Source organism: Sphingomonas sp. LY29 (assembly GCF_035593985.1).
GTDB lineage: Bacteria > Pseudomonadota > Alphaproteobacteria > Sphingomonadales > Sphingomonadaceae > Sphingomicrobium.
In genome coordinates, this window is sequence record NZ_CP141587.1 from 452,813 (window position 1) to 568,155 (window position 115,343).

105 protein-coding genes, 1 tRNA gene and 1 pseudogene (2 of these 107 running past the window's edge) are annotated in these 115,343 nt (G+C 60.2%); 43 read left to right on the plus strand and 64 right to left on the minus strand.

Annotation, left to right across the window (positions count from 1 at the left end):
- Window positions 1-296: the 5' portion of a sigma-70 family RNA polymerase sigma factor gene (locus tag SH584_RS02270; protein WP_324808224.1), read on the minus strand. It extends 274 nt beyond the left edge of the window; 296 of the gene's 570 nt are visible here — the first part of the coding sequence; the start codon lies at window positions 294-296; the stop codon falls past the left edge of the window.
- Between the two features lie 82 nt (window positions 297-378).
- Between SH584_RS02270 and SH584_RS02275 the strand changes: the two genes are divergently transcribed.
- The 3 genes from SH584_RS02275 (at window position 379) to SH584_RS02285 (ending at window position 3,801) form a co-directional block, all read left to right on the plus strand.
- Window positions 379-717 carry a hypothetical protein gene (locus tag SH584_RS02275; protein WP_324808226.1) on the plus strand — a complete coding sequence of 113 codons (339 nt, stop codon included), beginning with the start codon at window positions 379-381 and terminating at the stop codon, window positions 715-717.
- Window positions 718-790: 73 nt separating this feature from the next.
- Window positions 791-2,719: a copper resistance system multicopper oxidase gene (locus SH584_RS02280; RefSeq protein ID WP_324808228.1), complete on the plus strand. Its 1,929-nt coding sequence runs from the start codon at window positions 791-793 to the stop codon at window positions 2,717-2,719.
- A complete protein-coding gene (locus tag SH584_RS02285; RefSeq protein WP_324808230.1) occupies window positions 2,716-3,801 on the plus strand; it encodes a copper resistance protein B in 1,086 nt (361 codons plus the stop codon). The genes SH584_RS02280 and SH584_RS02285 overlap by 4 nt, the downstream gene beginning before the upstream one ends.
- 7 nt (window positions 3,802-3,808) lie before the next feature.
- Here the strand turns inward: SH584_RS02285 and SH584_RS02290 are convergent, their stop codons facing one another.
- Entirely contained in the window at window positions 3,809-5,125 is a 1,317-nt protein-coding gene (locus SH584_RS02290; RefSeq protein WP_324808232.1) for a sugar MFS transporter, read from the minus strand.
- 163 nt (window positions 5,126-5,288) lie between these two features.
- Between SH584_RS02290 and SH584_RS02295 the strand changes: the two genes are divergently transcribed.
- Window positions 5,289-6,044 (plus strand): inositol monophosphatase family protein, encoded by a 756-nt coding sequence (locus SH584_RS02295; RefSeq protein WP_324808233.1) that lies wholly within the window; start codon window positions 5,289-5,291, stop codon window positions 6,042-6,044.
- Here the strand turns inward: SH584_RS02295 and hisIE are convergent.
- Genes hisIE through SH584_RS02335 form a run of 8 tightly spaced genes read right to left on the minus strand, consistent with a single transcriptional unit; the run spans window position 6,011 to window position 12,833 of the window.
- A complete protein-coding gene (hisIE, locus tag SH584_RS02300; RefSeq protein WP_324808235.1) occupies window positions 6,011-6,640 on the minus strand; it encodes a bifunctional phosphoribosyl-AMP cyclohydrolase/phosphoribosyl-ATP diphosphatase HisIE in 630 nt (209 codons plus the stop codon). The two genes, SH584_RS02295 and hisIE, sit on opposite strands and share 34 nt — an antisense overlap.
- Window positions 6,637-7,404, minus strand: a complete 768-nt coding sequence (hisF, locus tag SH584_RS02305) for an imidazole glycerol phosphate synthase subunit HisF (protein ID WP_324808237.1) — start codon at window positions 7,402-7,404, stop codon at window positions 6,637-6,639. The genes hisIE and hisF overlap by 4 nt, the downstream gene beginning before the upstream one ends.
- The gene (locus SH584_RS02310; RefSeq protein ID WP_324808239.1) at window positions 7,391-8,119 is read right to left on the minus strand and encodes a 1-(5-phosphoribosyl)-5-[(5-phosphoribosylamino)methylideneamino] imidazole-4-carboxamide isomerase; all 729 of its coding nucleotides are present in this window, start codon (window positions 8,117-8,119) and stop codon (window positions 7,391-7,393) included. Before SH584_RS02310 ends, hisF begins: the two co-directional genes overlap by 14 nt.
- Entirely contained in the window at window positions 8,116-8,703 is a 588-nt protein-coding gene (hisH, locus tag SH584_RS02315; protein WP_324808242.1) for an imidazole glycerol phosphate synthase subunit HisH, read from the minus strand. The genes SH584_RS02310 and hisH overlap by 4 nt, the downstream gene beginning before the upstream one ends.
- Window positions 8,700-10,334 (minus strand): histidinol-phosphate transaminase, encoded by a 1,635-nt coding sequence (gene hisC / locus SH584_RS02320; protein ID WP_324808244.1) that lies wholly within the window; start codon window positions 10,332-10,334, stop codon window positions 8,700-8,702. The genes hisH and hisC overlap by 4 nt, the downstream gene beginning before the upstream one ends.
- Complete coding sequence (gene hisD, locus SH584_RS02325) at window positions 10,331-11,596, minus strand: histidinol dehydrogenase (protein WP_324808246.1); 1,266 nt, start codon at window positions 11,594-11,596, stop codon at window positions 10,331-10,333. Before hisD ends, hisC begins: the two co-directional genes overlap by 4 nt.
- Window positions 11,593-12,486 carry an ATP phosphoribosyltransferase gene (gene hisG, locus SH584_RS02330; protein WP_324808248.1) on the minus strand — a complete coding sequence of 298 codons (894 nt, stop codon included), beginning with the start codon at window positions 12,484-12,486 and terminating at the stop codon, window positions 11,593-11,595. Before hisG ends, hisD begins: the two co-directional genes overlap by 4 nt.
- Window positions 12,483-12,833, minus strand: a complete 351-nt coding sequence (locus tag SH584_RS02335; protein ID WP_324808250.1) for a YerC/YecD family TrpR-related protein — start codon at window positions 12,831-12,833, stop codon at window positions 12,483-12,485. The genes hisG and SH584_RS02335 overlap by 4 nt, the downstream gene beginning before the upstream one ends.
- A gap of 1,154 nt (window positions 12,834-13,987) precedes the next feature.
- Between SH584_RS02335 and SH584_RS02340 the strand changes: the two genes are divergently transcribed.
- A complete protein-coding gene (locus SH584_RS02340) occupies window positions 13,988-14,368 on the plus strand; it encodes a DUF2384 domain-containing protein (RefSeq protein WP_324808252.1) in 381 nt (126 codons plus the stop codon).
- Between the two features lie 152 nt (window positions 14,369-14,520).
- Here SH584_RS02340 and SH584_RS02345 read toward each other — a convergent pair.
- The 13 genes from SH584_RS02345 to SH584_RS02405 form a co-directional block, all read right to left on the minus strand.
- Window positions 14,521-14,595, minus strand: a tRNA-Gln gene (locus tag SH584_RS02345).
- Between the two features lie 75 nt (window positions 14,596-14,670).
- Window positions 14,671-17,019 carry a putative bifunctional diguanylate cyclase/phosphodiesterase gene (locus SH584_RS02350; RefSeq protein ID WP_324808253.1) on the minus strand — a complete coding sequence of 783 codons (2,349 nt, stop codon included), beginning with the start codon at window positions 17,017-17,019 and terminating at the stop codon, window positions 14,671-14,673.
- A gap of 108 nt (window positions 17,020-17,127) precedes the next feature.
- Window positions 17,128-18,009 (minus strand): branched-chain amino acid aminotransferase, encoded by an 882-nt coding sequence (locus tag SH584_RS02355; protein ID WP_322840358.1) that lies wholly within the window; start codon window positions 18,007-18,009, stop codon window positions 17,128-17,130.
- 51 nt (window positions 18,010-18,060) lie between these two features.
- The gene (locus tag SH584_RS02360) at window positions 18,061-18,870 is read right to left on the minus strand and encodes a pyrroline-5-carboxylate reductase family protein (RefSeq protein ID WP_322840357.1); all 810 of its coding nucleotides are present in this window, start codon (window positions 18,868-18,870) and stop codon (window positions 18,061-18,063) included.
- A gap of 1 nt (window position 18,871) precedes the next feature.
- Entirely contained in the window at window positions 18,872-19,324 is a 453-nt protein-coding gene (locus tag SH584_RS02365) for a type III secretion system chaperone family protein (RefSeq protein WP_322840356.1), read from the minus strand.
- 47 nt (window positions 19,325-19,371) lie between these two features.
- Complete coding sequence (locus SH584_RS02370) at window positions 19,372-19,668, minus strand: accessory factor UbiK family protein (RefSeq protein ID WP_324808256.1); 297 nt, start codon at window positions 19,666-19,668, stop codon at window positions 19,372-19,374.
- Between the two features lies 1 nt (window position 19,669).
- Window positions 19,670-20,203 carry a TspO/MBR family protein gene (locus SH584_RS02375; protein WP_324808258.1) on the minus strand — a complete coding sequence of 178 codons (534 nt, stop codon included), beginning with the start codon at window positions 20,201-20,203 and terminating at the stop codon, window positions 19,670-19,672.
- Entirely contained in the window at window positions 20,200-20,943 is a 744-nt protein-coding gene (locus SH584_RS02380) for a TlyA family RNA methyltransferase (protein ID WP_322841343.1), read from the minus strand. Before SH584_RS02380 ends, SH584_RS02375 begins: the two co-directional genes overlap by 4 nt.
- Window positions 20,940-21,290 (minus strand): hypothetical protein, encoded by a 351-nt coding sequence (locus tag SH584_RS02385; protein ID WP_322840353.1) that lies wholly within the window; start codon window positions 21,288-21,290, stop codon window positions 20,940-20,942. Before SH584_RS02385 ends, SH584_RS02380 begins: the two co-directional genes overlap by 4 nt.
- Before the next feature lie 80 nt (window positions 21,291-21,370).
- A complete protein-coding gene (gene dxs / locus SH584_RS02390; protein WP_322840352.1) occupies window positions 21,371-23,305 on the minus strand; it encodes a 1-deoxy-D-xylulose-5-phosphate synthase in 1,935 nt (644 codons plus the stop codon).
- Between the two features lie 38 nt (window positions 23,306-23,343).
- Window positions 23,344-24,348: an AAA family ATPase gene (locus SH584_RS02395; protein ID WP_322840351.1), complete on the minus strand. Its 1,005-nt coding sequence runs from the start codon at window positions 24,346-24,348 to the stop codon at window positions 23,344-23,346.
- Window positions 24,324-24,881, minus strand: a complete 558-nt coding sequence (gene pnuC / locus SH584_RS02400) for a nicotinamide riboside transporter PnuC (protein WP_322840350.1) — start codon at window positions 24,879-24,881, stop codon at window positions 24,324-24,326. Before pnuC ends, SH584_RS02395 begins: the two co-directional genes overlap by 25 nt.
- A 41-nt stretch (window positions 24,882-24,922) precedes the next feature.
- Complete coding sequence (locus SH584_RS02405; protein WP_322840349.1) at window positions 24,923-25,381, minus strand: Fur family transcriptional regulator; 459 nt, start codon at window positions 25,379-25,381, stop codon at window positions 24,923-24,925.
- A gap of 62 nt (window positions 25,382-25,443) precedes the next feature.
- On the opposite strand from SH584_RS02405, the gene SH584_RS02410 reads away from it, so the two are divergent.
- Window positions 25,444-26,139 carry a TMEM175 family protein gene (locus tag SH584_RS02410; protein ID WP_322840348.1) on the plus strand — a complete coding sequence of 232 codons (696 nt, stop codon included), beginning with the start codon at window positions 25,444-25,446 and terminating at the stop codon, window positions 26,137-26,139.
- Here the strand turns inward: SH584_RS02410 and SH584_RS02415 are convergent, their stop codons facing one another.
- A complete protein-coding gene (locus SH584_RS02415) occupies window positions 26,140-26,508 on the minus strand; it encodes a MerC domain-containing protein (protein WP_322840347.1) in 369 nt (122 codons plus the stop codon).
- Between the two features lie 101 nt (window positions 26,509-26,609).
- On the opposite strand from SH584_RS02415, the gene SH584_RS02420 reads away from it, so the two are divergent.
- The 4 genes from SH584_RS02420 (at window position 26,610) to rpsI (ending at window position 29,154) form a co-directional block, all read left to right on the plus strand.
- Window positions 26,610-27,653, plus strand: a complete 1,044-nt coding sequence (locus tag SH584_RS02420; protein WP_324808263.1) for a COX15/CtaA family protein — start codon at window positions 26,610-26,612, stop codon at window positions 27,651-27,653.
- Window positions 27,650-27,964 (plus strand): divalent-cation tolerance protein CutA, encoded by a 315-nt coding sequence (gene cutA, locus SH584_RS02425; protein ID WP_324808264.1) that lies wholly within the window; start codon window positions 27,650-27,652, stop codon window positions 27,962-27,964. Before SH584_RS02420 ends, cutA begins: the two co-directional genes overlap by 4 nt.
- Window positions 27,965-28,091: 127 nt before the next feature.
- A complete protein-coding gene (gene rplM, locus SH584_RS02430) occupies window positions 28,092-28,571 on the plus strand; it encodes a 50S ribosomal protein L13 (protein WP_322840344.1) in 480 nt (159 codons plus the stop codon).
- Between the two features lies 1 nt (window position 28,572).
- Window positions 28,573-29,154 (plus strand): 30S ribosomal protein S9, encoded by a 582-nt coding sequence (gene rpsI / locus SH584_RS02435; protein ID WP_322840343.1) that lies wholly within the window; start codon window positions 28,573-28,575, stop codon window positions 29,152-29,154.
- A gap of 58 nt (window positions 29,155-29,212) precedes the next feature.
- On the opposite strand, the gene SH584_RS02440 is transcribed toward rpsI, so the two are convergent.
- Genes SH584_RS02440 through SH584_RS02455 form a run of 4 tightly spaced genes read right to left on the minus strand, consistent with a single transcriptional unit; the run spans window position 29,213 to window position 33,256 of the window.
- Window positions 29,213-30,199 carry an aldo/keto reductase gene (locus SH584_RS02440; RefSeq protein WP_416385161.1) on the minus strand — a complete coding sequence of 329 codons (987 nt, stop codon included), beginning with the start codon at window positions 30,197-30,199 and terminating at the stop codon, window positions 29,213-29,215.
- 46 nt (window positions 30,200-30,245) lie between these two features.
- Window positions 30,246-31,778, minus strand: a complete 1,533-nt coding sequence (locus SH584_RS02445; protein ID WP_324808269.1) for a DHA2 family efflux MFS transporter permease subunit — start codon at window positions 31,776-31,778, stop codon at window positions 30,246-30,248.
- Between the two features lie 15 nt (window positions 31,779-31,793).
- Window positions 31,794-32,861: an HlyD family secretion protein gene (locus tag SH584_RS02450; RefSeq protein ID WP_324808270.1), complete on the minus strand. Its 1,068-nt coding sequence runs from the start codon at window positions 32,859-32,861 to the stop codon at window positions 31,794-31,796.
- Entirely contained in the window at window positions 32,858-33,256 is a 399-nt protein-coding gene (locus SH584_RS02455) for a MarR family winged helix-turn-helix transcriptional regulator (RefSeq protein ID WP_322840339.1), read from the minus strand. Before SH584_RS02455 ends, SH584_RS02450 begins: the two co-directional genes overlap by 4 nt.
- 122 nt (window positions 33,257-33,378) lie before the next feature.
- Here SH584_RS02455 and SH584_RS02460 point away from each other — a divergent pair, with 122 nt between their 5' ends.
- A complete protein-coding gene (locus tag SH584_RS02460; RefSeq protein ID WP_322840338.1) occupies window positions 33,379-34,830 on the plus strand; it encodes an AMP nucleosidase in 1,452 nt (483 codons plus the stop codon).
- Between the two features lie 3 nt (window positions 34,831-34,833).
- Here the strand turns inward: SH584_RS02460 and SH584_RS02465 are convergent, their stop codons facing one another.
- Entirely contained in the window at window positions 34,834-36,561 is a 1,728-nt protein-coding gene (locus SH584_RS02465) for a bifunctional metallophosphatase/5'-nucleotidase (RefSeq protein WP_324808274.1), read from the minus strand.
- A gap of 69 nt (window positions 36,562-36,630) precedes the next feature.
- Between SH584_RS02465 and SH584_RS02470 the strand changes: the two genes are divergently transcribed.
- Both SH584_RS02470 and SH584_RS02475 read left to right on the plus strand, forming a co-directional pair.
- Window positions 36,631-37,074, plus strand: a complete 444-nt coding sequence (locus SH584_RS02470) for a cytidine deaminase (protein WP_322840336.1) — start codon at window positions 36,631-36,633, stop codon at window positions 37,072-37,074.
- Window positions 37,071-37,826 carry an acyl-CoA thioesterase gene (locus SH584_RS02475; protein ID WP_324808275.1) on the plus strand — a complete coding sequence of 252 codons (756 nt, stop codon included), beginning with the start codon at window positions 37,071-37,073 and terminating at the stop codon, window positions 37,824-37,826. Before SH584_RS02470 ends, SH584_RS02475 begins: the two co-directional genes overlap by 4 nt.
- A gap of 16 nt (window positions 37,827-37,842) precedes the next feature.
- Here SH584_RS02475 and SH584_RS02480 read toward each other — a convergent pair whose 3' ends face one another.
- From SH584_RS02480 to SH584_RS02495, 4 genes are read right to left on the minus strand one after another with little or no spacing between them, the layout of a single operon-like run.
- Window positions 37,843-38,793 (minus strand): isopenicillin N synthase family dioxygenase, encoded by a 951-nt coding sequence (locus tag SH584_RS02480; RefSeq protein WP_322840334.1) that lies wholly within the window; start codon window positions 38,791-38,793, stop codon window positions 37,843-37,845.
- Window positions 38,794-38,813: 20 nt separating this feature from the next.
- Entirely contained in the window at window positions 38,814-40,088 is a 1,275-nt protein-coding gene (locus SH584_RS02485) for a NupC/NupG family nucleoside CNT transporter (RefSeq protein WP_324808277.1), read from the minus strand.
- A 25-nt stretch (window positions 40,089-40,113) separates the two neighbouring features.
- Window positions 40,114-40,683: an LOG family protein gene (locus SH584_RS02490; RefSeq protein WP_324809442.1), complete on the minus strand. Its 570-nt coding sequence runs from the start codon at window positions 40,681-40,683 to the stop codon at window positions 40,114-40,116.
- 2 nt (window positions 40,684-40,685) lie between these two features.
- The gene (locus tag SH584_RS02495; RefSeq protein WP_324808279.1) at window positions 40,686-41,672 is read right to left on the minus strand and encodes an adenosine kinase; all 987 of its coding nucleotides are present in this window, start codon (window positions 41,670-41,672) and stop codon (window positions 40,686-40,688) included.
- A gap of 124 nt (window positions 41,673-41,796) precedes the next feature.
- On the opposite strand from SH584_RS02495, the gene SH584_RS02500 reads away from it, so the two are divergent.
- From SH584_RS02500 to SH584_RS02520, 5 genes are all read left to right on the plus strand, one after another.
- Window positions 41,797-42,468, plus strand: coding sequence for a queuosine precursor transporter (locus SH584_RS02500; RefSeq protein ID WP_324808281.1), 672 nt, complete (start codon window positions 41,797-41,799; stop codon window positions 42,466-42,468).
- Window positions 42,469-42,676: 208 nt separating this feature from the next.
- A complete protein-coding gene (locus tag SH584_RS02505) occupies window positions 42,677-45,316 on the plus strand; it encodes a TonB-dependent receptor (protein ID WP_324808283.1) in 2,640 nt (879 codons plus the stop codon).
- A 1,571-nt stretch (window positions 45,317-46,887) separates the two neighbouring features.
- Window positions 46,888-49,065, plus strand: coding sequence for an ATP-binding protein (locus SH584_RS02510; protein WP_324808285.1), 2,178 nt, complete (start codon window positions 46,888-46,890; stop codon window positions 49,063-49,065).
- The gene (locus SH584_RS02515; protein ID WP_324808287.1) at window positions 49,062-49,433 is read left to right on the plus strand and encodes a response regulator; all 372 of its coding nucleotides are present in this window, start codon (window positions 49,062-49,064) and stop codon (window positions 49,431-49,433) included. The genes SH584_RS02510 and SH584_RS02515 overlap by 4 nt, the downstream gene beginning before the upstream one ends.
- A complete protein-coding gene (locus SH584_RS02520) occupies window positions 49,433-49,699 on the plus strand; it encodes an Hpt domain-containing protein (RefSeq protein ID WP_324808289.1) in 267 nt (88 codons plus the stop codon). Before SH584_RS02515 ends, SH584_RS02520 begins: the two co-directional genes overlap by 1 nt.
- A 14-nt stretch (window positions 49,700-49,713) precedes the next feature.
- On the opposite strand, the gene SH584_RS02525 is transcribed toward SH584_RS02520, so the two are convergent.
- From SH584_RS02525 to SH584_RS02540, 4 genes are read right to left on the minus strand one after another with little or no spacing between them, the layout of a single operon-like run.
- Window positions 49,714-51,132 carry a glycosyltransferase family 2 protein gene (locus tag SH584_RS02525; RefSeq protein WP_324808291.1) on the minus strand — a complete coding sequence of 473 codons (1,419 nt, stop codon included), beginning with the start codon at window positions 51,130-51,132 and terminating at the stop codon, window positions 49,714-49,716.
- Window positions 51,129-52,169 (minus strand): HEAT repeat domain-containing protein, encoded by a 1,041-nt coding sequence (locus SH584_RS02530; RefSeq protein ID WP_324808293.1) that lies wholly within the window; start codon window positions 52,167-52,169, stop codon window positions 51,129-51,131. The genes SH584_RS02525 and SH584_RS02530 overlap by 4 nt, the downstream gene beginning before the upstream one ends.
- Window positions 52,166-53,266 carry a YaiO family outer membrane beta-barrel protein gene (locus tag SH584_RS02535; RefSeq protein ID WP_324808294.1) on the minus strand — a complete coding sequence of 367 codons (1,101 nt, stop codon included), beginning with the start codon at window positions 53,264-53,266 and terminating at the stop codon, window positions 52,166-52,168. Before SH584_RS02535 ends, SH584_RS02530 begins: the two co-directional genes overlap by 4 nt.
- Window positions 53,263-53,646: a response regulator transcription factor gene (locus SH584_RS02540; protein ID WP_324808296.1), complete on the minus strand. Its 384-nt coding sequence runs from the start codon at window positions 53,644-53,646 to the stop codon at window positions 53,263-53,265. The genes SH584_RS02535 and SH584_RS02540 overlap by 4 nt, the downstream gene beginning before the upstream one ends.
- 462 nt (window positions 53,647-54,108) lie before the next feature.
- On the opposite strand from SH584_RS02540, the gene SH584_RS02545 reads away from it, so the two are divergent.
- Window positions 54,109-55,512, plus strand: a complete 1,404-nt coding sequence (locus SH584_RS02545) for an exopolysaccharide biosynthesis polyprenyl glycosylphosphotransferase (RefSeq protein ID WP_324808298.1) — start codon at window positions 54,109-54,111, stop codon at window positions 55,510-55,512.
- A 209-nt stretch (window positions 55,513-55,721) separates the two neighbouring features.
- On the opposite strand, the pseudogene SH584_RS02550 reads toward SH584_RS02545, so the two are convergent.
- The 6 genes and pseudogenes from SH584_RS02550 to SH584_RS02570 all read right to left on the minus strand — a co-directional run.
- Window positions 55,722-55,815, minus strand: a pseudogene (locus tag SH584_RS02550) (IS5/IS1182 family transposase); the annotation flags it as partial.
- Between the two features lie 478 nt (window positions 55,816-56,293).
- On the minus strand, window positions 56,294-56,812 hold the full coding sequence (locus SH584_RS12660; RefSeq protein ID WP_416385142.1) for a serine O-acetyltransferase: 519 nt from the start codon (window positions 56,810-56,812) through the stop codon (window positions 56,294-56,296).
- Window positions 56,813-57,131: 319 nt separating this feature from the next.
- On the minus strand, window positions 57,132-58,319 hold the full coding sequence (locus tag SH584_RS02555; RefSeq protein ID WP_324808300.1) for a glycosyltransferase family 4 protein: 1,188 nt from the start codon (window positions 58,317-58,319) through the stop codon (window positions 57,132-57,134).
- A 3-nt stretch (window positions 58,320-58,322) separates the two neighbouring features.
- A complete protein-coding gene (locus SH584_RS02560) occupies window positions 58,323-59,408 on the minus strand; it encodes a glycosyltransferase family 4 protein (protein ID WP_324808302.1) in 1,086 nt (361 codons plus the stop codon).
- Window positions 59,408-60,478 carry a glycosyltransferase family 4 protein gene (locus tag SH584_RS02565; protein WP_324808304.1) on the minus strand — a complete coding sequence of 357 codons (1,071 nt, stop codon included), beginning with the start codon at window positions 60,476-60,478 and terminating at the stop codon, window positions 59,408-59,410. Before SH584_RS02565 ends, SH584_RS02560 begins: the two co-directional genes overlap by 1 nt.
- A gap of 29 nt (window positions 60,479-60,507) precedes the next feature.
- Window positions 60,508-61,944, minus strand: a complete 1,437-nt coding sequence (locus SH584_RS02570) for an oligosaccharide flippase family protein (protein WP_324808306.1) — start codon at window positions 61,942-61,944, stop codon at window positions 60,508-60,510.
- A 263-nt stretch (window positions 61,945-62,207) separates the two neighbouring features.
- Between SH584_RS02570 and SH584_RS02575 the strand changes: the two genes are divergently transcribed.
- Window positions 62,208-63,728: a DUF6418 domain-containing protein gene (locus tag SH584_RS02575; protein WP_324808308.1), complete on the plus strand. Its 1,521-nt coding sequence runs from the start codon at window positions 62,208-62,210 to the stop codon at window positions 63,726-63,728.
- Window positions 63,729-63,771: 43 nt separating this feature from the next.
- On the opposite strand, the gene SH584_RS02580 is transcribed toward SH584_RS02575, so the two are convergent.
- The 4 genes from SH584_RS02580 to SH584_RS02595 all read right to left on the minus strand — a co-directional run bounded on the left by SH584_RS02580 (window position 63,772) and on the right by SH584_RS02595 (window position 70,852).
- Window positions 63,772-64,914, minus strand: a complete 1,143-nt coding sequence (locus SH584_RS02580; RefSeq protein WP_324808310.1) for a glycosyltransferase — start codon at window positions 64,912-64,914, stop codon at window positions 63,772-63,774.
- 188 nt (window positions 64,915-65,102) lie between these two features.
- Window positions 65,103-67,319, minus strand: a complete 2,217-nt coding sequence (locus tag SH584_RS02585; protein ID WP_324808312.1) for a GumC family protein — start codon at window positions 67,317-67,319, stop codon at window positions 65,103-65,105.
- Between the two features lie 33 nt (window positions 67,320-67,352).
- A complete protein-coding gene (locus tag SH584_RS02590) occupies window positions 67,353-68,051 on the minus strand; it encodes a polysaccharide biosynthesis/export family protein (protein ID WP_324808314.1) in 699 nt (232 codons plus the stop codon).
- A gap of 224 nt (window positions 68,052-68,275) precedes the next feature.
- Window positions 68,276-70,852 (minus strand): O-antigen ligase family protein, encoded by a 2,577-nt coding sequence (locus SH584_RS02595; protein ID WP_324808316.1) that lies wholly within the window; start codon window positions 70,850-70,852, stop codon window positions 68,276-68,278.
- A gap of 1,382 nt (window positions 70,853-72,234) precedes the next feature.
- Here SH584_RS02595 and SH584_RS02600 point away from each other — a divergent pair.
- Window positions 72,235-72,912 (plus strand): response regulator transcription factor, encoded by a 678-nt coding sequence (locus SH584_RS02600; RefSeq protein WP_324808318.1) that lies wholly within the window; start codon window positions 72,235-72,237, stop codon window positions 72,910-72,912.
- Window positions 72,913-73,114: 202 nt separating this feature from the next.
- Here the strand turns inward: SH584_RS02600 and SH584_RS02605 are convergent, their stop codons facing one another.
- Window positions 73,115-73,582, minus strand: a complete 468-nt coding sequence (locus tag SH584_RS02605; RefSeq protein ID WP_324808320.1) for a winged helix DNA-binding protein — start codon at window positions 73,580-73,582, stop codon at window positions 73,115-73,117.
- A gap of 158 nt (window positions 73,583-73,740) precedes the next feature.
- Between SH584_RS02605 and SH584_RS02610 the strand changes: the two genes are divergently transcribed.
- Both SH584_RS02610 and SH584_RS02615 read left to right on the plus strand, forming a co-directional pair.
- Entirely contained in the window at window positions 73,741-75,795 is a 2,055-nt protein-coding gene (locus SH584_RS02610; RefSeq protein WP_324808322.1) for a sensor histidine kinase, read from the plus strand.
- A 28-nt stretch (window positions 75,796-75,823) separates the two neighbouring features.
- Window positions 75,824-76,045 (plus strand): hypothetical protein, encoded by a 222-nt coding sequence (locus SH584_RS02615; protein WP_324808324.1) that lies wholly within the window; start codon window positions 75,824-75,826, stop codon window positions 76,043-76,045.
- 137 nt (window positions 76,046-76,182) lie between these two features.
- On the opposite strand, the gene SH584_RS02620 is transcribed toward SH584_RS02615, so the two are convergent.
- Entirely contained in the window at window positions 76,183-76,764 is a 582-nt protein-coding gene (locus SH584_RS02620) for a response regulator transcription factor (RefSeq protein WP_324808325.1), read from the minus strand.
- Window positions 76,765-76,780: 16 nt separating this feature from the next.
- Complete coding sequence (locus SH584_RS02625) at window positions 76,781-78,109, minus strand: sensor histidine kinase (RefSeq protein ID WP_324808327.1); 1,329 nt, start codon at window positions 78,107-78,109, stop codon at window positions 76,781-76,783.
- An 844-nt stretch (window positions 78,110-78,953) separates the two neighbouring features.
- Between SH584_RS02625 and SH584_RS12665 the strand changes: the two genes are divergently transcribed.
- Window positions 78,954-79,271, plus strand: a complete 318-nt coding sequence (locus tag SH584_RS12665; protein ID WP_416385143.1) for a PilZ domain-containing protein — start codon at window positions 78,954-78,956, stop codon at window positions 79,269-79,271.
- A gap of 155 nt (window positions 79,272-79,426) precedes the next feature.
- On the opposite strand, the gene sciP is transcribed toward SH584_RS12665, so the two are convergent.
- Window positions 79,427-79,753: a CtrA inhibitor SciP gene (gene sciP / locus SH584_RS02630; RefSeq protein WP_324809443.1), complete on the minus strand. Its 327-nt coding sequence runs from the start codon at window positions 79,751-79,753 to the stop codon at window positions 79,427-79,429.
- 466 nt (window positions 79,754-80,219) lie between these two features.
- Here sciP and SH584_RS02635 point away from each other — a divergent pair, with 466 nt between their 5' ends.
- The 6 genes from SH584_RS02635 to SH584_RS02660 all read left to right on the plus strand — a co-directional run bounded on the left by SH584_RS02635 (window position 80,220) and on the right by SH584_RS02660 (window position 87,269).
- Window positions 80,220-80,909 carry a thermonuclease family protein gene (locus tag SH584_RS02635; RefSeq protein ID WP_324808329.1) on the plus strand — a complete coding sequence of 230 codons (690 nt, stop codon included), beginning with the start codon at window positions 80,220-80,222 and terminating at the stop codon, window positions 80,907-80,909.
- Window positions 80,910-81,159: 250 nt separating this feature from the next.
- Window positions 81,160-82,539 carry an HD-GYP domain-containing protein gene (locus SH584_RS02640; RefSeq protein WP_324808331.1) on the plus strand — a complete coding sequence of 460 codons (1,380 nt, stop codon included), beginning with the start codon at window positions 81,160-81,162 and terminating at the stop codon, window positions 82,537-82,539.
- Between the two features lie 257 nt (window positions 82,540-82,796).
- Window positions 82,797-83,426, plus strand: coding sequence for a PilZ domain-containing protein (locus SH584_RS02645; protein ID WP_324808333.1), 630 nt, complete (start codon window positions 82,797-82,799; stop codon window positions 83,424-83,426).
- Between the two features lie 489 nt (window positions 83,427-83,915).
- Window positions 83,916-84,944, plus strand: coding sequence for a glycosyltransferase family 2 protein (locus tag SH584_RS02650; RefSeq protein WP_324808335.1), 1,029 nt, complete (start codon window positions 83,916-83,918; stop codon window positions 84,942-84,944).
- Entirely contained in the window at window positions 84,941-86,335 is a 1,395-nt protein-coding gene (locus SH584_RS02655; RefSeq protein WP_324808337.1) for a DUF2142 domain-containing protein, read from the plus strand. The genes SH584_RS02650 and SH584_RS02655 overlap by 4 nt, the downstream gene beginning before the upstream one ends.
- Before the next feature lie 280 nt (window positions 86,336-86,615).
- Window positions 86,616-87,269 carry a class I SAM-dependent methyltransferase gene (locus SH584_RS02660; RefSeq protein WP_324808339.1) on the plus strand — a complete coding sequence of 218 codons (654 nt, stop codon included), beginning with the start codon at window positions 86,616-86,618 and terminating at the stop codon, window positions 87,267-87,269.
- Between the two features lie 121 nt (window positions 87,270-87,390).
- Here SH584_RS02660 and SH584_RS02665 read toward each other — a convergent pair whose 3' ends face one another.
- Window positions 87,391-88,266 carry a sterol desaturase family protein gene (locus SH584_RS02665; RefSeq protein ID WP_324808340.1) on the minus strand — a complete coding sequence of 292 codons (876 nt, stop codon included), beginning with the start codon at window positions 88,264-88,266 and terminating at the stop codon, window positions 87,391-87,393.
- 645 nt (window positions 88,267-88,911) lie between these two features.
- On the opposite strand from SH584_RS02665, the gene SH584_RS02670 reads away from it, so the two are divergent.
- Window positions 88,912-91,734, plus strand: coding sequence for a Calx-beta domain-containing protein (locus SH584_RS02670; RefSeq protein WP_324808341.1), 2,823 nt, complete (start codon window positions 88,912-88,914; stop codon window positions 91,732-91,734).
- A gap of 50 nt (window positions 91,735-91,784) precedes the next feature.
- Here SH584_RS02670 and SH584_RS02675 read toward each other — a convergent pair whose 3' ends face one another.
- From SH584_RS02675 to SH584_RS12670, 6 genes are all read right to left on the minus strand, one after another.
- Window positions 91,785-93,413 (minus strand): asparagine synthase-related protein, encoded by a 1,629-nt coding sequence (locus SH584_RS02675; RefSeq protein WP_324808343.1) that lies wholly within the window; start codon window positions 93,411-93,413, stop codon window positions 91,785-91,787.
- 383 nt (window positions 93,414-93,796) lie between these two features.
- Window positions 93,797-94,147, minus strand: a complete 351-nt coding sequence (locus tag SH584_RS02680) for an excalibur calcium-binding domain-containing protein (RefSeq protein ID WP_324808345.1) — start codon at window positions 94,145-94,147, stop codon at window positions 93,797-93,799.
- A 226-nt stretch (window positions 94,148-94,373) separates the two neighbouring features.
- Complete coding sequence (locus tag SH584_RS02685; protein WP_324808347.1) at window positions 94,374-96,446, minus strand: response regulator; 2,073 nt, start codon at window positions 96,444-96,446, stop codon at window positions 94,374-94,376.
- Window positions 96,443-101,716: a HAMP domain-containing protein gene (locus SH584_RS02690; RefSeq protein WP_324808348.1), complete on the minus strand. Its 5,274-nt coding sequence runs from the start codon at window positions 101,714-101,716 to the stop codon at window positions 96,443-96,445. The genes SH584_RS02685 and SH584_RS02690 overlap by 4 nt, the downstream gene beginning before the upstream one ends.
- A gap of 204 nt (window positions 101,717-101,920) precedes the next feature.
- Entirely contained in the window at window positions 101,921-102,187 is a 267-nt protein-coding gene (locus SH584_RS02695; protein ID WP_324808350.1) for a DUF5985 family protein, read from the minus strand.
- A complete protein-coding gene (locus tag SH584_RS12670) occupies window positions 102,184-102,465 on the minus strand; it encodes a DUF5985 family protein (RefSeq protein WP_416385144.1) in 282 nt (93 codons plus the stop codon). The genes SH584_RS02695 and SH584_RS12670 overlap by 4 nt, the downstream gene beginning before the upstream one ends.
- Before the next feature lie 804 nt (window positions 102,466-103,269).
- On the opposite strand from SH584_RS12670, the gene SH584_RS02700 reads away from it, so the two are divergent.
- Window positions 103,270-103,665 (plus strand): response regulator, encoded by a 396-nt coding sequence (locus SH584_RS02700; protein ID WP_324808352.1) that lies wholly within the window; start codon window positions 103,270-103,272, stop codon window positions 103,663-103,665.
- Entirely contained in the window at window positions 103,662-103,847 is a 186-nt protein-coding gene (locus SH584_RS02705) for a hypothetical protein (protein ID WP_324808354.1), read from the plus strand. The genes SH584_RS02700 and SH584_RS02705 overlap by 4 nt, the downstream gene beginning before the upstream one ends.
- A 351-nt stretch (window positions 103,848-104,198) precedes the next feature.
- On the opposite strand, the gene SH584_RS02710 is transcribed toward SH584_RS02705, so the two are convergent.
- Complete coding sequence (locus SH584_RS02710) at window positions 104,199-104,681, minus strand: hypothetical protein (RefSeq protein ID WP_322840308.1); 483 nt, start codon at window positions 104,679-104,681, stop codon at window positions 104,199-104,201.
- Window positions 104,682-105,067: 386 nt separating this feature from the next.
- On the opposite strand from SH584_RS02710, the gene SH584_RS02715 reads away from it, so the two are divergent.
- The 5 genes from SH584_RS02715 to SH584_RS02735 all read left to right on the plus strand — a co-directional run bounded on the left by SH584_RS02715 (window position 105,068) and on the right by SH584_RS02735 (window position 108,206).
- On the plus strand, window positions 105,068-105,811 hold the full coding sequence (locus tag SH584_RS02715) for a phenylalanine 4-monooxygenase (RefSeq protein ID WP_324808357.1): 744 nt from the start codon (window positions 105,068-105,070) through the stop codon (window positions 105,809-105,811).
- A gap of 413 nt (window positions 105,812-106,224) precedes the next feature.
- Window positions 106,225-106,674 carry a hemerythrin domain-containing protein gene (locus tag SH584_RS02720; protein ID WP_324808359.1) on the plus strand — a complete coding sequence of 150 codons (450 nt, stop codon included), beginning with the start codon at window positions 106,225-106,227 and terminating at the stop codon, window positions 106,672-106,674.
- A 13-nt stretch (window positions 106,675-106,687) separates the two neighbouring features.
- Window positions 106,688-107,140, plus strand: coding sequence for a hypothetical protein (locus tag SH584_RS02725; protein WP_324808360.1), 453 nt, complete (start codon window positions 106,688-106,690; stop codon window positions 107,138-107,140).
- Window positions 107,141-107,268: 128 nt separating this feature from the next.
- On the plus strand, window positions 107,269-107,535 hold the full coding sequence (locus tag SH584_RS02730; RefSeq protein WP_324808362.1) for a hypothetical protein: 267 nt from the start codon (window positions 107,269-107,271) through the stop codon (window positions 107,533-107,535).
- 188 nt (window positions 107,536-107,723) lie between these two features.
- Window positions 107,724-108,206 (plus strand): hypothetical protein, encoded by a 483-nt coding sequence (locus SH584_RS02735; RefSeq protein WP_324808364.1) that lies wholly within the window; start codon window positions 107,724-107,726, stop codon window positions 108,204-108,206.
- Window positions 108,207-108,213: 7 nt separating this feature from the next.
- Here SH584_RS02735 and fixJ read toward each other — a convergent pair whose 3' ends face one another.
- Both fixJ and SH584_RS02745 read right to left on the minus strand, forming a co-directional pair.
- Window positions 108,214-108,840: a response regulator FixJ gene (gene fixJ / locus SH584_RS02740; RefSeq protein WP_324808366.1), complete on the minus strand. Its 627-nt coding sequence runs from the start codon at window positions 108,838-108,840 to the stop codon at window positions 108,214-108,216.
- Entirely contained in the window at window positions 108,837-110,204 is a 1,368-nt protein-coding gene (locus SH584_RS02745) for a sensor histidine kinase (RefSeq protein ID WP_324808368.1), read from the minus strand. Before SH584_RS02745 ends, fixJ begins: the two co-directional genes overlap by 4 nt.
- A 265-nt stretch (window positions 110,205-110,469) precedes the next feature.
- Here SH584_RS02745 and SH584_RS02750 point away from each other — a divergent pair, with 265 nt between their 5' ends.
- Genes SH584_RS02750 through SH584_RS02760 form a run of 3 tightly spaced genes read left to right on the plus strand, consistent with a single transcriptional unit; the run spans window position 110,470 to window position 111,877 of the window.
- Window positions 110,470-111,162: an alternative oxidase gene (locus SH584_RS02750; RefSeq protein ID WP_322842716.1), complete on the plus strand. Its 693-nt coding sequence runs from the start codon at window positions 110,470-110,472 to the stop codon at window positions 111,160-111,162.
- Between the two features lie 29 nt (window positions 111,163-111,191).
- A complete protein-coding gene (locus SH584_RS02755; RefSeq protein WP_324808371.1) occupies window positions 111,192-111,578 on the plus strand; it encodes a group III truncated hemoglobin in 387 nt (128 codons plus the stop codon).
- Window positions 111,575-111,877 (plus strand): TehB family protein, encoded by a 303-nt coding sequence (locus SH584_RS02760; RefSeq protein WP_324808373.1) that lies wholly within the window; start codon window positions 111,575-111,577, stop codon window positions 111,875-111,877. Before SH584_RS02755 ends, SH584_RS02760 begins: the two co-directional genes overlap by 4 nt.
- A 130-nt stretch (window positions 111,878-112,007) precedes the next feature.
- Here the strand turns inward: SH584_RS02760 and SH584_RS02765 are convergent, their stop codons facing one another.
- Both SH584_RS02765 and SH584_RS02770 read right to left on the minus strand, forming a co-directional pair.
- Complete coding sequence (locus SH584_RS02765; RefSeq protein ID WP_322842719.1) at window positions 112,008-112,424, minus strand: hypothetical protein; 417 nt, start codon at window positions 112,422-112,424, stop codon at window positions 112,008-112,010.
- A gap of 415 nt (window positions 112,425-112,839) precedes the next feature.
- Window positions 112,840-113,241 (minus strand): UrcA family protein, encoded by a 402-nt coding sequence (locus tag SH584_RS02770; protein WP_324808375.1) that lies wholly within the window; start codon window positions 113,239-113,241, stop codon window positions 112,840-112,842.
- A gap of 167 nt (window positions 113,242-113,408) precedes the next feature.
- Here SH584_RS02770 and SH584_RS02775 point away from each other — a divergent pair, with 167 nt between their 5' ends.
- Entirely contained in the window at window positions 113,409-113,618 is a 210-nt protein-coding gene (locus SH584_RS02775; protein WP_324808377.1) for a hypothetical protein, read from the plus strand.
- A gap of 314 nt (window positions 113,619-113,932) precedes the next feature.
- Entirely contained in the window at window positions 113,933-114,583 is a 651-nt protein-coding gene (locus tag SH584_RS02780) for a hypothetical protein (protein WP_322842722.1), read from the plus strand.
- 590 nt (window positions 114,584-115,173) lie between these two features.
- Here SH584_RS02780 and SH584_RS02785 read toward each other — a convergent pair.
- A protein-coding gene (locus tag SH584_RS02785; protein WP_324808379.1) for a cyclophilin-like fold protein crosses the window boundary here: on the minus strand, window positions 115,174-115,343 show its end. The gene runs 184 nt beyond the window's last position; only the last 170 of its 354 coding nucleotides appear in the window; its start codon lies off the right edge, out of view — the gene reads right to left on this strand; its stop codon occupies window positions 115,174-115,176.

Sequence of the window (115,343 nt, forward strand, 5' to 3'; positions counted from 1 at the left end):
TTGCGGATGCGGTCGATCGCCTTGTTGCGCGCGATCGTCGCCAGCCACGTGATCGGGCTTGCCTTGGCGGCATCATATCCGCCTGCTTTCTGCCAGACCGTGACGTAGACGTCCTGCAACGTACCCTCCGCATCGGTGCGATTGCCCAAGATACGAAGGCAGACGCCGAAAAGCTTTGCGGAGGTGCGAAGATAGACTTGGCGGAACGCCTCCCGGTCGCCCTGACCTACACGCTGCAACGCTTCGGCGAGCGAACCGCTGTCGGTCTGACGTTCGAAATCGCTGGCGTCGCGCATGCCTCGACTTTGCACGCACGCGGGCGGACTGCAATTACTGACTGACATTGAACTCGGCGATCGCAACCGGCATATGCGCAGTGTGTCGACGCGCCCCCTTCTCCTGATGCTGCTCGCCCTGATGGTGGCGCTCGGTTCGACCTTGCTCGCCACGGGCGGCGCCATGGCGATGAGCCCCAGCGCTCAGCCGGCGCAGGCGGCCTCGATCGATCATTGCGGCGGCGCAGACGAGCAGTCCGCTCCCTCCCGGTCATCCGGCGAGGACTGCTGCATTGCGATGGCGCCCGGCTTGCCGGCGACGACCGACGAGCATGCGGAAGATGTGGTGGCGTTCGAGCGGTTGGCGGTACGGCCAGTGACAAGCAGCCTTGGCCCCGTCTTCACGGCGAAGCTGCCGACCCCACCTCCACGACTGGGTTAGACCGGCACGCTTCGGCGTTTTCCAATCTGTATGTTTCCTCCGCCGGTGACCGGCGATGAAGGACGATGATTCAATGACCCATTTGTTCGCGCTTCCGCGACGCGACTTCCTCCGTGCCGCCGCGCTTGGCGGCGGAATCGTCGCGACCATGCCCGCCTGGGCCCAACCGACTTCCGCCGGGATCGTGCGTCCGCTGCCGACGCTGGCTGGCAATGACATCGCGCTGACGATCGACAAGGTCTCGGTGCGAGTAGAAGGCAAGGTCAGCCGCGCGGTCGGGGTCAACGGCACCGTCCCCGCCCCGCTGATCCGCCTCCGCGAGGGCCAGCGCGTCCGCCTGCGCGTCGACAACCGGCTGAACGAGGAAAGCTCGATTCACTGGCACGGGCTTCTTGTCCCGTTCGCGATGGATGGCGTTCCCGGGGTCAGCTTTCCCGGAATCATGCCGAGATCGACCTTCACCTACGACTTCGACGTCGTCCAGTCGGGCACCTACTGGTACCACAGCCATAGCGCCTACCAGGAAGAGGACGGCCTTTACGGGCCGATCGTGATCGACCCCGCCGGCCCCGATCCGGTCGCCTTCGATCGCGAGCATGTGCTTGTGCTGTCCGATCACAGCCCGATGCTGGGCGCGGCAATCTATTCCAAGCTCAAGCAGATGGGCGGCGGCTATTTCAATCATCAGCGGCTGACGCTGTCGGGCCTGCTCGCCGGGCGTGACCTGACCGCGAAGGAACGGCGCGAGTGGGGCATGATGCGGATGGACCCCGCCGACGTCGCCGACGTCACCGGTTCGACCTACACCTACACCATCAACGGCCATGGCCCGTTCGAAAATTGGACCGGCCTGTTCACCGCCGGGGAGCGCGTGCGGCTTCGGATCATCAATGCGGCGGCGCAGACCAACTTCAACGTTCGCATTCCCGGCCTGGCGATGACCGTCGTCGCCGCCGACGGGCTAAACGTGCGCCCGGTCGCGGTCGACGAGTTCCAGATCGGGGTCGCGGAGACATACGACGTGATCGTGACCCCGGGCGACCGCGCCTACACGATCATCAGCGAATCGATTGATCGATCGGGCCTCGGCCGCGCTACCCTCTCGCCCCGCGCGGGAATGTCCGCGCCGGTGCCGCCGCTCCGCCCGCGCCCGCTGCTGACGATGCGCGACATGGGCATGGGCGGAATGGATCATGGCGGCATGGCGATGGGCGAAACGCCCGCGCCCGAACTCGCGCGCGGCCCGGATCCCTCCGCCGAGCAGAATGCTTCACGCAATCTTGCCAGGCTCAGCGGCTGGGCCGGACCCGCGACGACCAGCGCGGTTGGCACGACAAGACCAGTCGATCACGCGGCCATGGAGCATGGGATGGACCATGCCGCCATGGGTCATGGCGCTTCTCCCACAGCAACCGCAATGAATCATGGCGCGGGCGGGATGAGCCACGACATGCGCGATCTCAGCAAGGCCCCCGGTGTTCGCGACGATCCCGGCGTCCAGACCATTTCGCCGATGCCGACCGACCGCACCGGCGAGCCGCCCGTCGGCCTCGAAGGGCTCGGCCACCGCGTGCTGGTCTATCGCGACCTCATGGCGCTCACCCCCAATCCCGACGTGCGGGCGCCGTCGCGATCGCTCGACATCCACCTGACCGGAAACATGGAGCGCTACATGTGGTCGTTCGACGGAGTGAAGATGAGCGAGCCCGCCGATCCCATCCCTTTCCGCCTGAACGAGCGCGTTCGCGTGAATCTCATCAACGACACGATGATGCCGCACCCGATCCACCTGCATGGCCATTTCTTCGAACTGGTCACGGGTCATGGCGCGAACGCGCCGCGCAAGCACACCGTCAATGTTCCGCCGGGCGGCAAGATGAGTTTCGATCTGACCGCGGACGCGATCGGCGACTGGGCGTTCCACTGCCACAACCTCTATCACATGACGGCGGGGATGATGCGTGTTGTCACCGTCCGCGGCGGCGAAGGATCCGGCCAATGACCCGCGTCTCGATCGCGCTGTTTGGCGCCGCCGCAAGTCTTGCGCTCATGCCCTCCAGCGCGCTCGCGCAGCATCAAGGGCACAACATGCCCGGGATGAGCATGCCTGCGCCCGCCAAGAAGGCGCCCGCGCGCAAGCGTCCCGTCGTGAAGAAGGCACCTGCGCCGAAGGCTTCCACGCAGAAGGCGGCACCGAAGAAAGCGGCACCCAGGAAGGCAGCGCCGAAAGCCGAGCCAGTGACCGATCCGCACGCAGGACATGACATGTCCGCCATGCCGCCTCCGGCGACCGAGGAGATCATCCTGCTAGATGAAACTTCGCCGAGCGGGACCGACCTCCCTGCGGGCAATGCGCCTCCTCCCCCGGTCCCGACCGACCGCGCCGCCGACGCCATTTTTGGCAAGTCGGCGATGGATATGGGTCGGCATCATCTCGATCACTTCCATGGGGGGCAGACGTTCAGCCACCTGATGATCGACAAAGCGGAAGCCAAGTTCGGGAATGGCCACGCCGGGTTCGAGTGGGACCTCGAAGGATGGACCGGCGGCGACATCAATCGGGTCGTAGTCAAGTCCGAGGGTGAAGGCGCCTTCGGCAAGTCGTTGGAGAAGGTCGAAGTCCAGGTGCTCTACAGCCGCGCCATCGGGCCCTACTTCAATCTCCAGGCCGGCCTTCGCCACGACATCCTGCCCAATCCCTCGCGCACCTTTGCGGTGGCGGGCCTGGAGGGCCTCGCCCCGGGCTGGTTCGAGGTCGAGGGATCGCTGTTCCTGTCGAACAAGGGAGAGTTGATGGCCCGCGCGGAGGCCAGCACCGACCAGCGCATTACCCAGCGCCTGATCCTGCAGCCGCGCGCCGAGATCAACCTGGCGGCGCAAAGCAGCCGTGAGATCGGCGTCGGTGCCGGGCTGAGCGACGCGGAGGTCGGTGTTCGCCTGCGCTACGACATCCGGCGCGAGTTTTCGCCTTATGTCGGGGCGCAGGTTCGGCGATCGTTCGGGGCCACTCGTCGCTACCTGCGCGACGAGGGCGACAAGCCGACCGAGTGGAGCCTGCTGACCGGGGTGCGCTTCTGGTTCTGACCGACGGTCAGGCCAGTTCGCGCGTTTCCGGACGGCGAGCGAAGATGCCGAAGCCGGCGATGATGATGTAGCAGATCGCCGGCAGGATCAGCGCGAAGGCCAGGCTTCCGCTGGCATCGGCGAGCATGCCCGTCAGCAGCGGAATCACTGCGCCGCCAAAGATGGCGATGTTGATGATCCCCGACCCGTCGGCGGCCCGCGACCCCAGCTTTTCGCAAGCCAGGCTGAAGATCGTTGGGAACATGATCGAATTCATCAGGCCGATCGCAAGCAGGCTGTAGGCCGACAGTTCGCCGGTGGTGTTGGCCGAGATGAGGATCAGCGCGGTCGCGCCGATTGCCACGAAAGCGAGGATCTTGCCCGGGCTGAAGATGCGCAGGAAGTAGGAGCCGATGAAGCGGCCGACCATCGCACCGCCCCAGTAGTAAGCGATTAGCTTTCCAGCCTCGCCGTCGGAAAGGTTCAGGACGTGCGCCTGCATCAGATAATTGACGATCAGCGACCCGATCGCGACTTCGGCGCCGACGTAAAGGAAGATGCAGAGCGCGCCGTAGCCGAAGCGGCTGCGCTTCAGCAGTTCGAAGCCGGCGAGCGGGTGGCCCTTGACGTGCTGCTCGCCCTTCAGGCGGTTGCGGAACATGAAGACGACGCCCGCGATCACGGCCAGTGCCACGGCAAGTCCGAAGTAAGTGCTGACGATCGCGCTGGTTTCGGCGGTGCGATAGGCGTCGAGTTCGGCGCCCGATAATTCGTTGGCCGATACGGCGGCAAGCCCGCCGAGTATCAGCGCCGAGCCAACGATCGGGAAAACGGTGGTACCAAGGCTGTTGAAAGCCTGCGCAAAGGTCAGTCGGCTATGCACCGTCTTCGCCGGCCCGAGCAGGCTGATCAGCGGATTGGCAACAACCTGCACGATGACGATCCCGCTGCCGAGCACGAACAGCGCGAGGAGGAACAGGCCGTAGGTTGCGGTTTGCGAGGCGGGGATGAAGAGCAGGCAGCCGACCATCATGGTCAGTAGGCCCGCAACCGCACCGCGCATGTACCCGATCTTCTTGACGAGCTGCGCGCCGGGAATGCCGATGACGAGATAGGCGGTGAAGAAGCAGAACTGGACGAGCATCGCCTGCGTGTAATTGAGCGTGAAGAGCTCTTTCAGCTTGGGCAGGATCACGTCGTTGAGGCTGGTGATGCCGCCGAAGATGAAGAACAGCGCCATGACGAAATAGCGAAGATCAGGCGCATCGATGTGCCCCGCATCGCTTGCCGGCGCAACGGGATCGCTGCTCGAAGTCGTGTCGATGCCGGACGGTGCCATGGCCATGTCGCAAGTTCCCCCTTGGCCTCCAAGTCGAAGGAGGCGGCTTCAGCGCCCTTGTTTAAGGGCTTTGCCAAGGCTGGCAACATGGATTGCGCGCGGCCGCGGCGATCCTGTCCGTCGCCATTAGGAGCTTGGCGGAGCGCCCCTCCTTTGCCACAGGAACGGCATGACGCTTTCCAAGGACTTTCTCGACCAACTCGGCTCCGTCGCCCGATCGCAATTGACGGACGTCAGCACAGGGCGATGGGAAGACAAGGGCAGCGACCTGTTCGACCCGGTCACGAAGATGGATCGCGCCATCGAGCAGGCCATGCGCACCTCGATCCAGCAGGCCTTTCCCGACGACGCGATGCTTGGGGAAGAGTTTGGCTGGACCGGACAAGGAGCGCGGCGGACGTGGAGCCTCGACCCAATCGACGGGACCCGCGCCTTCATCTGCGATCTGCCGAGCTGGGCGGTGTTGGTCGGCGTGATCGAGGATGACGAGCATGTCGCCGGGATGATTGACCTCCCCGCGCTCGACGAGCGCCTCATCGCCATCGATGGCACGACGCTTCGCAACGGAGTCGCTTCCCGCACGAGCGGTTGCCGAGACCTTCGGTCGGCACGCTTGTCCACGACCGATCCGAATCTGTTTTCGTCCGACGAGTTCAACGATTTCGAACGGTTGCGCCGAGCGACGTTGGTCGCGCGTTTCGGCCTCGATGCGATGGCCTATGCGCGTGTGGCGACCGGCGGGATCGACCTAGTCATGGAAAGCGGGCTGAAGCGTTTCGACCTCGACGCACTCGTCGCAGTGGTGCGCGGCGCCGGCGGAGCGATCGGCGACTGGTCGGGGGGTTCCGATTGGGACCATGGCCGCATCCTCGCCGCCGCGACACGCGAACTTTACGACGAAGCGGTCGCCTTGCTTGCGGCGTGACGCGTTCGCAGTTCGTCGACCACCGACTGCCAGCGAAGTCCGCGCGACTGCAGCAGGATGGTCAAATGATAGACGAGGTCGGCGGCCTCGCTGACGACTTCGGCATCGTCGCCGGCCACGGCCGCGAGAGCAGTTTCCACGCCTTCCTCGCCGACCTTCTGGGCGAGGCGTTTCGTCCCTTCCGCCAACAGTCGGGCGGTGTAGCTGTCGGCCGGATCCGCGCGCCCTCTCTCGACCAGGCGATGCTCGAGTTCGGCGATAAAGCCCGTGCCCGGCGCAAGATCTTCGCCAAAGCAGGACGACGTCCCCGTGTGGCAGGTCGGGCCAGCCGGACGCGCGGTCACGAGCAGCGCATCGCCATCGCAGTCGGTGCTGATATCGACGACGGCAAGCGTGTTGCCGCTGCTTTCCCCCTTGCGCCACAAGGACTGGCGCGACCGGCTGAAGAAGGTGACGAAACCCTCGTCGATCGTCGCCTGCAACGCCGCGCGGTTCATGTAGCCGACCATTCGCACCTCGCCGCTGTCGGCATGCTGCACAACAGCCGGAAGCATCCCGTCCATCCGGTCCCAGGCAAGGTCCTTCGGTTCAATCATCGCCGCACCTCTACACCCTCATAACTGAGGTAATTCTTCAGATCGCCGATCGCGATCCGCCGATCATGAAACACCGACGCGGCCAAGGCCCCGCTCGCGCCTGACCGAAAAGCGTCAGCAAAGTGAGTCATCTCCCCTGCCCCGCCGGAGATGATCACCGGGACGTCGACCGCAGCGATCAAAGCGTTCAGTTGGACCAAGTCATATCCGGCACGAACGCCATCGCGGTCCATGCAGTTCAGCACTATCTCTCCGGCGCCAAGGCTCGCAGCTTCAACCGCCCAGGCTATCGTCTGACGACCGCTGCTACGCGAAGATTCAGGACGCCCCGTATATTGCTTCACGATGAGCGTCCCGTCGTCGTCGATCAGGCTGTCGATGCCCAGCACGACGCATTGCCGTCCGAACGCGCTGGCGAGTTCCGCGAGCAACCGCGGCCGCTCCAGCGCAGGAGAATTGACGCTCACCTTGTCGGCGCCGGCGGACAGGACGTCCCGCGCCGTCTCGACCGACGCAATGCCGCCGGCGACTGCAAACGGAATGTCGATGACCGCCGCCACCCGCTCGATCCACGCAAGGTCGACGCTCCGACCGTCGGCGCTAGCCGTAATGTCGTAGAACACCAATTCATCCGCACCTTCGTCGCGATACCGAAGCGCATGTTCAATGATGTCGCCGACGTCGCGGTGATCGCGAAAGCGGACGCCCTTCACGACGCGTCCGTCAGCGACGTCGAGACATGGAATGATCCTAGCCGCGGGCATGGGCGACCCCCTCGGCGACGGTGAAGCGGCGTTCCCAGATCGCCTTGCCGACGATGGCCCGCGACGCTCCGGCATCGCGAAGCTCGTCGAGATCGTCGAGGCTAGCCACGCCTCCCGACGCCTGCAATTCGATCCCCGGAAACTGCGCGAGGATCGATTGCATCAGCGCGAGGTTGGGACCGCTCAACATGCCATCGCGAGCGATGTCAGTCACCAACAGATGACGGACAGTCGGGAAGCGTCCGAGGACTGTCGACAGCGCTTCCCCCGACCCGGTCTTCCAGCCATGCGTTGCGACCATCGGCGTGCCGTCGACGATGTGAACATCGAGCGCGAGCGTCAATCGATCGGGGCCGAAGCTATCCAGCAGGGAGGCAAAGAGGTCGGAATTGTCGATCGCAAGGCTGCCGATGACGACGCGCAAAACGCCCGCGTCGAGCACGCGCGCCACCTGATCGCTTGTCCGAAATCCGCCGGCGACTTGCAGCTTGAGTGCTGCGTCCGCGGCCAACTCGACGAAGAGGTCATGCTGGCGCGGCTCGCGCGCCTTTGCACCGTCGAGATCCACGAGATGCGCCTCGACCGCGCCACCTTCCGCGAATTGCCGAAGCGCTGCGGCGGGATCGTCGGAGTAGCGCGTTTCGCGGTCGAAATCGCCCTGAGCCAAGCGGACGCAGCGGCCTTCGATCAGGTCGATGGCAGGCAAGATGATCATGCGGACAAAAATGCCTTCAGGAAGCGCGCACCGGCTTTGGACGATCGCTCGGGGTGGAATTGGGCGCCCCACCACGGGCCACTGCGGATTGCGGCGGGGACGACTGTCTCGCCGTAGGATGCCCGCGCGGTGGTCGCGGGACCATCGGGACAGACGAAGCTGTGCGCGAAATAGACGTAGTCGCCTTCGTTGAGGCCGAAGTCCGTTTCCGCGCTCAGCCGGCTCCACCCCATGTGCGGCACCGGAAAACCCGGCTTCGCAGGAATGGCGGAGACATTGCCCGGAACGACGCCCAACAGTGCGGTGCCGTCGTCCTCGTCGGACCGATCGAACAGCAGCTGCATGCCAAGGCAGATCCCGAGTGAGGGGCGTCGGCGCGCGCGCAATGCGTCCGCGATCCCGCTTCGATCGAGCGCCTTCATTGCCGCCCCAGCCGCACCGACCCCCGGTAGAACTAGCCGGTCGGCTTGCTCGGCGACACGCGGATCGGCCGACAAGGAGACGGTCGCGCCCAGGCGTTCGAACGCCAGTGCGATCGACCGGGTGTTGCCATAGCCGAGGTCGAGAACGACGACGTCGCTCACAACATTCCCTTCGTCGACGGCAGGACATCGCCGCGTCCTTCGATCGCGAGCGCCTGACGAAGTGCGCGCCCGAACGCCTTGAAGCAGGCTTCGACCTTGTGATGGTCGTTGTCGCCCTCGACCCGAACGTGGATCGCGGCGCCCAGGCTATCGGCAAGGCTTCGAAAGACGTGGGGCACCATCTGCGTCGGCATGTCGCCGACGCTTGGCATTGCAAACGTGCCATCGAATTTGGCGAAGGGACGTCCCGACAGATCGATCAGGACCTGCGCCTCGGTCTCGTCCATCGGCAGCGCGAAGCCGAACCGGCCGACGCCCCGCTTGTCGCCGAGCGCTTCGCGAAGCGCGGTGCCGAGGGCGATGGCGATATCCTCGATGCTGTGGTGTGGGTCGATCTCGACATCGCCGGAGCAGGCCAGCGTCATGGCGAAGCCGCCGTGAGCGGCAACCTGATCGAGCATGTGGTCGTAGAAGGGAACGCCGCTGTCGATCTCTCGCGGTTCGGTCTGGTCGAGGTCGATGCTCAGCGCGATGCGGGTCTCCTTCGTATCGCGAACAACCTCCGCTCGCCGACCTGCCGCCGCTCCCTCGATCCCGAAGATGGCGAGCAGCGCTGCGTTTTCCTGCGCGGTGCCGACGGTGACCCGAACCCCGCCCGGGGCGGCGTTCGGTCGGAAGCGCACGCGGATCGCCGCTGCGGTCAGCCGCTGAGCGAGGCTCGCGGGATCGGCCACTTCAAGGAAAAGGAAATTACCGCCCTCGCGGACAGACCAGATTTCCGGGACGGCGCGGAGTTGCGCGGCCAAGCGCTCGCGGTCAGAGAGAAGGTCGGCGATGCGCTTGCGATGCAGGGGTATCCGCTCCGGACCAAGCGCGTCGAGCGCTGCGGAAATGCTGGGGCCCGGAAGCGGATATGGCGGCGAGACTCGCGCCATCAGTTCGATCAGTTCTTTGCTGCCGATCGCAGAGCCGATGCGCGCGCCCGCTAATCCGTACGCTTTCGAGAGCGTGCGCAGGACGACGAGATTCGGGATCTCGCCCGCTTCGGACGACAGGCTCGGCGCATCGGCAAATTCGCCATAGGCCTCGTCGGCGACGACGATCGTGTCGGGAAGCGCGGCGGCGATACGGCGCACATCGGCCGGATCAACTGGCGTTCCGGTCGGATTGTTGGGCGTGCACAGGAACAGCAATTTCGGCGCGGCGGTGCGCATGGTCGCCAACACCGCCGCGGCGTCGAAGCGGAATGCGCCGGTCAGGTGAGCGCTGACGACCTGCGCGCCCTGCACGCGGGCGAATTGGGCGTAAGCGGAAAAGGTCGGTTCGACGATCCCGATGCAATCGCGGCCCGCTTCGCAGAAGGCGCGGATCAGCAGGTCGATGGCGTCATCGCTTCCACGCGTAACCCACAGCCGCTCCGCTGCGACGCCGTAGAGGTCGGCCAGTCGTCGCCGAAGCGCCGCCGGCTGGGGATCGGGATAGCGATTGATCGTCGGCTGTCCCGGCACCAGCGGCACAAACGGATTTTCGTTGGCGTCGAGACGAATTGTCCCCGGCAGCGGTGCACCGGCGATATCGACCGGGGGCAGCGACAGGATTGCAGGGCGCGCGAGGCGTTGCACGACGCTCATGCGACCGCCCTCGCCTCTGCGGCGCGCGCATGCGCTTCCAGTCCTTCGAGCCGGGCCAGCGCCGCTGCCGGTATCGCCAGGCTCGATGCCGCGGCCTTGCTCACCGACTGAACCGTCATCGCCTTCATGAAGGTCAGCGTAGACACCCCGCCGCTGAAGCGCGCCGCGCCGTCGGTCGGCAGGACGTGACTTGAACCCGCTAGATAATCGCCGAAGCTCTCGGCAGCCTGGTGCCCAACGAACACGGCCCCGGCATTGCGGATGGCAGGGACCAGCGCCGCCGCACCGTCGCAAGCGAGCGACAAATGTTCAGGCGCGTAGAGGTTGGCGATCGAGACGGCTTCTTCGAGATCAAAACATAGGACGTAGCGTGTCGGCGCAAGATCGCCGGTCAGCATCGCCGATTGCCGATCGACCTCCGCCGCCACCGCATCGAGCAAGCCTCCCGACGGCGAGACGACGATCACCTGGGCCTCGCGATCATGTTCGGCCTGGCTGAGCAGGTCGGCGGCGACGGTAACCGGATCGGAGCTGTCGTCCGCGATTACCATCAATTCGCTGGGTCCGGCCGGCAGGTCGATTCCCGGCCCGCCGGCCATCGACGCGACCAGTGACTTGGCGGTCGAGACCCATGAGTTGCCCGGACCGCAGATGATATCGACTGCCGGAATGTCACCCGCGCCGAATGCGAGGGCGGCGACCGCCTGCGCTCCGCCAATCGTCCAGATGGCGTCGATCCCGGCGATCTCGGCGGCAAGTGCGATCGCCGGATCGAGCCCACCTTCGGCACGCGGCGGCGTGACGACCACCAGTTCGCGCACGCCCGCGACACGGGCCGGGATCGCCAGCATCAGCAAGGTCGAAAACAGCGGCGCTTTGCCGCCGGGAACATACAAGCCGGCGCGGGACAGTGGGCGCCACAACTTGGATACGCTGAGACCAGGATAAGTGATGACCTCGGTATTCCGCGGCAGCGTCTGGCGGTGGAATGTCTCGATCGCGCGCGCGGCAAGGCGCATTGCTTCCTGAGCGGCCGCCGGCAAAATGCGCCGCGCCTCGTCGGCAAAGGGCGCGACCTCGATCGACTTCGGGGCGGCCCCGTCAATCCGGGTCGCGACATCGACGACGGCATCCCAGCCCCGATCGCGCACGTCATCGACGATCGACATGACAGATGCACGCAAGGCGGCGTCCCCGCGTCCGCGCGGCCGCGCCAACGCTTCCTCGCGCTGCGAGGTCTGGACCCAATCGAACCTGCTCACAGCATCATCTTTTCGATCGGCATGACCAGGATTGCCGATGCGCCGACGCTTTTCAGTTTTTCAAGCGTCTCCCAGAAGACCGATTCCTGGCAGACGGCCTGCACCGCGACATGTCCCGGGCGACCGATCAGCGGAACCACTGTCGGGGCATCGGCGCCGGGCAAAATCTCGGTGATTGCCTGGAGCGCGCTTTCGGGCGCGTTGAGCACGATATACTTGCTCTCCGCCGTCGCGATTACGCCTTCAATGCGGGTCAGCAAGGCGTCGGCCTTCGCGCGGTGCGGATGATCGATCGGGTTGAGCGTGCGCACCAGCACGGCTTCGCTGTCGAACACGTCCGCGACGGGCGCGAGGCCGTTGGCCTCCAGCGTCGCGCCGGTCGACACGAGGTCGCAGACGAAGCGCGCGATGCCGAGGCGCGGCGCGAGTTCGACCGCGCCACGCATCGTGACGATCTCCGCGGTCAGGCCGTGAGCGGCGAGGAAGCGACCGAGCAGCCGGGGATAGCTGGTCGCGATCCGCTGCCCGTCGAGCATCTTGAGCTGGAAGAAGTTGAGTGCCTCGGGCGCGGCGATCTTCAGGCTGCAGCGCCCAAAGCCAAGGCGCGCCACTTCCTCGATGCGCGGTTCGCTGAGGCCCAGCGAATATTCCTCGAGCACGTTCTGGCCGACGATACCGAGCTCGCACACCCCGTCGGCGACGAAGGTCGGGATATCGTCGTCGCGGACGAACATCAGGTCGAGCGGGAAATTCTCGGCGCGGGCGGCAAGCTGATTTTTGCCGCTCTCGCTCAGCCGCAGGCCGGCATCGCTAAGCAGCCGCCGTGACCGGTCGGACAGCCGTCCCGACTTCTGGATTGCCATGTGCAGGCGATTGCGATCGGGGCTCATGCCTTTTGTCCTGTCCGGTCGAGCAGCATTCGGTAGCCGCCGTTGTTTTCCTGTCGGAGGAATCGCGCCACACGCACGATCGTGGTGGTGCTCACCCCAGTCGCTTCATGAATCTCGCGATACGTGAGGTCGCCCGCGTTCAGCAGCTTCGCGACATGCCAGCGCTCGGCCAGCGTATGCACCTCCGCCGGGGTGCACAGGTCGGCGAGAAGCGCCATCGCCTCGTCCTTGTCCTTCAGCCGCACGAGCGCATCCGCAAGATCGGATGCCAACGCGTTGCGCGCTTCGGTCAAAAAAGATTTAGAACTCATGGTTTGTTTCACCGTGATATAACAGTGAAACTGCATTTAGTGTTGGAGCGAGCATCCGACAACCCCCAGCGTCGACGTGGCGTTCCGAAAAGTCCCGACGAATATCCGCTGATATCTGGACTACAGAATTCGATTGTCAGGGACGATCGGCATTCTCGCGGCAGCACGGAAGGCGCTTCAAGTTTGCTCGACTTCGAAAGAGCGCACCGGCGGCGAGACCGGATAAATCTCATGCGCTGCGGAGCAACCGTGCGAAAAGAGGAGGACACCTCAACCGTTGATGGCCGGCGTGGATGCGATCTAGGAACTAATCGATACAGGATGACGACGCCAGGAGACTGGGCAAACCGAAAATATCCGAGCTGCGAGAACACAAATGCTCAAGCCTAAGAGACTAGTGCTCTTTCGGGAGGAACTGCTTTTTATTGATTTTTGGCGTTGGCAAACCCGATGAAGGCAAGGACCAACCCGCCTTTGACTGGAGAGCCGTAGCGACGGCGGAACCTTGATATCTCGGGGCTAAGATTTTTCTCAGTTGTCGAAGGCCATCGGCGATTTTGCCAATTAATCCGCTGGGCATGACTCCTGCGAGGAATGCTATTTGCATTTTTTTCGGCGACATCCTCAAATTTTCGTGTAAGAACGAAGAGGGAACATCGAGAAGGTTATGGCACGACCAATTTTTCGAATGGTAGCTGTCGCCTCTCCGTCCTTTTTTCGAAAGTTGCTGAGCGCTGGTGTCTGATCAATCGCAAGGGAATGATCGCGATGCTTACCTTCTTGATGCGGGCCGCTTTAGATGACGTGTTTTCGCTTTTGCCTAGTTGGATCGCCCCAGATTCCTGTCATCGATTTACCGGTCGATAATATCTCGCAACTGAAGGCCCAGCTCAGAGGAATCAGGTACGTTGAAGGGCACATGGTGTCGATCGACGGAAATGCCACATCGTGCGATGTACTTATCCCAGTCGGCCGTATCTTGATAATCATGTTGGAAGACCAGCATCTGCCGGTGTAGACTGAATACTTCGCGCTTTTTTGGGCAAAATCCGCATCAGTCGATGCAGCATTAGGTCAAGGGGCACACGCATCGCATGCTCGGATGTTATTCGAAGAATTGAGATCGGTTCTTTGGAGGCTGCGTTACGAGTGTTTCGCCTTTGCCGTAATCGGATTTCAGGAGAGGCTCCATGTCCAACCAAGCCTTACTTAGAGACTTTGCACCTGCTGCACTGCGAGCCTTCTGGCGTATTGCTAATCGGTGGAAAATTAACGAGCAGCAACAGATGCTCGTTTTGGGCATAAATGACTGGGCTATTCTACAGACGTGGCGATCTGGCGATGTCGAATACTTGCCGAACGAAACAACCATTCGATTGTCTCACGTTTTCGGCATTTTCAAAGCTATAAATACGTTGCTGCGGAAGCCTGGCGCCGCAGACGACTGGCTATGGAAATCTAATGAAGCTCCTTTCTTGTCTGGTCAGAGCGCTATGCAGAAAATGCTTTCAGGCCGACTCGGCGACCTAGAGGAGGTTCGTCGATACCTCGACAGCGAACTTGGATCGTGAAACAGCCGCGGCTTGTAGGAAATCCACCAACCCGTTCTTCCCGCAGGAAGACCAATCATCGAAGGTGACGCTTCCCGAGCTGCAGAAGAGCTGCGCGGCTTCGTGCAAGGCGCGGCAAAGGGCCCGGCATGTGCTTCATCAAAAACATTAACTGGCTGGGGCGGCAGGATTCGAACCTGCGAATGCCGGTACCAAAAACCGGTGCCTTACCACTTGGCGACGCCCCAGCAGGCTGCGCCGCCGTTGCGGCGGGCCGTTGTCGCGGGGCGGCTTATAGGGGTTTCGGCTGCCTTGAAAAGGGGTCAGCCGGCGCGACGGCTTTGCGCGGCGGGTTCGAGGTCGAGGAGCGCCGGCGCCACCGGCCGGCCGAAGTGGAAGCCCTGCAGCAGATCGCAGCCCAGCGAGCGCATCACGTCGGCCTGCGCGGCGGTCTCGACGCCCTCCGCAGTCGTCTCGACGCCAAGGCCGCGGGCCAGCGCCAGGATGGCATGGACGATGGCCATGCAGTCCTTTGCGCCCTCGGCAGCGCCGCGGACGAAGCTCTGGTCGATCTTGATCTTGGCGAATTGCGCGCGGCTGAGATAGCCGAACGAGCTATAGCCCTTGCCGAAATCGTCGAGCACGAGGCGAACACCAAGCGCGCGCAGCCGCTCGAGCGAGGCAAGGGTCGCCGCATCGTCACCTAGGAAAACGCTTTCGGTGACCTCCAGCTCAAGGCGGCTTGGCTCCAGTCGGCTTGCAGCAAGCGCACCCAGCACGGTTCGGGCAAGACCCGCGCCCGACAATTGAGCGGCTGAAATGTTCACCGCCACCCGAAGCTGTCCCGGCCACCGCGACGCTTCCATGCAGGCTTCGCGAATGACCCAGTCGCCGATCTGATGGATCAGGCCGGCATCCTCGATGATCGGGATGAACTGGTCGGGCGGAATGTCGCCGCGGCGCGGGTGGCGCCAGCGCAAGAGTGCTTCGTGCGCTACGACCGCGCTGCTGTCGGCGGCGACGATCGGCTGGTAGGCGAGCGTCAGCCCATCGCTTCCCAGCGCCTCGCGCACGTCCTGTTCGAGCAGGCGGTGGTCTTCGGCCTCGTCGAACATATAGCGTTCAAAGAAGGCGTAGCCGCCGCGACCGGCCTCCTTGGCGCGATAAAGCGCGAGGTCGGCGCTTCGCATCAACTGCTCTTCGCGCGCTCCATCATTCGGTCCGATCGCAATCCCGATCGTCGCGCCGATGCGGAGCGTGGCTGCACCGATCGAGAAGCTGGCTGCAAGCCGCCCAACAATGATGTCGGCCAGGCGCGACAGATTTTCGCGGTCGGTGGCACTGGTCCAGATGATGGCGAATTCGTCGCCGCCAATGCGGCCGACCCGGCCATCGGTCCCGACCGCCAGTTCGAGGCGGCGGCCCACTTCGACCAGCAACTGGTCGCCTATTGCGTGGCCAAGCGTGTCATTGACGAGCTTGAAGCGGTCGAGGTCGACCAGCAGCAGCGCGCAATGCCCTTCCTCGTTCCAATGGCCCAGCGCCGCCTGTTCAAGGAGTTCGCGGACGAGCAGGCGATTGGCGAGGCCGGTCAGCGGATCGGTCCGTGCCGCGCGGACCGAGTCACTTCCAGACAGCCTGGATTCGGTGATGTCCGAGGCGACCCCGCGCCACCCGGCAAGGTCGCCGCGCTCGTCTAGGATCGGCTTCCCCGACAAGGACCACCAACGCTTGCGATCCGCCGAAGGAATGGCCCGGTCGCGGAACGTCGTGCCTCGTTCGAGGTCGTTGTAGAGGCTCCGCATACCCGACGAATGCCGCGCGATCTGGCCGTCGGGATCCAAGAGGTTGGTGTAGTGGCGCCCCACGACCTGACCTTCGTCGAGGCCGATCGCGAACAGCAGTTCGTTCGAGATTTTGGTGAAGTTCAGACGCGCGTCGAGCTCCCACAGGCCGCCGGACCCCGATGCTTCAAATTCGCGCAACAGCTTGATGATCTCACCCTGTTCGCGAAGCTCGATCCGGTCGCGGCTGTGCGTAAAGAAGCGGCGGGCGGTACTGAGCACGTTGGTCGCAAGGATCGTCGAATAAGCGAGCACCAGTCCGAACATCACCGGGCTGTCGACCTTGATGGCCAGCGCGGCGGCGCCGATCGTCAGGATCCCGATGTAGAGCAGCGCGGTTTGCGGAAGTGAGATCAGGGTCATGCTTCCGGCGCTCAGAAGCGCGGTCATCAGGATGCAAATGAACACCTTTTCGGATGGCGACGCGACTTCGAACCAGGCGATCGGGGGAATGACCCAGAAGAAAGCGAGGATCGCGACGACGACGCAGATGCCCGACAGGCTTGCCGGGTGTTCGTCGGCATAGTCGGCATCGTGGCGAAGGCGCCAGGCGCGAACGCCGCGCGCGAAACAGAGCAGCAAGACCGCGCCGAACCAGAGCCCGAGCTCAAAGTTCTCGACCGATCCGCGAAGGCCCACGACCATGATCGCGGCGGCGACGATCTGAACCACGACCGTGATCGGGACGAGCCGCAACATGGCGTCGATTTGGGATTCGCGAACCGCCAGCGCGATCCGATCCGACGGCGTGTCGACCGACAGGATGTCGCGCCAGCGCAGGTGGCGCGGCCGCTGGCGGCGCTCTACCCTGCCCTGATTACCCGACATCGCCAAACAACAAGCCCCGCAAGTCCCCCGACCTCATGCGCGGCAGTTGATAAACATCATATTGCAAAGAAACAATGAAGGCAGGAACTTGCCCGCCGTCGCGGCAGATCAGATCCGGCGGTTGACCAGATCGTCATAGTCGCGCTGTAGCTGCCGCGACAGGTCACCGACTTCGAAATTCCACGGGCCAGCCGACTGGACCAGCGTGACTTCGGCCGCCGAGCCGGTGAGGAAGAATTGCTCAAAGCTTTCGAGCTCCTCGGGCCAGATCGCCTTTTCGATCACTTCGATACCGCGACGCTTCGCAAGATCGATGACCGTCCGGCGGGTGATGCCGTCGAGGAAGCAGTCCGGGGTCGGCGTGTAGAGTTTCCCTTCGCGAACGAAGAAGGCGTTGGCGCCAGTCGCTTCGGCTACCTGCCCGCGCCAGTCGAGCATCAGCGCGTCGTCGTAACCGCGCGCATCGGCGTGTGCCTTCGACATCGTCGCGATCATGTAGAGGCCCGCCGCCTTGCTGTGCACCGGCGCGGTGTAGGGCGCGGGACGCCGCCACGGCGCCATGTCAAGGCGGATGCCCTTCGCTGCCTTCGCCTCGTCGAAATACTTGCCCCAGACCCAGCAGGCGACGGCGAGATGTGGCTTGGTCCCCTTGGGGCTCACGCCCATCTGCTCCGACCCACGCCACGCAACCGGACGCAGGTAGGCGTCGGTGAGACCATTAGCCTTGAGGACTTCGTTACAAGCCGCATCGATCTGCTCGACGCCCCACGGAAGGTCGAAGCCGAGCATCTCGGCGGAGTTGCGCAGCCGCTGGCTATGTTCGCTCAGCTTGAAAATGACGCCATTGTAGGCGCGCTGCCCTTCGAACACCGACGAGGCGTAATGCATCGCATGAGTCAGGATATGGACATTGGCATCGCGCCACGGACGCAGTTCGCCGTCGAACCAGATAAAACCGTCACGATCGTCGAAGCTGCGCGTCTCTGCCATTATTTGTCCCTGAAATGATTGGGTAGCGCGTAGGGGACCACCCCTTGGGCGTCAATTATCGCGGGCGGCGGCCGCCAGTTCCTGGCCGCGCCGGATCGCGGCGGCAAGCATGCGATCGACCAGCGATTGAACCCCATCGTCCGCATCGAGAACCGCAAGCCCCTCCTCTGTCGTTCCCTTCGGACTTGCGACGCGGCGGGCAAGGTCGGCCATCGATTCGCCGCTCGCGGCCTCCATAGCGCCCGTCCCGACCAGCGTCTGCACGGCAATCGCGGCGGCGAGATCGGGCGCGAGGCCGAGCCCCTCTCCGCCCTTCGCCATCGCGTCCACGAAGCGCGCGATGTAGGCCGGGCCCGAGCCCGCCACCGCGCCGATGGCCGAGAAGCTGACTTCGTCCGCGCACCATGGTGCAAGGCCCAGTGCGCCCATCAATTCTTCGATAACGCCACGATCGTCGTCGTTGACGTCGTCGCTGTAGAGTGCGGTCACGCCTGCGCGCTCGGAGACTGGCAGATTTGGCATCACCCGGACGATCGCTTTCGCGTCCGGGAATCGTTGACGCAGGCTTTCCGACGTCACGCCCGCCAGCATCGACACCAGCAGGGTCTGCTCACCGACGAAAGGGGCCAACGTGGGCGCGACCTCATCGATCTTCTGCGGCTTGACGCCCAACATCACGAAACGCGGCGCTTCGGCCGGAAAGGAGGTTACCGTGCGGACCCCGGTGACCGGCGTTGCACTCGGCCGGATGACGGTAACGCCGCCGAGATCCACCCCCGCGGCCCGCCAGCCTTCGACCATCGCACCGGCCATGTTGCCGCATCCGACCAGCCAGGCCGGCGAAGGAAATGTGGGCGTCACGTCAGGCTTCGCCTGCGGTGTCAATCAGCGCCGCCGAAATGGCCTCGGTCGGCGATTTTCCGCCCCACAGCACGAATTGGAACACCGGGTAGAAGCGTTCGCACTCCTCGATCGCGGCTTCGCTGATCGCTTCCGCCTGCTCGAACGGAAGCGTGTCATTCTCGGCGACCAGCGCGGCATGCCGGAACACGATCAGCCCCGACCCCGACCACAATTCGAAGTGACCGAGCCAGAGCTGCTCGTTGATCAGCCCGATCGTCTCGTACATCGCGGCGCGTTTTTCGACGCCGACCTTAATGTCGGGAAAGGCGAGGAACTGCAGCACCTGGTCTTCGCTGCGCCATACGCCCCGAAGCTCATACTGTGCCCAACTTCCCGTCGCCGAGGCAATGATCTCGCCTTCGCCCGCGCGTTCGCACGCCCAACCGCGCGCCTCGAAATACTGCTCGAGCATTTCAATCGGCGCGCCGTCGTCGCGTTCGTCTTGGTCGGCTTCCTCGCTCAGAGCGCGGCTCCGTCGATCGGCGGGGTCTTCGCAGGCTTGGCCTTCGGCTTTGCCGCGCCGGCTTCGAGCGCCGCGATGCGTGCTTCCAACAGGTCGTTCTGCTCGCGAGCGGCCATTGCCATCGCCTTGACCGCGTCAAACTCTTCGCGGCTGACGAAGTCCATACCGCCGACCCACTCGCGCATGCGCTCGCGCATCGAGCCCTCGGCCTCGCGGCCCATGCCGGCCATCGTTCCGGCGACCCCGTTCATCATCTTGACCAGGTCGTCGAGCATTCGGTTCTGCGACTGCATCTTATTCTCCAATGATCCCCAGCGGCGCAGCGTCGGCCCCGGGATTGAGCTTGCCCGTCTCATAGTTGAGGGCGGTGGCAAGGCACAGCCATAGTAGATAGGGAAGCAACAACCATCCTGCCACCGGGCGGATGCGCCGGAACAGATTGGCCGTCGCGGTCGCCACCAGCAGAATGACAAGGATCACGACCAGCGCGATCTCGATCATCTGCGCGCCGAAAAAGATCGGCGACCAGGCGAAGTTTAGCGCGAGTTGCACGAAGAACAGCGTCAGCGCAGTGCGACGCATCGGTGACGGCGGCTCGTTGAGGATCGCGGCCAGCGCGATGCCCATCATCGTGTAGAGCGTCGTCCAAACGGCCCCGAACGCCCAGCCCGGTGGCTGGAAGGCTGGCTTGACAAGGTCGGCATACCAGCCGTTCTCGAACCCGCTGTTCGATACAATGCCCATCACGGATCCGACGATGACGATCGCCGGGACGGTGATCAGCGCTTTCTTCCACAAACCGCGATCGTCGCGGGTTTCCGTCGTCATGCACGTTCCTCCCTGATGGCGCCGAGCAGAAACTCGACATTCCCCTCCGGCCCCGTAATCGGGCTCGGCTCGATCCCGCAAACGCGCCATCCCTTGGATTCGACCCATGCGGCGGCATCGGCGCAGACGCGCTCATGGATCGCCGGATCGCGGACGACGCCGCCCTTGCCCACCTCGCCTCGCCCCGCCTCAAATTGCGGCTTGACGAGCGCGACCAGCATTCCGCCCGGAAGCGCCAGGTCGAGCGCGGCATTCAGCACCTTGTGAAGCGCGATGAAGCTGGCGTCGCACACGATGATTTCGATGGCCTCGGGCACGATCGACGGATCGAGATCACGGGCATTTGTCTGCTCGTGGACGACTACCCGAGGGTCTGTGCGGAGTTTCCACGCCAACTGATTCGTACCGACGTCGATCGCAAATACCTTTGCGGCACCGCGGCTGAGCAGGACATCGGTGAAACCGCCGGTCGAACTGCCGACGTCGAGCGCGGTCGCGCCGGTCACATCGAACCCGAAGTGCGTCAATCCATGATCCAGCTTGATGCCCCCGCGCGACACCCAAGGGTGGTCCTTGCCCTTCACCGTCACGTCGGCGTCGTCGGCGATCAGGTCGCCAGCCTTTGCCACCGCCCGATCGCCGACGAAGACCTTGCCGCCCATGATCAACGCTTGCGCGCGGGTCCGGCTTTCGGCGAGGCCCCGCGCAACGAGCAACAGGTCGGCGCGAAGCCGGGTCACGCCGATCCCCTGATCGACCATCCCGCCATCAGGTCGAGATGCCGGCCAAGGTCCGCAACGCTCGGATCAGGGCCGAGCGGAAAGGTCGGGCGGACGTCCTGGCCGCGCATGGCGCCCCAGAAACGCGTGACGATTCCTTCGATTTCAGGCCGGTCGATCCAGATCATGCTTTCCAGACGGTCGTCGGGCCGCGGCGTCAGCGGGTCATGATAATGCGGCGCGAGCTGCTGCCATAGGAACCGCGTCGTCGTGGGCGTCACGCTGGCGCGAAGCATCGCCTTCTCGAACGACGCGAGATCGCCACGCGACCGTTTGCGCGACAGCCGTGCATGCTGCCGCCGCGCCATCGGCATCGTCAGAAAGAACAGAATGAACAGACCGATCAGCCCGGCAACCAGCCATTGGCCGAGGGTCCAGGTCGCGAAGTTCAGGCGATCGCTCCGCTTTCCGCGTCCGCGCCGAGGTCGTTGCGCCGAAGCGCCTTCAGCACGGTTTCGACGATGTGCGGCGCATTGAGCCCCGCCTCGTCATATTGCGTCATCGGACTGTTCTGGTCCTGGAACACGTCGGGCAAGCGCATGGTGCGCAGCTTGAGACCGGAATCGATCAGCCCCTCGTCGCTGGCGACCGTCAGCACGTGCGCGCCGAACCCGCCCACGGCTGCCTCTTCGATCGTCACGGCAACTTCGTGCGTGGTCAGCAACTTGCGGATTAGGTCCTCGTCGAGCGGCTTGGCAAAGCGCATATCCGCGACGGTGGTCGATAGCCCCTTGGCCTCGAGCATCTCAGCGGCCTTTTCGGCCTCTTCAAGGCGGGTGCCCAGCGAGAGGATCGCGACCTTCTTGCCTTCGCGAACGATGCGGCCCTTGCCGATCTCAAGCCGCTGTGGCGTCGCCGGCATGTCCAGGCCGCGTCCGTTTCCGCGCGGGTAGCGCACCGCACTGGGGCCGCTGTCGTGCAGCGCCATCGTGTGGACCATGTGGGTCAATTCGACTTCATCGGCCGCCGCCATCACCACGAAGTTGGGCAAGGTGCAGAGATAAGCGAGATCGAAAGCGCCCGCGTGCGTGCATCCGTCCGCCCCGACCAAGCCGGCGCGGTCCATTGCAAAGCGGACCGGAAGATTCTGAATCGCGACATCATGCACGACCTGGTCGTAGGCGCGCTGTAGGAAGGTCGAGTAGATCGCGCAGAACGGCCGATGCCCCTGCGCTGCGAGGCCAGCCGCAAAGGTGACAGCATGCTGCTCGGCGATGCCGACGTCGAACGTGCGCGTCGGGAATTCGGCCTGGAATTTGTCGAGCCCGGTGCCTGACGGCATCGCCGCGGTGATCGCGACGACCTTTTCGTCGCGCCGCGCTTCGGCGCTGAGCGCATCGGCGAACACCGCCGTATAGCTCGGCGGGCCGCCGCCCGGACCCTTGTCCTGCTTGCCCGACACGATGTCGAACTTGACCACGCCATGATATTTGTCGGCGGCGGATTCGGCGGGCTCGTAGCCTTTGCCCTTCTTGGTCACTGCGTGGATCAGGATCGGACCGTCGGCCGCGTCGCGGACATTCTCCAGGATCTCGACCAGCCCCTCGACGTCATGGCCGTCGACCGGACCGACATAGTAGAAGCCCAGTTCTTCGAACAAGGTGCCGCCCGTCGCCATGCCGCGGGCATATTCCTCTGCCTTGCGCGCCGCCTTCTCGACCGGGCGCGGAAGGCGCTTGAACACCTTGCGCGCGAAATCGCGGGTTTTGAGATATTTGCCTGACGATACCAGCCGGGCGAGATAATGCGACAGGCCGCCCACCGGCGGTGCGATCGACATGTCGTTGTCGTTGAGAATGACGATCAGCCGGTTTCCGGCCTCCTGCGCATTGTTCATCGCCTCATATGCCATGCCCGCCGACATCGCCCCGTCGCCGATCACCGCGATCGCGCGGCCGGGCCGGTTGGCAAGCTTGTTGGAAATGGCGAAGCCGAGCGCGGCGGAAATGCTGGTCGAACTGTGCGCCGCGCCGAACGGGTCATACTCGCTTTCGGCGCGCTTGGTGAAGCCGCTCAGCCCCCCGCCCTGCCGAAGCGTGCGGATCCGGTCGCGGCGACCGGTGACGATCTTGTGCGGATAGCATTGGTGTCCGACGTCCCAGATCAGGATGTCGTCGGGGGTGTTGAAGACGTAGTGGATCGCCACCGTCAGTTCGACGACGCCGAGACCCGAGCCAAGGTGCCCGCCCGACTGCGAAACGGCGGAGATCATTTCCTGCCGGAGTTCATCCGAAAGCTGCGGAAGTTCAGCCTTCTGGAGCTTGCGAATGTCGGAGGGTAGGTCGACTTGGTCGAGCAGCGGCGTGGAAGGACGTTCGGACATCGGTCCGCCTTAATCGCCTTCGCCAGCCAAGTCGAACGTCAATCGCGTCGAAAAGAGTCGATCGCGGCGCAGGCGGCCTCGAACCGCTCTTCCCAGCTGCCGTTGATCGTGACCACCTTGACCCCGCTCTCGGCGAGCATCCGGCGAGAAATGTCGTCGAACCGCGACCGCTGGACGGGATCGCCGTACACGCGCGTGCCATCGTCGACGAACGGGACGTCGGGTTCCAACAGGATGTAAAGGTCCGCCTTGGCCTGCTGCATCAGCGCGGGCGGGACGTGTCCGATCATCATTTCGGCCCACGCCGCCGTCATCAGCGAGTCCGTATCGACGATCAATCGCCGGTCGCACCACGGCCGCGCCGCGTCGATCATCGCCTGTTGCGCCTTGCCGATCAGGAGCAAATCCTTTTCGCGGCAATCGGTCCCGTAGAGCTCGCAATGCGTACGGCCATATTCAGGCACCAGCAGCGTCCCGTAATGCGACGCCAGGCGCTCCGCCAAGGTCGATTTGCCAACGCATTCGACCCCGTGAAGGCAGACCGTCAGCGCATATTCGTTGCGTACGGGCGCGGGCAGGTAGCGCCAGTGCGCCCATGGAGCCTCACGCACCGCGCGTCCCGACAGGCCGCCCAGGCCGTCGCCGTCCGCCCCAAGGATCCGCCCACCCAAGGGCACGAACAGGCCACCGACCTGGCAGGCCAGTTCCTCGCCATAACGCTCGCCCGCGAAGAGGTAATCGATCGGTTCGGGATGGGCCTTTGCGACGATCGACCGCCAGATCGGCCAGAAATGCGCGCTCTCGTCGGGCTCCTGCGGCGCCGGTCCACCATGACCGACGACGCGGCAATGGGGGAACATCTCCTTCATCCAGGCGAGGCGCTTTTCGCCCGGGATCGGATCGCCGGGAAGCCAGGCGACGAGGATCGTCAGTTCGTCAACCATCGAGCGCGCGGCATCGATCATTGCGACGTGGCCGGCATGGGGGGGCATGAATTTGCCCAGCAAGAACCCGCGCATCACGCGCTCAATTTCCGTCGCCACTCGATTAAGCCCGCCACCGCCAGTATCAGGAATAGAGAATAAAGACCCGCAGTGATCGTCAGCCCACGCCCCGCGAAGAGGCCGATAGCCAGCGCATCGACCAAAATCCAGACCACCCAGCTCTCAACTCGCCGCATTGATTGCAGAATCTGTGCCGAGACGCTCATTCCCGCGACCGCCGCATCGGCAAAAGGCGCGGCCGCATCGGTGAAACGCGCCATCCCGCTGCCCCACAGGAGCACGGCAACGGCCGTCGCGACCAGCCATGCCAGTCGTGCTTTCGCCGACAGGGACTCCACCGCCACGCCGTCGTCGACCTTTTCGGCGCGCGACCAGGCGACCCAGCCGACGAGCTGGATGACGAGGAAGAAAATCTGAAGCAGTGCATCGCTGTAGAGCTTCGCGTCCCAGAAAACGAAAAAGTAGAGCGCGACCATCGCGATACCGAACGGGTAGTTCCAGATAGAGCGGCGAACGACCAGCAGGACGTTGACGACGCCCAGCATCGCCGCGGCGATTTCCAGTCCCCCCATCGTCGCCGGCCTAGTTCAGAAGCGTATCTGGACGAAGCAACTTAGCTGCAGTCACCGCAGCGCCCGCGCACTTCGATCACGGGCCGCACCTGCGCAAAGCCCGCCTCTTCGGCGGCTTCGCGAACACCGCCCGAAAGGCGATCGTCGTCGAGGTGGGTCGCCTGTCCGCAATTGTCGCAGATCAGGAAGATGCAATCATGGAGGCAACCCGGATGCGCATTGGCGACATAGGCGTTGGCACTTTCGACGCGCCGGGCGAGATTACTGCCAACGAAAAGGTCGAGAATGCGGTAGACGCTGTTCGCCGCGACGCGCTTCCCGCGCGCTTTCGAAACCGCTTCGGCAATGTCATAGGCACTCGCCGGCTTGTCGAAGCCCGCCAGCGCGTCGAAGACGGCCGATCGCATCTCGGTCCACTGCTCGCCGTGCTCGACCATCCGGCGGCCAGCCGCCTCGCGCAGCGATTCGCCTTCGTGCATCTGATGCGCATGATTTGCCATGTCAGGGAGATAGTCTCCGCAGGCACAATGAACAAGGCGGGTCGCGGACCGTTCAGCGCGGCATGGCCGATCCCCCAACATCGTTCGACGCGCCCGCTCACCGCGACGACAAGGAAGGCGAAGGCGCGATCCGCGGCACCAGCCGGATGGAAGCGTTTGCCGACGGTGTCTTCGCGATCGCCTTCACGCTGCCGGTGTTCAACATCGCCTTCCCCGCGATCGATGATGGCGAACGAGCGCTCGAGACCGACTTGTGGGCATTGTGGCCAGGATATTGGGGCTATCTGCTCGCGTCGCTGGTGATCGGCCTGTACTGGATCCAGCATCATTTCTCCGGTGCGATTTACCGCACGACGGGTCACTGGTTCCTGCTTGCGACCGTCCTGTTCCTTACGATGATCGGCTTCATCGCCTATCCGGCGCGCGTCCTGGCGGAATTCATCACCTTTCCCGATTCCCGGGCCGACGCGGCTCAATATTGGGTGGTGGCGTTGGCTATCACTTCAACCGCATGGCTTCTGAAATGGACCGTCGGACGAGTGAGAGGGCAAGTCGATACGAGGCTCGACCCCGCCTACGTTTCCCGGCTCGACCGGCGCTACAAACTCATCGCGGCCGCCAACGTCGCCGCGGCTGCTCTGGTCTATGTGCGCTGGGAAATTGGGCTCACATTGTCGACCGTGCTGCTGGCGTCGATGGCGTGGCCGCCCGAAACGCCCCGTTACCGGACCGAGTCGCCCACCGTCGAAGGCGAATAGTTACTCGGCGGCGATGTGGTTGAGGCGATGGCCGAGCGCGACGATTGCGACCCCGACCATCGTGTAGGCCGCCTCGCTTCCGTCATGCGGCATGGTCAGGGCGCCGGCCATGACGCCAAGGCCAAGGCCGCCAACCGCGCTTGGCATCGTATAGCCATGCGACAGGATGCCCTTGCCCAACGCCAGGCCCGCCATGATCATGGCAAGCACAAGGCCCACTTCGTGAACCCAGTCTGCCCCCAGCATTCCGCCCGCGCTGGCGACCGCAGCCAGAAACACGCTCGTCGCCACGCAGTGCACGAGACACAGGCCCGACAGGCCAATCGCCATTCGGTCGAGGCGGGAAACGGATACGGCGGCAAGCGACATGGCCGAGGATATATCGTCGCCTGGTCGAAGTTACAATATCACATCGGTGAAAATTTCGTGGCGATTGGCAATCCGTCTTGGACCCGCCATAGGGCGCGATCATGGACCCTGCCTCCGATCCCGCGACTCTCGTACGCGGCCGTCCGCAAGCGCTCGCGCGCTGGCTCCTGTTCGTCGCCGCTTTGGTCTTCGCGATGGTCGTCGTCGGCGGTATTACCCGCCTGACCGAAAGCGGCCTGTCGATCACCGAATGGAAACCGGTCAGCGGGGCCATTCCCCCGCTTAACGCCGCCGACTGGCAGGAAGCGTTCGACCTCTATCGCGCGACCCCGGAGTTCCGAGAGATCAACGGTCCGGCCGGAATGGACCTTGCGGCGTTCAAGGTCATCTTCTTCTGGGAATGGCTGCACCGCTTGCTCGGCCGCGTCGTCGGCCTGGCGTTCGCAGTTCCCTTCGCCTGGTTCGCGATCAAGCGCGCGATCCCGCGTGGCTATGGATGGCGGCTGACGGCACTGCTTCTGCTCGGTGGAAGCCAGGGTGCGCTGGGTTGGTACATGGTTCAATCTGGGCTCGTGAACCGCACCGACGTCAGCCATTTTCGCCTGTCGGCGCACTTGCTGACCGCGCTCTTCATCCTGGGTGGACTGGTCTGGACCGCGCTCGACCTGAAAGCACTCGCGAAGGGATCCACGGCCCCTGCCCGGCTGCGCGGCCTGACGCTCGGCGTCGGCGCCATCCTCTTTCTGCAGCTGCTCCTCGGCGCCTGGGTGGCGGGTCTCGATGCCGGATACATTGCCCGTGATTGGCCGCTGATGCAGGGGCAGTTCGTGCCCGACGGCATCGACGCCGCCCGCGGAGCCTGGTTTGCGCTGACCCACGACCCCTATCTCATCCATTTCCTTCATCGGTGGTGGGCATGGGTCGCCGTGGCGGCTCTGGTCGTCATGGCTCGCCGCGTAAAGCCACTCGATCGCCGAGCATCGATCGCCATTCATGCCACCATCGGCACGCAGGTCCTGCTCGGCATCGCGACGGTCATGAGCGGGATGAACATCGTCATCGCCACGCTTCACCAGGCCGTCGGCGCCGCCGTAGTAATCGCATTTGCCTGGGGCGCGCACGCGGTAGGGCGCCAAGAGCGGTGACCGTCGTTAGCGTCTACGCGGTCTTTTCCGACGTGGAAGAGGCGATGACGATCGGTCGCGCGGTGGTCGAAGAAGGCCTCGCGGCGTGCATCAACGTGCTGGCGCCGTGCACGTCGATCTATCGCTGGAAAGGCGCGGTCGAACAGGCCGATGAGGCGCCTGCGATCCTCAAGACCAGCAGCGAGCACGCCGACGCACTCATCGCGCGGATTGCCGAACTCCACTCCTACGACGTCCCCGCAATCGTCGTCTGGCCGATCGAGCGCCTCTACGAACCCTACGCGGCATGGGTCGACGAAAGCGCCCGGTAACATTTTACCCGTTCGCAACACGCCGGTTTGCTTGACAAAATCCATGCCTTTCCGCATTAGCCCGCCCGAAGGCGCGGCCGGATGGCGGCGCCTCTTCGCATTTTATTCGTAGAGAAGGTCGCAGCCCATGAAGGCGCTGATGAAGACCACCAAGTCGATCAAACCGGCAGAGGTGGAAAAGAAGTGGCATCTGATCGATGCCGAGGGCCTCGTGGTCGGTCGCGTTGCGACGATCATCGCCAACATCCTGCGCGGCAAGCATAAGCCGAGCTTCACCCCGCACGTCGATTGCGGCGATCATGTCGTCGTCATCAACGCGGGCAAGGTTCGCTTCACGGGCAACAAGCTCAAGAACAAGATCTACTACAAGCACACCGGTTACGCCGGCGGCTTGAAGGAAGTCACTGCCGACAAGATCCTCGAAGGCCGCTTCCCGGAGCGCGTCCTCGAAAAGGCGGTCGAGCGCATGATCCCGCGCGGCCCGCTCGGTCGTGACCAGATGCGTGCCCTGCACCTCTACAACGGCACCGAGCATCCGCACGGCGGCCAGAACCCCGAAACCCTCGACGTCGCGGGCATGAGCCGCAAGAACAAGGTGGGCGCATAACATGGCCGATAAGAAGTCCCTCTCCGACCTCGGCGCGCTGACCGGCAAGCAGGAAGCGGAAGCTCCCGCCGCTGCGCCGACCGCGGCTGCCGACGCTCCGGCGACCGACGCGGCTGCCGACACCGGCACCGAAGAAGCCGCTGCTCCCGTCAACATCCAGCCCGAGGCTCCGCTTCGCGAGCAGCAGCTCGACAAGTTCGGCCGCGCTTATGCGACTGGCCGTCGTAAGGACGCCGTCGCTCGCGTCTGGCTGAAGCCGGGTTCGGGCAAGATCACGGTCAATGGCCGCGATCAGGAAGTCTATTTCGCACGTCCGACGCTGCGTCTCGTCATCAACCAGCCGTTCGGCATCACCGAGCGTACCGGTCAGTATGACGTCATCGCCACCGTCAAAGGCGGCGGTCTTTCGGGTCAGGCCGGCGCCGTGCTTCACGGCATCGCCCAGGCGCTCAGCCGCTTCGAGCCGGTGCTCCGCACCGCGGTCAAGCGCGAAGGCTTCCTGACCCGCGACAGCCGCGTGGTCGAGCGTAAGAAGTACGGTAAGGCCAAGGCCCGCCGCAGCTTCCAGTTCTCGAAGCGCTAAAAACTTTCGACTTCGGTCGAAAAACTGGGGCGGCTCCTTTGCGGGAGCCGCCCTTTTCTTATCGGTCGATCGTGCCGATGCTCTGCGCGGCATAGCGCTCGCCCGATGCGGCGCCGGGCGGAAGGATACGATCCAGCGCGGCCAATTCCTCATCGCTGAGTTCGATCGTCGTCGCGGCGATATTCTGGTCGAGATAGGTCCGGCGCTTGGTGCCGGGGATCGGCACGATGTCGTCGCCCTGCGCCAGCACCCAGGCCAGCGCCATCTGCGCGGCGGTCACGCCCTTCTCACTCGCCAACTTTTCGATCTCGTGCACCAGCGCGATGTTGCGATCGAAATTCTCGCCGGTGAAGCGCGGATGATGACGGCGATAATCGTCCTCGGGAAAATCCTCCGGTCGCTTGATCTCTCCGGTCAGGAACCCGCGCCCTAGCGGCGAATAGGCGACGTAGCCGATGCCAAGCTCGCGAACCGTCGGCAAAATCTCATCCTCGACCTCGCGGCTCCACAGTGAATATTCGGTCTGCAAGGCAGTAATCCTGTGCGTCGCGTGCGCCCGGCGGATCGTGTGCGGCGCGGCCTCGCTCAGGCCGAGGAAGCGGATCTTCCCCTCCTCTTTCAGGCACGCCATTTCGCCGACGGTGTCCTCGATCGGCACCTGCTTGTCGACGCGATGCTGATAGTAAAGGTCGATGGTCTCGACGTTGAGCCGCCTCAGGCTCGCCTCGCAGGCCGCGCGCACATAGGCGGAATCGCCGCGGACGCCGAGGAAGGCGCCGTCCTCCCCGCGAACGTTGCCGAACTTCGTCGCCAAAAACACCTGGTCGCGGCGATCGGCGATGGCGCGTCCGACCAGTTCCTCATTCTTGAACGGGCCATACATGTCGGCAGTGTCGAGGAAGTTTAGCCCCTCATCGAGCGCATGATGGATTGTGGCGATCGACTCGCGATCGTCGGTCGCGCCATAAAATTCACTCATCCCCATGCAGCCAAGGCCGATGATGGAAACCTCGGGGCCGTCGGCACCTAGTCGGCGGGTCGCAATCGTCATGTTGAAGCCTTTCGTGCAGGGAAAATGTTTCGAGACGTCGTTAGTCGGCCATCGCCACCTGCGCTTCGCCTTTGGCCGGTGGCTTGGCCGGCCGCAGCAGAAGAACGAGGGGGATCGCCGCAAAGGTCAGCCACATCATGATCCAGAAATCGTCGATGTAGGCGATGAACGCCGCCTGCCGATTGATCTCCGCATTGACCAAGGCGAGCGCGCTCGAGGCCGGAAGGCCCAATTGCGCGACGACGCCTTCGCTGATCGACGGCAGGACCTGCTCGGTGATGTTCCCGGCCAAATCGGCATGAACCGTCTGCAGATTGCGCGCGAGCAATGTCGCGACAAGGCTGATTCCGATCGATCCGCCGATGTTGCGCGACAGGTTGAGCAGGCTGGCAGCGCTGGTTCGCATTTTCGGCGCCAGCGTTGCGAAGGCCAGGCTCTGCATCGTCACGAAGACGAGGCCGAGGCCGAGGCCCTGCACCAGTCCCGACCAGATGACGGGGCCGCTCCCCTGCTCGATCGCGAAGCCGGTCATCATGTGCAGCGACCAGCCCATCAGCCCAAGGCCAAGGGCGACGAGAATGCGAAGGTCGACCAGTCCAACCAGGCGGCCCGCGAGGAGCATCGAGATCAGCGTTCCCACCCCGCGCGGCATCGTCAGCACGCCCGACTGGAACACCGAATAGCCGTAGAGATTCTGGAGCAGCGGCGGCAGTAGGGCGAGCCCTGCGAGCAGCAACACGCCGGTCACCAGCATGAACATCAGGCCAAGTGCGAAATTGCGATCGGCGAAGATCGACTTGTCGAACAAGGGATCGCGTCCGAGCAGCGTGTGCGTGACGAACAGCCATCCGGCCGACAACACCAGCCCCGCCTCGATCCAAATCTCCGCGCTGTCGAACCAGTCGAGTTGGTGTCCGCGCTCCAGCATCAGCTGAAGGCTGCCAAGCGCCAAGCCGAGCATCGCGAACCCGAACAGGTCGAACTTGCGCGTCTCACGCGGACTGGTCGGCATGTAGCGAAGCAACATGACGGTCGCGAGCGCGCCGACGGGCACGTTCACTAGGAAGACCCAGCGCCAGTCGAAACTGTCGGTCAGCCAGCCGCCAAGCACCGGACCCATGATCGGCCCGATCATGATGCCCCCGCCGAACAGCGCCATCGCCCGCGCGTGGCGTTCGGGCGGATTGATGTCGAACAGCGTCGCTTGCGCCAGCGGCACAAGGAACGCGCCGGTGATTCCCTGCAGGATCCGGAAGCCGACCATCTCGGGCAGGCTCTGTGCGATAGCGCACAGGAACGACGCGATGGTGAAACCGATCACCGACCAGATCAGCAGTCGTTTGCGCCCCACCCGATCGGCGAGCCAGCCTGAGATCGGCAGGGCGATCGCCGAGGCGACGATGTAGCTGGTCAGCACCCAGTTGATGCTTTCCTGCGTCGCACCGAGGCTGGCCTGCATGTGCGGCAGCGCGACGTTGGCGATGGTCGTGTCGAGCACTTGGATGAGCACCGCCAGCATCACCGCGACGGTAACCAGCAAGCGCTCGGACGAGCCCATCTGCCTATCGATCATCGGATCCGCTCCGACTTAGCGACCGGACTCGAGGTCAATCTCGACGTCGCTCGACAGGCCCGCGATCATTTCGCGAGGCGGCTTGCGATCGAACGCGATCCGCACGGGAACGCGCTGGGTGACCTTGACCCAATTACCGTTGGCATTCTGTGCGGGAAGCACCGAAAACTCACTGCCCGTGCCCGACCCGATCGAGGCGACCCGCCCCTTCAGTTCGAGGTCGGGGTAGGCGTCGAAGCTGACCGTGGCGCGCTGGCCGACCGTCATGCGGGCCAGATCGCCCTCCTTGAAGTTCGCCTCGACCCAAGGCGCGCGGTCGCCGACGATCGACAACATCGCCACGCCCGAGATAGCCGACTGGCCGACCAACAAGCGGTCCGATTTGGCGACCCGACCGCTGGAGGGTGCTCTGATGGTCGTGTGATCGAGGTCGAGGCGCGCCTTTTCGACCGCGGCCAAGGCCGCCGCGATCGCCGGCTGATTGCCGGCAGGCGCGATCGCCGCCGATGCGTTGTTCGCCCGCGCACGCGCATCGGCAAGTTGCGTCTCGGCCTTGGTCACTTCGTTGAGCGCATCGTCATAGTCGGCGCGCGTCGTGAAGCCGCGCTTCATCAAGGCCGCCTGCCGGTCGAACGCACGGCGCGCGATCGACAGGTTCGCTTCCGAACCGCGGATATCGGCGCCCGTGCCTTGAGCCTGGACGACCAGCTGAGTGGTAGAAAGGCGTGCGGCCGCCAGCTGCGCCTCCGCGGCGTCGAGCGCGGCCTCATAAGGCGCGGGGTCGATCCGATAAAGGATGTCGCCGCGGTTCACGTGTTGGTTCTCGTCGACATAGACGGCCGACACCGGGCCGTTCACCTGCGTCGAGATCGCGGTGACGTCCTGCTTCACATAAGCGTTGTCGGTGCTGACGCTGTCGCCGCTGGTGAGCCAGAGGAACAAGCCGACCGCCGCGATCAGCAGTGGGATGCTGGCCATGACGATCAGGCGCCGGCGCGACTTCTTCGGCGCCGTTTCGACGATGGTGGTGGCACCGCTATCTTCGGTCGCGGCTTCGGCCTCAACGCTGGTCATCTTGTTCATGCCGATTCCCTCTTGTTCGCTTCGGCGCGGGTCACGTTGTCGCGGACCCGGGCCAGCGCGCTTCGAAGCGTCGCAATGTCATCCTCGTCGAAGCCAGCGAACGCCTGCCCCGACATTTCTTCGGCAAGGGCCCGCAGTTTCTGGATCAGCGGCTCAGCCTTTGGTGTCACCGCAATGCGCCAGGCCCGCCGATCCGCCGGATCGCGCTGCCGTTCGACAAAGCCCGATTCCTCCAGCCGGTCGATGATTCGGCACGCCGTGATCGGTTCGACGTCGAGGCGGTCGGCCAACTCGACCTGCTTGATCCCCGGCTCACGAACCAGCCACTTCAGCGCCCGCCACTGCGCGCTCGTGACGCCAAGCGTCGCCGCATGCCGATCATAGAAGCGCCTCATGGCGCGACTCGTCTCGGCAATGTCCCATGCCAATTCTTTCATGGGTGGCCATATAATAAGCCTGCTTAGTATATCAAGTCGGGTCTTGCCCTTTGGTTTCCGCTCAAGCAAGCGAGCGTGGCATGACCAATCGAAACGACATCGAGAACATCCTCGACGAACTTGAATCCCGCTACACCGACTCGGTGGCAAGACTGCGGTCCGCCCTCACCGCCTACGCCGCGCAAGGCGTTCGGCCCGACCCGAAGGCCCGCGATGAAGGCGCCTTCTCCTACCCCGAGCTTCGCATCGAATATGATCCCGAAACGCCGCCGCCGACCCCGGCCCGCGCCTTCGCGCGGCTGAACCAGCCAGGGATCTACACGACGTCCATTGCTCGTCCCGCGCTGTTCCGCGCCTATCTTGCCGAGCAACTGGAGCATCTCGTCCGCGACTATCCAGTCCGGATCAGCGTCGGCGCCTCGGCCAGCGAGATCCCCTACCCGTTCGTCCTCGATGGAGGCGACCTAGACCTCGCTGGAATCTCGACCGCCGAGCTCAGTCGCTGGTTTCCCTCGACCGACCTCGTGCAGATCGGGGACGAGATTGCCGACGGCGCCTGGGACCTCGCGCTCGACCCGACGCGCCCCCTCGCCCTGTTCGACGCGCCGCGCACCGATTTCAGCCTCGCCCGGCTGAAGCACTACACCGGCACGCCGGCCGAGCATTTCCAGCGCTTCGTGCTGTTCACCAACTACGTCCGGTACGTCGATGAATTTGTTCGTTTTGCGGTCGGCGCGCTGCGTGATCCCGACAGCCGTTTCACCGGCCTGTCGGTGCCCGGCGGCGTCTACGACCATGGTGACCTGTCCGACGCCGAGGCGCAGATCGCCGCGGGCGTGTGGCGTCGGCACCAGATGCCGGCCTATCATCTGATGACGCCCGAGGGCGACGGCATCACGCTGGTCAACATCGGCGTCGGCCCGTCGAACGCGAAGACGATCTGCGACCATATCGCGGTGCTCCGTCCGGAGGCGTGGCTGATGATCGGGCACTGCGGCGGGCTCCGTCCCAGCCAGACGATCGGCGATTACGTCCTTGCCCACGCCTATCTGCGCGATGACCATGTCCTCGACGACGTGCTCCCGGTCGAGATCCCGATTCCGGCGATCGCCGAGGTGCAGACCGCGCTGTACAACGCTGCGCTGACCGTGACGTCGGAGGACGAGGACGGCCTTAAGAGTCGCTTCCGCACGGGCACGGTCGTCACCACCGACGACCGCAATTGGGAGCTTCGCTACACACTCTCCGCGCTCCGCTTCAACCAGAGCCGAGCGGTCGCGATCGACATGGAATCAGCCACCGTTGCCGCGCAGGGTTACCGCTTTCGCGTGCCGTACGGGACCCTGCTATGCGTCTCCGACAAGCCGCTCCACGGCGAACTCAAGCTGCCCGGACAGGCCAACGCCTTTTACGAGCGCGCGATCAGTCAGCACCTTCGCATCGGCATTGAGACAATCGAACTGCTGAAGCAGGAAGGCGACGGCCTCCACAGCCGCAAGCTGCGTAGCTTCGACGAGCCCCCGCTGCGCTGAAGCTCAGCGCGGAGTGACGTCGCGAACGCGCCCCAGCGCCGGAACCGTCGCCCCCACCTTCAGATAGGCCTCGAGCGCTTCGACATCGCTGCCGGCGTCGGTCGCGTCGGTCCCCTGCGCAAGCACCGTGAAGTTGTCGCCCCCCGACGCCATGAAGTTGTTCACGGTCACCCGGTACGTCGCCGCGGGATCGATCGACTTTCCGTTCAGCGCCATGGTCACGATCCGCTGACCCGTCGGGCGCGAAAGATCGTAGGAAAAGAAGAAGCCCTTGCTTGGCAGGAGGAGGTTGGGCCGCTCGGCGGTGTTCGATCCGCTGTCGAACTGCTGCTCCAGTAACGCCTTGAGCTGCACACCGGTCAGCGTCTTCACCACCAGGCTGTTTCCGAACGGCTGCATCGCGAAAATGTCGCCGAAGGTGACGCTGCCGTCAGGCGCCGGGACCAGATCGGTGCGTACGCCGCCCGAGTTGATGAATGCGACCTCAGCGCCTTCGTCGCGGCTCGCGGCAAGCTGCGCATCGGCGATGAAGTTGCCCGCCGTCTGCTCGCGATTGTCGTCCTCTTTTTTCAAGACCGGGCCGGACAGCCGCCCGACCACGCGCGCCGCCTCGGGCTTGGCGGCGGCGACATAGCGGTCGATCAGCGCCTTGGTCTCCGGTTCGGCCGGGAATACCGGAAAGGCACTATTGACGGCGACCGACGTCCCGCCAGCCGTATAGCCTTCGCCCTGCACGATCACATTGTCGGCAGAAGACGCCACCAGCCCTTTCGCGGGGTCGATCGACAGGCGCATGTCGGTGATCAGCGTCCCATATCGCCCGGCGCTGGTCAGCAGGATCGGATCGCCCCCGCTCGGCCGTGCCCGGCGGCAGATGTAGGCGTTGTGGGTATGCCCCGACACCACCACGCCGATTGCGGGGTCGAGCCGGTCGAGGATCGGCAGTATGTCACCAGAAAGCTCCGGGCAGTTCTTGTCATTGTAGCCACCACTGGTCCTGCCACCCTGGTGGATCAGCAGCACGATCGCGTCTGCCCCGGCTGCTTTCAACGCGGGCACGGCTGCGTTGGCGGTCGCCGCTTCGTCGGCGAAGGTCAGCCCGGCCACTCCCGCGGGCGTCACCAGAGTTCCGGTTTCCTTCAGCGTCATGCCGATGAAGCCGATCTGCACCGGCCCGAAGTCCTTGATCCCGGTCCCCGGGAATAGCGTCGATCCGTCCGCCTTCACCACGTTGGCCGCGAGATATTTGAAGCGCGCGCCCGTGAACGGCTCAACCTTGCATGGCGTTCGCGTCGTGTGCTTCTCGCACCCGCCCGACTGCATCCGCAGCAATTCGGCGCTGCCCTTGTCGAATTCGTGGTTGCCGACGGCGTTATACTCGACCCCGACCAGATTCATCGCCGATACGGCCGGTTCGTCGAGGAACAGCGCCGACACCAGCGGCGTCGCTCCGATCATGTCGCCTGCGGAAACGGTGACGCTATACTGCTTGCCCTCGCGCAGTGCCTTCGCCGCGGCGGCGATGTGCGCGACGCCGCCGGCGGGAACCTTGACCGCAGTGCCGTCGGGCAAGGTCGCGTCGATGCTGTTCTTCGGAGGTTCCAGATTGCCGTGGAAGTCGTTGATCCCGATCAGTTGGACGTCGACCGGCCCCGCTGGCGGCGTTGGCGCGCGCGGGACGGTGGCGCATCCGGCCAGCAGCAGCAGGGAGAAGGCGGACCAGTTTCTCAACGCACGACACTCCAAGGTTCTCAGCCAGTTTCTTGGCTTTCACTCGTTGCACCGCCTAAGGTCGATTTCATGACAGACCAAGAGCTGATTGCCGCCGCCCGCGCCGCCGCGCTTCGCGCCTACGCCCCATACTCCCGATTCTCGGTCGGCTGCGCGATCGAAAGCGTCGACGGCCGCGTGGTTACCGGCGCCAATATGGAAAACGCCTGTTACCGGCTTGGCGTCTGTGCGGAGATCAGCGCGCTTACGGCAGCCCAAGCCGCCTTCGGGCTCGACCAGATCGCGCGAATCGCGGTGGCGGGCGGCGACGGATCGGGCGACGAGCTAGCCGGGGCCGGCACCGTCACGCCGTGCGGCGGGTGCCGGCAGTCGATCCTGGAAGCGGCGCAACTCGGCCATCGCGACATCGAGATCCTCTGCAGTTCGGGCGACGGTAACAGCCTCGACCGTCACCACATCCTCGACCTCATCCCCCACGGCTTCGGACCAGCGAGCCTCGAAGACGCAGGATGAGCAGCCTCGGCGCCATCATCGGCGCGATGGAGCGCCACGGCGATATCCATCGTGCTAAGCTGAGCGACAATTGGATGCAGGGCCGCACCGCTTATGGCGGCGCCTCGTCCGCGCTGGCGCTGGCCGCCACCGAAGCTGCCTTCCCCGACCTGCCACCGCTCCGCACGGCGCAGGTTGCTTTCGTCGGCCCGCTTGGTGGTGAGCTCAAGCTTCGACCGACGCTGCTTCGTCAGGGAAGGAGCGCCAGCTTCGTGAGGGTCGAGGTATCGAGCGACGAAAAGCTGGGACTGATCGCGCTGCTCCTGTTCGCGACTGAGCGGCACTCCGCGATCCACATTGCGCCGTCGACAATCGTTCCCCCGCCGCGCGGCGAGACGTTGCAGGCGCCGCCGCAAATCGCCTTCGTGCAGAATTTCGAGGTCCGCGATGCCGGGACGATCGATCGCGGCTTCGTGCGCTGGGCGCGGATGGTGGGCGAGGATGGATTGTCGCCTGCCGTCGAACTGATCGCGATCGGCGACATTCTGCCGCCCGCCGCGCTGGTCGCGGCGCCGGGCCCTGGCCCGATCAGCACGATCGCCTGGCAACTCGACCTGCTCCGCCCCAATCCCGTCAGCAGCGACGGCTGGTGGCTAGCGACCGCGGAGGCCGGACACGCGGAGAATGGTCTCAGTGCGCAGAGCATGACCCTGCACGACAGCGACGGTCGACTGGCCGCCATGGCCAGCCAGCAGGTCGCCTTATTTCTCTAGCTGCGAACGGGCTGGACTAGGCCAGTTTGATTTCGCGCAACCGCTCGAGAAGATACTCGTGGCTGCTGATTGGCGGCCATTTCGGCTCTTCGCCTCCCGGGACGGTGCCGGGCAGCGCTTCGATGACGAAGTCGGGCCGGAAGTGCAGGAAAAACGGCATCGAGTAACGCGCCTTCGACGCACGATCGGGCGCGGGATTGACGACGCGGTGGCTGGTCGAGCGCAGCCGGCCATTGGTCAGGCGCTGCAGCATGTCGCCGATGTTGACGACGAGCTCGCCCGGCTTGGGGCTGACCGGCAGCCAGCGGCCGTCCTTGGTCTTGAGCTCAAGACCCGCCTCTTCGGCGCCGAGCAGCAACGTGATCGTGTTGATGTCCTCATGCGCGCCGGCACGGATATGGTTGCCCGACGGCGTATCGATCGGCGGATAGTGGAGCAGCCGCATGACGCTGTTGCCGTCGCGGACGGTGTCGGTGAAATAGTCCTCGTCGACCTTCAGGTAACGCGCAACGGCGCGAAGGATCTTGAGGCCTGCCTCGTCGAACGCTTCGTAGAGCGCGAGGAAAGTTTCCTTGAAGCCCGGCACTTCCTCCGGCCAGACGTTGTCCCCCATGACGTCACGGAACTTGTGCCCGGCGGCCAACTCGCGACCCACGTGCCAGAATTCCTTCAGGTCGTGCGCCGTCGCGCCCTTCGCGGTTTCCACGCCGAACGCGGTGTAGCCCCGTGCGCCACCGCTGCCGGCAAGCAGATACTTGCGCTTGGTTTCCTCGGGCAGCGCGAAGAACGCCTTTGCCTTCGCTTCGGCGTCGTCGATCAGGTCCTGCGAAATGCCGTGGTCGCGGATGATCGCGAAGCCATATTCTTCGAAGCTGACGCCAACTGCATCGCTGAACCATTCGGGATCACGGGCGGCGTCGTTCAACGACACGGACGCGACGGAGTCGCTGGTAATTACATCGGTCATGTCAGTCTCTTAGCAAAAATCTAGGCGATCATCAGCCCCGCCAACGCGGCGCTCATCAGGTTGGCAAGGCTGCCCGCCAGCAACGCGCGAAGGCCGAGCTTCGCGATCATCGGGCGCTGGTTGGGAGCAAGGTTGCCGGTCACCGCCATCTGGATCGCGATCGAGGAGAAATTGGCGAACCCGCACAGCGCAAAGGTGACGATGGCGCGGCTGCGTTCGCTGAGCGCTCCGGCCTGAAGCGCGCCGAGGTCGATGAAGGCGACGAATTCGTTGAGCACGATCTTGGTGCCGAACAGGCCCCCGGCGATCCCCGCTTCGTTCCACGGAATGCCGATCAGGAACATCACCGGCGCGAACAGCGTGCCGACGATCGCCTGGAAGCTGAGGTCCGGATAGCCAAACCAACCACCGACCCCGCCAAGGATTCCGTTGGCGAGCGCGACCAATGCCACGAACGCCAAGACCATCGCGCCGACGGCGACCGCCAGCTTCACGCCGGTCTGCGCACCCTGCGCGGCGGCCATGATGATGTTCGCGGGGCGCTCGCCCTCTTCGAACGTGTCGACGTCGATCTGATCTTCCGGCGCGCCCGTCGCGACGCCGCCCTCGAGCGGAAGCTCACCGGCAGCGGCGGGCTCGTCGGGCATGATCAGCTTTGCCATCAGGATGCCGCCCGGCGCCGACATGAATGCCGCGGCAAGCAGGAACGGCAGATATTCCGGCCCGAGCAATCCGGCGTAGGCAGCGAGGATCGTCCCGGCGACGCCGGCCATGCCGACCGCCATCAACGTGAACAGGTGACTCGGCGGCAGCGCCGCGAGATACGGTCGTACGACCAACGGGCTTTCCGACTGGCCGACGAAGATGTTGGCCGCGGCGCCAAGGCTCTCGACGCGGCTGACCCCCGTCACCCAGCCGATCGCTCCGCCGACCCAGCGCACGACGCGCTGCATGATGCCAAGGTGGTAGAGGATCGCGACCAGGCTGGCGAAGAACACGATCACCGGCAGCGCCGCGATCGCGAAGGTGTTGGCAAGCGGGTTGCTCGCGGTCGGGCCGAACAGGAACTCGGTCCCCTTGGTCGCATAGCCGAGCAGATTGGACACGCCGTCCGACATGCCCTGGATAGCCGCGCGACCCCATGACGTGCGCAGAACGAGCAACGCGATCAGCGCCTGCAGCGCGAAGGCCGAGCCCACTACGCGCAGGCGAATCGCCTTGCGATTGGACGAAAAGGCGACGGCGATCAGGATTATGACGGCAATGCCGGCAAGGCCGAGCAACGTATGATTCATGATGGGACCGCCCCTCCCCGAGCGTTTACCAGGTGACGCCTTGTGCAGCGCTTCCGGCGCCCGCGTCCAGTAGGTCTAGCGCGGCTTCGGCCGAATCCGCTTTGAGCAATTGCGCACGCCGCGCTTCACTCAGGAATCCGCTGGCCGAAACATGGTCCATGAAGTCGGCCAGTCCGTCCCAGAATCCGTTCACGTTGAGCAGGCAAAAGGGCTTGGCGTGGTAGCCAAGCGCGTTCCACGTCCACGCCTCGAACAACTCGTCGAGTGTGCCGATGCCGCCGGGCAAGGCGATGAACGCATCGCACAATTCGGTCATGCGCGCTTTCCGCTCATGCATGTTGGCGACCTGGTGAAGCTCGGTCAGTCCGCGGTGCGCGACTTCGTGATCGACCAGCGCCTGCGGGATGACTCCGTAGACGCGGCCACCGGCGGCCAGCATTTCGTCGGCGATGATCCCCATCAGGCCGAGGCGGCCACCGCCATAGACGAGATCGATCCCGCGTGCCGCCATCGCACGAACCAGGACGCGCGCCGCGTCGGCGAACACTGGATCGGCGCCGTTAGCGGAACCGCAATAAACGGCGATGCGACCGATGCTCACAGCTTCACCAATTGCTTCAGATCGGCGATCGGCCGGGCGCCATAATGCGTGATGACTTCGCCTGCGGCGATCGCGCCGGTCCACAGGCAGCGCTCGAGCCCGGCCTTGCGCGCCCGCGCCGCCAGGAAGCCGGCCGCGAACAAATCGCCCGCGCCGGTCGTGTCGACGACTTGCGCGACCGGCGCGGCAGGGATCGAAATCCGCTCTCCGTTGGCAATCGCGGTCGCGCCCTCTGCCCCGCGCGTAACGACCAGCGTGTCGACCTTGGTCGCAAGCTCGGTCAGCGCGGTTTCGGGATCGGTGCGCCCGGTCAGCTGCAGCGCCTCGTCCATGTTGGCGAACAGCAGGTCGATTCCGCCACTGTCGATCATCGCCGAAAAGCCTTCACGGCGCCCGGCGATGCACACGCTCTCGCTCAGTGTGAAGGCGACTTCGCGCCCCGCTTCATGCGCGAACTCGACCGCCTTCATCATCGCGGCGCGCGGCTTGTCCGGTCCCCAAAGATAGCCCTCGAGGTAGAGGATCGATGCCGACGCGATCAGGTCGCGATCGATCGCATCGACGCTCAACTCATGACTGGCGCCGGGCGACGTGTTCATGGTCCGCTGACCGTCGGCGGTCACCAGGATCAGGCAGCGCCCGGTCGGCGGGCCGTCGGCAAGCGCGGGCGTGTCGAAGCGCACGCCGAGCGCGTGCATGTCATGTTCGAAGATCGAGCCGAGCTGGTCGTCGGCCACCTGTCCGATGAAGGCGGCGTTGCCACCCATCGCTGCGATCCCGGCCATCGAATTGGCCGCGGATCCGCCCGACATCTCGCGCGCGGTACCCATCGCCGCATAGAGCGTGTCCGCCTGCGTCGGCGTCAGCAGCTGCATCGACCCCTTCGGCAGGCGATGCTCGGTCAAAAAGGCGTCGTCGCACGACGCGATCACGTCGACGATCGCATCGCCCATGGCCAAAATGTCGATCGTGGCGTCCGGCATCAGCGCGCTTCGCTAAGTCCTGCAAAAGTGTCGGGAAAGGCGACGCCGCCTAACCGTCAGACCGCACCCGGTCAAACATGAAATGGCTTGCGAGCGGCGGCGAAGCCGTTACGCAATCGCGCCGATGAACCAGCATGACCAGGCCGATGCGCCCCGCGCCGCCACCTCCGCCCTTTCCGCGATCCCGGTCGCGCTGTTCGCCTTCGCCACTTTCTACGGCGGAATGACCTGCATCGCTGGTGTGCTCGGCGCCAAGCAGGTCGCGCTCGGACCGCTCGCGGTCGAAGCCGGCATCTTTCCCTTCCTGCTGCTCGTCGCGCTCTCGAGCGCGGTCGCCGAACTCTACGGCCGCGGCGTCGCCGACCGGCTCGTCCGTCTCGGCTTCATCCCGCTCGTCACCGCGATTCTGCTGACCTTCATCGTGCTCCAGCTGCCAACCGACGAGGGCATGTACGAGCCGGCCAAGGAAGCCTTTCCGATTGTGCTGGGACAAAGCTGGCGCCTGATGGCGGCGGGAATCATCGCTTACGGCGTTTCGATGAGCCTCAACGTCTTTCTCTTCTCGAAGCTGTCGAACGGCGCGACGAAGCTGATCGCGGTGCGCGCGGCGATTGCCTCGATGCTCAGCCAAATCGTCGACACGCTCATCTTCATCACGGTCGCGTTCTACAATGTTCGACCGATTGGCGACCTCATCCTCGGGCAGGCATTGGCGAAGGTCGTGCTGTCGATCGTCCTCGTGCCGGTGGTGATTACGTTGCTCGTTGGCATCGGTCGGCGGTTAGATCGCCGCTAACCCCGCGACAGCCCTTGAAAAATTCGGCCTGATTTGCTCTAGCGACGGCCGAGTCGCGCGGGGGCCGTGCGACGGGGTGGGACGTTTTTACAACGGATTGATGGAAAGGTGATGGCCTGGACGGGCGGTCACCTTTTTGTCTTATTCGCCCCCTAGCAGCCCCTTCGTGCCTGGTTCAGCGGGTTCAACCAACTCTTTGGGGTCTAACGTGAAAAAACTGATTCTTCTTTGCACGACCGCGGTCGTGATGCCGACTGCCGCCTTCGCCCAGTCGACCGGCTCGGTCGACTTCGAAAAGGAAATCGTGGTCACCGGGACTCGCGTCCAGGAAGTCGGCGGCGTCCAGACCCCCGACACGCCCAAGGCGAAGGTCGTCCTTACGCAGGAAGCCATCTCGCGCTCCACGCCGGGCCAGACCATCCTCGACACCATCAACCTTGTCCCGGGCGTCAGCTTCCAGAACAACGATGCCTACGGCTCGTCGGGCGGAACGCTCAACATCCGTGGCTTCGATTCGTCGCGCATCAGCCTGACCTTCGACGGCATCCCGCTGAACGATTCGGGCAACTATGCCATCTATTCGAACCAGCAGCTCGATCCCGAGCTGATCGAGCAGGTCAACGTCAACCTCGGCACCACCGACGTCGACTCGCCGACCGCTTCGGCCGTCGGCGGCACCGTCAACTATCGCACGATGCTGCCGCAGCGTCGCGCCGGCGGTCAGTTCTCGGCCTCGATCGGCCAGTTCGACTTCCGCCGCGTCTTCGGCGTCCTTCACACCGGCGAAATCGGTCCGTGGGGCACCCGCGCATTCATCTCGGCCTCGTCGGCCAAGAACGACAATCCGTTCAACAATTACGGCAAGGTCGACAAGCAGCAGTATAACGCGCGCATCTACCAGCCGCTCGGCGCTAGCGGCGACTTCATCAGCCTCGCCGGCCACTACAACCAGAACCGCAACAACTTCTTCGGTTCGCTGCCGCTGCGCACCGATGCCGGCCGCGTCGTCGGGTCGGGTTCGGCCAACCGCTATCCGACCAACAACGACGAGCGCGAATACGACATCAACTTCCCGTGCACGATCGACGTGCCGCAGGCTGGCGTCGCTGACGCTCCGAACACCTGCGGAACCGAGTTCGACCGTCGCTACAATCCGTCGAACACCGGCAACATCCGTGCGCAGTCGCTCTTCAACCTGACCGACTCGGTCGTGTTCACGCTCGACGGCAGCTACCAGTCGGTAAAGGCCAACGGCGGCGGCACCGTATCCGCCCGTGAATTCGGCTATGACATCAACCCGACCGGCGGCCGCGCCAACTGCGCTGCCGTCACGACCGGCGCCGGCATCGTCTGCGCGCCCGGCTACTACGGCGGCAGCCCCTATGCGGGCGGCGTCGACCTCAACGGCGACGGCGACATTCGCGACACCGTCACCGCCGTCGCGCCGAGCCAGACTCGCACGCACCGCTATGTTGGCATCGCCGGCGTGCGCTGGGACCTGAACCCGACCAACACCGTCCGCGCCAGCTACACCTTCGACCGCGCCAACCATCGCCAGACCGGTGAAGTCGGCCTCGTCGATGTCGACGGCGAGCCGATGGACGTGTTCCCGGTGAACGACGCGGTTGCAGGCAGCAACGGCATCAACCTGCAGAAGCGTGACCGCCAGAGCTATGCGATCCTTCACCAGATCTCGGGTGAATATCGTGGCGAATTTGGTCCGCTGACGGTTCAGGCGGGCGTCCGCGCACCGTTCTTCAAGCGCGAGCTTGAGAACAACTGCTTCACCTCCTCGGCTTCGGGCTTCGTCGAATGTTCGGGCGGCGATCCGACGATCGACGGCCAGCTTGCGACGCTGAACCCCTATGTCGTCGACCCGGTCACCGGCCGCGTCGTGTCGGGCTTCGCGCCGGGCGGCAAGCGCACGCTGAAGTACAACAAGCTGCTTCCGAACATCGGCTTCACCTATGACGTGATGCGTTCGCTCAGCGTCTTCGGCAGCTACGCCAAGGGCATCTCGGTTCCGGGCACGGACAACCTCTACAACGCCTATTACTTCCCCGAAGGTTCGGACTCGGCGAAGCCGGATCCGGAAATCACCAACAGCTTCGACCTTGGCCTGCGTTATCGCAGCAGCAAGATCCAGGCGCAGGTATCGGGCTGGTTCACGCGTTTCGACAACCGTCTGGCCTCGGCCTACGATCCCGAACTCAACGCCACCGTCTATCGTAACCTTGGCCGCGTGACGAAGCACGGCATCGATGGCTCGATCGCTTATGAGCCGTTCGCGTCGCTGCGCACCTACGTGTTCGGTTCGTGGAACAAGTCGAAGATCAAGGAAGACCTGTCGCTCGGCACCTGCACCGCGGCGCAGGTTACTGCCGGCATCCTCGGCTGCACCGCTACCGGTCAGGAAATCTTCGCTGACCTGTCGGGTAACCGCGAAGCAGGCACGCCGAAGTACACCTACGGCGCGTCGGTCAACTACTCGATCGGCCCGGTCGACCTTGGCGTCATCGCCAAGCGCACCGGCCCGCGTTTCATCTATGACGACAACCGCCCGGTCTTCGCCGGTTCGGTTGCTGCCCCTGCGCAGGTCTATGATGCGACGGCCGATGCCTACTGGCTGGTCAACCTCGACGCCCGCGTGAACATTCCTTCGTTCACCGGCAGCCTCAACAAGTCGTTCGTCCAGTTCAACGTCTACAACCTGTTCGACAAGTTTTACGTCGGCGGTTTCGGCGGCGGGCTTACCCAGCCGCTGTCGGGCGTGAACTACGGTTCGGTCCCGAACGTCCAGGTCGGCGCACCGCGGACCTTCAGCGCATCGCTGACTGTCGGCTTCTAAGACCAGGAACTGAAAATGCAGGCGGCGTCGTTTCCTTCGGGAAGCGGCGCCGTTTTGCTTGTTGACGCCGCCCGGCGGAACATGGCACCGCTCCAGGCATCGGTCGGGTGTAGCTCAATGGTAGAGCAGAAGCTTCCCCAGCTAGTGTTTTTCGCGGTTTTCTGACGTTTTTGCTGTAAACCGACCGCTTTTTCGCTCGAATGAAATCAACGGGTTAGCGAGAGGGTGTAAACCGATTTTCGGATCGTCGAGCGCGTTCTTGAGGTCCGATCCGCCTGCACTTCGCGCACTGAGATGCCCCTTCATGGGCTATTCGCCACCCTCAAGATCTGCCTCCAAATTTGATGGAGATCGCGAGTCTCAGCTGCTCGCCTTTGCGCTTCCGCAACGATGACGGCGGGAGGTCAAACACATTCGATTATGGCGGAGGCTTTCGCGCGCGAGGTCGTGGAGACTGCGGAGGGAAATTTGGCAGCGACCCACTGAGTGGGGTCAGTGGGTCGCTGCCTAGGCACGCTGACGCGATGCCACTTCCTTAGCTAGAAGCTCTGAACTGGGAATAAAGATTAGGTCCGTTTTGGTGCGATTCCGCGGCCCGCCACTGCAGCGGCTCCCCGCCAAATATCATTCAGAGTACTAATGACGGTTCCCCGACGCCTGCCAGGCGGATGGTACGTACCGCACAGAGCCGACGTCGGGCGGGGATGGCTAGCCACACCGTCGCCGCAAGCCGGGGGGCTTACGGCTCCGAACCAAACTAGCCTTTCAGCAAATTTGGACGAGCAGCCAATGCAATCGACTGCGCCAAGTTAAACTGCCAACTAACTACTCAGTTCCGACGGAAACACGCTACCGCGACTTGCGGGCAGCGCTCGAGCTTTCAGACTAGAGTTACCGGACGTTTATCCGAGACTGTACAAATTTCGCTGCGAGCTCCCTGAGCTCAATTAGACTGTCTTCTCGACCAATGCGGTGCTCAGTACGTCTAGAATTGTCGAGTTGATGCATGACCAACGAAATCTGTTCGGCGATCCGGATCTGCTCTTCAGTGCAGCTGGCCATCCTCATCATGTCGATTGCTGAATATATGCGGCCCTTATCGCCGGGATTAAGAGCCTCAGCTCGCAGAACGTCTTCCACGACCTCGTACAATGCTTTGTGACAGTCGAACTCCGTGGCCATCATTCGCTCCATTAACTCAAACTATGAACTAGTTTGGTTAATTCGAAGTTACCAGCAGTTTTCTGGTTTGAGCCACGCACCTTTGGGGGGGGGGAGGTGAACACGCATTTCTCTGATCATGGCTCGCGGTTTCAGGGAGCAATTCTTGACGGAGAGAAGAACCTGCAGGATGCTCTAGCGGCCGTTGTAAGGATGCAATTATGCGAGCTTTTTTCGCCAGTCGAGAATATTGGTCTGGCTTCTTGTGGGCTGTCGCCTTTCTGGCCTTCACCCTCGTAATCGTAAGTTTCTAAGGAAGAGCTCGGCTCTCCGTCCGGGCGAGCCCCTTCACACCCATGCTGCACGCTACTAGCGGCTGCTCCTCCATTAATGCCTAGGTTTGTTGTTGGATGAAAAAAGCGGCTTCCTTGATTAATGAAATCGGCAGTCGCGACAGGCCGGCGACCTCCCGTCTGGCGGTCCTGAGTGGGGTCGCTTCTTTTTTGCTGATCGCGATGATCGGATTCGTCCAGTTCAGCGATGTCAGAGCAAGCCGCAACGTCGTACGAGAGATCGAAGAGAGTAGCGGCAAGTATCGTCTCGCCGGCGACTATCTGACGCTTCTGCAGGACATTGAGACCGCCCAGCGCGGCTTCGTGGTGACCGGGAAGGCTGAATTCCTGCAACCGCAAGTTCGGGCCATGCGCGAGATAAGAGGGGTCGAAGAGCGCCTGAGTAAAGGCTTCGCAAACACCTCTCAGCAATCAGCAGTAAGCGCCCTCCTCGCGCAAGGTCGAAGAAAGCAAAGCCTTTCGGAAGCGATCGTTGCCTTGCGAATGGACGGCGACGAACCCGGGGCGAGCGCGATTATCGCTAGCGGTGAAGGCAAACGGGTCATGGATCGCGCTCGCACCCTGGTCCAGCGCGTGCAAGCATCAGAATTGGAGCGAGAGCGAGCCCTCCTCCGTGCCGCGGCAGCAAGCAGGCAGGATCAGCAGAGGCGGATCATCCTAATCGAACTGGCACTAATTTTTGGAGTCGCGAGCCTGCTCTTCGCCATGCTGCGCTCGATCCGCACTCTAAAGCACCGAACCGATCAGTTGGCTGACGCGGCGAAGCGCCAAGCAGCAATTTTCGAGGCCGCCAACGACGCTATGATCATTCTCGACGAGAATGGAATCATCACCTCGGCGAATAGCGCTGCGGAGCGCCTTTTTGACAGACCCTCGTCGGAGTTGATCGGCAAGTCGAACTTGAGCCTCTTTGCTGACGCTCCATCGGAAGAAGTGAGCAAAGCCTATCTCGCCGCGATTGCGCGACAGGATGGAAGCGCAGCGACCATCCACACGTTCGTGGGTGCTAATCAGGATGGCTCCACCTTCGACGCCGAGGTCGCGACTACACCAGTAAAGCTGAGCGACGGGAGCCACTACTTAGCCGTTGCACGCGACGCGACCGAACGACGTCGCATCGAGAAGCTGAAGGACGAATTCGTGGCCACCGTGAGTCACGAGCTGCGGACGCCGCTTACGTCGATCGCTGGCTCGCTAGGTCTTCTTGTTGGTGGTGTCGCCGGGAAGCTGCCTGATCAGGCGGTTCGCTTGGTCGGGATCGCGCAGAGCAATTGCAAACGACTTATCCGGCTCATCAACGACATTCTCGACATCGAGAAAATGGAGGCTGGCAAAATGCCATTCCAGCCCCAGCAGACAGCCGTCATCGATCTTCTGGAAGACGCGGTGCGAGACAGCAGCGGCTTGGCATCCGAGCACGACGTGACACTGTCGATAACGACAGTCGCAGATACCGATACCGTTTTTGTCGATTCCGACCGCATGGCTCAAGTTCTCGCGAACATCCTGTCGAACGCGATTAAGCACTCGCCAAAAGGCGGAGTGGTCACTGTCTCGGCCAAAAGGGATCAGTTTCGCCAGATCATTAGCATCTCGGATCAGGGACCGGGGATACCCGAGGAGTTCCAAGGCCGAATTTTCCAGAAGTTTGCTCAGGCCGACTCTTCCGACACTCGGTCGGGAAGCGGGACCGGGCTTGGGCTCAGCATCGTCAGGGAAATCGTGACCCGCTCGGGCGGCGAGGTCCGTTATGAGAGCGTGGCGGGCAAAGGCACCGTCTTTCATATCGATTTGCCGGCGCAAACGACCATCTCTGGGGATGCGGTCAATCTGTTTAAATTAGAGAGACCAACGGGAGACGGGACGCTCCATCTCCTTCACGTCGACGATGACCCCGACACTCTTCGCCTTGTCGCCCAAGCATTCGATGGCTCGTTCCAGGTACACTCGACACCGAGCGTACAAGAGGGTGACGCAGCTCTCCGTCGCTACAGTTTCGACCTGGTGATTTTGGACGTTGCGATGAGTGATGGCTCGGGAATGGATCTGGTGCCGCTGGTACGGCAGTCCTGTCCTACCTGCCCTGTCTTACTCTACACAGCGGGCGACGTGGATAGCGCGAACGCTAGATTGGTCGAGGCGGTCCTGACGAAGTCGCGGCACGATCTCGATCATCTTCTGAGCACAGCCAAATCGCTTACACGAGCACATGAGCGCGAAGCGGAAGACCGATGACCAAAGTTCTTTACGTCGACGATGATGACGACATCCGGGAAATCGCCGTGATGTCGTTGCAGTTGGATCAAACCTTTGACGTGCGGAGCTGCTCTTCCGGCACCGAAGCGCTCATCGTCGCGCCTGAATGGCAGCCCGACCTCATCCTACTTGACGTCATGATGCCAGTAATGGACGGCCCCTCAACGCTACGCGCACTGAGGAGCCGCGATACGCCCTGCCTCGCGCCTGTTGTCTTCGTGACAGCGAGAACCCATTCGGCCGAAGTAAGCGAACTCATCGCGCTGGGTGCTCTTGGGGTTATTCCAAAGCCCTTCGATCCCATGACTTTCGCCGAGAAGGCGAAATCTTTTGTAACTACCGCCTGATGGAAGACGATTTTTCTCGAATGCTAGCCGATCGCTTTCGGGCACGGGCCGCATCCGATTACTCCCGTCTGCTCGAAGCCCTCCAGGCCAACGATCTCGACAAGGTCCTAGCCTTATCTCACTCGCTTTCCGGGACGGCTGGAACACTCGGATTTCCGGAGATCAGTAAGCATGCCGAGGATCTGGAACGGGCGGTCGGGGCCGGCCAAACTGACGTTTGGCAAATCGCCTATCCATTGATCGAGGCTCTGCGCGACCTGCAGTGAGGGACCAAAGCGCGTTAGGCTTTGGTGAAGCCCTTGCGCGTCATTGTCCCCCACCCTTCTTGCTTGCGCAGGAATTGCCAAAAGCCACGAAGTCGCCAGAAATTGCTGAGCTGTCGGTAGCCAAAGTTCTCGAGCACGGCGACAGAGGTAAGGACGACCAGATCACGCGCGCGTGGGAAGCGGCGAAGCTCAACCTCCTCAAGGATCAGGGTCGCGACACTGACGAAGATGCCGAAGGTGAACGTGATCGCTAGGAAGGCAAAGAGGTAGTCGACCGAGAGAAGACCGACGGCCCAAAGCACCGGCACCAGCACATACCCGATGACTTCAATCAGCGGACCTAGCACGTCCACGACAAGGATCTGCCCGAAGCCGAGAAAGCCAATCCGCCCGTACTTCGGGTTGAAAAGCATGTCGCGGTGCTTCGCCAGCGTCTCGAGAGCGCCCCGTTGCCAGCGAGCACGCTGCCGCCCGAGGATCGTCAGATCTTCAGGTGCCTCCGTCCAGCACACCGGCTCAGGAATGAAGTCGATCCGGTAGGGCCGCTTCTTGTCTCGCATGTGGCGATGAAGCTTGATCACCAATTCCATATCCTCACCGACTGTGCCGTGACTGTACCCACCGACTTCGAGAACCAGACGTCGTCGAAAGAGGCCAAAGGCGCCGGAAATGACCGTGAGAGCTTGCATCCGCGAGAGCGCCAGGCGCGCCATCAGGAAGGCGCGCAGATATTCGACGATCTGAACAAGTGCGAGGAAGTTGCGGGGGAGAGCAACCTTCTGGACCCGCCCGCCCTCGATCGAACTCCCATTAGCCAAGCGGATGGTCCCACCGACCGCGACCATCTCATCGGGCTTTTCAATGAAGGGACGTACAGCTCGGAGCAGCGCGTCGCTTTCCAGGAGAGAGTCAGCATCGATCGAGCAGAACAATGGTGAGCGGGCCACGTTGATGCCCGCGTTCAGGGCGTCGGATTTTCCGCCATTGACCTTGTCCACCACCAGCAAGCGAGGCAGCCGCGGGGTGGCATAAAGGCCTCGGATTTCTTGATGGTCTACGGTTCGATCATAGAACCGCTCGACACGCTCCACGCCGAAGTGTTCGATGAGCCTTTCGAGAGTGCCGTCCTTCGATCCATCGTTGATGACGATAACCTCGAACTCTGGATAATGGAGCGCTAGAAGCGAGTTGACGCTTTCAACGATCGTGACTTCTTCATTGTAGGCTGGCGCCAGCAGAGCGATTGGCGGAGCATGGCCCGCGTAACGGCGCCAGAGAAGATTAGCGTTGGCTACTGGCGGCCGCTGCGAAAGGGACGCCCCTGCAAACAGGAGTTGGATAAGATAAAAACTGGTCTGCAGAAGACCTGTGCCGATGACGATCCAAGCGACAATCTTCGCAGCGACAATCGCGCCAATCTCCCACTCAATCACGCTTGCACCGCCTGCTCCGCCAAGGTGAGCCGAGCCGCCGAACTTGCACGCTGCGAACCGGTCGCTGCGACCTTGGCTAGGAGTTGTTGAGCTTCGGCACCTAAGCGAACGAGTGCTTCACCGGCACGAAACCTCACCCACCAATCGGGGTCGTCGAGCAAGTCCACCAGGGTGCTTTGTGTCTCTTGGAGTCCGATCCGACCGGCCGCTTCCGCCGCAGCGGTGCGAACCCACCATGTCGGCGCAGAGAGCCATTGGACGATCGCGGGAGAACCAGCGGGATGTTGGAAGGCGCCAAGCGATCGGAGGTAGCGAGGCAATTCCTCGCCATATGGATCGGCTTTGAGTGCCAGCTGAACGATGGATGGGACAAGGGAATAATCCCCAGAAGCTGACAAGGCCTCGATCGCTGCTGCCTTCACCTTAGGGGGGCTGATCTGGTCATCGATAAGAGAGCGGATCTCGGCCGGTGAAGACCGAGCGATCTCCTGAAAGAGCGCCACAATCAGCATCGACTGCTCGCGCATGCCGAGATCCAGAAGTTGGACGAGTGTCTGAGCCGGCGGAGCGCGGTCGGACGACGCCAAGGCGAGTGCCGCGGCGAGCCGCACACCATCATTTCGATCTTCAAGAGCGCGATGGAGCGCGTCCGTCGTGAACTCATCAGGAAAGTCGGCGAGTGTTTCAGCAGCCACTACGCGAGCACGGGTCGTCCCTTTCGCGAGAACTTTTCGGATGCTCTCGGCGACACCGAGGCGAGTGGCGGTCGCGATTAACTGCTGGCGCTCTTCCCCTCGGACAAGTTGGATCAGTTCGATCGAAAGGTCGCGCAGGATCGGCGATCGCTTGACTGAGGCATCGTGAATAACTTCGTCGCCGGCGTCGCCTAGGAGCAAGGGAAGTAGCGTCTTTCGTTGCTGCGATAAATCGTCCTGGCGGCGTTGCGAAACGAAGCGGCCAAGGATCAGCCCGATCATGATAAGTAGAGCAACGCCGGACAAAACCACTGACACCGCCCAGAGCGACAACAGGGTCATGGAAGGCGGACCGTTGTTCCCACGTTCAGCGTCAATCGGTCTCGACCAATCTCTGGCCTGTCCTCGGAGACAGATAGACGAATGCTGTTGCCGCGGCCGACATCCTGTGACGCGCCCAAAAACCAGGTCCGTGTGCGTGTCACAAAGCCTTGGTCGACATCCGGAGCGTTACTCAGTCCTAAGAAGACGCGACTCTTCTCTGACGGCATGACGTCAGCTCGCGCCAACCATCCATGACTCCATGAGCCGGACTGGGTAATATTGATTGATCGCGCCGTGAGCCACGCGCGACCGCCCACGAGGTATTGCTCTACGCCGGGCGAAATCGATGTGACGTTTGTCGTGATGTAGGATGCCCGCCTCATGTCGAGTGTCAGAACGGTCGGGGCGCGGCTTTCAATGACACGAACACGGCCGCCTCCCCCAATCTGCCATTTTGGCCGGAACAGGGCGTCGGGCGTAGCACCCGCAAAAACGTAGACACCCCTGCCCCGGTCGAGGGACTTGTCGAACCGAAGTTCGCCGTACGTGTCCGTTTCACCGAAGCGGCTCGCAAGCTCAACACGGCCGGCGACACGCGATCCGTCCGAAAGATTCTTCGCAACGTCGAGGTCTAATTGCTTCCAGTCCTCAGAGCCTTCGATAGCAGTGACCGAGGCATCGATACCCACAGACCAGCCACCGAGCGGACGTGCTCGTGCCAGTCTTCGACGCAAGCTATTTGCTTCAACGTTTGAGCTGGGAACGGTGGATATTTCCCGGGCAGCACCGGCCATGTCGCCCCGACGCTCTGCGACCAATGCTAAGCCTACACGGGCATCATCATATGCGGGGGCTAGTTGAAGGGCCTTGCGGAAGGCGACCTCAGCAACTTGGAGATTGTCCCCGGCCAGGAGGGCGTATCCATATTGAACTTGGGCATCGGCTGACCCCGGCTCGATGCGTACGGCTTCGGCGAGCAACTCGATCGCACGCTGGGTTTCCCCAGCTCTCCTTGCCGCCACTCCTTCTGCGTAAGGCGACTGCGGCGCCTGAGCAGCGGCGGGGGCCGCGAGAACCATCAGGCATGCCGACAGCCGAAAAGTGTTTTTGGTCATTGCGATTTCGCCAGGAGGCGCGACAGCCGCATCACCAATTCTTCCGGAATGAATGGCTTCACCAAATAGTCCGAAGCCCCGAGGGAAAGTGCCGTGAGGATGTCCTGCTCCTGTTTCCGGGCGGACAGAAATACGACGGGGACCGACTGCATGCCGTCCATGGCGCGGAATTGGCGAAGAACCTCATAGCCATCAACGAGCGGCATCATTGCGTCGAGGACTAATGCGTCGGGGGCCAAGGCTCGGATTTTCTCCAGAGCTTCTCGACCGTCCATCGCGGTGTCGACGGAGTAGCCCTTGGAGGTAAGGCGGTGCCGGAGGAGCTCAAGCAACAACTCGTCGTCATCACACGCTAGGATACGCAAACTCTGATTCGACATACCCAACACTACGCTATCCGAGGACGCTTGCGATAGCCCTCGGGCGCTTCAGGCGCCCCGCTTTACTGCTCGAGATATTTGATGAATTTCGCTTCTTGCTGGCTGTCGCAACTACCTCAAAAGCGAAGTCGGCGAACTCGTCCGCATCATGAGGATCGCGATGCAGGCAGATACCGGCTGGGGCAGCAGGAAATGAACCCCAGCCGATCTACCTTGCAAACCATAGGCACTCTCCGGGTTGCGGACAATTACTAACTTGGGTTGCATTGCAGTCACACCTTACGTCAAATTGCATATGCGTTCATCGAAATAGATTGAAAGGTGATTTGATGATGCCTAAGCGCCGCAGTCAGGGGCTTACTTACTGGAGTCACTAGTTTTTTGACGCGCCTTTGTAAAAGCGCGCTGAGTTCGGAGTTTCGTGTGTTTTCGTCAAATGTTGCGTCGGCGCTCGATCAATCCGTGCGCGAGTTTGCACCCCATCATCGTCCGCTTGATCTCGAATTTCTGCGCTCACTCAAAGCACAGTTGGGGGCAGAATCTCGTGCGCGTCGGCGCCTAAAGCTCGTTGCCTTGGCAGTGCTGGTCGATGCCGTGATGATCGCTCTGTGCGGCACCGTTGCCCACATCCTGCTGTTGAGAGTGTCGGCTCAAAGCGCGGCGATCGCGACACTTGTTCTTAGCGGTTTTTACTTCCCCGTCGCCGTCGCGATACGCGCCTACTCCCGCAACGCCTTTGGCCGAGTACGGATCGCACTGCAGACGACCATGGCGGCAGTATTGTTCGCCATTCTCGCAGTCAGCATGGCAACCTTCCTGACGAAATCGTCCGAAGACTTCTCGCGCCTGTACTTTGTATTTCTCGCTGCGATGTCTGCGGTTGCTATTTCGGCTGCGCGCCTTGCTATGCGCGACACCTATCGCCGGATGTCGCTAGCAAGTAGTCCCGCTCGCCTGATGATCGTCGACGGCGAGATTGTTCGCGATCGGGAAGGCTACACCGTCGTCGACGCCGAGCGCGTCGGCCTTCGCCCGGCGATGAATGAACCCGACATGCTTCATTCAATCGGGGACCTGGTCCATCATGTTGCCGAAGTTGCAGTCCTGGCGGTGCCGGCCCGACGTCGACAGTGGGTTCAAGCCCTTCAATGCTTTGGGCGCGAAGCTACCATCCTGATGCCCGAACTGGATATGATCGGTACGATCGGTGCAAAGGTGATCGACGGAGAGGTGGCGCTGGTTGCGACCCAGGGTGGAATGGACTGGCGCGCACGCCTGTTGAAACGCGCTTTCGATCTGACACTGGTGATCCTGACGCTGCCCATCTTGCTTCCGCTTCTCGGTATTGTCGTGCTGGCGATTAAGATCGATAGCCCGGGGCCGGTACTGTTCCGTCAGGTGCGGGTTGGCCGCAACAACCGGCACTTCGACATCTACAAGTTTCGCAGCATGCATACGAGCCTTTGCGACGCGAACGGCCAGCTTTCCACCCAGCGGCTAGACAAACGGGTCACGCGCGTCGGAAAGCTTATCCGTGCAACGAGCATCGACGAGCTGCCTCAGCTAATAAACGTGCTCAAGGGAGACATGAGCATCGTCGGCCCGCGGCCGCACGCGCTCGGCTCACTGGCCGGCGGCCGTCTTTTTTGGGAGATTGCTCCTGCCTACTGGCAGCGTCACGTCCTCAAGCCCGGCCTGACTGGCTTGGCCCAGGTTCGCGGTCATCGAGGCGCGACCGACCACGAGCACGAGCTCGAAAATCGGCTTACTTCGGACCTCCAATATTGCGCCGAATGGAGCCTGTTCGGCGACATCGCCATCTTGTTTCGCACCGCAGGCGTTCTGGTTCATAGGCAAGCGTTCTAGTTCCAAGCCCCGTTAAATAGATTTCAAGACGCCCGATCATAGTCGACGACTTGCGCCCTTTCCGAACCTCGAGAAAACCGCACTTGAAAATGCGTGGTTGACGATATGCAGTCGAAGCAATGTGACGGCTCGAAAGTTGTCATGTTCTTCCGACGCCCATTCAAAAAACGCTTCCGATAAAGGGGAGAATCCTGATGTGGAAATCGTAAGCGATTGCGACAGGTCGTGCGTTGCAAAGTGCTGGCGTAAATTGCGCCACGGCGCGCCCGAGCGCATCACCCAGAAGAGACCGTTGAACACGCGCCATCGACAGCACTTCATCCTGACGCACGAGTGGAGGGCGACCTAGAACGAGGAGGTCGATATCATCGTCTCGATCGCTTCGGGGTGGTTTCGCCACCGAGATTGAGTCAAGTTTGATCATGGCGAAGACGATTTAGGCTCGCCGGTGGTAGAGAGTGGCGATCCGGCCGAAGAGCTTCAGCTTCAGCTTGTTGACGAAGCACGCGACCAGATTGCGTTGCTTATAGAGCGTTGTCGAAAATCACGGTCCAGTTGCGATCGGTCAGGACGGGAAGGTTAGATACCGCGCCCTATTGAAGAACCAAATAGGAGAAAGTGGAAATTGATCTTCAGAGAGTAGCTCACATGCATTCTGAAGGAGGCCTAGCCGGCAGTAGGGGCAGCCGAAGCAAAGGCGTAGGGGACTTCGATCGCGCCCACGTATTCAACGGTTTCGATGACCTGACGATTCGGACGAGAGCCCCCTGGACGATCTGCCTCACGTTCGAAGCACCTTAGCCGGAGCACCCGCCACCGTCACACCTTTAGCTACATCTAAAGTCACCACCGAGTTGGCAGCGATAACTGCATCGTCGCCAATTACTATTGCCCCAACGATGATAGATCCCGGATATACGATCACATTCTCACCGATGCGCGGGTAACTCGGCTCGTGTAGCGCCCGTCGTCCAATAGTGACATTCTGGTATATTACCGCGCCACGACTAATTTTCACCCCCTCCCCAATGACGATACCTGTGGGATGTGGGAAGTACACACCTGGAGCCAAGTCGGCTCGTTCAGATATGAAGCAGCCCGTCGTCCTCACTGATCGACGCCAGAGAAGCATGCCGAAGGCTCTTGACAGCCTACCACGCTTACGTAGCGCTACCGTCCATCTATGGAGTGTGAGTAGCCTAAAACCCGGCGACGCATACCAACTCTTCACTGCACTAAGAAGTCCTGGCGGACAGTAATTGTGTCGAAGATCAATTCTCCATGCTGGCTCGATTCTCATTTTGGTACTCCTAACCGAGTCTCAGCACCATTTCCAGTTTCAAGCATGTCACCAAGATAGAGCGCGCGCGCCATTATCTTGAATAGATTAGACTCTGCAGGAATGACGGTAAATGAAATGAAGAAAAGTAAATATTGACTAGCAAAAATCAAAGATATTTGTTCAATCAAATGGTCCTTAGGCGTCCGCCAAGGTCGTGGCGAGCGATAAGAACGGGGCATAGTCCCGGTCCCAAGGCACCTGCCTCGCGCAAGTCACAGTCCCGTTCATTCGGATGGCACACCGAATAACATACACTCGCAACGACCGCTGACAGAAATTAAGCATTGAGAAGGCTCGCATACAGATCGTCGTATTTGCGAACTACAACGTCGGGTGTCGTCTCTTCGAGCAGTGGTCGGAACTGATCAATCGATGGCAATTCCCGCCTGCCGGCAGCTAGCCGCGCGGCCATCTTTGCGGCGAGATCGTCCGGGTCGCCCGGCTCAAACAGCCAGTCATCATTGTTTTGGCCAATAACGTCGGGCGTTCCGCCAGCGCGCGATCCGAGGACCGGCACGCCGTTGGCGTAGGCTTCAAGTGCTGTTCGCGGTAACGGCTCTGCCCATATGGAAGGAATTACGAGTACATCGATGCACTTAAGGAAAGACACAGGTTCAACGAACCCCAGAAACTCTACCGGTAAATCCTTTGCCGCCGCACGAAAGGGCTCCGTCTCCCGGCTTTGCTTACCCGCTATGAGCACACGGAATGGTGCCCCTGAAAGCAGCCGGGCCGCGTCGATCAGTGTGCGGACGCCTTTCTCCGCATTAATTCGACCCAGGTACCCGAAGGTGAATGGCCCCTCTCGAGGGGCGCGTTCGCTTCCGTGAGGCGGGAGTGAAACTCCCGAAACATTCCAGATCACACGCCGATTGTCAGGATGAAGGTGTGAGAATAGTCCGCGCTCAAGGTGAATTCTCAGCGTCTCGGCACTATTAGCTGCTACTGCGGCGATCGCACGGTGTTGGCGATGCTTTCCCGCACTCACAATCTTGCACTTGGCTCCGCAGCCGCGACCATGGTGATACATGGCGCTGTCGGCGCACAGAAGGTCGTAGTCCCGCAGCGTGTGAACGAGGGGATAGCCGCGCTTTCTGGCCAACGTCCACAAGCCGGTGGAGACGTCCACCATCGAATGGCTGTGCACGAGATCGGGGCGCACAGTGTCGAGTATTTTACCGAACCAATGTCGCTGCGTGCGATTGAGCGGCAACGTAAGCTTGCGCCAGAAACGCTCAATCCCAGAATGGTTCGGCCACTCCTCGGCCCAGAAGCGCGTTCCATGCGGCATCCGAAACACCCGCACGCCATTGAGCACTTCTTCCTCGAAAGCATTCGGAGTCGTGCAGGCGATTGCGACCTCGTGCCCGGCGGTCGCCTGCGCTTCGGCAAGCATCGACACCGAACGCTCGGCGCCGCCGAGTAGAAATGGCGGATACAGCATGTTGAGGTGAAGAATTTTCATGAATCATGCTCTCGCTAGTTCGATGGCCGCATCGGCAATTTTCGCAGCGCTGCTCGCCCAGGAAGCGCCAGCAGCGCGGGCGCGTAGGCGATCAGTTTCGGCAAGGTCCAACGTCGACTCGAGCCTTTCGGTCATCAGCCGAGCTAGCCCGTCGGCGTCGTCTGGATCGAAGTAGCGCGCCTCGTCTCCACAGACCTCCTGCACGGGCGGTATCGCCGCGGCGAGCACCGGGCAGCCATTCGCCATTGCCTCGACGGGCGGAATGCCGAAGCCCTCGTAGCGGCTGGGAAACACGAGGGCATTGGCGTGCCGGTACAGAGCAGTGAGCGCATCATCGGACAGACGACCGGCGAGCACTACACCGTTGATTGCCGACAGCCCGCTTGCCGCAAAGACGCGGTCGTTAATCGGCCCGACTACGACAAGCCGCGCGGCGCTGGAAGGTAGCTTGGCCCAGGCCGCGAGCGCCAGCGCAAGATTCTTGTTATGACTTGCGGTGCCTACGGTGAGCAAGAAGCGGCGATCGATCAGTCCTAGTCGCTCAATCACTCCCTCATCGGCGACGGCCCCGGCGAGATGCTCACTGCCGTTGCCGGCGACAAGAATGCGGTTCGGCGCCAACCGCAAGAATCGCGCGAGTTCGCATTGGGAAAAGCGAGAGACGGTTGCCAACTGCGCCGTGCGGGCAAGCAGCCGACCAAGGGCGCGGTGCAATGTGCGATAGCGGAAGCCGTAATTCTCTCCAAAGCGGAACACGGCAGCATCATGCACGACGACCAGATGACGGCGATGTAAGACGGGGCCGGAGTTGGCGAGGCTAATTAACACATCATGGCGCGCGGCGCGCCCGAGATCAAACTGCTCCCAGCTGTGACCCTGCCGGCGGCCGACTCTTTCGACTGACATGGCGGAGAGAGGCAAATCCACGTGCGCACCGGCTGGAACTAGAATGCGCGGCCGGGGCAACACCGGATTCGCGTGCAGTCTTCTATCCCAGGCGCGAAGAATTTCGCGGCCATATCGTTCGACGCCACTCACCGGACGCCCAAGGAAGCGTCCGTTGATCGCAATACCGCGGATCGAGGACATCAGCATTCCTCCAGTAAGGCGGTAAATAGCTCAGCATAGCTTGCAGCGGATTTGTCCCACGAATAGCGCGCACGGTTCGCCTTGCCGCGGAGGATCAGGTCGGCACGCAGGGAGGGTGTGTCGAAGAGTTCGGTCAATCGCGCCGCGAGCATTTCGGAATCGTCAGGGACGAAGAAGAGCGCGCCGTCGCCTGCGACCTCTGGCATGACGGATGACGACGAAACGATGACTGGGCAACCGAGCGACTGGGCTTCCAAGATCGGTAGGCAAAAACCTTCCGATACCGATGGCACGACTAGACAGCGAGCATGCGCATAGAGATCGGAGAGCCGGCACTCCTCAACGCCCGCGAGACTTATGACTTTAGGCGGGTGTACGGCCGCTCGGAGAGCGGCATCAAGCATGCCGTCTTCGTCCTTGCCGACATGGACAAGGACGGGGCGATCGCCACGGTTGGCGAGCCGATCGAGCGCCGCCACGACAATCCCAAAGTTCTTGTTCGGAGTTCCATTGCCGACAAGGAGCACATATGGGCGGCCGATTTCGTCATGGCCAGGCCCGGCGGAAACCAAAGTGGTGTCGTTGGGGATCATAACCGTTCGCGATGCGGCCCAAGGATACAGGCGAGCCAAGTCGCCTTTGGTCATCCGAGAAATTGCGACAACGCGCTGGCTTCCGCCGACGACAAGCCGTGTGCACGTAGCCATCGTGAGGACAGCGCGTCGGCCCAACAGGCCGGGAATGGTTTCAAAGTAAAGGTCGTGGATCGTGGTGACCCGAGCGCGGCCGCCCCGCGCCGCGCCGAAAGCGTCGATGTTCCAGATGATGTCGATGCCATGACGTCGACATAGTGCCGGCATGGTCCACCATTGTCGCAGTACGTTGACGATCATCACGCGCGGCCGCGGCACTTCGAGAAGCTTCAATCCGACCAGCGGGGCGGGTATATCAGCACGCGACCAGTTGGAGCGGAGGACATATTCGTGGTCGCCTCGCTCGACAAGACGCTGCAGCAAGGCGAAGGCGACGCGCGCCACACCCGAAGGGAGACCCCCGAATTGGCTCGGCATGTTGACAAGAATTCGTGCCATGGTGCGCCTCAAGCCGATGCTTCGATCCCGGCGCGGCGAAGGGCCGCGAGCGCCCCGGCGACCCGAGACCGGCGCAACACAAGAAGCGTCAACATCATCGCGCCGAACGAGAGCATTTCTATCAGTGCGCCATACAGTCTCGGCATGTCAGAGGGTAACGTCGCACGCGCTGCCAGCATTGTTACGCTGGCAGTCGCCGAAATCAGCATCCCCTCGCAGAGCGCAGAGGCGATCCGCTTCGGGGAAACGCTGATCAAACGAGCCATGATTGCATAATAGACAACCGAGAGCACCAGCGTGACGATCACATAGGCGCCCGTCGCGGCCGCAAGCGTCCCAAAAGACCAAGCGGCCGCGCCAACCGTGGCGAGCGTCGCCAGCGTAGCCCCTGCGCCGAGCCAAAATTGCTCGCGCACCCGATTTTGCATGATGAACAGTGCGCCGACGAACGAGGTCGTGGACTGGAGTCCCCCGGCAATCGCAAGGCTGCTAATGACCGGCGCGATCCCGTTCCACCTTTCGGGTAGAAACAACGAAAAGACGTAGCCGCCGTGGAATGCGACCAAGGTCATAATAGGAAAGGTAACGGTAGCCGCAAGGCCAACCATTGCGAGGAATGACTCACGTTGCAGCGTTGGACGGTCGCGCAACCGGCTAAGCGTAGACAGGAGTATGCTCGTGGCAGGCCAGCTGATCGCCATTAGCGGCACCAGCATGATCTGATATCCCAACGCATAGAGTCCAAGTGCGCTTTCGCCGAGCAGGCCGCCAACAATGTAATTGTCAAGGTTGCGTGCGCAGTAGTTGACAACATTGAACGCCACGACCCAACCCCCGAAGCGCATCAGGGCGCTGGCCCGCCGCCAGTGGAGATTGAATTGAATATTTCCGCCGCCATGCCACCAGAACAATGCCGTGCGGATAGACTGCATAGCTAAATGATAAACGGCGAAGCTCCACACGCCCGCCCCCGCCCATGCGGACCCAACGGCAGCCACGAACGCCGTGCCGTTTGCCACGGTCTCGATCTTCGCGATCGGAACATATGCGAGTGCGCGCTCCATCATCGCCCGCGGAACAATTGCTCCCATCGCGATGAGCGCGACGAGGCCAAAGGCGGGGACGAGGTTGCGTGCCTCGCCAGGCCAGCCGTCGAAGGCGCCGAGCGCCCGCAACGACATGACGGCGGCGAGTAGCAACGCGCCATATGACAAGCAGATCGCCGCCGCAGCCCCGGCTTCCTCGCGGCTAGCCGCGCCACGCACGATCGCGGCGGTTATCCCGAATTCCCCCAGCACCAAGATGAACAACGTGATTGGCAACACAAATGCGACTTGGCCGAATTCGCTCGGCATCAGAAATTGAGCCAACACGATGTTGAGCGCAAACTGGACGATAGCTCGATAGATATTCAGCGCCGAAGTGACGCCGACGTTGCGGATCATGCCGCCTCCATCACGGCGGTCACACACCGCCTCGTTTGCAAGAAGCCAAGGCGGTCCAAGCGAGCCGGTTGACGACCCCCGTGCCTCTGGGCTTGCGCTGGACATGTCTCGCCTTCAAGGAAACGCACAAAGTTCATCGGCCTCGCGTTCTGTGAACTACGGTTATTAGATTGATTGGCCTCTCGGGCCGCCGGGCCCATAGCAAGGTCGCACCTGCCATGCTACCCGCTGCATTGCCGGAAAAACCAAGGAAACACTGCTAGTTGTCTCTCTCACGCGCCAAGCCGGAAGCCCATGTTCGCCATCGGCAGCTTTCGGGACGATCCTATGGTGTCGCCAGTCAAGGTCGAGAGCTAGCGATGACGCGCGCGCAACCGGCATACAAATTATTCGCGATATACTTGTTCATTTCTCTTGTGGCGGGGCTTGAAACCTTCTCTCCCGCCTGGGTCTGGCCAGTCGTATCTCTGGCCGCATTCGCAGCCTTCCTGCTCACGATGAGCCGACATTATCGCGAAGCCATCTTTACCTTGTTCGCGATCGAAATCGCGAAGATCCTGATGTTAATTTCGTTGGCGTTTATTGGCGCCGGCTTTTTCGTGCGCGAACTGGGTATCATCGCCGAGGCGTCGACCCACTCCGCCTATTACGCTTTGACCGCCTGTCTTTATATTCATGCGGCCTGCCTCACGTTCAAAGCTGCTCGACATGCCCGCGGGCACATCGCTCTACTGCCGGCGCAGCAGTCATTGCTCGGCCTTTACGTCCTAGGGGCAGGCGGTCTCTGTATTTTCGCTGTTCTGTACCTGATCGTTCTGGGACTAACCGACGGCTTTCCAATGTTGGCTGGCGTCGATCGATTTTCCTACCGTGCCGATCAAGGCTGGCTCTTCCGGGTCATCATTACCTTCAAGCCGATCTTGGCTGGTTTGATGGGCATGATCCGTTTTCGCTTCCGTCCCCGCCCGTGGCAGCGTTGGTTGCTAGATTTCACATTCGGCCTTCTAATTGGCGCCGTTGTGCTATTTGGCGAAAAATTCCTGTCGCTGCTTGTGATGGGCGGCGCTTACCTTTTGCCCTTCCTGCTCCGTCGAAAGCGTCGGTCACCCTCCTCGTTACTCATCGCGACCGGATTATCGATGGCGGTACTCGTGTCGAGTGCGACCGTATACGTCTACTCGGACTATGGAACACTAGGTGCAAGTGAAACCAGCGAACGTTTGTTGGGGCGGTTTACTGGGCAAGGTCAGCTTTGGTACGCAGCGAGCAATGCGTCAAATAGAGAACCCAATTTTGACCAGCTTCGACAGATGGGCAACGTCATGATGAGTTCGGAAGCAGACGAAGAAGCGTTTCGACAGCAGGTAGGCATTTTCCATCTCATATCTCGTTTCGCACCGAGCAACATCTACGACTCTATCATGGCTGGCCGAGGTCTTGTGCAATTCACGGGCGGTTTCGAGGCCTACTTTCTTATTGTCGGCGGCCATTTAGTGATGATCGCTGCCGTTATCTTTTTCGGCGGAATAGCAGGGTTAGTCGCTTTTTATGTTTATGAGTCCCTGATCGCGGGCGCAGTGGTGGGCTACGTCGGAGCATGGTTTATCTACATGGCGGTATACAGCGCAAGCAATCAAGCCTCAGTATGGCAGGTGATAGGGTGGAAGAGCCTGCTCTACTTTGCCATCGTCATCGGCATGGACAGGATAGCTAGGTCAATCCTGTCCGTGCCTCGGTCGCCGAAAACAAACCTCGCAAGCTTTCGTGAACTTCCTCGGCGATAGTCTATCCTCGGTTTCGTCTTCACGCCTCGGCATAAACCTACATTCAGGGCGACCGCTGAGACAAAACGTCATCGACTAGAGACAAATTGCGCGAAGCCATGCAGTCGATAGTAAAGTTCGCCAAAACATGTCGCCGAGCTCGCTCGGCAAGTTCTCGTCCCAGAGGTTTATCGGTCAGGATTTGCCTCATAGCTATCGCCAGCGCCTGGCTGTCGCCGGGCGGAACCAGTAAGGCGGTCTGCCGATGAATCGCAACATCCGTAACACCTGTCGGAAGATCGGAGGCCACAACGGGGACCCCAATTAGCATCGCCTCCACTTGGGACATGCCAAAGGCTTCCGTAATCTCGGTGGAGGGGAAGGCAAAAACATCGGCCAGAGCGAGAAGCCGCAGCTTATCGCGATGATTGACAGGGCCAAGAAACCTCACGCGCGATCCAAGTCCGAGTTCGGTAACCTGCTTCTCGATGGAATCTCGCAATGGACCTTGCCCGGCGACAAGGAGGACAGCCTCGGGCAACGCAGCCATCGCGCGGACTAGAACTTCCAACCCCTTGTAACGCGCGAGCCGACCCAGAAACAGGACAACCGACGCATCCCCGCACAGTTCGCGTCGCCAGTCGGCAGCGGCGTCGCGGTCCGATCTCGTCAATACGAACAGCTCAGGCCTAATCCCCAGCGGAATCGCCACCGTCGGCACCGGCACTCGGATATCATTCGACACATCGGCATTCTTGAATGAAGTTACAATGAGCCGGCTTGATCTCTGCAGAATGCGGTCAATCAGGTGGCGGGCAATCCACCGCAGCATCTTCCTGCCGTAAATGTCCATATGATGCATGGTCACTAGTTGGGTTCGACGATCGAACAAGGCTCTTACAGCCAACGCCGCACTTCCCAAGACGTTGGGACTGTGAAAGTAAATCAAATCGGCACGAGTCCAAAGAACTTCCCACACATAACGCAAACTCAGCGGCTGAGATTTGACAACGAAAGGCGTTCTCGCTCGCCGAACCGACACACCTTCAATCAATTCAGATTCGGTGGGCTTTCCTCTCTCATGATGAAAGGACAGAACGGTAACTTTGTGACACGTCGCCATTGTCGTAGCAACTGCAGTTACGTTATCCTCAATACCACCTCGAAAGGGATGATAATATTTGGACAGAATTAAAACATTGGCCATGTTTCGCCCTAAATTATACCGTGTAGTTGCTCAGTTCGGACATCGACTAACGGCCTCGACCGATTAGAAAATGAATAATCCGACCACCAGGTTCAATCCCAAGAACGAAGAAAGGCGACGATCCTGAATCGGAGAACCTCGACGCATAGCCGCGGTTGTAAGAGATTTCAGCTTCATCTCTGAAATACCTAAGCTCGGTCTGTGATCACTTCGCCGTACTTGAAGCCGTAATAATCGTACGCCGTACTATAACCCGCAAGCTTGGCATCGAACTTCGTGAGCACCGCGCCGATCACCCGCGCGCCAGTTGTTTGGAGTCGCTTCAGGGCGGACTTAGCGTGGCCACGGTGGGCGCCGTTGGCTTCGACCACGAATATCGTGCCGGCGACCGTCGCCGCCAGCCGAGGGGCGTCGGCAAGGCCGAGAACGGGGGGGCCGTCGATCAGCACGATGTCGTATTCTTCGCCCAATATCGCAAGCAAGTTGCCGAGCATGTCACTGCCAAGAAGTTCCGCCGGGCTTGGGGGAAACGGTCCGCTAGAAATGATGTCCATGCGCGGCGTCTCGATCGCCTGAATCGCGTCGCTAACCTTAGCTTGGTGCGCCAGCACGTTTGACAGTCCGATCTTGTTGGGCTTGCCCACCGTGCGGTGAAGAGTGGGCTTACGCATGTCGGCGTCGATTAGGACAACGCGCTTGCCGGCGCGCGCAAATTCTTTTGCCAAAGTCAGCGAGGTCGTCGACTTGCCTTCCGACGGGCGGCTGCTCGTAAACAGCAATGTGGCCGGCACTCCGACCGCCGATGACAATTCCACCGCGGTCTTTACGGACTGATAGGCTTCTGAAATCGGGGACTGGCGGTCGTCAAGCGCATCGGCCAGCGTCCCGCCCTTGAGCAAGGGCACGGCGCCGAGCAGCGGCAGGCCGAGCTTCTGCTCGACTTCGCCAGGAGCTCGGATGGCGTCGTCGAACTTCTCCCGCACGAAGACTAACATCAACGCAAGCGCCAGTCCGGCGAGGCCGGCAAGCGCCAGATTGAGCGCGGGCCTAGGCGCGAATGGCTTTAGCGGCGCGTCGGCCCGGTCGATTACCGAGATATTGTTATTGGTCACCCCAGCCTGCGCGCTGATCTCCTTGAAGCGCTGCAGGAGCCCATTGTAGAGTTCGCGATTGGTATCCACCTCACGCTTCAGGATGTTGTAGCGGATGCTGCGATCCTGCTCCGCGAGAGTCTCGCTCTTGAGCTGGCCGACGTTACCCTGCAGCGCACTTTCCTGCCGTTGTGCTACCAAATATTGGTCACGGATCGAGTTGCGGATGCTGTTCGCCTGCGTGGATATCTGTCGGTCGAGTTCGCGGATGTTCGCGGCAGCCTGCTCGACAGCCGGATGCTCGGGCTTACGTCGCTGGCGCTCTTCCTCGTACTTCGCTTCGAGTTCGGCGCGGCTCTGGGTCAGCTTCTGGATGGTGTCGTTTGCGAGCACCTCGGGCAGGCTCATGAGCGGCGTCGCCTGTGCCTGGGCCCAGCGCTGCTGCGCCTGGATTCGTGCCGAACGCGCCTGCGAATAGGACTGGTTGAGCTGAACTAGGTTCGAGGTCGTCAGCGACTGAGGTCCTTGCTGCTCGGTCGCACCGGCGCTCCCCGCGCGCGTGTCGATCAGCTGCGCCCCGCGGGCATAGCCGATCAGCGCCCGTTCCGACTGCTCTAGCCGCGCCTTAGTTGCCGCGAGCTGTTTCTGCAAAAATTCGCGCGAGTAAGAAGTGGTGTCGAATTTCCGCTGCAGGTTCGACGAAATGAAATCTTCGGAAAAGCCGTTGGCAACCTTCGCGGCTAGCACGGGCGTTTCGCTGGTAAACGCGATCGTTACAACACGTGAATTGCGCGGCAAATTGACTTCAAGATTCTCGCGCAGGATCGATAGCACCTGTTCGCGTTTCGCGGCTTCGGTTGCGTCGGCCTTAGACGGCTTGGCCCCCATTTCGGTCAAGAAACGCTCATTGCCGAACAAGTCCAGGCGTTCGGCGACGGTAATCGCAAGCGCGCGGCTCTTAAGGATGTCCACCTGGGTTTGGAGAAACCGCTCAGCATCCTGCGACGAGACATTCGGCTCGAGATCTTCCGTGCCGAGAACTTTCACAGACTGCTGGTCGATTTGGACGCTCGCGGTGGCGCGATATGTCGGCGAGGTCAGGAGGATGCTGGCCACGCCCGCCAGCAGCGCGAGCAGGACGACCGCCCCGATCAACCACCGGTTGCGATACAGTGCCGCCCAAAGTGCACGAGGATCAATGGCTTGCACGTCATCCGGAACATCATCGTAATAATCGTCGATGTACCCATCGTTCGGCGCAACCGCAGCAACACGCTCGCTGCGGCCGGCTGGCGCAATGGCAAGATCATTCATGATGCTTTTCCCAGATTTCGTTTTTGGCGGGGGTTAGGGCGCGAGCGGGCGAAAAACGTTGAGCAACGGCGCTGCTGCCAGCACGTCACGCCACAGACCCTTGGTGTTGGAATAACCGACGACGACAACATCATTGCCCAATAGTGCCGGATCGCCAGCCTCGCCGCGGCGGATGCTCGCGACATCGAAAACGCCGCCCATCCGCTGCCCGTTTACGATGCGAAACACCACGACTTCCTTGAGCGCGGCGGTTCGGGTTTCGCCTTTCGCCATCGACAGCGCTTCAAGCAAGGTCGTCGGGCCTTTGATCTCATACACCCCAGGCTCGGTCACCTGCCCCTGGACGACGACTTTCTGCGACACCGAACCTGCCACAACAACAGTGACCTGCGGATCCACAAGGTACCGCTCCCCAAGCCGGCGTGCGATTTCTTCCGACAGTTCGGCCGCGGTCCTGCCCGATGCCGGGACGGTGCCTATCAATGGAAAGGCAAGATTACCTGCAGCATCGATCTGCACCGCCTTGAGAGTGAGCTCGGGCTCTTGGAACACCGCCACATCGATCGTGTCGAGCGGCCCGATACGATAGTCGCGTACCGACTGATCGACCGGCGCTGCGACGATCGACTGATAAGCCGCATCGCCGCGCGCTAGTCCCGGTCCGACGTTCTTCCCCGCGCACGCGCTTAGCGAAAAGACCAAGAGCAGAAGGCACAAACGCGATCGATACATAAACTGACTCACTAATCGAGTTTACAATTGCAGGTGAGAAGCACGGTTGACGCTCGACGCGTCAACTGGACCAACACGCAGAAAGATTCACCTGAAAAATTCTTAATTCGATCGCTCGGCAGCAGCGAGGCCGCGAACTTTTCGACGGCGCGCTTTGCCGGAAAAGCATTGAACCTGCAAGTGTTTAGTCGACCCCTTAGACGAGTTCGAAAGTAAGCCTGTGGTTATTTGGGTATCGCGATCTTCGTAATCGCGATGTCGTCGTACCAGGCGTCGATCGAACCGGGAGTGACACCCGACGCGCTTAGGCGAAGCTCTTGTGACGGGCATGCCCCAGAAATGTGCAAAATACGTTCGACGGTGATCCACCCGTTTTCTTCTGGCGAACGGGTGGCCGCGCCCGCCGGCACAGCCTTCCCTTCCCGGCACGTCACTGACCATTCAAAGCCGTCAAGCGCCGCGGCACTATCGGTCTGGGCGCGGAATGTCAGTCGGTAGGTGCCGGGATCAAGTACGATTGCTTGTTTAAGCACGGCGCCGGTGGCGCCGCTCCTGGCGCGAGCCTGGATCGCTAAGCCTGACGGAGAGGTTGGCGGCGTTCCCAGCTTTGCCGACGCATCCAGGATCCCTCCCGAAGACCATTTAAACGGAATGGCTCCTGCCTTCAGGTCACCATTCTCAAGGCCTTTGAAATCGCCTGCGGTGACATTACTTCTATTTGGACTTTGTGCACCCGCAAAGCGCCTCCAGCTATCGAAAGCCCGCCGATACTCGCCGCTCTTCACCAGCGATCCGACATGAGCAGCCGCCTCAGCTTCGGTCGGCGGAGCCTCGGACCTTCCGAGCGAAATCAATATCTGTTCATGGGCTGCAAGTTGCGCCGGAGTCAGATCCGCGAGCGTGGTCATGAAACTACCGCGCCATTTCGGGTTATCCGATAGTCGCGTCGCGATCGCCTGCGCCGCGACTGCAGTAGTGCTGATGCTTCTCAGGAGCGGAAAAAGCTGTTCGCGAAACAGGTCGCGGCGCAGAAGAGCGTCGGCACGTTGCGCAGCGACATCGAAGTCGCTGATCTCCAGCGCGCGATTCATCACCCACAGTTGGGTAACTGGATCGCGCCACCCTCCCCTTGCAGCCACGCCCATGAGAGTGGCCGCTTCGGCAGAGCGTCCCTGCTGTTCGTACACCAACGCAAGCGTGGACAATGAGCGGACGTCGAGCGGCGCCTCGGCCAGTGCATCGGTTGCAAGAGTCCCTGCCTCATCTGGATTGCCGGCGCGAAGGCTCTCGACCGCAGCCAGGCCCGCCGCGCTCGGCGACCAAGGCGACATCGGCCGGACCCCCGCTAGGCCGCCGTTTTTCACGGCATTGTCAGCCAGGCCAATAACGAAGACCTGCGCGAGCAATGCGACAGGCACGAGGAAGCCGAACCCCAGCGTCACCCCTCGTTTGGCGCGGTTCACTTTCTGGCGCTGCTCGGAATTGGCGCCACCCCTCTTTCCGACCCTGCCCGGCGCACGGGTCATCAAGGCGCACAGAAACCCGAACACCGCCACAAGCGACAACATGCGCAGTGGATAGTCGACGACGGAGTGGAGCAGGATCAACGCGATCCCGATGAGAGCCGCGCCAGCCAAGACGCTCTCCGCCGGGTCCCAAGACCCGCGAAGTAATCGCCGAACGGCGAGGCCGAGGAAAAAAACGAACGCAGCCAGCGGCAAGACGGCGAACGCGCCGCCCTCCAAGAGGAGCTCAAGATAATCATTGTGCGCGTGATTGACGTAGGCGCTGCTCACGGTCGACAAAGTTTCGACCGACTGGTGGATAGGGACGAAGGTACCGAAGCCCGACCCGAATGGAGAGAAATCGCGGATCGCAACAAGCGTGTCCTGCCAATAGTCGAATCTGGGGTCGTCGGTAGCAAAGCGCGCGATCACGGCTTGCGCGACAGAGTTGTTCAGCGCGAAGACCAGAAGTACCGATATACTTGCAACCACGATACCAAGCGACTTCCAGCGCAGGCGAACAGGGAACAGCAAGACCAACGCCGCAGGGAGGACTAGTAGAAGCAATGCATTTCCCATTCTCGACGATGTTGCCAGCGTACCAGCGACAAACAGTCCGATCGTGCCGACTGCAATCATCCTCGCGGATGGGCTCGACCTCTTCGCCCACGCGATGCGCCCCAGCGCCGCGGTCAACGCCATAGCAATCAGCAGGAAATCAGCTTGATGATTTCGGTTGGTGAACAGGCCGACGCCATGGTCACGGTGACCGGTGTCAAACGGATTGAGCGAGGTTTCGCCCCCGCTGGCAATTTGCAGCGCGCCCGCAGTTGCCCCCAAGATGGCGAAAACGACTAGGGCGTACGCCAGCTTCAGTCGCTCCGCGTGAGACAGGTGAATTACGGCGACGATCATCGCGATCCCGGGGAGCAGTGCGAGCGCCGATCGTTTTGTCGCCTCCGGATCTAAACTCAGTGGCATCCATGCGTCCGCTCGGTCTATCAGTCCGAGCACCTCAACTGAGCGCTCACGGCCGGGCAATTCGTGCCAGATGGACGGAGGCAACGGCACCAGTTGAAGCAATGGCGCAAGAACAATCAGTCCGACGACGGCGACGAGTAGTGTCGCCTCACGGCTCATCACTCGCCCGTGCCTAACCGCCAGAAAATAGAAGATGACGACGATGGCGGCCGCTTCGACTGCCATTTCCAGTAAAGGGTAACGCGTCCCCGCGCCGCCGATCGCTAGCGCAAGCCCAAAGAAGAAAGCGGTAAGCGGAAAAGCGATGGTTTTCATACTGGAAGCTGCCATCCGTCCCCACCATCATAATCCGCTCCGCCAGTCCAGAAGCGATCTTGGCAGGAACGTCTCCTCGAAGGCGGAGTTGCCGCCTTCGCCAAGAACGCGTTGCAATATCGCCACGTTTTAGCCTTTGACGACTGGAATCATCGGTCCAGACAAAGACTTAGTTTGCTTTTCCACCGTGTTCACTATTGTCTGCTTATGACTGCTGTGCGAAAGCCAGTCCGAATCAGGTTCAGGAGAATTGTTGTGAGTATTGTTCGCCGAGTAGCAGCGACCGCAGCCGCGGTGGCCCTTTTGAGTGTTGCCTCGGTTGCCAATGCGGCGCAGCCGGTTCGTCCCGCAGATTCGACAGCGCAAGCACCTGCGCCAAGCGCGGCCGTTCCCGCTCAGACCGGCACAACTGCAGGTGTGAACGCTGGCGTGAAGCCTGCTGGGTCTAAGTCGGCCAGAGGCCTCAACACGGCTGTTGTTGTTGGCGCCGCCGTCGCTGTCTCTCTCGGCCTCGCAGTCGCCCTCGCGGCCAGTGGTTCGAGCAGCCCCGACTGATCTGATCTTTATTTTCAAAAAGAATGGGGTCCGCCTTCATGGTGGGCCTTATTTTTTGAGTGCTGGTAGCAGCGCGACCGAGTTTCTCTCGCTGACAATCTTATCGTGGCTCTTCAGCAAATCGCTCAACGAGTTAGGCCTTGCTTGCGGTTCGACCCGTGCAAACCATCACATACCCCTACAATCCAGTAGTCGCCGTCTCTGAACGTGAGATCGACGCTCGCTAACCCACCGCAGTCTTCTCGTATTGCGAGCAACGCGACAAATAGTCCGCTGCAAGTTGCACCCTTGCGTGCAGCTCCCGGGGCCCACAAGGCTCATGACGGTCGTCCGGCGCGTTCGACGCCGTTGCGCCGCTCCTGATAAGCAATCGCCTTCGCGTTGCGCGTGATGGAAATCATTTCACGCCCATTGCCCGAGGGTAGCGCACTCTAACTCTGGATGGCTGCTGGTGCGGCCTAAGAATAAAGCGAACGAGCAACTCTGACTGATTTTAGACCGGTACGCCGGCCACTGTCAGAGGGAGTAAGGTTTGATGGAGAAAGGAAGCGGCTGATGCTTCTGAGATATGAAGTTCGGAGGTGTCTTCCTCCCACGAAGAGGCACCAGTCAATGAGAAACGAACCCCACCCCCGATCTTCGGTCGACGTTCCCTGGATAATTGATTGGGTCCGCCCTCAGTCCATCGCCTCACAATGTCCGATGGAATTTCCGCCCCCCGCAGTCCTAATGAAGACATGCGACGCCGAATGCCGCCAGCTGTGGTTTCTTCCGAAGCTGGACCGCGGCCTCCGGGATTGCCAAGAGACGTCGTTCCTGTTCAAACAATGGCGCTCGATTCAAATCCCACACGCTCGAAAGGGCAAATAGGATGGAATTATGCGTTGAAGTCGGCCGGCGGTAACGACCCTGCTCCGTTACGCATTTACGTGGTCGACGATCACGTCGAGATGTGCGCATCGCTAACCGCGCTTCTCACCTCATATGGTTTCTTGGTGACTTGCTTCACCGATCCCTTGGAATTTTTGAACGGACGATCGTCGCTTACCCCTGGTCTGGTGCTTCTCGATTTGCGAATGCCCGGGAGGACCGGTCTCGAGGTTCTTGAGGCAATCGAAAAGGACCTTTCGAATTTCCCGACTGTCGTCATCACGGCGCACGGCGAGATTGACGCGGCGGTCCGGGCTATCAAGCTGGGCGCACGAGACTTCATCCAAAAACCATTCCGCGACAGCGCTTTGCTGGAAGTAATTGAGAAGGTCACCTACGATTTCAGGAAAGAGCTACGTCCAAAGTCTTGTAAGCTAGCCGACGTCTTGACCCCGCGGGAATACGACGTCGCGCAAGCCCTGACGAAGGGTAAGACGAACAAGGCAATTGCACAGGAGCTCGGCATCAGTGTCCGGACCGTCGACATGCACCGTGCACGGGTCATGCAGAAACTGGGTTGCCGATCCTTGGCCGACTTACTTCGGCAGGTCCTGAGCGCAACAGCACAGGCTTGAAATACTTGCACCCGTCTGAGACTTGGTTGAACGCCCCACGATCCGGCCGGGCTCCGACAGCCGGGCCATTAATCGGTAATGCTCCGCCAGACTTAAATACATGTCGTCCAAGCGACGATTTCGGTTGGTGGCAGCTTTGACCGCCACGTCTTGCAGTCGTTTAACCCAGTACGAGGAACTCGGGGCCATCTCCATAACGCCCTCAAGCCATCGCCACGTCAGACATTCCCTCAAGATACGACCGCATTTTCGTCGAGCCGTCTGATGAGAGGGACATGAATTTCCGGCGACCATCGAGAGGGTCATCGGTGCGTACGATCAGGCCTGTATCAGTTAAATGCTTAATCCACCGCAGGGCCGTCGTCTGAGGTACGTCAGAGGCTGCGCAGAGACTTGCGACCGTCACACGCTGCTGACGCAATTCTGCGAGCGCAAGATCGAGCAGCATGTCCCAAGCGGGGTCGGCGAACAGATCGGCGGAGAAGAGTTTCTGGCGAAGCCGGCGGTTCTTGATGATGAGCATCAGTTTGCGTTCGCTCTGAGCCGCGGTCACGAGGTGTTGTGAGAGACGCCCGTCGCCGACTAGGGTCGGCGCAGGCGAAAACGACTTGACGCAATCCGGCATTACGAACGCGCCCTGACTTGAAACCTCTTGGTAGGATTTAGCCACACAGCCCTCCTGGAGTTTTCCGAGCAATACTCCTCTGGCCAAATCGAACGACGACGGTAAGCTCGCGATTATACGACAGTAAAATTACCGTATGCCCGAGGTCAGCGTCTTCGCGGTGTCTTTGTCTGGGTTTTTCCCGTTCAGATCGGAATTGCACGATGCTGAAGAATTGGACCACGACGGCAGGGAAGTCTCTCACCCGGTCTCCGCAAGCGTTTATTACGGTTTTTGCCGTGGTTTCGATTGGTGCGATTGTCGCGCTAACCGCCCATCAGCTTGCTTTTGAACGGGAGCAGGCAGCTGAAAACGTCGTCAGGGAGAATCGGGCGCGCGTTCAGAGCTTCGAGCAATACGTTCTGAGAACCCTCGAGGTGGCAGATCTCGCCACAAGGCACGTTGAACACCTGACCCGTTACCATAATGGCAGCAGCTCGCAGCTGCCTTTTACCCCAAACGACGCCGCCCTCTCCCCGATCTTCACGACGGTGGTGGTCAAGCTCGATACTGACAGGCTTCTGACAACGAAAGGCATGCAAGTCGACGCGCCTACTAGTTCGCGTCTGCTCAATTACGCTCGATCGGGGCGCGGAGATTTGGTGGTCACACCTCCCCTCCCCATGACGAACGGCAGGACAGAAATAGCAATTGTCAGAAGCCTACCTACCTACCCGGCAGGGTATGTTGCTGTGTTCGTCGATCCGCGTCGGTTCACGCAGTTTGCCGACAACGTGGCGTTCTCAAGTCAGGACCTCATCTCACTGATTGGGCTCGATGGCATCACAAGAGCTCGCCGTACCGGCAACGAATTCACCAATGGGGAGCGCGTCGCTGGCTTGGTAATGGAGCGGCAAAGACGGTATCCGAACGGGAATTACATGGGGCCCAGCGTACTGGACGGAATACCCCGCTATTTCAGTCACCGCAGGCTGGCTCAGTACAAGCTCTTCGTGACAAGCGGCATGCCAGAGACGATCGTAGATGAGCGGACTGCACAGAGACGACTAGTTCAGCTCATCGTTATGGCGCTCGCAATCCTTGCCATTCTCGGTGCCTCCTCCGTCTTACTCCTCACCATTCGCAAGCGAGAGAGAAGGCTGCGGCAGCTAACTTTGTCCAATCAGCGCCTGAACGAAGCGCAGCGTCTCGGCTCGATGGGCGATTGGGACTATTTCCCGGCAACGGATGAACTCCACTGGTCCGACAATTTGCGTCAGATGTATGCGCGATCGCCGTCAGAGCGGGTATCCTCGCTCCAAGAAGTGGGCAGATATATATCGCCAGAGAGCGCCGAGCGTATCAAGACGGCCATGGAATACGTCATCGCGACCAAGGAGGAAACAACCTGGGATCTGGAAGCGACCATGCCCGATGGACGGCGCAGCATGCGCAGAATTATTGCGGCGCCAATCGTCGACGACGAGGGGCATGTACTTGGGGTTCACGGTACCGACCAGGACGTCAGCCGCGAAGCAGACATGCGAGCGCTCGAAATCCGTCTCTCCGAACTTGCTCGGCTGGATTCAATGCGCGCACTGGCGGCAACACTGGCTCATGAAATCAATCAGCCCCTAGGCGTGGCCGCGAACTATCTTGGCGCGGCCACTCGTACCTTGGCAGCGCCAGCCGGGGAGGCGAGCAGCGTAAATACATTTCTTGAGGCGGCCAAGGACCAGATCGAATACATTGGCCATATAATCGCCAGTGCCCGAGACATGGTCGGACGCTCCGAAGCGAACACTCAAGAAACCTCTGCAGTAGATCTCTTCGAAAGCGTCCGGACTCAACTCGCAGCATCGCAGAGCCTGCGCAGCGTTCGCCTAGAGGTTACAATTCAACGTGAAGCAGAGATTATTCGGGCCAATTTGGCGCAAGTGAAGCAAGTCCTCCTAAACTTGATCAAGAATGCCATCGAAGCCGTCCCTGCCGACCGCGTCCCGCGGATCGCAATTGCCGTTTCGAGGGACGAAGCGAATAATCTGAAATTCGAGATCCAAGATAATGGTGCTGGTTTCCCCAAGACCAAAGCTGACCCGTTCTCTGCGCTGAGCACGACGAAGGCTGGCGGCATGGGTTTTGGCCTCCCCCTCGCGCGGACAATCGTTGAAAGCCACGGCGGCAAGATTTGGGTCGAAAGGTCCAGTTCGGAGGGAACCACAATTGCTTTTTTCCTAGAAGTTAATACGAATGACAGCCTTAATTTGGCCCAAGCATGAGCTGACAGCTGGGTTCAGGCGGGGGACTATGAGCGAGAAAGCGGTATCCACAGGCGTCGGGATTGACGGTGCAATGCGCCTCATGACGGAGGCACTTATTATTCTGGACGAAAACGATATGCCGGCTGACATCGGTGCGCATCTTGACCTGGCAATCAATCGTTTGCGGGATCACATGCGAGGTCCGATCCAACTTTTCGTGTCAGAGGTCGCAAATGGCGAAGCACGCCCGCCGGAACTGGCAGGCTAGTGAGTACATCAAGCCGTAATCGGAAAGCTTGAATGCCATTTTCTAATGCCATCCGAGACTGCAAGACCGGGAGCGAAACTCACCGCAGCTGACCGACCGGCTTGCGCCGAAACGCCAAATCTCTGCCTTATGCTTCGCTAAATCTGGTGCTCAAGTGCTACCCTTATCGCCTCCGGGCTCGTACGCACGGCAAGCCGTCGAAGCAGGTTCGCGCGGTGCATTTCCACGGTTCTCACGCTGAGATTCAAATCGAAAGCAATCTGCTTGCTGGACAGTCCTCGGGCCAAGTGATGCAAAACCTGTCGTTCTCGCGGCGTCAGGGCCTCCAAGCGATCAAGTTGCTCACGCCATGCATGATCCGCTTGCCGCTTCTTCTGCGACACGCGCAAGGCGTCCGACAGAACTCCCATTAGTCGCTCTTCCTGAAATGGTTTTTGCAGGAAATCGGTTGCTCCCTTCTGGATGCAACTCACTGCTAACGGTATCTCGCCATGCCCTGTCATGACGACGACGGGCCATTCGAACTCCATGTCCCTCAGCTGGTCGAGGACACTCAGGCCGTTCGTTTTCGGCATTTTCAGATCCAGCATCACGACACCCGGACCAAGCTGCGGCACGGCGGTAAGAAAATCATCGCCACTTGAAAAGGACTGAACCTGAAATTCGTGGGCAGCTAAAAGGCTGACGAGCGAGTGCGCAAATTTTTCGTCGTCGTCCACGACGTAAATCGTGTCCTTACTCACCTTCCATCGCTCCCTTGGCAACCAATGGCAGTGTGAAGCTAAACGCCGCGCCGTTGCGCCAGTTCTCCGCCCACATTCTTCCGTCGTGGGCTTCGATGATCCTCTTGCTAATGGGCAATCCGATGCCGGTGCCGTCCCGTTTGGTGGTCACAAACCACTCAAAGAGGCTCTCGAGATTTTCATCGGCGATCCCTGGGCCATGATCTTCCACCCGAACGATGGCCACTTTGCCGTCCGTTTTCACAGAGATGCTAATCATCGGATGAGAAGCAGATATCATGGCCTCTTGCGCATTCTTGAGAAGGTTAACGATCACCTGCTGAATTTGGACGCGATCGGCCACAACCACTACTTCATCTGTAGCGGTGGTAACGATTTCCAAATTCGGATTCGCTGTCCGAACCAGGCTGATCGCTTCAAGGATCATGGCTAGCAATTCCGTTGGACGAGCGGTGGCCGTCCCAGTCCGATCCAGTGTCCTTAACCGTTGCAGAATTTCTCCTGCTCGCGTGACGGCATGTGACGCCCGCTGTATGGCATCGGCCAAAACATCAGCTTTTGGTTCTTTCGGTGAGATCGCCTTCCTCGCAACAGCGAGATAATTCACTGCCGCGGCCAGAGGTTGATTGATCTCGTGCGCCACTGCACTTCCAAAGGACTCTAGGGCCGTCGATCGGGAGAAGCGAAGTAGTTGCGCTTGCAAGTGACTGGCAAGGGATTGCGCCTTCACTTGTTCGGTTACGTCGTGACCCTCGGCAAACAGTCCGGTGATTTCACCCCGAGCGTTCCGCACCGGATGGTAGATCGTGTCTATGTAGCGCTGGTCAGGTGTCTCGTCAGGACTCGACTCGAACACGATCGGCAGACCTCTTCCGATAAAAGGCTCACCGGTTTGATAGACGGTGTCGAGAAGGTCGATGAAGCCTTGCCGAACAACTTCCGGCAAAACTTCTGCCACGGTTTTTCCGACGATGTCCTCCCTTCCGACCAGCTTGCGGTAGGAGGCGTTGGCGAATGTGAAGCGGTGCTCTGGACCGTCCGCCAAGGCGATAAAGCCCGGAGCGTACTCATACACTTCATGCAAAAGATTGTGCTCACGGATCAGCCGAGCAGCAGCGACCGTCTGATCGCTTTGGTCACCGAAGACAAAAAGCACGCCACAGGGTTCGGTCGAGAGCCCGTCCGAAATCGGAGCAAAGGAGTAAGGGCAGATATTTTGCAGTTCACAGTGTACGTTGGCTAAAGAAACCCTCACGAAAGCGGCCTGCCCCGCCTTCCCGGCAAAAGCAGCCGAAAGGCACTCTTTCAAGCCGGGGGCCATCTCGAGTAACGTTGGAAGCGAGAGACTTCCGCTCTCCTCCCTAATTGCCCGACCGAAAATCCGAAGGACACCGTTATTAGCGATTGCGCCCTTCTGACCTCTCCAGACTAGCAGAGTTGGCGCAGGCGAAACACAAACGTGGTGGCACCAAGTCCGCAGTGAGGCAGCGAGATCAGCGGCACCCTCGACCGTCGGATCGGTGGCGGTCGTGAAAATGCTCGACGCGTCGTAATCGTGGAAGGTCAACGGGTTACGCGACATGGCGCCAACTACTTGAGATCGCAGAGAATGTCGAGTGAGGCTTGATTGCTCCCACATCCGAGGCATGCCGCATCATACATTGAAGGAGAGGCTGCGTGTAACAGCTACAATCAGAGGACGTCAGGCCGTTCCGCTCAGCGATGCTCTAAGGCGAAAGTCATACCGCTTACCCAAATCGCCAAGGGCCCACTGTGGCGGAGACCCAGAATGAGGCCCGCCGGGAACCAGCCAACGGGCCTCAAACTGTAGCAGCACGCAAAACGCGCCTCGTTTGCGACGCCGAATGTTCCTACGAAAACGACCTTACAAATTCTTCTCTAAAAAGTCCGAAACGGAGATATTTATCAAAGATGGTTCACGAATGTTCAGCTTAAGAACAGATGTCTGAGGCTCGGAGAAGGAGCCACATTGCCCACTTCATAAGCCGGGATGCGGATGAGCGACTTTTGTTCTAAGGTGCCACAGCCTGCTTCAAAGGCGGGGAGACTCAATTGAGCGTCTTTCACCTGCATCAGAGCGCCGCTTCCTTCGCGTCTGAGCGTGCTGACGGCGACTTATCCTCTAGTCAGGTCACCCTCGTCAAATGACAGAACCGTCCGGCATAGGCCGCCTCCCCGTATCCAGACAAAGTCAAAGAGTGGACGTATCGGCGGACGTCACCATTCGACGTCCCGGAGAACGCGGGTACAAACTTCAAATTGTGGATCTATCTCCTCACGGATGTCGGGCTCAGTTTGTCGTGCGACCTGAGATACACGCGAAGGTGTGGGTTACTTTCGGCGGTTTGGAAGCGTTGAGTGCGACCGTTTGCTGGGTTAACGACTTCGAAGTCGGTCTCGAGTTTGATAGGCCGATTTATCCGGCGGTTTTCGAGATGGTCATCTCGAGGCTAAAGAAATGATGCGCGTCTTGGTTAAATATTCTTCAAAAAGACGGCGGAGAAAGCCTACATTCCCATTTTTTGACCGGGGGTAAAGCCTCGTAGGAAAGCATCAGGCAGCCTTACTTCACCACCGTTTAGTCGCAGACCATGAGCCACCGGTTGCAAATTAACGGTCAGGTCTTTTGTCCTGTGATGTCGGCGCATTGCTGCTCCGCACCCTCATACATTGAACGGTATTCTTTTAGACGTGTCACTCGTAATCCCGGCATTCCCGATCGATCAACGGCGCGCTGCCAGCTGGCCAGCTCTTCCAAGCTGATTGAGTAGCGGGCACTCGCCTCGTCGACGGTCAGCAGGCCACCGGCAATTGCCGCGACGACCTCGGCCTTTCGTCGGATGACCCACCTCGTCGTTGTGGGCGCCGGCATCGTTTCGAGCGTTAGTGGTTCGCCCATTGGTCCGACAACCTGGGCGGCCCGGATTTTAAGATTTTCAATCACGCAGTGCATCCAGTCGAAGTTTTTTGCTGACTGCATCACTTTACTCTGCCGCGATTTCGCAACCGTCAAAAGTCGTGGTGGACAGAACCCTGCCAGTTGCACCATTCTGGAGGTACCGTCTTGCGGCATCTGCAAAGGGAGTAATCGTCGCATTTGCCGGCAAAGATGGGTCATGACGCCGCCGATTTCCAACAGCTCGTGAGGCGCGGTACGCCGAGATAACTTTCTGCAAGGTGTCGGGTACCCAGCTCGTCTCGATGTGGACGAGAACCTGCTAGGCGGGTCTGCTTTGCTCCGGCTGCTCGCGACGAAATCGACCTTGTCGGGCGAGTTTTCTGGGCCGGGGACAGTCGCGTAAGAGCGCCGGCGGCGCCGGTGCCCCCACAGTAGTCATGGCATCGTGGGACATTGGCGATTACCCCTCTGAGCGGTACATTCCGGTCGGCTGCAATTTGTAGGGTAAACCATGTCCTTTCTGTTCGCACTCATCGCCCTGCCCTCGCTTTACGGGATTGCGACCGCCGGCGACGGTGACTCGTTCGAGGTAAACGGCCAACGGGTGCGTCTCTTCGGCATCGATGCGCCGGAGTTCGATCAGAACTGCCAACGAGCGGGCTCCTCCTGGCAGTGTGGCCAAGAGGCAGCGGACGCTCTCTCAAAGCTCGTCGTCGGCAAGGAGGTCCGGTGCGTTTCGACGGGGACCGACCAGTACGATCGCCACCTCGCTAGATGCACAGTCGGCACCGTAGACATAAACCGGAGCATGGTAGCGAACGGCTACGCGGTGGCCTTCCGCCGATATTCGAGCGACTACGTCGCGGCTGAAGAGACTGCCAAACTGAATAAGCGCGGCATCTGGGCGGGTAGTTTCACGATGCCCAGCGAGGTCCGTGCCGCGGACCGAGAGCGTATTGAGAACAGCGCCCCGAAAGACGGGCGTAGCCTTAATCGCTCGGCGCCGGTCATCATCAAGGGCACGTCAGTCGCTCGAGACGTCAACGTAGGATGCCGGATCAAAGGTAACCGCAATCGGCGCGGTCAGTGGATTTATCACCTGCCGGGCATGCCCTACTATGACCGTACCCGGGCCGAAGACATGTTCTGCAGCGAAAAGGATGCCCGTGCCGCTGGCTATCGACGAGCGATCGTGAACTAAGCCTGCGACCTATGGGTACCTTCATCGCGTTTCGAGTTCCGAACTTCGGAGATCCGCGACTTCGGATACGTGCGCGACGTCGTCTGGCGACCGGCGCACGGACTTGCACACGCGATTAGCGAGGACTTCCCGCTCCTTCTCAAATCCGTGTGACAGACAACGTCCTAATCGGTCGCGTCACGCATTAACCACGACCGCTCACTGCTTGATAATCTAGTGAAGTTAATCCCGCTCCAGCTCGGAGCGCTCGATGTTTTACACCCCGTTACAATGCGGCACTCAGGCCGAAACCAGCTTGGCCCAAATTTTGGGCGCATTCAGCTACGCGTTGGACCTAACCGAAGGTCAGCCCGCGGGACACAGTGTCCGCTCCTGCTGGATCGGCAGCCAAATCGGCATCGCGATTGGATTGACGCCCGTCCAGCGTCACCAGCTTTACTATACTCTTCTGCTAAAAGACCTGGGATGTAGCAGCAATGCGGCTCGTATCTGTGAGCTGTACCAAGCCGACGACCGAGCTTTCAAACAGGGTTACAAAACCGTCGGGACAAGCTTGGCGGCAACTCTGCATTTTGTGTTTTCGCGGACCGCGGTCAGTCGGCCTTGGCAGTCGCGGGTTTCAGCGGTCAGTAAGATCTTACGCAATGGAGATGCGATTGCCCAAGACCTCATCGTCACACGGTGCACCCGCGGGGCGGACATCGCCCGCTCGCTGCGCTTTCCTGAGCCAGTAAGCGAAGGCATTTATTCGCTGGATGAGCACTGGGATGGTTCCGGCCGGCCAAATCGGCTCCGTGGCCACGCTATTCCGCTCTTCTCAAGAATCGCGCTTCTCGCGCAAATCGTCGACGTGTTCCATCAACATGCCGGGGCTCAGGCCGCGCTCGACGAAATTGCGCGACGATCGGGAAGCTGGCTCGATCCGGAACTGGTCACAGTTGCATTGCGCCTGGGCGCTGAAAAGTCGTTCTGGTCGGATTTGGCGAGCCCATTCGTCGAGGCGAAACTGACTCCGCTCGCGCCGCCTGACCACGAACTGGTTGTCGACGATGAATATCTAGATGACATTGCAGCCGCCTTTGGATCGGTCATCGATGCCAAAAGCCCATTCACGAGCGGTCATTCCACACGAGTGGCAGCGTTGAGCTCAAGCTTGGCCAAGGAAATGGGCATGCTGGAGCCCCGACGTCGTTGGCTCCATCGCGCCGCTCTTCTCCACGATGTCGGAAAGCTAGGGGTCTCAAATGCTATTCTCGACAAGCCCGCCGGCCTTAATGAAAAGGAGTGGGCGGAAATGCGCGACCACGCTGTGCACACGCGGGCCATTCTGGACAGGATCGGAGCTCTCTCAGACATCTCTTCGGTCGCTGCTTCACACCATGAGCGCCTCGACGGCCGGGGTTACCCGCTCGGATTAATGGATAAGGAAATCAAACGAGAGACGCGCTTGATCACGACTTGCGACTTCTATGATGCGCTCACCGCCGATCGCCCGTACCGCGCGGCGATGGGGAGGAAAGCGGCGCTCGAAATCATGGGTGCCGAGGTTGGCGGCGGACTGGATCATGAGTGCTTCGAAGCACTGATCTCTGTTGTTGAGGGGACTGACCGTGCAGAAACTGATCGATAACGCATTGATCGTTGGCGCTCGAATTTATTATCTCAGCTCTCAACGCCTAAAGCGGATCCGTTCCCAACGTCGCTAGAAATCCGACCTAAACCCGAGGCTCTCGTACCGACGCAACGCATTCCATTCGGCCTTACGGCAACCTACGGAAGCAGCGTTTCTGCCTGACCGTTACAAACAGGGAAATTCTCTCCAAAACGGATCAATCCAACACTTTCTAGAAGGTGAACCCGCGTAGCGACGGTCGGGGGAGATTTCTGATGCGTCGCTCACAACCGAAAAACCAAGAAACTTCGCCCGAAGTGTTCTCGGAACGTCGTTCCAATGCGCGGCACAAGCTTGTCCTGCGGGTGGGGCTGCTCGAAATGGAAAGCGGATCGTCCTTCTGTCTGGTCAAAAATATCTCCTCGACCGGCGTGCAAGTTAAGCCCTACGGTCCCCTCAAGACAGGCGTCAGTGCGGCGCTTCGAGTTGGCGATGAACGAGCAATTGAAGGCATCGTAGTCTGGAATCGCGATGGCCTGGCGGGCATCGAGTTCACGCAGACGCTTAACCCGCAAGCTCTGCTGCGTATCGGACAGAAGATACTCTCTGACAAACGGCGAACCTCGCCCCGCGTCGCCACCGACCTTAGAGCGACTTTACGGACAGGTGGACGGAGACATTCCGTTACCGTCTGCGATCTCTCAATGGTCGGTGCGCGTATCCGCGCGAGCGAACCCATATTGTTCGGCGAGAACACATTAATAGAGTTGGCTGGCATACCGAGCTTGAAAGCGTTCGTGCGCTGGTCTGAGGACACTGAGCACGGCGTCTCATTCCAGATAGCTTTACCTATCCAGATTCTGGCCGACTTGATCGCTGAGGATCGACCGCTTCGCGTATTCTGAATTAAGGCGAATCAGCAGTCAGAGAAGCCCCACGAGACGCCATAAGCGAGAGAGCAATGTAGGGTAGCCCGGCTTGGAATGATGTGGTCCGTGGGTGAACTTTGCCTGTGACGAACGACTCTATCGCGCCGCAGCAGGGGTAGCCTCGCGGCAGCAGCCCAGCTGCACTTTAATCTTGGCTGCCATGCTAATAGGACGAGCAGGTCGCGAGATGTCTGATCTATCGGTCAATCTCAGCTGCTGGTTTTACATCCTGCACCCCCTTCATCATGTCGGCGATGCGATATGATTGAGTTTGCTATTGTGCGCTCGCCCCAGAGAGCGGCATCCCACTCGCCCTAGTAAGATATTAAGGTGCTCATGGCACTGCTGGTCGTAACTGGTAAGAGCTCGGTTTCAGTTACATAATGACGCAACATCTTTAATCATCGGCGCCTTGATCATTGTCCGGGCGCAAATAATCAATCTGTGACGACCGGGGGACATTGCGTGAAAGACGGCCTGAACGCATTCGAGATGTATCAGCTCGCGTCCGGGAGCCCCATAATCCAGCACGGCAGCGTCGCCGTAATAATCCCCTGTTATAAGGTTAGAAATCATATCGCCGCCGTGATTTCCGGCATCGGCCAAGAAGTGTCCGTCATCTACTGCATTGACGATGCTTGTCCCGACAAATCAGGCCAGATGATAGAACAAGAGATCGATGACGATCGGGTGAGGGTTCTATATCATCGAGCTAACGAGGGCGTAGGTGGCGCAATGTTAACCGGCTACCGCCAAGCGCTTGCCGACGGCCATGATATCCTAGTCAAGATTGATGGTGACGGTCAAATGGATCCGGCACTAATTCCTCAATTCATTCTTCCGATCGTGGATGGGACAGCAGACTACACCAAAGGAAACAGGTTTTTTTACATTGAGAACACGAAGGGGATGCCTGCCGGTCGATTGATTGGGAATGGTGCCCTTTCCTTCATGACCAAGCTATCTTCAGGCTATTGGAACATTTTCGATCCGACAAACGGCTATACAGCGATGCATAAAGCTGTCGCGGAGATTTTAGTTAGTCGCGATATCGACAAGAGATATTTTTTTGAGACGGACATGCTGCTTCACTTATACCTTATAAGGGCGGTCGTACGCGACATTCCGATGGCCGCAGTTTATAGAAACGAGAAAAGCAATCTGAATGCCTTTCGAGTTGCCCTACCCTTCCTGATCAAGAACTTGAAGAATTCCGCAAAACGATTCTTCATACATTATCTTATCCGTGACTTTTCACTCGCAACAATTGAGGCGATCGTCGCGATCGTGCTACTCACTTTTGGCACCATTGCAGGCGCTTCTTTCTGGTTGGAATCGTATTACGGAGGGGTCGAAGCGACGGCCGGCGAAGTGATGATCGCGGCATTGCCTATTTTAAGCGGCACTCAGCTACTTTTATCCGCTTTGAATTTTGACATGCGCAATGTTCCAAGCATACCGTTTCACAAGTATTATCGGCGTTTGAGCGCATGACAACCCGTACGCCTTGGCTGGAAGTTTTACTATCTCACCTTAAAAACGTAAATTCAGGTCGGCTTTTCCTTTGCATCGCTCCGATCCTTTACGCTGCCTATGCAGTTTTAACTCCGCCCTTTCAGACGCCGGACGAACACCAGCATTTATTTCGAGCGTGGCAGATATCTGAGCTTAGTTTGTATGGTGAGCGTCGCGGTGAGATGGCTGGGGGAGAAGTGCCCGAAGGCGTTTTTCAGGCTGCCCTGAATGAGCTCGGTACGGTAAAGCTGCACGTGACATACACGGTTGTCCAACGTCCGCTGGACACGTTGCTTGACGCCGGTACTGATCCGAATGTCACCTCACCACGCAGGTACGCCAATTTTCTGGGATCCGTTGTTTACTCACCAGCAGGGTACATCCCGCAAGTTTTAGCAATTTGGACAGGCAGAGCGGCCGGCTTGTCAGTAGAAGACATCATCCGGTTGGGACGTCTTTTTAATTCCGCACTCGTCATTGCGCTCGTCTACTGGGCAGTGAGAATTACTCCTGTCGGCGCCTTGGCGTTTGTTTGGGCGGGTCTCCTTCCGATGTCCGCCTCGGCGTCAGCGGCTTTCGGCCAGGACGGTCTTGCGATCGGCGGTAGTTGCCTGGTTGCCGCAGTCGGCTTGAAGGTGCTTCTAAGGGACCAATGGCAGCGGTCCGAGTTATTCGCATTCACGATCATCACGCTCTTAGTTAGCCTCTCAAAAATGCTCTACTTGCCCATCGCATTAGTCGCAGCCCAGCCATTTCATCAGCGTGGGGACCGCTGGCGCCGGCTATTGGCGCCCGTACTCGTCTGCGGACTCGCTGCGGTTCTAACGGGGCTATGGCTGCGAGCTAACTCAGGAATGGTAGTGTCGCCACAGCTAGATATACCGCCCGTCAGTGAGCGCATTGCCGCATTCATTGATCAGCCCATGGAGCTAGTTAGTCTGCTCTGGAGTACGTACTTTACGAACGGGCTCAGGCTATACCATTCGCTCTTTATGTTTGGCTGGTTGAATATCGGACCGGTGCATACCGCTGCCATACTCAGTGTCTCGGCGTTCGGACTCACTCTGCTTTCCGGAGACCCGCAAGCCGGCACGCTTGGCTGGCGCACTCGGCTCTGGCTCCTTGTGATTGCATTTTCTGTCGCATCACTTCTTAGTGCCGCGCTGTATCTATATTGGACGCCTTCGTCTTACACATCGATCCTAGGGCTTCAGGGTCGATATTTTATACCGATCGCTCCACTTCTTATGATCGCATTGCTACCGAAGCGAGTGAGTGACCTGCCGTATAATATAATTGTCGTTTCGATGATGACTGCGGCAAATCTCTCCGCGTTGAGTGCAATTGTCGTCGCTTTTTATCGTTGGTGATGTTCGTAAGCCGCGCTGGATATAATCTGGTTTGGCATTTGAGCACGGTGAGATCTTAGGGTCTCAATTTACAGTCTTGCTTGCAATGCTTTTTGGGTGCCCCTGATGCAGCGCCCACCGTTCAACTTACTACTTTGCACATTTGCAGAATTGCAGACGCAAGCCCGCGTGAGCTCGGCAGGCCATAAATTCAGATCAGCAAATTCATATGCGTTTGATTGGGTTATTGATTGCAATAGCTCTCGAAGAGTAGGCCGCTAACAGGTTGGAGGAGCAACGCATGCTTGAAGGTCTCATTTTCGGTCGCTCCATCGCTGCCCGAAGAGCAGTGTTGCGCTCCCATTTTGACGTCCGCCGCCAGTTCGAGGAAATTGAAGAGAGCTGCATTCCCTCCTACGTGCATGCCAACCGTTTGGCCGCTTGGGTCGCCTGGCAGCGAAACAAAAAGGCGGGCGAGTTGTATCGGCGCTATGCGCCCGTCGGCCCCATCCTGGACTTTGGCGCAGCCACCGGTGAAGTCGGCCATCTAATCCCAAAACGTGGTCCGTATCTAATTATTGAGCAGGACGAAGCTCTGGCGCGGGCCTGTGAGCAATGGCAACAGGCCACCCGGACATCGCTCGAGAAGGCTCAAGCAGGCAGCTTTGCGGCGATCTTTGCGTTGGACTCGCTTGAACACAATGAAGACATTCCCGCCATCGTAGCGAAACTCGTTCCCTTGCTGCGATCCGATGGCGTGCTCATTCTTTCCGGCCCAACAGAGAGCGCCCTTTACCGGCTTGGGCGAAAGATCGCTGGCTTTTCAGGGCATTACCATCATTCAACCATATACGATATCGAGCGTATTGTGTCTGGGCATTTATCTCTTGTGAAAGCTCGTAAGGTGCCATTTGCGCCTGCCCTTTTCAGGGTCACGGTTTGGCGCCGCCCCTAATCCGCCCTAACGTCACGAAGTTCACACTGCTGCATCAGCTTGGGCGGCGGGGAACTCTGCCGGAGATGGAGAGCGATTTTAGGTTACGTTCGAAGGGTCGGTAGCCGCGCGAGAAACGGCATTACGCTTGGTCAGCAAGCGGCTTAGTTACACTCTCCTGGGGACCTTTAAATCCAAGTTCTTGAACCTGCGAGGGACACCAGATGTAGTCTGTCAGTCTTCGACGCTCGGGTAGTCCTGATACACCAGTGTCAGGCCACTCATCGCGCTCCGGGAAGTAAGCAGTGCCAAACAGCTGGTCCCAGATAGAAGATCGCTCTCCAAAGTTTTTATCGAAATGCCGTTCTTCGATCGAGTGGTGTATTCGATGGAGGCGGTTATCGACGAAAATGCGATTGAATATCCCTAAATGGATACGCGTGTTCGAGTGGATGAAGGCTCCTTGCAACCACATTAAAAACGCAAGAACTACAAAGGTCGGTGTATCCATACCGATAAGTACTGCCATCGGAAACGCCGCGAGAAACGTCCCAAAGATTGGATCAGTCCAGTGGTGATACGAATTTATTGCACTTAATTCTTCGATGGAGTGATGAACTGCATGAAAGCGCCAAAAGAATTTATGCTGAGCCCTGTGCTTCCAATAATGGAAGAAGTCTAGAATCGTCAGATTCACGATCGGCCACAGAACGTAATTGAATGGGCCCAATCCCGACGCAGCATAAAGAGTTTCGCCGTCAATCTTAATGAGCGGGAATAATTGCGAGTTTTCGAAGGTAAGTTTTAGCAAAAGGGCAGTCAATGCGAGAGATGCCAGATAGAATGGCCAAAACTTTATAGATGTAAGTTGCGATCGAGAAGAGAATGCTGTCCGCGGCGCCAACATCTCCACGAGACGCATCACACTGTGGGCTGTAACGACACTCACGATGAGGCCGAAGAGTCCCCACGCATAGTCCAGAATCACCAGCACCCCCTGTTCGACGTCCTCTTGCACTATACGGGATTGGTTAAGAAATTCGAGATAGATAAATCTTGGCAACTCGGAAGCTTGGTTGAGGCGAGCTGATATTTTCTCTGATCAAGAGCCCATTCTGACCGCATGAAGTGGATCGCCCCGTTCACTGCTTATCCGACTTCCGCTTGCGGACATCTGGGAGACCCCCTTCTCCAAGCACGACCAAATACCTACCGCCCCAGCCTGCTGCAACGTCATGGTAGATCAGAAGGTCTGAACGTTGACCAGCGGGTCGTCGGCTCGGGCACTCTTAGCACCTGCAAGGGCTTTACGGCTTCCGTGACGACTGGTTCGCGGCTGAACCGCAGCCGCCGTTTGCAACTAGGGATGCCGTGGCCTTTAGCCGATAGTAGAAGTGTCCGCTCTCCACCACTGCAGATTTCAATCACTTCGGGGGCGACGGATAAGCCCTGATTGCGGACACGAAGCGGCACTTCCTTTGCGACGGCGACGCCGTAGCTCACCTCTTACTCTACGGAATCCTGAGCTTCTGCAGTTTTGGTTGGCAGCCTCGTCCCAACCGGACCGATGGAATTATTGCTATTATTTTTCAGTACACCGGTTATCTATGGTGGATATCAGTTGCGTCGTGCCGTGGACGCACGACAACCGGCGGGGGGCTCAATGCGTAATATCGATCGTGGCGACCAATTCACTCATCAAAAGAGTCACGAGCGCTGGTTGCTCGAAGACGATGCTAGCGAAAACATATTCGCCGTCGAAGCGGAGGCTGTTCAGCTGGTTGCCGGCGATATTGCATTTACTGCCTACGAAAGCGACACATCGACGCAGAACGGAAAGTATTTTGAATTCGTTCTGCTCCGAGATGTCCCGAGTGGGACTTCGATCTGGTTTACGGACAATGGCTATCGCACCGACACGGGCACATTCCGCACGGCCGAGGAATTCCTCCGCTGGACTGCACAAACAGACCTTCCTGCCGGAACAAAGGTGTCGTTTCTCCTTGAGAACGATGGCGCCAACGCGGCAAGCGCAGAGTGGAGCAATGTTACATATTTCGGCACTGCTTCCAGCGTCGCGGCGCTTAACTTTGGTAATGCGGGTGACCAGATTCATGCATTTGTCGACCCCGTCTTCGGCACATTAGACAGCGTCGGCGGGACGGCCATTGCGTCGCTTGACGCGTCGACTGGGTATCAGAGTTCGTACACGGGTACGGGCCTTGCCACCTTGACGGGCCTGCCTTCTGGCCTGTCCGTCGGCTCGACCGCCATCGCCATGGGCAATTTCGACAATGGTAGGTACACCGGTTCATTAAGTGGCACGCCGGAGGAGATCCGCGCAGCCGTAAACAACGTCGCGAATTGGACGACCAACAATCTTTCAATGAACACGCCCGCGTTCACGCAAAAATTCGCGGGCGATATCGCGGAATATGTTGAGGGATCGACGGCTGTTGCGATTGACGTTGGCCAGGATCTGCTGCTCTTTGACGACAGCTTCAACATGAACAACGGCTCGCTGACGATCGCGATTTCCGGCGGCAAGTCGGCTGCGCAGGACGAGCTGGAAATTGCCTCAGGCGGGAGCGTCACAGTCACGTCGGGTAGCGTAAGCGTCAATGGGACAGTAATTGGCACAGTCGTCGGCGGTGGCGCCGGCGGTAGCGACCTCATCTTCACTTTCGCGACCACCGGGGTTACCGCGGCGGCCGTGCAGGAAGTCCTGCGTAGCATCACCTACCGCAATAGCAGCGATAGCCCGACGTCGGCGCAGCGCACGATCACCACCACGCTTCTCGATGGCGATTTCGCGAACAATAACGGTGCGGACACGATGATCGTGACGACCGCTGTTAACGTGACGGCTCTGCCCGAAGTGGCAATTTCCGACGTCTCGCAAAAGGAAGGTAACAGCGGGACGACTCTGCTGACCTTTACCGTCACTAGAACCGGAGGCCCGGACGCCTTCACGGTTGACTTTGCAACGGTGAACGGCACGGCCACGGCCGGCAGCGATCTGGTGGCGGCCGCCGGAACACTGAGTTTTGCTCTGGGCGAGAACGTCAAGACAGTCACTGTGACGGTCAATGGCGATATCCAGCTCGAGAGCGACGAAAACTTCACTGTCGTACTGAGCAATGCCACAGCCGGCACCGCCATAATCGACGGAAGCGCAAGCGGGACGATCCTCGACGATGACGCCACCGGCGACTCCGGTGATAACGTCCTGACGGGCACCGCTGGCGACGATACCTTCCTGCTTCAGCAGGGTGGCAACGACACTGTTTTTGGCCTCGACGGCAATGACGGATTTTACTTTGGCGGCGCTTACACGTCTGCGGATGTCGTGGACGGGGGTGCAGGCGCTCGCGATCAGATCGGTCTGCAAGGAGATTATAGCGGCGGAGTGACGCTGGGCAGCATAAACGATGTTGAATTGGTCGTGATGCTGTCGGGCACTGACGCCCGCTTTGGCGATACTGCCGGCAACCTTTATGACTATCGGATCACAACGACTGACGCGTCTCTCGCTGCCGGCAAAAATCTAGTTCTGCAGGGTAACACATTGCAGGCTGGCGAGGACTTTACCTTCAACGGTTCCGCCGAGACTGACGGCAGCTTTACCGTTTACGGTGGTTTCGGTGTGGACAACTTCACCGGGGGCTCCGGTGCCGCTGGGGACGGTTTCTTCTTTGGACAGGGACGGTTCGGAAGCAGCGACGTCATCAATGGCGGCGGCGGCCTCGACCAACTTGGTTTGCAGGGGAATTTCACCGGTGCCAACGCAATCACCTTCGGCGCGGCTCAGCTGACCAGCGTCGAATTCATCGTCCTCTTGAGTGCCGCGGACACCCGTTTCGGGGCGGCCGGCGGCACGGCGGCGTACCAGCTGACCATGAATGACCTGAACGTCGCGACCGGCCAGCAGATGGTCGTCTCGGCCAACACTCTTGCGATAGGAGAGACGTTCACGTTCAACGGCTCAGCCGAGACCAATGGCTCGTTCCAAATCTTCTCGGGCGCGGGCAACGACAGTATAACCGGCAGTCAAAATGCGGACGAGATCTACGGAGGAGTCGGCAACGACGTGTTAACCGGCGGTGCGGGCAACGACGTGATCGTCGGAGGTGCCCAAGGCGACACATTGACCGGCGGGGCTGGGAACGACGTCTTCCGTTACTTCGCGCTTACCGACTCGAACTCGACGGAACGCGATGGCATCCAAGATTTCAACAATGGCGATCTGATCGATCTATCGCGCCTCGACGCTAACAGCCTGCTGGCAGGCGATCAGGCTTTCACCTTCGTCGGCACGTCTGCCTTCAGCGGTATTGCCGGCGAACTACGATACGAGAATATCTCGCTTGGCGGTCCGATTTGGCTGGTCCAAGCTGACGTAAACGGCGACTCTATTTCCGACTTTGAAATCGTATTGGTGATCAGTCCTGCCGACGCGATCACGCCAAGCGACTTTTTATTCTAGGTCTTGATCGTTCAGCGACCACTCGACAGCGCATCGCCGCCAGGCGGAGGCTAACCAGCTTTCGCCTGAATGACGAAAGCGGCCAACGCTAAAGTGCGTGGGAATTCTATCCGGTAAAGGCGCTCGTCCTGCGGCGTGGGCCGCTCGAGTGTCGCAAGGCGGGTGGCCGCGGCGTCCAGCGCGGGCAGGTCAAGGAGACTGCTTAGCTCGGCATGGTCGTGAAATTCCGCGATCATGGCGCTCGCCTCGGCCCGGAAGGTGCGCATTCGGGGGATCCAATCCGCGGATTGGTATCCGCGCCGACGCTCTGACCAGTGACTGCGCGGCAGATGGTCGCGGGCAATCGGAGTAGCGATGCCACGAATGCCGCTGGCGTTGAGCAGCGATTCCGGCAGTCGCAAGGAAAATTCGACGAGGTGTCGGTCAGCGAACGGGTCCTGCAGCGCGAGCTGCCAGCGCTCCTCTATGCCTCGCAACAGGGCACCCGGATTCATGGAGCGAAGGACCTCAAGTCGGCGCTCCGCCCCGGAGAGATTGGTGCCCGGATCGTCCGCCACCGGCGCAACTTCGCGCAGGAAAATATCTGGCGACACAACCGGTCCGCACGGCCGAAGCCAAGACTTCGCCTGCGAGAGGAGTTTCCGCATTGGCGACAGATTGTCGCCGGCCATGCTGAAACTGAAGTTGCCGAACTGCGCGATCAGAAGCTTCGACGCTCCGGCAGCGCTAGCCACGTCCTGAATGCGACTGAACAATCCGTAGTTGAACGGGTTGGGCAACGGCTGTTGGTAGCGCGCGGCTGCATGTTTGAGCGGTTCGAATGGGCTTCCCCGGGCCTCAACACGCACATGCTCGACATTTCGTAGCGCCGCTGCCGTCAGCGAGGCGATTTTGCCTTCGTCCGATAGGCGATGCTCCATCGTCGGAAGCATCGCCATCTGTGGCACACCGGTGAGCGCCAGCAATCGGCTTCCTACTGGTCGCAGGTCCGCAGCCAAGGCGGTCACGACGCCGCTGTCGAGCCCGGCGCTCAGATGGCTCGCGAGGACGGGTCCGGGATCCGCCACGGCGCGGGCGACGGACGCCTTCAGCCTGGCGTTATACTCGGCTAGCAACTCTTGCGGCTCGCCGCTCTCTGGCCCGAGGTCAGGTTGCCACCACTGGCGCCGCTCTGCCGTTCGCCCGTCGAATGTGACGATTTCGCCGGGACGGACCTGACAGACGTGCGTGTAGAAGCTGCGTTCGGAAATGGGCCCGAAGCGGAGGTCGGTGATAATCGTCTCAAGGTCTGGACGACCTACCGCGGGATCGAGAGCTCCGAATGCGTCGGCTCGGGAGCTAAATGCGATGCCGCCGTTTTGCAGCACATAGAACAGGGGTTTGAAGCCCAGTGCGTCGCGCATCAGAAGAAGGCGGCGGCGGCTCTTGTCCCAGACGGCAATGGCAAAGGCGCCTGACAGGTCCCGCAGAAATGTTTCGCTCTGATCACGGAATGCGCGAAGCAAAGCGGGACTGCCGAGTTCCTTTTCCCCGCCGAAGCGCCTAGCCACGCCTTCGCAGGCAATGGCAAAGTATTCGTCTTCCGCAAATTTGAGGGCAAATGGGCCGGCGCCTGCGATCGCACATTCCGGCGCGTCCGAGGGAGTCGAATTGCTTACAATACCCGCCCCGGCAGCCATCCGCCGGACAAGATTGCCTGCTGCTTCGCAGTGCCAATCCACATAACCCAGCACGGGATGGAAGTATTAGCCTCGTCCGCCAGCCGACTCTGTCAGCTGCCGCGCGCGAATTGACCCTCGGGACTGACCGGATTTGGCCCGGCTTCCGCGCTCCCGGCGACGATGCGCCTAAGTACGGGCTTCACCCAAGGCTTCTTGCCTCCATTTGCCTGTCGCGCTTCCTGCAAGCTAATTCTCCGATCCTGCAACCAATAAATGCGTATAGTGTACTGGGAGGCTTGGGGACGGAGTGTCAAGTTTTGTCGGCGCACACACTTGCATAAGCCATTTCCCGCACCCGAAAGTCATCGTCCCAAAAAGGCATCCGCAAAGCCCACGACCGACTACCAACTGCGATGAGGCTCGCAAGCCGCACCATCCCTGTCCACGTCCAACTTTTCGCGGTAGCCAGGTTCGCCGAAGTTAATGGGAGCGACGCCAGCAGCTCGAGCGGCGGCGCAGTTTGGATAATATACGTCGGCGGGCTGGGCGTTTTCGAGACCAACGCCGTCTGAAGGCGTCATGAGACTCAGGATCACGGACGGCGCCTTGTCGGTGGTGAGCAAGCCTAACGCCGTCAGTAGAGTAACCCCTATCACCGCCGTGAGGATCGCTTGCCGATTGATGGCATTCGGACTTCTGTGAGGCTTCCGATGCTGGCCTCGGTCTCGACTGAACGGTGTATTATTTCTCATGGCCCGACAAATAAGACGAGTTAGTAAATACACTCTCAAACAGATTTGCGCGCGAACGGAGTGCGAAGACCGCCCGTCCGCTTTCCAACGCTAATCAGCCTTCGATCACCAACGTATTGAAACGTGCCCGATATCTCGATCAAGCCGAACTCAGACTTTCCGGGGTCAGACGTCAAACTCCCGCGCGAAAGCATTACTGGCGGTACCCCTGATATGACAATTTCGACTATGCCGGAGAATTTCCACCAGACTTGTCCGAATTTGGTTCAGACACAAGATTGATCGCAGCTGTGACAGCTTCGATTTCAAATGGTTTCAGCAGGACTGCCACATTCTCCGGTGTATCCAGCCCCGTATCGCCATCCGCGTAGCCAGTGACGATGATTGCCGGCAGGTCACTCCGACATTCCCGCATCCGTCGGATCAGTTCCAGACCGTTGAGATTGGGCATGGCGTAATCGGTGATGACGATATCGAAGTCTGATGGGGCCTGGCGGATAGCGGCCAAGGCATCCTCGCCACTGTCAAATTCCTTTACGCGATGCCCCAAATCTTCAAGCATGCCGGCAGTCGCCGTGCGGACTTCATCATGATCGTCGACAAGGATCACTCGGCAAGAAGCGCAGGTCTGTTGAAGCGTCTCATTCGCCCGCCCGTCCTTTTGGCGGACGTCGAGCGCGCGGGGGAGCCAGATCCTCGCCGCACTGCCCTTCCCGACCTCGCTCTCAATCTCAAACGTGCCGCCTGATTGCCTCGCGAAACCGTATACCATGCTGAGACCAAGGCCGGTCCCCTTGCCCAAATCCTTGGTCGTGAAGAATGGCTCCATGACCTTTCGTAGGTCTTCCCGGGAAATGCCGCAGCCTGCGTCACGCACCTCGAACAAGACGTAATCGCCCTCGGCCAATCCATCTGATAGGGTCTCAGCGGTCGTCTGGTTTACGATCGACACCGTAATCGGACCGCCGTCAGGCATCGCATCGCGGGCATTGATAATCAGATTCATCAGGGCGAGCTCAAGCTGTGATGCGTCGGCATAGCAATTCCAGACCTTGTCCGGAATTTCCCATGTGAGCGTAACGAGACCGCCAAGAGTGTGAGCCAGTAAGTCGTCGACCGCCGCCGCCAGGTCTGCCGGCTCAACATGGCCGGGCTGAAGCTGCTGGCGTCTTGCAAAAGCCAACAGTCGACTGACTAGATCACTTCCTTGATTGGCAGCACGCTTTGTCATCTGAAGAATTTTGAGGTGATCAGGCGCTAGATTCGCTCGGCGTTCGATCATTCCGAGGCCGCCCAAAACGGCAGCGAGCAAATTGTTGAAGTCGTGCGCAATACCGCCTGTGAGCTTTCCGATCGCGTCCATCTTTTGAGAATGGACAAGTTGGTCTTCAAGGCTCTTCCGCTCGCTAACATCTGTAAGCGTCCCCGCGAACTCCGTTGCAGTCCCTGCCGCATCGGTCAGCAGAATCGCCTGATCGAGGAAGTGACGGTATTTGCCGTCGGCACACTGCCAGCGATACTCCACGGAGAGCCGGCCCGTTCGATCGCGCTCTGCCACCGCGCTGAGGACGCGATCGCGATCCTCTTCATGTAGGCGCTCTGCCCATAGTTTTGGCTGTTCCAAGACATCAGCGAACTTGAACCCGGTTATCGCCTCGAAATTGCCGCTCACGAAATTGGGGCATCGAACGTCGCAACCTAAAGGTTCGAGATAGAGCACGATCGGCAGCGATTGAATGATCGCCGCCTGCCGCTCTTCGGCACGGCGAAGCTCCTGTTCCGCCCGAAGGCGTTCGGCGTTCGCCCGAAGGGCGGTATCGAGCAGCTTTTGCTCTTGCGCCGCCTTTCGTTCGATTTCCTTGGTTTTGGCGAATAGGTCGACAAACACCGCTACCTTGGAACGAAGCACGACTGCGTCGACGGGCTTGAAGACGTAATCGACTGCGCCCATCGCGTAACCGCGCATCGAATGTTCGGTCTCTTTGTTAACGGCCGACAGGAAGACGATAGGAATTCGCTTAGTCTGCTCGCGTTCTCTTATGATCTGTGCAGTCTCGTACCCGTCCAAGCCCGGCATGAAAACGTCGAGCAGAATGACGGCGAACTCGCCCTTCAAAAGTTGTCGAAGAGCCTCTTCGCCGGAGTTCGCAACGACGACCTCGCCGATGTCCTCGAGCACCGTCGAAACTGCAAGCAGATTGCGCTCGTCGTCGTCGACGACGAGGACCCTTGGCCGAGGAAGCGTATGCTCTACCGTCGGTTGAGATTGCCGGTCAGTCGAGTTCACTGATTCATTCATGCGTTTTCGCTTGCCGGCACTTCCCGCGCTTCACGAAAGCGTCGAACCCAAACCCTCAGAAGCGCGAGAAGCAACTCGATGTCGACCGGCTTTGCGATATAATCGGACGCACCGGCATCAAGGCACTTCTGTCGGTCCTCCTTCATCGCCTTCGCGGTCACGGCGATCAGCGGCAATTGAGCGTGAGAGGGACGACTGCGGATCTCCTGCATCGTTTGATAGCCATCCATTTCAGGCATCATGATATCGATCAGCGCGACGTCAATGTCCCGTTGGCTTTCAAGAATCTCGATCCCTTCTCGTCCGCGTTCTGCATGAACGACGGTTACGTCGTAACTTTCCAGCACGCTTGTCAGCGAGAAAATGTTGCGAATATCGTCGTCGACAATGAGAACCTTGGCACCGCCCAAGATCTTGTGATCTTCCGAACGTGCTGGTGACGCCAGCGCCTTGCGAGCTTGCGCGATTTTGCGTTTCGGTCGGCCATCATTGGCAACCTTAAGCAGGCCCGTGAAAATCTTCTTCAACTGGCGCTCGTCCGCGGGCTTGGTCGTCACCCCCGATGCACCCATCGCCTTTGCGGCCGACGCTTTGTCGGTACCGGTAATAACGTGTACCGGAAGATCGGCCGTATCGTGATCATGCCGTAAGAGATCCAACAGAACTAGGCCGTCGATATCGGAAAGATTGAGATCCAGCGTCAACGCCGTCGGCCTTAGTTTCCGAGCCATCTGAAGCGTGCCCGCGCCCGCGGTCGAGACAACCCCTTTCATGCCGACGCTCCGTGCGGCGTCGAGAAGAATTGCGGCGAACGTCGGATCGTCTTCAACGATCAATACGAATGGTTCTTGACCCAGGATGTCGCGATCGTCGGCGACTTCAAAGCCAGTTGGAAGTGCGGTCGGAACCACGGCGCCGCTGTTCTCGAAACCAGCCGAGGAGCGACTTATTCCCGAGCCGACCTTCGTTGTGCTGGCCGGCTTGAGTGGGATGAAGAGCGTGAATGTCGATCCCGAGCCCGAGGTTGATTGAACCTTAAGCTCGCCGCCAAGTAGGCGGGCAATTTCGCGACTGATCGACAGGCCGAGACCAGTCCCGCCGTATTTGCGACTTGTCGTACCGTCTGCCTGTTGGAAGGCCTCGAAAATTAGCTTCTGCTTGTCATCCGGGATGCCGATCCCCGTGTCGATAACCGAGATTGCAACGGCCTCGTCACCGGGCTTTAGGATTGGATGACTGCTGCTCCATCCCGACTGCACTATCTCGACATTCAGCGTGACACTGCCGGACGCCGTAAATTTGAACGCGTTCGACAGTAGATTGAGAACAATCTGCTGCAGACGCTTTTCGTCAGTCCGAATGGCGCTTGGCAAGCGAGGATCAAGCCGGACGTCGAAGTGGAGCCCCTTATCGTTCGCAAGCTGCCGGAAGGTCCGCTCCATGTGTTGCCGAAGGGACGTGATTGGCATGTCGCCGATGTCGATGGTCACCGTTCCAGACTCGATTTTGGACAGGTCAAGAATGTCATTGATGAGGCTTAGAAGGTCGGCGCCTGCGGAGTGAATCGTACGGGCGAAGTCGACCTGCTTCTCATTGAGGTTTCCGTTCGGATTGTCGCTGAGGAGCTTGGAGAGGATGAGCAGGGAATTAAGCGGCGTCCGCAGCTCGTGGCTCATGTTTGCCAGGAACTCCGATTTATATTTCGAGGTTAGCGCAAGTTGCTCCGCTTTCTCCTCAAGCGCGCCGCGCGCCCTTTCGATCTCCAAGTTCTTTGCTTCTACCTGCTTCTTTTCATTCTCGAGAGCGACTGCTTTCTCCTGAAGCTCCTCGTTGGTATTGTGTAGCTCCTCCTGCTTGGTGGTCAGCTCGGTCTGGCGCGCCTGCAGTTCGTGCGTGAGAAGCTGAGATTGTGCGAGCAGGCCTTCGGTCCGCATGGTCGCAGCAATCGTGTTCAGAACGATACCAATCGACTCCATCAACTGATCAAGAAAGCTTTGGTGCGTTTCGTTAAATTCGCCGAACGAAGCGAGCTCGATCACGGCCTTCACTTCGTCCTCGAACAACGCCGGCATAATATTGACGTTAGCGGGTTGCGCGTGACCCAGCCCCGAGCCGATACGGATGAAGTCGGGAGGCGAATCTTTAAGGAGGATTGGGCGCTTGTCCGCAGCGGCCTGACCCACCAGTCCCTCGCGAAGCTTGAACCGTTCTTTCAGCTCGTCGGTCCGCTCGGCGCCGTAACTAGCCACCAGTTCGAGCGTCGTTTCTTCCGCATCGGGATTTGTGACGTAAAAGACTCCGTATTGCGCGTTCACCAACGGCGCCAGTTCAGACATGATCAGGTTCGATACGGTCGCCAGATCGCGCTCGCCCTGAAGCATTCGGCTGAAACGGGCGAGATTGGTCTTGAGCCAGTCTTGCTCGGCGTTCTTAAGCGTCTGATCCTTAAGATTGCCGATCATCTCGTTAATGTTGTCTTTGAGCGAGGCCATTTCGCCTGAGGCTTCAACGGCGATCGATCGAGTGAGATCGCCCTTTGTCACCGCGGTCGCAACCTCGGCAATCGATCGCACTTGGTTCGTCAGGTTCGCTGCCAACTGATTGACGTTGTCCGTCAAATCGCGCCACAGGCCAGCGGCTCCCGGCACGCGGGCCTGACCACCCAGTCGACCTTCGATGCCGACCTCTCTCGCCATATTGGTGACCTGGTCGCCGAACGTCGACAGCGTGTCGATCATGAAATTGATGGTTTCCGCCAGTGCCGCGATTTCGCCTTTTGCGTCGACCGTCAGCTTTCGCTTGAGATTTCCTTGCGCGACAGCCGTTACGACCTCGGCGATACCACGCACTTGGTTGGTCAGGTTGGTCGCCATCAAGTTCACGTTGTCAGTCAGGTCCTTCCATGTGCCGCCGACGCCGGGAACTTGGGCCTGCCCGCCAAGCTTGCCCTCCGTACCAACCTCGCGGGCCACACGAGTGACTTCCGACGCGAAGCCGTTGAGCTGATCGACCATGACGTTGATCGTGTCTTTGAGGGCAAGGATCTCGCCCTTTACATCGACGGTGATCTTGCGCGAGAGGTCACCTCGAGCAACCGCGGTCGTGACGTCAGCAATGTTGCGAACCTGGCCGGTGAGATTGTCCGCCATCAGGTTCACGTTATCGGTCAAATCCTTCCACGTGCCGGCGACATCCTGTACCTGCGCTTGACCTCCAAGCTTTCCCTCAGTGCCAACCTCTCTCGCCACGCGGGTCACTTCAGACGCAAAGCTGTTCAGCTGATCCACCATCGTGTTGATGGTGTTCTTGAGCTCAAGAATCTCACCTTTCACGTCCACGGTGATCTTCTTGGAAAGGTCACCCAGCGCAACTGCGGTCGTCACTTCGGCAATATTGCGCACCTGGCCTGTAAGGTTCGCCGCCATCGCATTAACATTGTCGGTCAGATCCTTCCACGTGCCGCCCACCCCGGGCACCTGCGCCTGGCCGCCAAGCTTCCCTTCGGTGCCCACTTCGCGGGCAACACGAGTAACTTCGGACGCAAATCCGTTCAGCTGATCGACCATGACGTTGATCGTATTTTTGAGCTCGAGGATTTCGCCCTTCACGTCGACGGTAATCTTCTTGGACAAGTCGCCGCGCGCCACCGCGGTTGTGACTTCGGCGATGTTGCGGACCTGCCCAGTCAGATTACCCGCCATTAGGTTCACGCTGTCCGTTAAATCAGCCCAAGTGCCGCCGACGCCCGGAACCTGAGCCTGCCCGCCAAGCTTACCTTCTGAGCCCACTTCACGCGCCACGCGGGTCACTTCGGACGCGAAGCTGTTGAGCTGATCGACCATCGTATTGATGGTGTTTTTTAGCTCTAAAATTTCGCCGCGAACGTCCACAGTGATCTTCTTTGACAAGTCACCGCCGGCGACCGCTGTCGTCACCTCGGCAATGTTGCGCACCTGGCCGGTAAGATTGCCGGCCATCAGGTTCACGCTGTCTGTCAGATCCGCCCAAGTGCCCGCGACGCCTTCAACCTGTGCCTGACCGCCGAGCTTGCCTTCAGATCCGACCTCGCGCGCAACGCGGGTAACTTCGGACGCAAAGCTATTGAGCTGATCGACCATCGTGTTGATGGTGTCTTTGAGTTCGAGAATTTCACCGCGCACGTCGACCGTGATCTTCTTCGAAAGATCGCCCTTTGCGACCGCCGTCGTGACCTCGGCGATATTACGGACCTGGCCCGTAAGATTGGCCGCCATCAAGTTCACGTTGTCAGTCAAATCAGCCCAGGTTCCGGCCACGCCCGGTACCTGAGCCTGTCCCCCGAGCTTACCTTCGGTGCCCACTTCGCGAGCGACGCGGGTCACTTCCGACGCAAACCCGTTGAGCTGATCGACCATCACGTTGATCGTGTTTTTGAGCTCGAGGATTTCGCCTTTCACGTCGACGGTGATCTTCTTAGACAAGTCGCCGCGGGCAACCGCCGTCGTCACTTCCGCGATGTTGCGAACCTGGCCCGTAAGGTTGTCGGCCATCAGGTTCACGTTGTCGGTCAAATCCTTCCAAGTGCCTCCGACGCCTTCGACCCTGGCTTGACCTCCAAGCTTGCCTTCGGTGCCCACTTCACGGGCGACGCGAGTAACTTCGCTTGCGAAGGCATTGAGCTGATCCACCATTACGTTGATGGTGTTCTTCAACTCAAGGATTTCGCCGCGCACCTCCACGGTGATCTTTTTGGACAAGTCGCCCCGAGCGACCGCCGTGGTCACCTCGGCGATGTTGCGAACCTGGCCGGTGAGGTTGGTGGCCATCGCGTTGACGTTATCGGTCAAGTCTTTCCAGGTGCCCGCGACGCCCCTCACCCTGGCCTGGCCACCGAGCTTGCCTTCGGTGCCCACCTCTCGCGCAACGCGGGTTACCTCCGATGCAAAGCTACCAAGCTGCTCGACCATGGTATTGACGACCTTGCCGATGCGTAGAAACTCGCCACGCAGTTCCCGGCCGTCGATCTCGACGGCCATCGACTGGGAAAGGTCCCCCTTGGCGACCGCGCCGATGACTCTGGCAACCTCGGTCGTCGGCTGCACCATGTCCTCGATCAGCTCGTTGACTGCTCTGAGCTTTAAGTCCCACCCACCGGCCGCGCCGCGAACATGAGCGCGCTGACTGATCTTGCCTTCCTTGCCGACCACAATGGCAAGCCGCTCGAATTCCTTGGTGATAGACTCATTCAGGTCGACGACCTCGTTGAAAAGGCGCGCGACTTCTTCGTCCACACCGTCTCCACTCTCAGGCATCCGGACGGAAAAGTCGCCCTTTCGTAGAGCCCTGAGAGCGTGCAGCAGTTGTTTGCGATCTAGCGTCGGGGGCAATAGCGAATGAGTCACTTGATACTCCAACGGGAACTAGCAGGCTTTTCCTATGCCGCATGCCAGCCGTAATCAAACAGCATCAAGCGAAGGCTCCACCGACCAATGACGTCAGGAGCGCCCGAAATTTTTTCGACCGACTGCGATTAGGATGATGCCGAAGGCCGTCAGCCGAAAAAGATAAATGTATCCGCGATCCTCTGTCGGAATGTCGAGAAGGGCGGACGTAGCCTGCCCCGCTCCCAAGAAGGCAAACGCCAACGCGAAGGCCAAAAACAGATTGTCGCGAGACTGTCTCCAGAACGACAGAAAGACCAAGCTGCAAACCGCAAAGCAAGCTACGACGCTGCCCGACAGGAACGTCAAAAGGTTCGTCATTCCGCGTCCTTTGCTACGCACCAAATTGCGCCCCAAAGCATCGATACGGCCGCCAAAAGCGAGAAGCCCAATCTTATCACTCGCAAGTCCGCATCGGGCCAGACTAAGTGATCCAGAACCAACACCAGATTGTTTGCTGCCAAAAAAGTGAAACAAACACCGCTCCAAAATAGCAGAGGCATTCTATTCTTGCGAAAACTACGAACGAGGACAAAGGCGCAGGCCATGCTCGTCAGCAAGCACAGCACGTAAACGATCGCCGGTAAGAGGTCATTCATCGTTCGATTTCCCCAGCTTAAAGGCGTCTGAGAAGGCAGCCAGACTACGGGATTGGAACTGAACGATCGCGCGCCGTATCGAGTTCGGCTTCCGCTGATAGAGATCTTCTGCTCGTTCCACACTTGCAGCCACCAGCCTACTACAAGGCATGTAGATCGCCGTTCCTGTGTCGCAGGACACTAGGCCTGCCGCCGAGAGGCTTTCGAGAGCTTGTGAAACCACGTGATCACTCGCGCGCAAGCGCTCGATCAAGATGTTTCGACTACACGCTCCACCCGCGCGCTTCAGGGTGAAAAGTAACTCAAGAGCCCAGATCGAGGTGAACGTTGAGGCGATGAAGGCTAAGGTTTCGTCGTCATTCGTTTGCACATCGCCTCTCTAAGCGAACGAGAACGACCGATCTAGACGCTCAAACAGTTTGTAGCGAGAAAAGCGGGCGAGATGACACTTCCTGGCCGGACTTTCCCGAAAGCGGTGAGTCTGCTTCCCGGTGCGGATTGCGAGATTCAGACGCTCAGTTATGAAATTGCAAATGCCCTGTCGTTTCCCAATGCGGCAGTCGGGCACCTGAATTGCTTAGCGCCCGACGATTTGAGGAAGAGATTGGCCGGCTGAGCGCCGTATTGGTGAAGAAGCTCCGGCGGTTACAACAAATTTGCGATTACGCATGATTTGCTTCCTTTCACGGAGAGAAGGCTTGGCGCCTCCGTGCACGTTTCGGTCCTCTGCAAGAGCGTTTGTTTCCCCAGAGACTCTAAATCTGCCGCAATAGGTTTTTGCATCGCTTGGGTACTTTGCACGTTTTGGCCCATGAGACCTTGAAAGGCGGCATGATGGTTTTAACCGGTAAGAGGGTCCTTGTTATTGAAGACTCTCCCTTAATTGCCACCGCTGCAGCTGACATTTTGGTAGACCTAGGCTGCATTGTCCTCGGTCCGGTGGGCAACATGGCCGATGCTCGTCAACTCTGCGAGAACGAGATGGTCGACGCCGCCCTAGTCGACCTCAACATCCGCGGCACGAAAGCCTTCGCTCTTCTAAAGATCTTGTCAGACAGGCAGATACCTTTCGTCCTCACCAGCGGATATGCTGATTGGTCGATGCCGGAAGAGTGGCGACAATCTGTAAGGGTCCAAAAACCTTACAGTTTTGACATGGTGCAGCTGTCGCTGACAAAAGCCCTTATGGAGAACTCATGAGCGGCGTCGTCGATCAGTATAGAAGAATGGCGGAAGAAGCGCGCATATATGCGGAGGCAGCCTCTCTTCCGAATGTCCGACGGATGCATCTACAAAGTGCGGCGCGCCTGGATGAGATCATAGCTGGCCTTGAAAGGGTTGCTGAGGCTAAAGTTCGCAACGAGAATGCCAAGGTGACTTAGCGACCCCGCGAGTGACCGAATTTCGAGATTTTTGAACCGCGAAAACCGTGGAACCTGCGGATGAGCAGCCATGATGGAAGCGTCAATTCACCGCCCTCGGCGCTGGCGCGCCCGAGAAGTGCCGGAGGGCACGTCTATCTTTAGGGTGAAGTTAAAAGCGCGAAAACGCGCTGACTAAGGCCGCTACGTCTTCGATAGGGCCCTCAATTTGAGTACTTTCTGTTCAGGAGCATTTTCCATCGTCCGCATCGCGTTCGACGTGTCTTTCGCTATGTGGCTATCGATCCACAGCGAACATTCGGTTTCGGCTCGATCGGTAGCCTGAATTAGATCAGGCGGTCAGGGCCACGATCATTCGGCGGTGATGACAGCCGTGGTGCCGCGCTCGTTCTGGGGCGCTTTCTTCCAGCCGGCGACATCAAAACCGCGTTCATGGAGACAACCGGTCACTGCTGTCATGATCGCTTTTTCCCTCTTGGCGCGCTTCATCTTAGCCATGCCCCATGCCCCGCCGACAATTGCAAAGGGCAGCAGTACAATTGTCGCTGACGCTGCAGCGAGCCCGCCATATCCGCCGATCGCGGCTCCTGTTCCGAGACCGACGGCAGCGGTCGTCGCGCCTGCCGCCGCACCCACACCGAGCGAGGCGGAGCGGCCCTTTTGGTCAAGCTTGCCTTCCACAAGCAGCTGGTTGCAGATCGCATAGGCCTGGTCGAACGCGGCAAGGTTAGATTGTGGCGCTGCGAGAGTCGGTTTGAACTCACGCGGCCGCGATGAGCAACCTCCGAGGATCAGGCAGGCGCAGGCCATGACCACCAAGAGATTGCGATGCATGGATTGTCCCCCCGTTTCCCCGCGACCATTTGGTCGGAGGGCCGCCGCGTAAAGTCAAGCTAATGCAACCGAACGCTTCTGGGGGTCTCCTGAGTCCGCTTCCCCTCGTAACGGACGTTTTGTGCTGCCCCTCCCCCTTGTTTCGGGACACAGCCCTGCCCTCGTCTAGGTTTTTCGCCTGCTGCATCGCGATCAGTCCGTCGACATGGCAATCTGGCATTCACCTACGCTGGATGATAACAGGCCTCGATGACCTTCTTGATCGCCCGCGCCAGCTATTATCGCCCCTTCACGGTGGGAAGCAGCTGACGCGCGTCTGATTGACAAGCAACCGCCCGCCCGCCCGACACCGTCCGGCGGGTTTTTTTGTGCCTGGAGAATTTGTGATGCTCGCTGAAGTCAACAATGCGGCCCGTAGCTCGCACTGGCAAAGGTTCTTGGTCGATCAGTCGTGGACGACGTTCACGCCCGACGACCACGCCGTTTGGGATGAGCTCTTCGCCCGGCAGATGCAGCTTCTTCGCGGCCGTGTCGTCAGCCCCTTCTTCGAGGGGGTCGACGAATTGGGTCTTCGTGACCCTGGTGTGCCCAACCTGTCACGCTTGAACGAGCGACTTGTCGAGCGGACTGGTTGGCGCTGCGTGTCGGTCGCGGGTCTCGTCCCCGATGAAGCGTTCTTCGCCATGCTCGCCGCACGGCTGTTCCCGATCGGCAACTTCATTCGAAGCAGGACGCAGATGGACTATCTGAAAGAGCCCGACTGCTTCCACGACATTTTCGGTCACGTGCCCATGCTCGCGGACCCGCGGATGGCGTCGGCGATGCGGTCGGTCGGCGAGTTTGGCCTGGAGGCAATCGCTTCCGGTGAAGGTCAGGTGGTCGCGCGTCTCTACTGGCACACCGTTGAATTCGGCCTGTGCAAGGAAGACGGCGAGCTTCGCATCCTCGGTGCTGGTCTTGCGTCAAGTTTCGGAGAGGCGCGCGCAAGTCTCGAGGATCCCTCCATCGATCGTCGACGCTTCACCTTCGAGGCGGCGACGGCTTCGCCATATCGCCATGATGCGATGCAGCCGCTTTACTTCGTATCCGACAATTTTGAGGCAGCCATCGCCGCTTTGCATCGACGCTGATTTGGCTCGCAGCCCGCGGCGCTACAGCTAGACCGGCGCAGCTCGCATCCCACTTTACTCTATTTCGGGGAAAAGCGGACTGTCAGCTTACGGTCATGCAAAATCTACCATGCGACTAAAGATTTGAGCTTCGCGGCGGCCCCTCCCGTTAAGACCGCCATCGGATCGGAACGACACTGATTGCGCACGGTTTCTCACCTATCACGCAAGGGAGTTTCATCATGGTCACCACTTCCACACCCAAAAGCACGAGCCGCAGCCGCACGGCACCTGCAGCCGGCAGATCAGCGCAGACATCTCGCTCAGGCTCCGATAATTCCAGCGGATCGACTGGCGCATTCATCGGCGCAGCGGTGGCAGGGGCGGCTATCGCCGTTGCTGCCAACCTTAGCCGAAAACTAGCCGTACAGGGCATGAGTGCCCGCAAAGGTAGTTGGGCTGAAAGCCTAGCCGCGGAGCATAAGATGGTTCTCGCACTGTTCGATAAGGCACTCGCGACCAACGAGACCGACAAGAAGAAGCGCGCGCTACTGCTGATGCAAATCGGCCATGCGCTCGACAAGCATGCCTATGCGGAGGAGCATGTCGTCTATCCCGCGCTTCGCGAAGCGAACAGCCAGTCGGACGCCGAGCAACTCGAGACCGAGCATGGCGAAGTGAAGACATTTCTCTACCGCCTGCACAATACGGAGGTCACATCGCCCGACTGGATCTCGATCATGCGAGATTTCCGCAATTCGGTTGCGGCGCATGCCCGGCTGGAGGAGGACGTCATCTTCCCGCGCCTCCGCTCGGAAATAGACGACGAGCTCGACGAGAAGATCACGTCGGACGTCAACAAGGCTGGCTTCATGATGGCCTGACGGGAGGCCGCTGGTGCCAAGACTCAAGTTGTTCAAGGTGACCAGCGGCTTCCACGACCGTTACGTCGCTGCCACCAGCCGATCAGCTGCGCTCAAGGCGTGGGGCGCTCGAACAGACCTGTTCGCGATGGGCGCGGCTGAGCAGGCCGACGACGACGCGATCCTGGCCGAAGCCTCCAAATCCCCCGGGACAGTTCTCCAGAAGCGGCGGACGAAGGGTTCCGAACTCGAAAGGCGCGCTGTGCCGCGGAGAGCCAAAGACGATCGCGTCAAGCGCAAGCGTGCCCTCGCCACTTCCGAACGCAAGCTAGCCGCCGCCGAAGCAGCGCGCGACGCCGACTTGGCCAAGCGGGACGCAGCGATCAATCGGCTGGCGCGAAGCCGCGAGGTGGCCGAGACAAAGCACGAAGCCGCGATAAAAAGACTTCGGGAGGACCTAGCAGCGGCGCAGGTCCGCCACGGGTAACGAACTCCTCGAGTGATCGCCCGCCTTTGTCTAAACTGGCCAACGACTGGCCTCCCACTGCACAACGGCTTCACCCTGCGCTGATGCGATGATGGTCGGCGGCAGCATCGGAGCAATCGCCGTGGGGGATGAACCTGATCCAGTTTATTGATTACCATTTCACGAAAAAGTATTCCTTTTTGCACTTTTGCGTCTTCGGAGGTGAGTCACAGGGGAGATCAACGATGATCCGTACTGGACAGTATGCCGATTACTACCGGATGCGCGCCGCGCAGGAGCGCAAGCAAGCTTCCCGGGCTCGTAGCAACATTGACCGAGCGGTCTGCCTTAAGCTGGCCGAACAATACGATCTGATGGCAGCGCGGCCGACAATTCAGGACACTGAGCAAATCTAGTTCGCCCCAAAGGATCTCTAATTTCTCGCGCCCTCATTGCGCAACCGTTTGTGCGGGTCCTTGCTCTTCGCCGCTGCCGGATGGCATGGCTCGCGCGCTTCCGTAATAACCCTTAAGTTGATCACCCAAATTCCCGGCGACTTCGTCCCAGCCTAATCCTCCACCGTTCATCAGACGAGAGGAAGACGATGTTTCGCGAGGCAACCACGCAGGCAGAGCAATTCGACAGGGACGAAGGCGTCTGGCCGGTTCTTAATCGGATTTCGACAAAATCTCCGCCGACGCCGAGCGTCGTCCATGATGCCGGTCCGTTTCGGCCGGCGCCGGCAGCGCCTGACATTCCCGTTACGGTCGGTGCGCTTTTGTTTGCGAGTTATCTCGGGCTCATCGCTGCGCTCGCCATCGCCACGGCCGGTCCGGGTCAGTCAGCATTTGCATTGGTGATTGCCGGCCTGTTCGTCGTCGCGTTCTTCACGGTCCCGCGGCTGATCCTGTCGCAGGAGCCGGACCAAAGTGAGCGCGTTTCGATGGAGCGATTCATGGCGACAGGATTGGAAACCTATACCGGGCACTGCTCCGGAGGGTCGGCGCTCGTTCAGATACTTATTGTACCCGTTCTGCTTACCATTGGAATTCTGGCAATTGCGATCGTAATCGCTTTATCGATCTAGAGCGAGGCTAGAGGCTCGCCTCCCCCGCCGCGAGCGCTAGCCTCACAAGTTCCGACAGGCTCTTCACCTGCATCTTACTCATCACATTTGCGCGGTAGACTTCGACCGTCCGAGCGCTGATTCCGAGATCAAAGGCAATGATCTTGTTGGGTTTCCCGTCGACCAGCGCGTCGAGCACCTCGCGCTCGCGTCCAGACAGCGCATCAATCCGACACTGGATTCCCCGCCGCTCCTCCTGCGCATCAACCGAAGCAGTCCTCTTGGCGAGCGCCGCATCAATGGCCGAAAGGATGATGTCGTCGGCGAACGGCTTTTCGATGAAGTCCGACACCCCCGACTTCATCGCCTGAATTGCCATCGGCACATCGGCATGACCGGTGATAACGATCACGGGGTCCGGAATTTTTCGTCGGTTAAGTTCATCGACCAATTCGACCCCCGTCATCTCGGGCATGCGAACGTCGGTCACAATGCAGCCCGGGGCGGGGAGGCCTCCATCGCCTAGCGTGGCGAGGAAGGTGGTCGCACTTTCAAAATCGCGCACTGCATGACCAGCGCACTCGATCAGGAACTTGAGCGAGTGGCGCGCGGCTTCATCGTCATCAATAACGTATACAACCGGCCCCTCAGTCATGCGGCCGCATCCTTTTCGGTTGGCAGGGAAAATTCAAAGAGCGCACCTCCACCATCGCGATTGCGGGCGCGGAGATGTCCTCCATGCGCTTCGATGATCGTGCGGGAGATCGACAAGCCCACACCCATGCCCGACGACTTAGTCGTGAAGAAAGGCTGGAACAGGCGCTCCAGCGCGACCTCGTCGATCCCGCCGCCGGTGTCGCCGACCGCTGTCAGCGCTCGTCCATCGTCATCGCGTCGCACCGTAAGATCGAGTGCCTTCACGCCGCCGCCCTCCATCGAATCCATCGCATTGCGGATAAGGTTTAGTACCACCTGCTGAATCTGGACCTTATCGACGACGACACGATCCACGGAAGGATCGAATTGCATCGAGACGCGAATGCCATGCTGCTTTGCACCAACCAACGCGAGCGCGCTCGCTTCCTCGATAAGTTTGGACAAGCTTTCGGATCGGCGCTCGGTCTCGCCTCTCGATACGAATTCACGGAGCCGCCGGATGATCTCACCGGCACGCAACGCCTCGGCCGATGCGCGCTCGACGGCATCACTGATCTTGTCCAGCGGGACATCGATACGCTTGAGCAGCAAAACGCTACCCTTCAGATAGTTGGCAATCGCCGACAGCGGCTGATTTATTTCGTGCGCCAGCGCCGAGGCCATTTCGCCGAGCGCGGTCAATCGAGAGACATGCACCAGCTCGGTCTGCAGCTCCTGCATTCGTGCCTCAGTCTGTTGCCTTTCCGTAAGATCGCGAATGAAACCGGTAAAGTAGCGATGCTCATCGATACGCATTTCGCCGACCGCCAGCTCCATCGGAAAGGTAGATCCGTCGCGCCGCTCACCGACCACGACCCGGCCGAGCCCAATGATGCGCCGCTCACCGGTGTCGTAATAGCGCTTCAAGTAACTGTCGTGGGCCTCGCGATGCGGCGACGGCATCAGCATGCTGACATTACGCCCAAAAACGTCGGACGCGCCGTACCCGAACAATCGCTCGGCGGTTTGACTGAAGTCCCTGATCAGCCCGGCATCGTCGATGACGACCATGGCGTCGGGCACCGTCTCCAGGATTGATCGCAGATGCGCTTCCCGGCGCATTAGGTCATAATTTACGCGTAGCGCCTCGCCACGTGCGCGCTGAAACCATTCACCGCCTACGGACACCGCGACTGACACGAGGACGAACGCTCCGGCGGCGACATAACTACTCACGGTCAATGCGCCGCCCTGCGCGTCGCAGAATAGGCCTAGCCCTGCCCCTAACAGCCCGATGACCAGCCCCGGGACAAACCCCGCAAACGCCGCCGCGATCACAACGGCTGGAACGAACAGCAGGAACGTTGCCTCCCGGCCAAGCACTGGATCGAAACTGAGCCTGAGCGCAGCCCCGCCTGCGAGTGCTATCGCCGAAAGGGCAAGCGCACGACCTTTGGTCGCATGAACGAGCTGGAATGGCGACAGAGACATTGGCAGACTGCTCATGCGGACTGCATAGCGCGCAGCGCCCCGCCCCGCGACCTACGTAATCCTACCTAGGGGGATGATCGGAATGGGTCGGATCCGTGCGCCCCGCTAATCGATCCCGGCCCGGCACGTCTCGGGGGATCCAAGGGAGTTTTTCACGATGTCCGCACCGTTCGTCGATCTTAGTGTCCATCATGCGCCGCGCGGCCTTTCCGATCGCATCGCCATTGGCTTCACGAAAGTATTACGGTGGACCGCCGATACCTTCTTTGCCGAGCGCTACGGCCATCGTGCAGTCGTTCTGGAAACCGTCGCGGCGGTTCCAGGCATGGTTGGCGCAACGATCAACCATCTCGCCTGCCTGCGGCGCATGTGCGACGATAAGGGCTGGATCAAGACGCTCATGGATGAGGCCGAGAACGAACGGATGCACCTCATGACCTTCATCGAGGTGTCGAAGCCTACGATGTTTGAACGCGCCGTCATCATCGGCGTGCAATGGGTGTTCTACCTATTCTTTTTCGCGCTTTACCTGGTCAGCTCGAAGACCGCGCACCGCGTCGTCGGTTATTTCGAAGAGGAAGCGGTCATCAGCTATACCCACTACCTCGCCGAAATCGACGAAGGCCGGTCGCCCAATGTGCCCGCCCCCGCCATCGCCAAGCAATACTGGGGACTGGCCGATGACGCCACGCTGCGGGATGTGGTGTTGGTCGTGCGTGCTGACGAGGCTCATCACCGCGACGTCAACCACAGCTTCGCGAACGAACTTGCCGGCCTTCCCGACCGCGGCGTGATCGCGCCCTGTCCGCCGCACCAGGAATTGCAACCGGTGTGGAAGCAGGTTGCCTAATGGTGACGGGGGGCAGCGTACTATACGCGATGATCGACGAAAGGTCGCTTCAGCAATTGATCGAGCGATTTTACGCGCGCGTGCGTGCCGACGATCTTATCGGGTCGCTGTTCAATGACGCCGTTGCCGACTGGTCCGAACACTTGCATAAACTGCAGGCATTCTGGTCGAGCGTGATGTTGACGAGCGGTCGCTATAAGGGCCGCCCCTTGCCAGCTCACGTTCAGCACGCCGATCGCATTTCCGGCGCGTCGTTCGATCGCTGGCTATCTCTGTGGCGTCAGACCACAGCGGAGCTGTTCGAGCCGGCGGCTGCCGCAGCACTTCAAGAGAAAGCGGAGCGCATCGCGGAAAGTCTCCAGTTAGGCATTCGTTTTGCGCGCGGCGGGAGCCTGCAATCCAGTGCGGTGTCATGACGGTGCTCAAACCCGCGCAGCGGATACCCCGCGGCTTGACGCACTACAAATCCACACCGCTGTTTACTGCCCAAACTACGCCGATGGCCCTACAAGGTGATCACAGCACGAAATCGGGGGTTTGGGGAGCGATCCAAGTCCGCAAGGGAAGACTACGCTACTTAGTAACCGATGTTCGCCGCGAGAACACGACCGTTGTGCTCACCCCAGAAAAGCCCGCCGGCGTCATTGAGCCAACAATCCTACATCGCGTGGAGGTGATGGGAGACGTAGAATTCGAAGTGGAATTCTGGAGATAAAAGTTGCAGAATGTGGGGGATAGCAGACCCCTGTTCTTGGAGTATGCTGCGACCACAGCAGGGTTTGCCGAGCCTGCGATTTCCTGACAGCCCCCGACCATTGCTACCATTAGCCGCTTGTCACCATCTTCTAAGTGGGATCTTCATCTAGAGTGGCGACGCCCATCAGCGGATGCATGACGAACGTCCAACCGTCGCCGCCAACAATCATTAGACGCAGCGATTGGCGATCTGCGGTGCCGAGTAGCGCCGCCGCTCCTGAAGAGGCAGGCAACGTTACCGTTTTGCCATCCTGATGAATGCCGGTCGCCCAGCCAGAACGACCGTCGCGGATCTCCGTGGCAAGTCGCTCAAGCGCCGTCTCAAGTGCAAGTCGCGCGCGGGGACCTCTCACCCAGGCGTGGCCCCCTGAGAGCAAATCCGACGTTTGGACAACGCCTTGGCTCGAAACCGGGCTTGGCGCTTCAGTCAGACGACGAGGTTTCTCGTTCGTTGGATTGAGAGGACGTACGCCCTCCATACTCATCAACCGGGCAAATTCGTCCATGTCCGTCCCTTCATCGCTTTCCCCGGAGCGCCCGAAATGGGCTGATGGTTCCTCGAAAATGCTGCGGCATGATTATTGGTTTTTCGAACAGAATTCAAAACGCGAGGCGCTGATCCAACGTCACTACCCGACCGTCTCACTGGCCTTGCTGTCAGCTTTGTGACGACCCACAACCCGATGTCTATCATCGCTTCACAATCGCCCGTAAGCAGCCGTGGACTCATGTGAGTTATAGTGCTGCAAGTGGCGTGAAATAGATCGTCTACTTTCGCGCAGTCTTAAAGGTGCCTTCATTTTCTTTCACTGCGCTTAGGTCAATGACTTTTGCGCAGTTGAGAGCGATTGGGATTGCCGCCGTTACGTCCAACGGCGCCTGCAGTAGCAGGGTACTCAGGCGAGCACCCTGCTATAGAGGTCATTTGAAACTAATCGTGATCGCTGCTGCAGCCAAAGAAGACGTGCCTGTTAAGGCGATCTCCCTGGCGCGCTGAACAGCAGTCTTAATTTGCGGACGCGCGCCTCGCCAAGCACCCCTTGAGCAAGCCATGCTTTCGTAGCTCGCCGGACTCACTCCTTCGTGCAGACGATCACATATCCGACGGACTGCAAACCCGACGCGCCGAAAGAGGATTTTCTCGTCTGGCTTGAAGGCCAGATTGAGATCCCGGTAACTGACACGCTCCGTCATTTCATCGAGGCGCTGCCCAGTTACCGTTGCGGAGCGGTCTTGCGCCACCCCCATGGTAGGCGAGACAACAAGAAAGAGGGGCAGCGCTGCAATCCCTACAATTCCGCGCGCGAAGAGATGTTTCTTCATCTCAATTCTCCCTTTGCATGCGCCAAGATGGCGCAACAACGACAGTGAACGCACAATCTCGGAGGCGCATTCATTTTTCGTTTAGCTAGACAGCATTTTCGATGACTGAAACAAATGTCGTTGAAAGGGGCCTCAACGTCGCCCACTTGCTTTGCAGATAGAGACAAATGGTCGAGCCCGACATTTCGCGAACTTGTGCCCGGCGCAAGTCGTTGCAGCGGCGCGCCGTCGATATCGGTGACCTGCTTGATGGCCTGGCCGACCTGATCTGCCCCTCTCTCAGCCCGACTATCTCAATCATCATCAAGCTGACCCAACAACTCTCGTCAGCACGGGGCGATTCAACCGACCCGAACTGGCCCTCCTCAATCTCGTGATCAACGCGCGCAATGCCATGCCATCGGGGGAAAAGCTTGTCGTGACTGTCACTCAGAATGACGTGTGTGAGCGAAACGACCTTGGACTGAAAAAACCAAAACATGTCAGAATCACTTGGCAGAGATCCGTGAGCGCCTAAAATGCTCGAGGTGCGGCGCGAAGGAGGCGCGGACGACCCTGCTCAACCCGCCGGCGCGACGATGAGTTCACGGTGGCGGAGATCGGAAAGAAGTCGGCCGACCTCACGCTGCGCCTTCAACTCAGAGTTATAAAAGCAGAAGCGTGGCTCGCCGTTTAGCTATACAACCCTTCAATGGATGACGCTGCAAAACCTCCTGATCCAAAGCACCTGCGTCGCAAAGATAATCGAGCAAACACGTTTCTGTCGGCGGTTTTGATCGCGCGAGACGTGCAGATTCCGGTGACAGTCAGGAATCTCTCCCCCACAGGAGCCTTGCTACAGGCCCGGACGGTTCTGCAGGTCGAGGAAGCGGTGACGTTAGCTCGAGGAAGCTTGCGAGCGCATGCGACACTCGTTTGGCATGAAGGGCGTTTTGGCGGTCTAAAATTCGATGCACCAATCAATATCGCTCTTTGGATTCCGGGCGCAAAGTATGAAGCGCAGCTAACGGCCGATCGAATGGTCGCCGAGACACGCGGTGAGGCATCGGTCCCCGTGCGGATGGCGACAACTAGATCGCCGGAAGTGATCGACAACTTACCGAGTCGGATCGCAGAGGAACTTGCGTTCGTATCCCGGAATCTCGAATTGCTGGGGAATGTTCTCAGTGACGATGCAACGGTCGTCGCTCGCCACCCTTCTCAACTTCAAGAGCTGGATTTGGCCATCCAGGCATTGGGCCATTTGACGCGCCTGCTCGAATCTAACGAACCTAGCGAGGTGCTGAAGACCATAGGAATGAATGACTTACGGCGCAGACTAGAGCGAAAAAGCCTAGACTAAGCCGCATCCAAGTCCATTAAATGGCGAAATGAAATGACGGATTGTCTGAGGTGTCGCGGAAAAATGACCGAGGGCTTCGCTATTAGTCAAAGTGACGGCGGTAAACTCGGGTGGGTGGACGGGGAGCCAAGCTTCTGGGCTACCCTGACGGCCGGTTTAAGTACCAAGATAACAAGCATGTCATCGCGCCGCTGCACTGAGTGCGGTCTTGTTGAATTCCTCACGGACGAGCGAGCGAAGCCAGTAAAGACGCTAAAGTTAGTGGACGAAGAAAATGAGCGCCTCCGCAAACTGGTCGTGACCTTGCAGCAGAGGCTAGAGACCCTGGAGGCGATAGCTACAGATCCCGGTGAGCGGACGTCTCGGGAAATCGAAGCTTTACGGGCACTGCCATCAACTAGAAATGAAACTGGCAGTTAGCGGAGTCCGGTCTCCACCCCGATCATCCATAGCGATCACTAGTAACCCTAATTGCGCTCCGTGGCTCGATCTGGCCATCAGCGGACAGTCCGCTTTCAATCAGGTTCTGGCTGAAAGCAGACCGTCGGCTCTGAGCTGAAACTAAGAGCGGGCGGGAATTTTGGGGGCGGCTAATCGGCGTGTCGGACAGAGATCGCCAGGCCGGCAGCATTGTCGAGTTGCGAGAGGTCGCCTTCAACTTGCCCAAGGAATACGATTCCTGGCGCCGGCACATTTCCATCGCGATAGTAAATGACGAAGTCGCGATCGCCCCATAGGCCCAAAGTTCCGGCGGAAAAGG

What these genes read in the sequence shown, in the direction of transcription:
- SH584_RS02280 (WP_324808228.1), top strand. Translation starts at nt 791, where the DNA reads ATGACCCATTTGTTCGCGCTTCCGCGACGCGACTTCCTCCGTGCCGCC.
- SH584_RS02285 (WP_324808230.1), top strand. Translation starts at nt 2,716, where the DNA reads ATGACCCGCGTCTCGATCGCGCTGTTTGGCGCCGCCGCAAGTCTTGCG.
- SH584_RS02290 (WP_324808232.1), bottom strand. Translation starts at nt 5,125, where the DNA reads ATGGCCATGGCACCGTCCGGCATCGACACGACTTCGAGCAGCGATCCC.
- SH584_RS02295 (WP_324808233.1), top strand. Translation starts at nt 5,289, where the DNA reads ATGACGCTTTCCAAGGACTTTCTCGACCAACTCGGCTCCGTCGCCCGA.
- hisIE (WP_324808235.1), bottom strand. Translation starts at nt 6,640, where the DNA reads ATGATTGAACCGAAGGACCTTGCCTGGGACCGGATGGACGGGATGCTT.
- hisF (WP_324808237.1), bottom strand. Translation starts at nt 7,404, where the DNA reads ATGCCCGCGGCTAGGATCATTCCATGTCTCGACGTCGCTGACGGACGC.
- SH584_RS02310 (WP_324808239.1), bottom strand. Translation starts at nt 8,119, where the DNA reads ATGATCATCTTGCCTGCCATCGACCTGATCGAAGGCCGCTGCGTCCGC.
- hisC (WP_324808244.1), bottom strand. Translation starts at nt 10,334, where the DNA reads ATGAGCGTCGTGCAACGCCTCGCGCGCCCTGCAATCCTGTCGCTGCCC.
- hisG (WP_324808248.1), bottom strand. Translation starts at nt 12,486, where the DNA reads ATGAGCCCCGATCGCAATCGCCTGCACATGGCAATCCAGAAGTCGGGA.
- SH584_RS02335 (WP_324808250.1), bottom strand. Translation starts at nt 12,833, where the DNA reads ATGCAGTTTCACTGTTATATCACGGTGAAACAAACCATGAGTTCTAAA.
- SH584_RS02340 (WP_324808252.1), top strand. Translation starts at nt 13,988, where the DNA reads ATGTCCAACCAAGCCTTACTTAGAGACTTTGCACCTGCTGCACTGCGA.
- SH584_RS02350 (WP_324808253.1), bottom strand. Translation starts at nt 17,019, where the DNA reads ATGTCGGGTAATCAGGGCAGGGTAGAGCGCCGCCAGCGGCCGCGCCAC.
- SH584_RS02355 (WP_322840358.1), bottom strand. Translation starts at nt 18,009, where the DNA reads ATGGCAGAGACGCGCAGCTTCGACGATCGTGACGGTTTTATCTGGTTC.
- SH584_RS02365 (WP_322840356.1), bottom strand. Translation starts at nt 19,324, where the DNA reads ATGCTCGAGCAGTATTTCGAGGCGCGCGGTTGGGCGTGCGAACGCGCG.
- SH584_RS02370 (WP_324808256.1), bottom strand. Translation starts at nt 19,668, where the DNA reads ATGCAGTCGCAGAACCGAATGCTCGACGACCTGGTCAAGATGATGAAC.
- SH584_RS02375 (WP_324808258.1), bottom strand. Translation starts at nt 20,203, where the DNA reads ATGACGACGGAAACCCGCGACGATCGCGGTTTGTGGAAGAAAGCGCTG.
- SH584_RS02385 (WP_322840353.1), bottom strand. Translation starts at nt 21,290, where the DNA reads ATGGCGCGGCGGCAGCATGCACGGCTGTCGCGCAAACGGTCGCGTGGC.
- dxs (WP_322840352.1), bottom strand. Translation starts at nt 23,305, where the DNA reads ATGTCCGAACGTCCTTCCACGCCGCTGCTCGACCAAGTCGACCTACCC.
- pnuC (WP_322840350.1), bottom strand. Translation starts at nt 24,881, where the DNA reads ATGGGGGGACTGGAAATCGCCGCGGCGATGCTGGGCGTCGTCAACGTC.
- SH584_RS02405 (WP_322840349.1), bottom strand. Translation starts at nt 25,381, where the DNA reads ATGGCAAATCATGCGCATCAGATGCACGAAGGCGAATCGCTGCGCGAG.
- SH584_RS02410 (WP_322840348.1), top strand. Translation starts at nt 25,444, where the DNA reads ATGGCCGATCCCCCAACATCGTTCGACGCGCCCGCTCACCGCGACGAC.
- SH584_RS02415 (WP_322840347.1), bottom strand. Translation starts at nt 26,508, where the DNA reads ATGTCGCTTGCCGCCGTATCCGTTTCCCGCCTCGACCGAATGGCGATT.
- SH584_RS02420 (WP_324808263.1), top strand. Translation starts at nt 26,610, where the DNA reads ATGGACCCTGCCTCCGATCCCGCGACTCTCGTACGCGGCCGTCCGCAA.
- rplM (WP_322840344.1), top strand. Translation starts at nt 28,092, where the DNA reads ATGAAGGCGCTGATGAAGACCACCAAGTCGATCAAACCGGCAGAGGTG.
- rpsI (WP_322840343.1), top strand. Translation starts at nt 28,573, where the DNA reads ATGGCCGATAAGAAGTCCCTCTCCGACCTCGGCGCGCTGACCGGCAAG.
- SH584_RS02445 (WP_324808269.1), bottom strand. Translation starts at nt 31,778, where the DNA reads ATGATCGATAGGCAGATGGGCTCGTCCGAGCGCTTGCTGGTTACCGTC.
- SH584_RS02450 (WP_324808270.1), bottom strand. Translation starts at nt 32,861, where the DNA reads ATGAACAAGATGACCAGCGTTGAGGCCGAAGCCGCGACCGAAGATAGC.
- SH584_RS02455 (WP_322840339.1), bottom strand. Translation starts at nt 33,256, where the DNA reads ATGAGGCGCTTCTATGATCGGCATGCGGCGACGCTTGGCGTCACGAGC.
- SH584_RS02460 (WP_322840338.1), top strand. Translation starts at nt 33,379, where the DNA reads ATGACCAATCGAAACGACATCGAGAACATCCTCGACGAACTTGAATCC.
- SH584_RS02470 (WP_322840336.1), top strand. Translation starts at nt 36,631, where the DNA reads ATGACAGACCAAGAGCTGATTGCCGCCGCCCGCGCCGCCGCGCTTCGC.
- SH584_RS02475 (WP_324808275.1), top strand. Translation starts at nt 37,071, where the DNA reads ATGAGCAGCCTCGGCGCCATCATCGGCGCGATGGAGCGCCACGGCGAT.
- SH584_RS02480 (WP_322840334.1), bottom strand. Translation starts at nt 38,793, where the DNA reads ATGACCGATGTAATTACCAGCGACTCCGTCGCGTCCGTGTCGTTGAAC.
- SH584_RS02485 (WP_324808277.1), bottom strand. Translation starts at nt 40,088, where the DNA reads ATGAATCATACGTTGCTCGGCCTTGCCGGCATTGCCGTCATAATCCTG.
- SH584_RS02495 (WP_324808279.1), bottom strand. Translation starts at nt 41,672, where the DNA reads ATGCCGGACGCCACGATCGACATTTTGGCCATGGGCGATGCGATCGTC.
- SH584_RS02500 (WP_324808281.1), top strand. Translation starts at nt 41,797, where the DNA reads ATGAACCAGCATGACCAGGCCGATGCGCCCCGCGCCGCCACCTCCGCC.
- SH584_RS02510 (WP_324808285.1), top strand. Translation starts at nt 46,888, where the DNA reads ATGAAAAAAGCGGCTTCCTTGATTAATGAAATCGGCAGTCGCGACAGG.
- SH584_RS02515 (WP_324808287.1), top strand. Translation starts at nt 49,062, where the DNA reads ATGACCAAAGTTCTTTACGTCGACGATGATGACGACATCCGGGAAATC.
- SH584_RS02520 (WP_324808289.1), top strand. Translation starts at nt 49,433, where the DNA reads ATGGAAGACGATTTTTCTCGAATGCTAGCCGATCGCTTTCGGGCACGG.
- SH584_RS02530 (WP_324808293.1), bottom strand. Translation starts at nt 52,169, where the DNA reads ATGACCCTGTTGTCGCTCTGGGCGGTGTCAGTGGTTTTGTCCGGCGTT.
- SH584_RS02535 (WP_324808294.1), bottom strand. Translation starts at nt 53,266, where the DNA reads ATGACCAAAAACACTTTTCGGCTGTCGGCATGCCTGATGGTTCTCGCG.
- SH584_RS02540 (WP_324808296.1), bottom strand. Translation starts at nt 53,646, where the DNA reads ATGTCGAATCAGAGTTTGCGTATCCTAGCGTGTGATGACGACGAGTTG.
- SH584_RS12660 (WP_416385142.1), bottom strand. Translation starts at nt 56,812, where the DNA reads ATGAGAATCGAGCCAGCATGGAGAATTGATCTTCGACACAATTACTGT.
- SH584_RS02555 (WP_324808300.1), bottom strand. Translation starts at nt 58,319, where the DNA reads ATGAAAATTCTTCACCTCAACATGCTGTATCCGCCATTTCTACTCGGC.
- SH584_RS02560 (WP_324808302.1), bottom strand. Translation starts at nt 59,408, where the DNA reads ATGTCCTCGATCCGCGGTATTGCGATCAACGGACGCTTCCTTGGGCGT.
- SH584_RS02565 (WP_324808304.1), bottom strand. Translation starts at nt 60,478, where the DNA reads ATGCCGAGCCAATTCGGGGGTCTCCCTTCGGGTGTGGCGCGCGTCGCC.
- SH584_RS02570 (WP_324808306.1), bottom strand. Translation starts at nt 61,944, where the DNA reads ATGATCCGCAACGTCGGCGTCACTTCGGCGCTGAATATCTATCGAGCT.
- SH584_RS02580 (WP_324808310.1), bottom strand. Translation starts at nt 64,914, where the DNA reads ATGGCCAATGTTTTAATTCTGTCCAAATATTATCATCCCTTTCGAGGT.
- SH584_RS02585 (WP_324808312.1), bottom strand. Translation starts at nt 67,319, where the DNA reads ATGAATGATCTTGCCATTGCGCCAGCCGGCCGCAGCGAGCGTGTTGCT.
- SH584_RS02590 (WP_324808314.1), bottom strand. Translation starts at nt 68,051, where the DNA reads ATGTATCGATCGCGTTTGTGCCTTCTGCTCTTGGTCTTTTCGCTAAGC.
- SH584_RS02595 (WP_324808316.1), bottom strand. Translation starts at nt 70,852, where the DNA reads ATGAAAACCATCGCTTTTCCGCTTACCGCTTTCTTCTTTGGGCTTGCG.
- SH584_RS02600 (WP_324808318.1), top strand. Translation starts at nt 72,235, where the DNA reads ATGGCGCTCGATTCAAATCCCACACGCTCGAAAGGGCAAATAGGATGG.
- SH584_RS02610 (WP_324808322.1), top strand. Translation starts at nt 73,741, where the DNA reads ATGCTGAAGAATTGGACCACGACGGCAGGGAAGTCTCTCACCCGGTCT.
- SH584_RS02615 (WP_324808324.1), top strand. Translation starts at nt 75,824, where the DNA reads ATGAGCGAGAAAGCGGTATCCACAGGCGTCGGGATTGACGGTGCAATG.
- SH584_RS02625 (WP_324808327.1), bottom strand. Translation starts at nt 78,109, where the DNA reads ATGGCCCCCGGCTTGAAAGAGTGCCTTTCGGCTGCTTTTGCCGGGAAG.
- SH584_RS12665 (WP_416385143.1), top strand. Translation starts at nt 78,954, where the DNA reads ATGACAGAACCGTCCGGCATAGGCCGCCTCCCCGTATCCAGACAAAGT.
- SH584_RS02635 (WP_324808329.1), top strand. Translation starts at nt 80,220, where the DNA reads ATGTCCTTTCTGTTCGCACTCATCGCCCTGCCCTCGCTTTACGGGATT.
- SH584_RS02640 (WP_324808331.1), top strand. Translation starts at nt 81,160, where the DNA reads ATGTTTTACACCCCGTTACAATGCGGCACTCAGGCCGAAACCAGCTTG.
- SH584_RS02645 (WP_324808333.1), top strand. Translation starts at nt 82,797, where the DNA reads ATGCGTCGCTCACAACCGAAAAACCAAGAAACTTCGCCCGAAGTGTTC.
- SH584_RS02655 (WP_324808337.1), top strand. Translation starts at nt 84,941, where the DNA reads ATGACAACCCGTACGCCTTGGCTGGAAGTTTTACTATCTCACCTTAAA.
- SH584_RS02660 (WP_324808339.1), top strand. Translation starts at nt 86,616, where the DNA reads ATGCTTGAAGGTCTCATTTTCGGTCGCTCCATCGCTGCCCGAAGAGCA.
- SH584_RS02670 (WP_324808341.1), top strand. Translation starts at nt 88,912, where the DNA reads ATGCGTAATATCGATCGTGGCGACCAATTCACTCATCAAAAGAGTCAC.
- SH584_RS02675 (WP_324808343.1), bottom strand. Translation starts at nt 93,413, where the DNA reads ATGGCTGCCGGGGCGGGTATTGTAAGCAATTCGACTCCCTCGGACGCG.
- SH584_RS02680 (WP_324808345.1), bottom strand. Translation starts at nt 94,147, where the DNA reads ATGAGAAATAATACACCGTTCAGTCGAGACCGAGGCCAGCATCGGAAG.
- SH584_RS02685 (WP_324808347.1), bottom strand. Translation starts at nt 96,446, where the DNA reads ATGAATGAATCAGTGAACTCGACTGACCGGCAATCTCAACCGACGGTA.
- SH584_RS02695 (WP_324808350.1), bottom strand. Translation starts at nt 102,187, where the DNA reads ATGACGAACCTTTTGACGTTCCTGTCGGGCAGCGTCGTAGCTTGCTTT.
- SH584_RS12670 (WP_416385144.1), bottom strand. Translation starts at nt 102,465, where the DNA reads ATGAATGACCTCTTACCGGCGATCGTTTACGTGCTGTGCTTGCTGACG.
- SH584_RS02705 (WP_324808354.1), top strand. Translation starts at nt 103,662, where the DNA reads ATGAGCGGCGTCGTCGATCAGTATAGAAGAATGGCGGAAGAAGCGCGC.
- SH584_RS02710 (WP_322840308.1), bottom strand. Translation starts at nt 104,681, where the DNA reads ATGCATCGCAATCTCTTGGTGGTCATGGCCTGCGCCTGCCTGATCCTC.
- SH584_RS02715 (WP_324808357.1), top strand. Translation starts at nt 105,068, where the DNA reads ATGCTCGCTGAAGTCAACAATGCGGCCCGTAGCTCGCACTGGCAAAGG.
- SH584_RS02720 (WP_324808359.1), top strand. Translation starts at nt 106,225, where the DNA reads ATGAGTGCCCGCAAAGGTAGTTGGGCTGAAAGCCTAGCCGCGGAGCAT.
- SH584_RS02730 (WP_324808362.1), top strand. Translation starts at nt 107,269, where the DNA reads ATGAACCTGATCCAGTTTATTGATTACCATTTCACGAAAAAGTATTCC.
- SH584_RS02735 (WP_324808364.1), top strand. Translation starts at nt 107,724, where the DNA reads ATGTTTCGCGAGGCAACCACGCAGGCAGAGCAATTCGACAGGGACGAA.
- fixJ (WP_324808366.1), bottom strand. Translation starts at nt 108,840, where the DNA reads ATGACTGAGGGGCCGGTTGTATACGTTATTGATGACGATGAAGCCGCG.
- SH584_RS02750 (WP_322842716.1), top strand. Translation starts at nt 110,470, where the DNA reads ATGTCCGCACCGTTCGTCGATCTTAGTGTCCATCATGCGCCGCGCGGC.
- SH584_RS02755 (WP_324808371.1), top strand. Translation starts at nt 111,192, where the DNA reads ATGATCGACGAAAGGTCGCTTCAGCAATTGATCGAGCGATTTTACGCG.
- SH584_RS02760 (WP_324808373.1), top strand. Translation starts at nt 111,575, where the DNA reads ATGACGGTGCTCAAACCCGCGCAGCGGATACCCCGCGGCTTGACGCAC.
- SH584_RS02765 (WP_322842719.1), bottom strand. Translation starts at nt 112,424, where the DNA reads ATGGACGAATTTGCCCGGTTGATGAGTATGGAGGGCGTACGTCCTCTC.
- SH584_RS02770 (WP_324808375.1), bottom strand. Translation starts at nt 113,241, where the DNA reads ATGAAGAAACATCTCTTCGCGCGCGGAATTGTAGGGATTGCAGCGCTG.
- SH584_RS02775 (WP_324808377.1), top strand. Translation starts at nt 113,409, where the DNA reads ATGGTCGAGCCCGACATTTCGCGAACTTGTGCCCGGCGCAAGTCGTTG.
- SH584_RS02780 (WP_322842722.1), top strand. Translation starts at nt 113,933, where the DNA reads ATGGATGACGCTGCAAAACCTCCTGATCCAAAGCACCTGCGTCGCAAA.